The following is a 96,114-nucleotide window of genomic DNA, read 5'->3' as shown; positions in this document are numbered from 1 at the left end:
TGATTATGGAGCTATTATTCTAAATATTATTTAGAAAATTATTATTAGTTGTTTTCCAACAATTAATTGACACTATCCAAAATGTCTACTTGCAAGCAATTAGGGATGCATTTAGCAGTTTTGCACTTCCTGTAATATTAACTGGAGCAATTTTCTTAATTATTGCAAATCCTCCTACAGGGATCAACTGGGCTCCGATAATAGCATGGGAAAATGCAGTAAAACCAATAATGGCACAAATTTTGATACCATTTAATTTAACCTTTGGAGTAATGGCACTGATGGTAGCATTTGGTACTGCTTATAGCCTTGCTTCACGTTGGGATTTAGATGAGTCAATGACAGGATTGACAGCTATGCTCGCTTTTTTAATTAGCTGTTTTCCAGCAACAGATATAACTAAAATTAGTTTTGGAGAAGTGCTGAATTATTTAGGAGGACAAGGACTATTTATCGCTATCATCTTTGGGATTATTACTCCTATTGTAGTTAGATTTTTCAATAAAAGAGGCTTGGTAATAAAGATGCCTGAGCAAGTACCTCCATATGTAGTTAGAAGCTTTATAGCCTTAATTCCTATGTTTACTATGATCATACTTGCATGGGGAACAGAATGGATAGTTTGGTCTAGATATCAAATAACTTTGCCACAACTAGTGATACAGATATTCCAACCGCTGGTTGTTGCATCGAATAGTTACCCGGCAGCTATAGCTGAAACAATTTTAATGATGCTATTGTGGTCATTGGGAATACACGGAATGAATGTAGTATCATCTATAGCATATCCATTTTGGATGAGCCAATTGGCTGCAAACGCTGAAGCTGCGGCATCCGGAGCAGAATTAACTGGGATTATAACAGAACCATTTTTTCATGTATTTACACATCTAGGCGGTTCAGGATTGACTTGGCCTTTAGTTATCATGTTTATGTTTTCCGCATCAGTACAGCTGAAAACCATAGGCAGAGCATCGTTAGTACCTTCAGTATTTAATATAAACGAACCAGTGATCTTCGGAGCACCAATAGTATTAAATCCAATATTGATGATACCGTTCATGTTAGCACCTATTGCAGCGGTAACAATAAACTACATTGCATTTGCTACAAATATAGTTGCTAAACCATTGTTACAGCTTCCATTTACAGTACCTGTATTTTTAAGTGGATTTATCTCTAGCAGTGGGGACTGGAAGGCGATAGTGTTGCAGCTAGTGAACATAGTTGTAGCAGGGATCATATATTATCCATTTTTTAAAATGTATGAAAAACAGCTAATAAATTCAGAACAAGAAGGAGTAGTTGCAAATGAGTAATGATAATATAGAAATGATGGAATTAGAAGAAATTATATATAATCTAGTGCTACATGGTGGGAATGCAAGAGCAGAAGCTTATGAAGCGCTAGAGGCAGCAGAAGAAGGTAGATTTGAAGACGCAAAGAAACATTTAGAAAAAGCCGATGAGGAATTTTATGAAGGGCATGATTATCAGAACAAATTAGTGCAAGGTAAGCAAAGCCAAGTTCCAAATTTTCTTGTAGTACATGCTCAAGACCAGTTAATGACAGCACTTGCTGAGAAAAATTTAATCAGTAGATTGATAAATTTATACAAAAGAGTATATGATTTAGAGAACAAATAACAAACACCCCAATTGACATATGTTAATTGGGGTGTTTTTAACAGCTAAGTTGTATTTTCTTATGAATACAATTATAATTTATAAATACAATGAATTTATAAAATTGAAGGTGATACTTTGGAAAGCAATATGATTTTAGTCTATTTTTTAATTGGGTTTATGGTATTTTTCTTAGAAATAGGTTTTGCATTAAAAGAGAGTAAGTTCACAGGGCTTATCTTACCCATAACTTTTTTAATTATAGCCATTTATAATTACCTTCCAGTGATTATAAATGGGGCAGAATTTACTGATGAGGTTAGAACTCTTGTAACTGTAGGATTAGTTGGATTTATAGTTTCTACAATTGTTTATTTGACAATTCGCATGAGGAAAAAAGGGGGTAAGTAGAGCTTTAAGCTCTACTTTTTAGGTATTGAGCTTCAATAGAAGCTTTTTTAAAGGATTTAGCAAAAATAATGTTGCAATGAAAGTAACTAAAGCATTTACAATAGAAACTTGAAATCCAAGAAGTAATCTGATTAAAAGGCCTCTGTAATCCAAATTTGCAGCGACAATATACGGTATGTCAATTAATGTTCCACAAATAAAAGCTAGTATAAACCCTAACAGTGCAAGTACAATAAGTGAATTTATTTTTTTGCCTAAAGTTGAATATATTAAAGCATATTGCGGAAAAACAATTAAATACATTATTGTCCATAGCCCAAAGCCTCGAGTTAACATCACCAATAAGCAAAATATGGTAACTGCTAAATAGGATTCATCTCTTTTTAGGCTCACACCATATAATAGAATAGTAAAATTCACAAGCTCGATATATAATAGTCCAGACCCTATAAATTGTATGATATACAATATGCTAGCTAACATAGCTACTTTTGTGATTTTCCTACTACTCATTTTACATTCCAGACATTATAGTATAGTGAAATTCGATTTCATCACCATCATTAAGTCCAATAGAATCAACACCTGGGGCTTCTCCTATTTTCATGTCAAGACCTTTTTCAGTAGACTTATATGAATACATCCACCAAGGGCCATTTGTCATATCTGCTGTTTCTATTCCCAATAAACCATCTAAGAATCTTCCAAACTGAGTATCAGTCATTTTTACATCTAATTTTTCTTTATTCTCTTCTAGAAAATCACCAAGAGTTGCTTTTTCAGTTGTAAATTTACTTTTTTCCATCAATACTTCTCCAGTAGTATCATCAATTATAGTTATATAAATAGTCTTATCTAAATCACTACCTTGAAAGTAACTATTAATTCCAAAAAATACTCCTAAAACTACTGCTATTGCCAGTATTGTTAATATAACTTTTTTAGTATTATTCATTTTACGTCAATTCCTCCAATTAATAAGATTTTGATATGAATTCTATTTCGTCAATATTTTCTAACCTGTTAGTTTCTATCGCAAATGCAAACAATAGATTTGCTGCTAGATTTGAAAAATCAATTAAAATCTGTGGTACAACTACACCAGATTTTTCAATTAAATGTAAATTTCGTGTAACTATCTTTGCTTCACATCTTGCGTTATGGTACAGAGTTGCAATGCTAGAACCTGTTGGGTAGACAAAATTAACCACTCTACCCTTATTTCTTTCTTTTAACACATGATACATTAATAGCCCTTCTTTGACATCAGCATCCGAAATTGCCATTTTACCTCGTAATGATCCATTTAGATGTAAAACTCTTTCTAATAACCACCAAGTTTCTTTTTCTAAAGGGGTATTTTGAGACAATATATGACCTAAACTTGCAGAAAGCTTATCAGTCAAAATTTCATGGTCTACGACTTTTGCATCTTCATTTAAAAATGGGTAACTTATTAAATCATAATCTGGTTTCATTTACTATCCTCCTAAATTACTATAAAAAAAAGCTCCTAAAAAGGAGCAAAATAAACAAAAATACTTGTTAATTTGTTTCCTCCTTTCCCTCCGAAAGTAGAACATAATTTTTAAGGCAGGTCTCCTGGCTTGTGGCTTAAACTTATCAAACCTTCCCATAGTAAATCTACAGTGGATAAATGATAAGCATACCATATACAGTAGCGGGGGCTGCAGCGTTTCACGCATTTCCCTATTAAGTAATACACCTTAAAAAAATATGAAGTTGATATTATGATACATCATTATGTTGGTTAGTACAATAGAAAAATAAAAAAATAATTATGTCTGATTTATTTATTATCTGCTACACTAACCCTGAATACTTCTCAAAGAGTAACATTAACTTTTCAATAATTCCTTGCTTTTTAGCAGCCCTGTTTCCTCCAAAGCGCGATACAGGAGGCATGATTTTATCAATAGCTGTACCAGTTGTCTTAAGCATTCCATCTCGAAAAGCATTGTCAATGAAGTGGCGGGTTTCTTGAGGTTTTAATTTTTCTTCTTCTATAATTGCTGAAATATCTTCTTCCTTACGCTCATTCAGGAATTTGCGCCAATCCTCATCCACTTTGGTAGATACATTGACCTGTTCAATAAAACGTTCGATAAGCTCTTTCTTACTTCGAAGTTCAATACTTGAATTAATCGCTTTATCAATAGTTGTAAGAATCGTTTTATCTTTACAGTTGGATTGTTGATATTTAGCTACAAGCATGAGGATGTAGTCAATATTTACCTCTATTTGTTTGACCAGTTCGATCTCAAAAATTATGTCGTCATTGATAGTTTCTTTATCTGCATCAGTTCCTTTTCTATATTCCTGATACAGGTCAATATAAATACTCTGATAGTCTTGAAAATCCCTTTCAGATAAAATCTCATTGCCTTCAAAGTCATCGAAAGAAGTAAGAATATTTCTGAGTCGAAGGATTGCACCATATAGCCTTATGAAGTCTTTTTCTGCTTCCTCTCCTAGGATAGCTTGACCAAGGGGATACTTTGTTGTAAGAGTTTCAATCAGTTCAGCATAGCCAGGTTTATACTCACCTTTATCATCATAGCCATTGTAGTATTCTTCGAATGTTTTTAGCAGTACAATACCGCCAGCATCTTTATTGCCAAATAGTGCAATAGCTTTGTCTGTTTCTTCTTTCAAATCTCTAAAACAAACGATGTTGCCATAGGTCTTAACGCTATTTAAAATGCGATTTGTTCTTGAAAAAGCTTGAATCAGTCCATGTTGCCTTAGGTTTTTATCTACCCACAGTGTATTCAGTGTTGTTGCATCAAAGCCTGTTAGGAACATATTGACAACAATCAAAATATCAATCTCCCGATTCTTTACACGAAGAGAGATGTCTTTATAGTAATTCTGAAACTTGTCAGAAGAAGTATCATAATTTGTGTTGAATGTCATATTGTAATCCCTTATAGCCGATTCAAGAAAATCTCTGGAGCTCTGGTCAAGGGTTTCCATATTAAAATCCTCTTCAGGCAACAGTCCATCTGGCTCTTCTTCATTTGCACTAAAACTGAAAATAGTTGCAATGATAAGGTTATGGTTTTTTTCCGCTATCTGCTTCTTAAACTCATTATAGTATCTGATCGCCATTGGAATCGATGCGGTAGCAAATATGGAGTTAAAACCAGCAACACGTCTTGTTTCGCGCTTTTCAATTATATTCTTAGGATTTTTTTTATCTATTTCTTCCCATTTTGCTGAGAATGTATAATAACTATTGCGTTTTGTTTTCTGGTCAAAATGCTCAAGAACGTAAGAGACGATTTCACTAATTCGCTGTGGATCTGCTAAAGCTTTCTCTCGGTCAATGCTATAGACTTTTTTATCATTTAAATAATCAGGCATTTTAATTGTATTGATAAAATCTATCCTAAAAGGTAGAACATTTCCATCATTTATAGCATCGACAATGGTGTAAGTATGAAGCTTTTCTCCGAAAGTTTGCTCGGTTGTACGAAACAGCGGGTTTCCACTTGAGCTGGCATTTGCAGCAAAAATCGGTGTTCCTGTAAATCCAAAAATATGGTAGTTTTTAAAGTTCTTAGTGATGGCTTGATGCATCTCTCCAAACTGGGAACGGTGGCACTCATCAAAAATCAATACTACGTGTTTCTTATAGATATCATGCTGTTTGTTTTTACGGATAAATATATCTAGTTTCTGAATTGTGGTTACAATAATTTTGTATTCGTGAGGGTTTCCTTTTTCATCTTTGTCTTCTAATTGCCTTTGAAGAACTCTTGTAGACGTGTTACCGTTAGCTGCTCCCTTTTCAAAGCGGTCATATTCTTTCATAGTCTGATAATCCAGATCTTTACGGTCAACAACGAATAGTACCTTATCTATGTAAGGTAAAGCCGACGCTAATTGTGCTGTCTTAAAACTTGTCAATGTCTTTCCAGAGCCTGTGGTATGCCAGACATATCCTCCTGCAGCAGTTGTACCCATTTTCTTATAGTTGGTTGATACTACAATACGTGATAATATACGTTCTGCAGCAGCGATTTGATAAGGACGCATTACAAGAAGTAGATCTTCAGAAGTAAAAACACAATATTTTGTTAAAATATTTAAAAGTGTGTGTTTGGCAAAAAAAGTTTTAGTAAAGTCTACAAGGTCAGGAATAATTTTGTTATTTGCATCTGCCCAATAGTTTGTAAACTCAAAACTGTTGCTCGTTTTTTTATTTTTTTGGCGTTCACCGCTACTTTGTTCCTTGATATGAGCGTTTCTTGTGGTGTTACTATAGTACTTTGTGTGAGTTCCATTGGATATGACAAAAATCTGCACATAATCAAACAAACCAGAAGCCGCCCAAAAGCTGTCTCGCTGGTATCTATTTATCTGATTGAAGGCTTCTCGGATAGCAATTCCGCGACGCTTTAATTCTACATGAACAAGAGGAAGCCCATTGACAAGTATAGTTACATCATATCGGGTTTCATGCTTACCGCCTTCTTCTTCATATTGATTAATGACCTGCAGGCGATTGTTGTGGATATTCTTCTTATCTAAAAGGTATATGTTCTTCGTTGTTCCATCTTCACGTTTTAGAATTTGTATATGATCATCCTGAATTTTTCTGGTCTTTTCAACAATTCCCTCATTAGTATTTGCAATGCACTCTGTGAAAAACTTATCCCATTCACTATCAGTAAAGGTGAAGTCATTGAGTATTTCAAGTTGTTTTCGGAGGTTTTTTATCAATGCAGATTCGTTGTGCACTGAAATATATTCATACCCCTGTGAAGTCAACTGGAAGATAAATTCTCTTTCAAGTTCTGCTTCACTCTGATACTTTTCAGAGCGTACATTATATTCTGCTGCATATTCGGCAACAACTGTTACTTCATCAGTACTTGCTACAATGTTGTATATACTCATGACGACACCTCCTTAAAAGACAAAAGTTTATCTCTGTAATATTCATATTGCTTTTGGCGAGCTTCTAGTTCGGCTGTAAGTTCCTCTATAAGTTCTGTAAAATTGTCTAATATACGCACAATTTCCTGCTGTACAGGCAGAGGGGGGAGAGGGATAACAAATTCTTCTGTATCAGGAAGAGAAATCTGTGGCAATGAACCCATACTCGATGCAGTTTTTCTAAAATGTGAGAGGTTGTTTTTTAGCACATAATATAAATATTTCACAGCTATTGTATTATCGTCTGTATATGCCCACATTTCATTTTTAAATGTAAAAGGCTTATCATAATAAACAGCATCAATTACACCTCTGGATTGTACCAAGACTGCTGGAACTCTTGTAATATTTACGTTTGGAATATCCTTTTCCATTGCATTAATTACAGTTTTTCCACCTGCAAAGATTCTGATTTCACCATAAGGATTATCAATTTCTTTCATTTTTCCAGCAGTAATAGGAGTACCCTTGAGCCTTTTGTAGACCTGTTTTATCTTTTTATATTCCACCCCATCTGGGCATAGTTTATTTAGTTCTTCTCTACTTAGCAACGAATCTCTATAATAATCATACTGTTTTTTCCTTAGCTTAATTTCAGATTCAATTTCTGTTATAAGCTCTGTAAAATTGTCCAGTATGCGGACAATTTCCTGCTGTACAGGCAGAGGGGGAAGGGGGATTTCCATATCCAAGATATTTTTCATGTTAGGATGCTTAATGCCTGAGCCTCTGTAAAAGCTTGCAATAGTATCAATGTTATTTTGCATCCAGTAATAAAGAAATTTATTACAAAGAACTGTTGTGTCAATTGACGTAGCAATCCTATTGTCAGCTGTAACAAATTTACCGTTGTAATATTTAACGTTTGGTGTACCGCCCCATGGAATAGCTACAACTTCACCTTTGCATAGATTATCACCTGCAAGATCTTCTGTTGTCCATCCAGTTTTTTCACCTGTTGATAATAAATATACATCTCCTTCTTTTCTTTCCAATTTAAACAAATCACTAGCGAGCATATATGGATAGGTATAAACCTTTTTTTGCTTATACCGTTCAACTGCATTAAACTTCTTATCCCAAATTGTTACTTCCCATAAAGGTTTATACTCCACCCCATCAGGGCAAAGTTCCTCAATCAACTCATCCAATCTACTCATTTCTCCACCTCAATTTCTGCGATGATCTTGTCTATTTCATCTCTTAAAATCTGCTCCCTTGCTACTATTTCTTCTATTTCAGCGTTAAGCTTCTTAATGTCTATTTTCTCACGCATGTCTTCTTTTTCAACATAATTTGATACTGAAAGATTATATTCATGTTCAGCGATTTCATTGTTTGGCACAAGCTTAGCAAAATGCTCAATATCTTTTCTATCTTTAAATGCATTAAGAATAGTCTCGATATTTTCCTGTGATAGCTTGTTATTATTTGTGACCTTGACAAATTCCTGTGATGCATCGATAAATAAGGTGCTGTTTTCTGATTTAGACTTTTTGAGTACCATAATGCAGGTAGCTATGCTAGTGCCGAAAAACAGATTATCTGGCAACTGAATAATACAGTCGATGTAGTTGTTGTCAATTAAGTATTGTCTGATTTTCTTTTCAGCGCCACCGCGGTACATTACACCGGGGAAACAAACAATAGCCGCTGTACCATTCGTTGCAAGCCAAGAGAGGCTATGCATTATAAATGCAAGGTCTGCCTTGGATTTTGGAGCCAATACTCCTGCTGGTGAAAAACGAGGATCATTAATGAGAATAGGATCGCTGTCGCCCTTCCATTTAATAGAGTAAGGTGGATTTGAAACAATAGCTTCAAAAGGCTCATCATCCCAATGTTGAGGATCCGTTAGCGTATCACCAAGGGCAATGTCGAATTTATCATAATCAATATCGTGTAAGAACATATTTATTCGGCACAGGTTGTAGGTTGTGATGTTAATTTCTTGACCGAAAAAACCCTGACGCACTTTATTTTTTCCTAAGACTTTTGCAAACTTTAACAACAAAGAGCCCGAACCACAAGCTGGGTCATATACTTTGTTGACTTCAGTTTTTCCTACTATTGTTAACCGTGTAAGGAGTTCAGAAACCTCCTGTGGTGTATAATATTCTCCGCCGCTCTTTCCGGCACTTGAGGCATACATACTCATTAAAAATTCATAGGCATCGCCAAATGCATCTATGGTATTGTCTTTATAATCTCCTAATTTCATTTCTCCAATAGAATTAAGTAGTTTAACTAGCTTTTCATTGCGCTTTGCTACAGTGTTGCCTAGCTTATTGCTGTTAACGTCAATATCGTCAAACAAGCCTTTGAAATTATCTTCACTTTCTGTTCCTTGTGCAGATGCTTCAATATTGCTAAAAATCAGCTCCAACGTCTCATTTAAGTTTTCGTCGTCTTTTGCACGCTTGCGGACGTTTTCAAAAAGTTCACTGGGTAAAATGAAGAAACCTTTCGTGTTGACTAGATCTTCTCGTGCCTGTTCTGCTTCCTCATCTGATAACTTAGCATAATCAAATTCTGTATTGCCAGTTTCCCATTCGCCAGCATTAATGAAACTAGTGATATTTTCAGATATGTAGCGGTAAAATAACATACCGAGAACATATTGTTTAAAATCCCATCCATCTACGCTACCTCTTAAATCATTTGCAATATTCCATATGGTACGGTGTAATTCTGCTCGTTCCTGTTCTTTTCTGTTGTTTTCCATAATTTACTTCCTTTCTTCAGCTGTATTTGGCACCAATTCCATGATATCTTTAAAATCAACGCCAAGCGCCGTACAAACTTTTACAAGAACGTCCATGCTGACATATTCATTTTTAGAAAGCTTTGAAATTGACGATGGACTTATTCCTGCAGCAGCTTGTAAATCTTTCTTCTTCATGTCGCGGTCTATCAACAATTTCCAAAGCTTTTTATAGCTAACGGTCATCTTGGTCACCTCTTTATATATTTTTTCCATTATAGCACATTTTCTTCAATTACACCATGATAGTGTTGCGTTTGCGAAGGATTTATGCAATTAACTAAATACTACTATAGAAAATTTTATTAGAACAAAGAAATACATAAAAAAATTCAATGAGCTATTATATATTTTTGTGTTAAACTAGATTATGACTAAGATAAGGAGGTGTTTTATGGAGAGAATAAAGAAAATTCCATTGCCAATTTCAGGGCTTATACTCGGACTTGCTGCATGTGGAAACTTAGTACAAAGCCATGGAGAAGTTTATCGCAACATATTTGGGGCTATAAGTGCTATATTTGCAGTGCTTTTAATTATCAAGATATTTACTTCATTTGAACAGACAAAAAAAGATTTAGAAAACCCCGTAATAGCTAGTACTTTTCCAGCATTTAGCATGTCGATAATGATTTTAAGTACATATTTAATACCTTATTCAGATTTACTTGCTAGAGCTATATGGGTCATTGGATTAATTTTTCATATCATATTGATTGTCTGGTTTTCAATGAAGTTCATATCAAAATTTGATATTAAAAAAGTATTTCCTTCATGGTTTATCGTATATGTAGGAATTGTAGCAGGATCAGTTTCTTCTAAAGCTTTCGGATATGAAGAAGTTGGAAGATGGTTGTTCTATTTTGGACTTATTAGCTTTATAGTGATCTTGCCAGTTGTAATTAAAAGAGTCTTTGTTGTAAAGGGTATACCTGAACCAGCTTTACCTACGATAACAATAATGACTGCACCTGCAGGGCTGTTGCTTGCAGGATATATGAATGCATTTGAAAACAAAAGCTATGTAGCAGTACTTGCACTTTTAATTATTTCACAAATTCTTTATATCTATGTGTTGACTCAGCTGCCAAAGCTTTTGAGTTTAAAGTTTTATCCATCGTACTCGGCTTTCACTTTTCCAACCGTCATTACAGCTATTGGTTTAAAGGGAGCGGCCAACTACTTAAAAGGAGTAAATGAATCATTAAAGTTTTTATCTTCAGTTGCATTGATTGAAGAGATAATTGCGGTTTTATTGGTAGTATATGTTTTAATAAGATACATTTCGTTTTTAAGTTTCAATGTAAAATCTAATTAGAGGTGATAATATGACCAGAGAAGAATTAGTTAATCAAGTTAAAAATGAGGCTGAAGGGTATTTTGAAAGAGGAGAATTTTTCTGTTCTGAAGCAGTTGTAAGAACAATTAATAATTTGCTTGGGAAACCATATGAAGATAATGTAGTAAAAATGGCATCAGGATTTCCGATAGGGATTGGTAAATCGGGTTGTCTATGTGGAGCGGTAAGTGGTGGAATTATGGCTTTGGGAATGGTTTATGGCAGAAATTATGGTGAAAAAATGGATGATTCCATGTTTCCAATTTCAGCTGACTTGCATGATTTTATAAAAGATGAATACGGCTCAACTTGCTGTAGAGTTATGACAAGGAAATGGGCTGGGGACAATTTCCAAAGCCCTGAAAGGAAGAAGCACTGTGTTGAAATAACTGGAAGAGTTGCAGAATGGGTTGCAGATAAATTAATTGAAGATGGAAAAGTGGTTGTAGAATAGCAAAATGCTGTATGAATATTCCATACAGCATTTTAATTGAAGTTATATTTCTCATCTAAGGGGATTGCTTTATTTATAATTGCGCTTCCTAAGCAGATTTCTCCATCATAAAATACAGCTACTTGACCCGGAGTTATTGCCTTTACAGGATATTCAAATTTGACGTACAATTTGTCATCTGATTTTTCAACTACTACTGGTATATCTTTTTGTCTATATCTAAATTTAGCGGTGCATTGTAAAGGGAATACAGGTTCTTTTTCACTTATCCATTTAGGCTCTTCTCCGATTAATGCCACTGAATAAAGTGCTTTATGTTCTTCACCTTGTGCTGCATACAAGATATTTTTTTTCAAATCTTTGCCAACTACAAACCATGGCTCTCCACTTTTTATGCCACCTATTCCTATGCCTTTTCTTTGACCTATAGTATAGTGAATTAATCCGGTATGCTTACCTATCTTTCCTCCATCAACATCTATTATATCTCCAGGAGTCGCTAGTAGATATTTATCTAGAAATTTATCGAAATCTCTTTCACCTATAAAACATATTCCAGTTGAATCCTTCTTTTTGGCAGTGTAAAGATTTGCTTCTTCAGCTATTTTTCGGACTTCTTCTTTAGTTAGATCTCCTATTGGAAATATTGTCTTAGAAAGTGCCTTTTGACCAATTCTAGACAGAAAATAAGATTGGTCTTTATTTTTATCAATACCTCGCAATAGCAAATATTCACCATTTTCCTCTTTGACTCTTGCATAGTGGCCCATAGCAATATAATCAGCTTCTAGATTTAGAGCATAATCTAAAAACGCATTGAATTTGATTTCTTGATTGCACATGACATCTGGATTGGGCGTTCTTCCTTTGTTGTATTCATCTAAAAAGTAGCTAAAAACTCTATCCCAATACTCTTTTTCAAAATTGATTGTATAACATGGTATACCTAGTTCAAATGCTACTCTCATTGCATCTTCTGCATCTTGTGTGGCAGTGCAAACACCATCTTCATCTTTTTCATCCCAATTTTTCATAAACAATCCAATTACATCATAACCTTGATTTTTAAGGATAAGAGCAGAAACTGAAGAATCAACTCCTCCACTCATACCTAATATGACTCTTTTTTTCATTTACATCCCTCTTTTAAATTAAATATCACTTCATTAATGAAGTGATAAATCTACTATTTATTTATATTAGCATTTTTACATTTATTCTACAAGCATAATTGATTGAAATATGTTAGATATAGTGATAAACTACTATTATCTAAATTAGAAGGTTTTCAGAAAGGAGATGAAATTTAGATGAGAGCCATAAAGATAAAAAAAATATGGATATTGGATATAGTGTTGATTATAATTTCATTGATATTGGTTATAGGATTTTGGAATAATTTTTCTAGAGTTATTAGTCCTTTTGTATATGCGCTAATTTTAGCTTATATATTAAATCCACTGGTAAATTTTTTCGAGAGGAAAAGGATAAAAAGAAGATGGGCAGTTTTAATCGTTTTTGCTATAATACTGATATTTTTATCTCTGTTTTTTGCTTTGATTATTCCTAACGCTGTAAATGATTTAACAAATTTTATTAAGGATATACCGAACATTGTAAAATTTCTTCAAGATTGGTTTAATGATTTGAGGTCGGGCAATTTTGGGGATATTGTAGAAAAACTAGAAGAGTATATTAACTTAGACGAGCAATTAAACAGCATATCAGAATACATCAGATCCAGTTTAGAAAACATCGTTTCATTTTTAGTAGCATCTACTGCAACTTTATTGGATTTACTAATGACACCGATAATTACTTTTTATTATTTGAAGGAGAAAGATAAGATACTGAGCATAGCTACAAATCTAATACCTAAGAAGATAAAACCAACTTTTTATAAGCTTGGGAATGATATAAATAGGATATTAAGTGGGTTTATTAGAGGGCAACTTATCATAGCTCTTATAATTGGAGTATTGACGGGTATTGCAGCTGCAATACTTAGAGTGCCATATGCAATTACAATAGGGATACAAGCGGGTATAACGAACATCATCCCTTACTTTGGACCTTGGATTGGAGGAATATTGCCAGTCATACTAGCGCTCATGATAAGTCCTGTAAGAGCTTTGTGGATGGTAATAGCAATTATAGTGATTCAACAAGGAGAAGGTGATTTGATATCACCTCAGATAATGTCTCACTCTGTTGGGCTTCACCCTCTACTTGTAATGTTTTCAGTTTTATTTTTTGGATCAGCCTTTGGGATAGTAGGAATGATAGGAGGAGTGCCTCTTATGGCAATCCTTATAACAATAGGAAATTACATCATTGAATATAGAAAAAAGTTAAAAAACGATACTGTTACTATGGAATAAATTAGTATATGACTTTTTCTAGGAACAAACCATGTGCCGGAGCTTTAAAACCAGCTTCGGCTCTGTTTTTTGAGTCAAGAAGAGAATAGATGTCATTTATTTCTCTAGTGCCATTCCCGATTTCGATAAGGGTTCCGGTTAATATTCTGACCATATTATATAGAAAACCATCTGCTGCGTATTGTATTGATATTATGGGATCATTTTTATTTATTATTATTGACTCAATACTTTTAATGGTGGATTTTTTCTTGCTCTTAGAAGAAGTAAAAGCTCTGAAGTCATGAGTACCAATTAGTATTTTACTAGCTTTATTCATATTCTCTACATTTAATTTCTCTGGCACATGATAGCTGTATTTCCTGTAAAAAGGAGATTGATAAGAATGATTATAAATATAATAGATATAATACTTTTTCTTTACGTTGTATCTAGCGTGAAATCTTTCTGACACTTCCCTCATATCTTTTACAATTATATCTTTAGGCAAATAAATATTCATGTAATATAAAAGATCATTTAGTTCAATTTCGCTGTTTGTTTTGAAATTAGCTACTTGACCCTTGGCATGGACTCCAGCATCTGTTCTGCCTGAACCAATTAAATTTACATCTTCATTTATTATCATTTTTATAGTTTTTTCGATTTTTTCTTGAATGGTGTTTTCGGTATTTCCTAATCTTTGCCAACCTTGATATTTACTTCCATCATATTCTAAAACCATCTTTATATTTCTCATAATTCACCTCTAATCATATGTAAAGCCCTCGCCTTCAACTTCTGTGATATGCGAAACCGAGATAAATGCCTTATTATCTACACTTCTAATATAATCTCTTATCCTAACATATTCATCTCTTGAAACTATCGTGTTTATTATTCTCTTTTCTTCTTTTGAATATCCACCCATTGCAATATAAATTGTTGTGCCTCTGCCTATTTCATTTAGTATGAAGTCATTAATACTATCAAGTTCTTTAGAGATGATCATCATATTCATCTTCACATTGAAACCAGATATTATTTTATCTATAACAAATGAGTTGATTACTATACCTAGTAGCGCATACATTCCCAATCTTGCGCCATATACAAAACTTGCAAATATAACTATCAAGAAATCTGATATCAAAAGTGATTTACCCATGGCAACGCCAGTGTATTTATTTATAATTTTAGCAATGATATCCGTGCCCCCAGTAGAGGCGTCTTCATTGAATACAATTCCCATTCCGACACCAGAAATCAGTATTCCGAAGATTAAATTTATGAACAAATCATCTGTAAAAGGGGCTTTCATGGGTATGATATATTCAAAGATAGCGATCATCGCTGAGAAAGCAAATGAAGAATATATAGTATATCCACCGAAATCTTTTCCTATGGCTACAAATGCAACGATAAATAATATGACGTTTAGAGCTGCTAATATAATACCCATTGGTATGGATGGGATTAAGTAGTTAAGTATCATTGCTAAACCTGTCGCCCCACCAACTGCAAGATTTGAAGGCATAAGGAAAAAATAAAGGCCAACAGTCATTATTAACAATCCTATATTTATATATACAAATCTCTTTAAATTAAATTTCATACTTAGCACCTCTTATTTTTAATGATAACAATAATATATCACATAAATTGATTAACTAAAATAGTGTTAGCTTCTAGGGTTATTAAAAAAAATATTGGGTATAAAAATTTATATAAATGATATAAACTTTAGGAGGTTTTATTATGAATTATTTAGATATGGCAATTAAACTAGAAACTGAAGGGGAGACATTTTACCTTGAGCAAGCTGATAAAAATAGTGGAAGTGAAATCGAAAGAGTTTTTAGATTACTTGCAAATGAAGAGAGAAAGCATAGAGAACTTTTAGAGAATTTATCTAAAAAACTCGATTATACTATTCCAGAAACAGATTCTGAAATAGAATTTGAAAGTATTTTTAGAGATGAAAAGGATTTTAAATTAGAAACAGCAGTTGAACCGAAACAAATTGATGTTTATAGATTGGCTCTTCAAAAAGAAAAAGAAAGTATAGAACTCTATCAAAAGATGAAAGAAGAAGCTAGTGATGAAGAAGAAAAAGCACTGGTTGATTTTTTGATTAAACAGGAAGAAAATCATTATAGAATATTTAACAATATAGTTGAGTTATTGAGAAAATCGGAAGAATGGGTTGAGTCAGCTGAATTTGGCAAGAGAGAAACTTATTAGAGGTGGATTTAATGAAGGAAGATTTACTAGTGATCGATTGTCAGTACGATTTTATAGAAGGAAGTTTAGCTTGTATACATGCAAAAGAGGCAGTGAAGAATATAGTAGATTTTATAAATTCACATGACTTAAATGTTTATTATTCATTGGATTGGCACAATCAGAGTAATAAGAGTTTTAAAATTAATGGAGGAATCTGGCCTGTTCATTGTGTGAAAGATGAAAAAGGATCAAAACTAGATGACGTGTTTTATGAAAAAGTCCAAGATATAAAAGACAGACCAAATGAAAAAAATATGTTTTACAAAGGTATAAACGATGATATCGAGGAGTACTCAGCATTTAATGCGAAGAACATCAATGGGATAATATTAAATAAGACTTTATCAAATGAAGTTATAGTCTGCGGGATTGCTAGTGAATTTTGTGTTAGAGAGACAGTACTTGATTTATTAAAAAGCGAGAGAAAAGTTAAATTATTATTGAATGGCTTAGGATATGTAGATGAGAAAGATCATATTAAAAATATAGAAGAGCTTAGAGAATTAGGTGTTGAAATTATCTAACACAAGGAGGGATATTATGCTAGTAAAAGACATAATGACAACAAATGTATATACTGTCAAATTAGATGATACTGTGGAAGCATGTGCTAAGCTATTCACAGATAAAAATCTAAGCGGAGCACCAGTTGTAGATGATGAGGGAAATTTAAAGGGAATTGTAACTGAAGGAGATTTAATCCGAAGGGGTACCAATATCAAAGGGCCTAAGGCAATAGAAATTTTAGGTGGATTAATTTACTTAGATACACCTAAAAAATTTTTTGAAGAGTTGAAGAAAGACTTAGGAATTTTCGTGCAAGATGTAATGACAGATGAGGTCATAACAATAAATGAAAATGCAACAGTTGAAGAAGCAGCAACATTGATGGTTGAAAAGAAGATAAAAAGGATTCCGGTTTTAAACGATAATCATGAATTAGTGGGTATAATATCTAGAAAAGATATCATGAATTACTTATTTCCTAAAGGTTCTGAATAATTTCAGAGCCTTTAGTTTTTTTAGTTGTATTTTTAAGAGCATTAAGTTAGTATGAATAGTATAATTTATACAAAATTAAAGGGGATTGTGATGAACTTTTTAAAAAAAATTGCAGGAAAATTTATTTACGGTTTAGCAAAAGTGATTTCTATAATTTTTGACGGACTGATTTGGATATTTACAACCATAGTGGATTTAATAGTGGGACTAGGCAAAATATTATTGACATTGATAGCGATGGGTGGCATATTAGTAATATTTCTTTTATTCTCACCTTTAGGAATAGCACTATTATTTAATCCGATAACTATTATTACAATATTTCTATTTATTGTAATTCCGATTTTAGGGAAGAAATTTATTTCATATCTACAATATCTAAAATATATAACAACTGAATATTTATTTGACTTAAGTGAATATTTGATCGAAGGAAAAACAGAGTACAAGTCTTTTGATGAATTCAGCAGAAAATATAGAAATATGGAAGAAGAAAGGGAAAGAAAAGAGAGGGAAGAAAGGCAGAGAAGAGAAAAAGAAGAGTGGGAAGAAAGATTTAGGCAGTGGCAAGAATATCAAAATTTCAACAGGGGATATCAAGGCTACTATCAGAATGGAAATGGGCAATACAGAGGTGCAACATATCAAAACCCTACGACTGAATTTATTAGTAAATATGAAAAAAGCTGTGAACTATTGGGAGTATCACCAGAAACTGACATTTATCAAGTGAAATTGGCATATAGAAAAAAAGCGAAAGAGTACCATCCTGATTTAAACAAAGCGCCAGATGCAACTAGAAGATTTCAAGAGATCAATGATGCTTATGAATTTTTAACAGAAGAAAACATTCAAAGATATAAAAACATCAAAAAAGGAGCAAATTAAAATGCCTAAATATGTTTTTTCTTTTGAAAGTAAAATTGGGAATTTAAATATTTACGAGACAAACAGAAAAATATTTAGAATTGAGTACAATGAAGAAAAGATAGATAAAGAATATAAATTTGAGATGACGCCAACGATAGAAAATGCAATAAGACAAATAGAAGAATATTTAAATGGTAATAGAAAAATCTTCACTGTGCCTATTGAACTGTATGGAACTGAATTTCAAGTCAAAGTTTGGAATGAATTGTTAAAAATACCATATGGAGAAACTAAGACTTATAAAGAAATCGCAATGAACATAGAAAACAAGAAAGCCTATAGAGCTGTTGGAAGAGCAAATAACAAAAACCCGATTCCTATCATAGTCCCATGCCATAGAGTAGTAGGTTCTGATCAATCATTAGTCGGATACAAAGGAGGACTTGAAATTAAGAAAGCCCTCCTAGATATAGAAAATGCTAATTAAGCTTATTAAGCATTATTTCTAGAATTTCTCTATCTACATTTTTCATGCCTTCTGATGTCACTTTATGAAGGTTTTTTATTGATTTTTCAACTGTTTCACCGAGTATGCCATTATCATAGGGAATTTGAACACCTGATAGAGCTAAATGAGATGCTTCTATTGCGGCTGTAACAGATATTGACAATTTGTAAGCGCATCCCTCTTTTGCCCCATCACAAAACATACCAGAGATACCGGCAAGTGTGTTATTTATACTTGCCTTTATTTTTTGGTCATTTCCATTTTCAAGCATTGTAAGCCCTGCACTTAAGCCTAAACCGGAAGCTACTGAACAACCACATACAGGAGTGAGAGTGCCAATATGTGCTTTCACGTAAATTGTCACTAAATGACTTAAAGTTATAGCCCTGATTATTTCTTCTTCTGTTTTTTTAAGTACTTCTCCAATGACTGCTAGAGGTATAATAGCTACTAAACCATGATTACCACTTCCTGCTGAGCTCATGACAGATAATGGATAGCCAGACATTCTAGCTTCAGATGCACACACGGTAAGTGCTTTTGCCTTTTTATATACATCATCAGCATCTCTTATGTACACCTTACATAATCCAATTCCGAGATCTTTACTTGCTCCGATTTGAGCTAAATTTAAATTGACAGCTATTCCCTCTTTAATGAAATATATTTTCTCGATATTTATATTCCTTGAGAAATATATTAAATCATCTATATCATAATTTTTTATCTCGTTTTTTAAGTCTAATTTATTTTCTAAACTACTTTCATTCTTAATAACCTTTCCATTCAAAGATTCATAGCAAATGTTTGTGTGATTATCTTTAATAATAACCTGTGAATAATTATTTTTTGAATACGCTCTTACATCAATATAGAAGAAGTCTTTTTCAAAATCCACTTTTATTTTTATAGAGTCTCTATCTACAATGCACCTAGCTTGTTGTAAAGTATCATCATCTATATTATTTAGTACCTCGAGGCCATCAGAAGAATTACCATGTATCATGGCTATAGCACAAGCCATAACAAGTCCTTTCTCATTAGTAAAGGGTATACCTACACACATTCCATTTTTTAATACATTAGTATTTACATTTACTTCTAAGCTCTCTATATCTTCAGCTAATATTTCTCTAGCTTTTGCAACAGCTAATGCTACTGCTGCTGGTTCTGTGCATCCCAAAGCTTTTACAACCTGATTTTTCAATATAGATAATAATTTTTCTTCCAATTATATCCCCTCCAAAGATATAATATGCAATAATCATGCCTAAACATTCGCTTGTTAAAAAGCTCAAAACATTGTATTAGGACGATTTTAGTAAGATTTATGAAAAATCTTTATAATAAATTAGAATGAATTCTCAAATATGAGAATACACAACTTTCTCTTTCTGTTGATTATTGTCCTGAATTGTATTAGTATATAATAAAATTATATGGAGGAGATTAAATGGAATATCTTAAAAACAGAATAATTAAGGATAGCACAGTCAAAGACAATAATATAATCATGGTTGATTCATTTTTAAATCATCAATTAGATATCAAGCTATTAAATAAAATTGGCAAAGAATTTTATGAACGATTTAAAGATAAAAACATCAACAAAATATTGACAATTGAAGCTTCTGGAATTGCAATTGCTGCTATTACAGCACAGTATTTTGATGTTGATGTAGTATTTGCTAAAAAAACTTTGTCAACTAATTTAGATGATAATACATATGAAAGTAAAGTAAACTCATATACAAAAAATGAAACGTATACTGTAAGAGTAGCTAAAAAGTTTATAAATAAACAAGACAAAATATTAATTATAGATGATTTTTTAGCAAATGGAAAGGCTTTAGAAGGACTGATAGACATTATTGATCAGGCTAATGCAAAAGTAGAAGGCATAGGTATAGTTATAGAAAAAGGATTTCAAAAAGGTGGGGATATTATTAGAGAAAAAGGTCTAGATTTAGAATCACTCGTGATTATTGATGGAGTTAAAGACGGATCTATTATTTTCAGGGAATGATGTTGCTTAAATTTCTCAAAAATGATAACTTACTATTATAAATATATAGTAGGTGATACCGTGACGCTTTTATATGATATAAAATCTGAGCTTCAAGAAATAATTGAATCTTTACACGACGTGACTAATGTGGATATGGCAATAGTTGATGAGGAATTATTTAGAGTAGCCGCTACTGGGGTGCTGGCAAATACAATAGGAGAAAAAGCACCACTAAATTCGTTATTTCACAAGTGCTTATTAACAGCAGAGAGTTATTTTATAGTAAATCCTAGAGAAAATGAGTTTTGCACACAATGCGAGAATCTACTTGAATGCAATGAATTAGTTGAGATGTGTTTGCCAATAAAGTATGATAATATGATAATTGGAGTCATTGGTCTTTGCGCTTTCGATGAAAAGACAAAAGAAAGTTTCGTTTTAAATAAGGACAGATTCTATAATTTAGAAATTAGGATCAGAGGCATAATTGAGGAAATTTTAAAAAGACGGGATTATGCTGAGCTTTTAGAATATAGACATTTAGAGTTTAAAACACTCATTAACTCAATAAATGAAGGCATTATTGTCGCTGATAACTCCTTAAATATTCAAAGCACAAATGAATATGTAGTAAAGAGATTTGAGCTAAAAAAGAACTTTGATTACAAGCTATCGGATATTTTACCAGATAAAATATTGGATAAAATTACTGAAGGATTTTGTGGCGATTTAGGACCAGTGTACATAAATGGTAATGAATATATGGTTCAAATCAATACATTTTATTTTAGTAGTGAGAGAAAAGGGCATGTATTTGTATTTAAAGATTTCAAAAAGATGAAAGACTCCATTATGAAATCGGATAGATATAAGGAGTTTACCACATTTGATGATATAGTCGGCGAGAGTGAAGCTATAAGACAAGCTAGACTTCAAGCTATTGAAAGTGCCAAGGTGGATGTACCGGTTTTGATATATGGAGAAACTGGTACTGGAAAAGAAGTGTTTGCAAAAGCTATACATTTTTCAAGCAATCGATCCAAAGACATATATATGGCTGTAAACTGTGGTGCGATAGCAGATAGTTTAATAGAGAGCGAATTGTTTGGGTATGAGAAGGGCTCGTTCACAGGAGCTTTGGCTAGTGGAAAGAAAGGGATTTTTGAAGTGTCTACAAATGGGACACTTTTACTAGATGAAATAAGTGAATTGAAGTATTCAACCCAAGTTAAATTATTGAGAGCTTTAGAAGAAAAAGAAATAAAGAGAATAGGTTCTACAAATACAATAAAAACAAATCCTAGGATTATCGCTGCTACTAATAAGAATTTATCTTTACTAGTGGAAAAGAATGAATTCAGAGAAGACCTTTTCTATAGGTTGAATATAATTCAGATAAATATACCTCCACTTAGAGAAAGAGGATATGATGTTTTATTATTAGCGAGATATTTTCTAGACAATTTTAATAAAGTGTATGATAAAAACATAAAAGGATTTACAACAAAAGCAGAGAAATTGCTTTTAGAGTATTCGTTCCCTGGGAATGTCCGTGAATTAAAAAATATAGTAGAGTACTGTGTCATATTTGAAAATAATGACATAATAGATGAAAGTAAGGTTTTAAAGAAAATCAGTTCTAAGAAAAACAATATTGTAAATGATAAGACTTTAAAGCAGGTTGTAAAGGAATTTGAGAAAGAATTTTTAAAGAAAGAAATTTTACTAATAGGAGATAGTGTTGAGGAAAAGAAAAATCTAGCCAAAAGGCTAGATATAAGCTTAGCAACATTATACAGAAAATTAGAAAACTAACTTAAATAGTTTATAATCGTTGGAAGGTATAGCATAATTATTGCTACAAAAGATGATATATAAAAGAATAATTTAGTAAATTTTGATGCTTTCTTTTTTTCAAGTGAAACATAACCTTTATAAATCAACAAACCAGTTAACAATACAAACAATGGTTTAAACTTTGTCAAATTTGAAAAATAAGCACTTCCCACTGACCCTAGACCTAGGGTAGCTAATATAAGCGTTCCACTTCAGCAAAGGCTTGCAGACAATGCCGTAAAGACAGATAATACTCCCATCAATTTTTCTTTCATTTCACACCTCCTATACCCCTATGGGGTTATTCTAACATATATTTTTTTCTTATACAATCATTATTATAAATGTTTATGTTGGAGTAAAAGTGGTAACTATAATATAAGACATAAGATATTGACTACAAAACAATAAGGGGGAGATGCTGATGAAAAAACTAGAACTAAACACAATCATCAATTTATCTAACTTTGAAGGTAAGGCATTGGTGTCTATTTATATGCCTACTTATAGAGCAGGCATTGAAGTAAATCAAAACAGGATAATACTAAAAAATAGACTCAATGAGGTGGAAGATAAGCTTTCTAGTTTAGGATATACAAAAAGGGATGTAGAAAACCTATTAAAACCAGCCTACAGACTTGTCGATGAAACTATTTTTTGGCAATATCAAGAAGATGGATTAGCAATATTTATTTCTGATGACTTTTTTACTTACTTCACTTTACCTGTTAAATTTAAAGAGATGTCAATTGTGTCCAATAGGTTCTATATAAGACCCTTATTGAAATACTTTACTCAACTATCTCAATTTTATGTATTGACACTCAGTTTAGAAGATGTGAATTTGTATGAAGCTACTCCATTTGAAATAAATAAAATTGATTCTCCTCAAATAGACGAAATAGTAAAAAACTTTGTTCCTGGGAATGAACTTCATCAGGAAGCTACAAGTCCAAAAGGAGCAGCAAGAGGAGGCTTTGGGGGGAGATTGCACAGCCTTCATGAGTTGAGTAAAACAGAAAAAATCGAAATATCAAATTTCTTGAGAAATATAGATAAAGAAGTTTGTAAATTGATTGATGATACTAGAAAACCTTTGATCATCTATAGTGTTGAATATATATATTCGATGTATAAAGAGGTAAGTTCGTATAAAAATATTTTAGATGAATATATAAAAGGAAGCCCTATGGAAGTTAAAGAAAAAGAAATTCATGAAAAAGCTACGGTAATAAATTCAAAATTAATAGAAAAGAAAATAGAAGAAGATAAGAATAAATTTCTAGAATTAAAAAATGCAAATCCCCAATTAGTGAGTGAAGATGTAAAAGAATTAGTTAAGTTAAGTTTTGCAGGAAATATTGAAATATTGTTTGTTGCAGAGGACTATCAGTTATTTGGGAGATTTGATGAAGAAAAATTTGAAGTCGAAGTTACAAATGAAGAAACAGCTTTAAACACAGACTTATTTGATTTCATAGCGCTAAAGACTCTGTTTAATGGTGGCAAAGTCTATGTTTTAGAAAAAGAAAACTTACCAATTGAAAAACCTATAGTAGCAATTTTAAGATATTAAAAGCTGTGTTTTAAAACACAGCTTTTAATATCTTAAAAAAACCTTTACAAAAAAAGAATATTAAGATAAACTATTATTAAGTTGTACAAACGGTTGCACAAAGTCATAGAAAGTAGGTGTAAACCTTTGAGGAAAAGAACTAGCGGGATTTTAATGCACATTTCATCGTTGCCAAGTCAATATGGAATTGGGGATTTTGGGAAAGAAGCTTATAATTTTGCAGATTTTTTAGAAAAAGCTGGCCAAGAGAATTGGCAAATACTTCCTTTAGGAGTAACTGGGTTTGGAGATAGTCCCTATCAATGTTTTTCAGCTTTTGCCGGGAATCCATATTTTATAGATTTAGAAGAATTCATTGAATTGAATTATCTGACTCCTGACGAAATCAAAAATGAAGATCTTGGCGAAAATGAAAATTATGTAGATTATGGCAAATTGTACATAGGAAAATACAAACTATTAAGGATTGCCTATGATAGAGCTAAAGATTCAATAAAGAATGAACTAGACTTATTTTATCAAAAAAATAAATATTGGCTTAGAGAGTTTGCTTTATTCATGTCACTAAAAGACGAATTTAATGGGCAATCATGGCTGAATTGGCCTATTGAATTTAGACAGTTTGACAGTAAAGAAATTATTGATTTTGAAAAAAATAGTTCTGATAGAATCTATTTTTGGATTTTTACTCAATATTATTTTGAAAAACAGTGGCACAAATTAAAAAATTATGTAAATAGCAAAGGGATAAAAATAATTGGGGATTTACCAATATATGTTTCGGAAGATAGCTCAGATGTTTGGGCACATCCGTATAATTTTAATTTAGATGAAAATTTGATACCAAAGACAGTAGCTGGTGTACCACCTGATGATTTTACAAGCAAAGGACAGCTTTGGGGAAATCCAATATATAACTGGAATAAGATGGAAGAAGATGGCTATAAATTTTGGGTAGATCGAATAAGACATAGCTTCAACATGTTTGATACTTTAAGGATTGACCACTTTAGAGGTTTTGAATCGTATTGGGAAGTTCCATATGGTTCGGAAGATGCTGTTAACGGCAAATGGGTTAAAGGACCAGGAATAAAATTATTTAAAAAGATTAAAGAAGAGCTAGGAGATTTGGATATAATTGCAGAAGATTTAGGTTATCAAACAGAAGAAGTGATAAAACTGATAGAAGATACAGGATTTCCTGGCATGAAAATACTCCAATTTGCATTTGACCCTTATGGAGATAGTGAAAATTTACCACATAATTTAATCAGAAATGCTACTTTCTACACAGGGACTCATGATAATAAGACGGTAAAAGATTGGTTTGATACAGCTCCATTAGAAGAAAAGGAATTTGCGGTAAAATATCTGAAACTTGATGAAAAAGAAGGATATAGCTGGGGACTTATAAGAGGAGTTTGGTCATCGGGGGCATATTTAGCTGTTTGCCAAATGCAAGACTTTTTAAATTTAGGACAAGAGGCTAGAATGAATACGCCCGCTACCCTTGGGAATAACTGGAAATGGAGAATAGATAAGTCGATGTTAACTGATGAATTGGCTGCAGCGATAAAAGATCTGACAAAGACTTACAGGAGGGAATAGTTTGATTAATCACGAAGATTTAAAACAAAGGATTGAAATATATTCAATAACAACTTTTGGAAGTGGATTCAACGAACTTGATGATAGTGAAAAATATGTTGCATTATCAAAAGCGCTAATGGAAACAGTTTTACCTATTTGGAATGAATCTATTGAGAAGACAAAAGACAAGAAAAAAGCGTATTATTTTTCATCTGAATATTTACTGGGAAGATTTTTAGATAATAATCTAATTAGTTTGAGAGTAAAAGATGAAGTAGATAGAATCTTAAATGATTTAGGAATAAGTTATTCTGAAATTGAAGAATCTGAGCAAGACCCTGCTTTAGGAAATGGTGGATTAGGTAGGCTTGCAGCGTGCTTTCTCGATTCAGCTGCTAGCCTAGGGTATCCTTTAGATGGATATGGTATTAGATATGATTTTGGATTATTTAAACAAAAATTTATAAACGGAGAGCAAGTAGAAGTTGCTGATAATTGGACCAAATACGGTGACCCTTGGGGAATTAGAAAAGTTAAAGAAACGGTGTATGTAAATTTCGATCATACGATAATTAAGGCCGTACCTTATGACTATCCTATAATAGGATATGATAAGAAATTAATCAACACTCTTAGACTTTGGAAGGCAGAATCGCTAGATGAATTTGACTTCAAGGCATTTAATGATCAAAATTACGATTTAGCTGTAAAAGCTAAAAATGATGCTGAAAATATAGCTAAAGTGCTATATCCTAATGATTCGTATGAGGAAGGGAAGAAATTAAGATTAAAGCAAGAGTATTTCTTTGTTTCTGCATCTTTACAAGATCTACTTCGAAAGTTTAAGAAAAGTAATCGCGATTTGCACGAGTTTTATAAATATCATTCAATTCAACTCAACGATACTCATCCTGCGGTTGCTATACCTGAACTCATAAGACTTTTATTAGGTGAAGGTTTAACTTTTGAAGAAGCTTTTGAGATTGCACAAAAGACATTTGGTTATACAAATCATACTTTGATGGCAGAGGCTTTAGAACAATGGCCAATAAAGTACTATGAGGAACTACTTCCAAATATAATAGATATTATTAATAGAATTAATGCAAAATTAATAACTGAAATTAAAAGCATGGGCATTAAAGATGAAGATATTTATAAATATGAGATAATTCACAATGGCAACATAAAAATGGCTTGGCTTGCTATTTATGGATCTAAATCAGTTAACGGTGTAGCAAAACTACACACAGATTTGCTTATTAATAAAGAACTAAATGATTGGTACAAACTATATCCTAAAAAATTCAACAATAAAACAAATGGAATAACTCAAAGAAGATGGCTATTGCAAGCAAATCCTGAGCTATCGAGTTTAATAACTCGTCTGTTAAACTCGGATAGTTGGATAACGGATTTAAGTAAACTAAAAGAACTAGAGAAATTTGCAGATGATAAAAATGTGCTAGAAGAATTTATGAATGTAAAACAAAAAAGAAAAGAAAAATTAGCTCAATACATCAAAGAAGTGGAAGGCATAGAAATATCAAAGGATTCAATTTTTGATGTACAAGTAAAGAGAATACATGAGTATAAAAGGCAGTTGCTTAATGCTTTTCATATTTTGGATCTCTACTTTAGGCTTAAAGAAAATCCTATGCTAGATATATATCCGCGAACCTTCATTTTCGGAGGGAAAGCAGCTCCAGGTTATTTTAGAGCAAAAGGGATTATTAAATATATTAATGACATAGCAAACTTAGTAAATAATGATGACACTATAAATGGGAAAATAAAAGTTGTATTTGTTCAAGACTATAGGGTGTCTTATGCAGAAAAAATAATGCCTAGCGCTGATATATCTGAACAGATATCAACAGCAGGTAAAGAAGCATCAGGCACTGGAAACATGAAGTTGATGTTAAATGGAGCACCTACTATTGGAACCTATGATGGTGCAAATATAGAGATAGTTGAAGAAGCAGGAGAAGAAAATAACTTCATATTTGGATTGAGAGTTGAAGAAATTCAAAATTTAGCTCCTAATTATGATCCAAAACAAATTTATGAAACTAATTCTAGGCTTAAAAGAGTTGTTGATACATTAGTTGATGGAACTTTTACAGATACAACGGGAGCTTACAAAGATATTTACAATTCACTAATCTATGGCACTAATTGGGAAAGACCAGATGTATATTTCGTATTAGCTGATTTTCAAAGCTATTGTGATATGCAACAAAAAGTAGATATTGCATATAAAGATAGATTAGGATTTGCTAAGAAAGCATGGTTAAATATTGCAAATTCGGGTAAATTTAGCTCAGATAGAACTATAACAGAATATGCTAAAGAAATTTGGCAAATAGAGAGGATTTAATTTTTATGGGTCGTGTAGTTCACGCGATCCATAAAGTTAAATTATATATTTAAATATTATGCAATCGTATGCATAAAAAATGGAGGGAAAAAAATGAAGAAGAGAATTTTGTTAGCATTGTTATTGGTTGTAGCACTTTCAATTACAGCATGTTCAAGTGGCACTGAAGAACCAACTAATGAAGAACCTACAACTACAGAAGAGGGTATTAAAGCTACCATAAGTGTACAAGTTGAATCTACTTGGAAACCTTATTACGAAGCAGCAGCACAAAGAGTTATTGAAAAGAATCCAGAGGCAGTGATTGAATTTATTGAAATTCCATCATTTGACCATCTAGATGTTCTTGATGCAACAGATGTTACAAATCCAGATGTAGCTGATGTTTTTGCAATACCAGCAGATAGAATTTATGGATTGTCACAAAATGAAGCATTAGCAGCTTTAGATGCTAAAACTATGGCTGAAAATATCGGTGGATTTGAAAACTTTGACGAAGGATTGGGTGGGAACTTCAATATTGATGGAGAGTATTTAGCATTTCCTATGAATATTGAAACTCTTATTAACTTTGTAAACACTAAAAATGCTGAAACATTGGGCGTTGATTTAACAAAAGACATTGAATTTACTGAATTAGAGTATCAAGATATGCTAGTGCCAGCATTTGATGCTTGGTTTGGAGTTTCATTTACAAATGCAGCGGGATTAGAATTATTAGGTAAAGATGATTCTGGAAACTTATATTCAGATATGACAAAAGATTTTAGCGAACTAAATGACCAACAAAAGGCTGTATTTACTGCATTATACGACTATTGGAAACAACATAATGAAAACGGTACACCTTTATGGGATGCTGATGCTGCATGGGGATACATGGATACTGAATTCACAACAGGCGGAAATACAGCTATAAGACTTGAAGGTCCATGGTCAACAGCAAGTCTTTCTGCATTAGCTGGAAATGGTGCTGATTTAGACATCATTCCTATCAATAAAGTTACAGTGGCAGGTTATCCTTTGGCTCACTGGAAAGGCGGATGGGGAATGGTAATCAATTCTAGAAATGAAGGCGATGCAAATAAAATGGCATTGGGACAAGCTTTTATAGAAGAAGTACTAAATCCAGAATATGCAATTGATTTCTTTAAAGCAACAGGAAAGATTATGGAAAACGTAAAAGTAGAAGAATATATGAATTCAGATTTGTCAGATGTTGACAAGAAAGTAATATCTGCAGTCATTGAATCATATAACAATGCTCCTGCAAGACCACTATTTACAGAATGGGGTTCAGTATGGGACACTTGGAAAAACGGGATATTATCTTGGTCTTCTACAAAACCTGCAAGTGCTGAAGAGGCTTATTCAGTAATGCAAGCTGCATTTAAGTCGATGATGAACAACTTTTAGTTAGAGATACTCTGGGGATAGAATCTATTCCCAGAGTATTAAACAATAAAGAGGGATAATATGAAACATATATCAAATAAACATTTCTACGTACTTGTTATTTTATGCTCAGTCATCATTTTATTATCTTCGATGGAATTGATGATTATCATTAAAGACAGTACAATTTTTAACAAATGGGTATTAACAAACAATCTAACACAGTATCCTATTGAAGACACATTTGTTGAGTACTTAAATGCAAACTTAATATCGTATGCGTTGAGGATTATTTTTCCAGTAGCATTAGGCATAAGTGCATTTCTAACATTGACAAAGTTTTATATAAATAAAATACTGGTTTATGTATTTTTATTGTTTGAAGTAGGTGGTCTAGCTTTTACTGCAATTCAAAGGAACTTTAATTCAATATTTTATTTTCTGATATTGGCAGTATATGTTGTTTTAATTATTTATACATATATATTTATAGCTCTCAAAGAAGACTATAGTTAAAGGCGGTGAAAAATTTGGGGAAATATAGTGTTTTTCTCTACGATAATATAGGGAATACTTATGAAAGAAAAAATAAATATCTCTTAGAGCTTGCGCTTCTTGACGAAAAAATTAAAAGTGAAAAGGATAATGTTATAAAACAAAAATTAAAAAAAGAAAGAAGAGAAGTAAAGCGAAATAAGGGCAACCACTCTTATATAATTTCACTTAGGGATTATGAAAAAAAAGAGAAAGAATTTTTAAATGAATTAAAAAGAAGTAAAAAAGTATATATCAAAGAACTAAAAGAGGATAAGACAAACCGAAAATTAATAGGACTTAAGACAAGGTTATTTGAAAGTGAGAAAAAATTAACTTTCTACAAGGAATATATAGATTTATCTTATGATGCAGAATTCGAATATAGAAAAGCAAATTTAGATTCTATTCATTTGCCTAAGATAATAGAATTCTTTGTTGAGGGGCAGAAAGAATTAAACATCGCATTAAATGAGAAAGAAGAATTAAAAAACCTTGATGAAAAAGACTTTAAGAATGATTTTAAGAAATTTAAAGTTTCGCAGAAAGAAATTTTCAAGAATGAGAAATTGAGAATTAAAAAGTTAAGAAAAGAGGGTTTAATTTCTAAAAAAGCTGAAGAAAATGGAATAAAAGAATTAAAAAAGAAATATGAAAATGCTTTAGAGATAAAGAAAAGAGAGTCAAAAAAATTTGCAAACAAAGAGTTTATAAAAACTAAAAAATATGAGTTAAAAAAAGATTTAAAGACGATGACAAAGGTTTTAGAAGCAGATATTTCTGACTTCAGAAGAAAAACACCAGTTGAAATTGAAAAGACAATACCTTACTATTCATATTTAACCATACTAATTCCAGGCTTGGGGCAAGGATTAAATAAACAGTACATGAAAATGTTTTTATTTTTTATAGCAACACTTTTTATTTATCTAGTAGCAATACCATATGCTTTAGGGTATGGAAATTATCAGGGGCAGGGTATTGCAGGGCTTATAAATCTTGCTGAAGGTGGACTTAGAATTCATAAATCAATTATATTTTTAATAGAAGGAATTGTAGCAGTATTTCTTTCGATAATTGCTGTGGTAATGCTCATAATATCATTTATAGATGCTCACAAAGTTGAAAAAAATGTTATAAAGGGGATAAGACCAAGCAACTGGTTTGAAACAAGAATGACTATTTCAGAAGATGGATTTCCATATGTTGTATCGCTTCCGGCACTATTAATTATTGTGTTTATAGTACTCGTACCCATCATGACAACTTTCCTATTGTCATTTACTAACATGGATCCACAACATCAGTCGAAATTTACTTGGATTGGAATAACTAATTACAAGATGATAATAATGGGAGAAGGTCTTGCGGGAAGAGTTTTCTGGCTTATTCTTGGTTGGACAGTAATATGGACATTAGCAGCGACAACTTTAGCGATATTAATCGGATTTGTACTCGCTCTATTAGTTAACAACGAAAGAATAAAAGGAAAGAAATTTTTCAGAACTATATATCTACTTCCATGGGCTGTACCTGCATTTATAACAATAATGTTCTTTAGCATAATGCTAGCACCTCGTGGAGTACTCACTGAGATAATAAACAATATAGTTGGAATGAAAATAGAAATAAAAAATGATCCTACTCTAACAAGGATAGCTTTAATACTGATGCAAGGCTGGCTCGGTAGCTCATATATTTTTATTCTTACAACTGGTGTTCTTCAAGCGATACCAGGAGATTTATATGAAGCTGCCGACATGGACGGAGCTACCGCTTGGGATAAAATAAGAAGAATAACGGTACCACTTGTATTATTCCAGACTGCACCATTGCTAGTTACACAATACACGTTCAATTTTAACAATTTCTCTGCTATATTTTTATTTAATGGAGGAGGACCATTTGATCCTATCAAATATGGAAACTTAGCTGGATCATCAGATATATTGATTTCATACATTTATAAACTTACAATGGATAACCAATACCAAGCTATTGGAGCAGCAATAACCATGTTTATATCTTTAGGGCTTATGTTATTTACGTTCATTGGATTTAAAAACTCCAAGCAATTTAAGGAGGGAAGACTGTGATGATGAAAAGAAAAGAAAACAAAGAAAAACTATATCTTTCTGACAAACCTCCATTGACTTTATTTGGCAAAATTGGAATATTTATAACATACGTGATATTGTTTGCTTGGGTTTATGCCATTATCTGGCCTCTTTTTCAAATGTTTGTTTCAGCATTCAATGGAAAGCAGCAACAATATATAATGGCGAATTCAAATTTTGAGTTTTCAATTAGACATTTTCAATATCTTTTTACCGAAACACTTTATTTAACTTGGGTTAAAAATACTTTGATAATTGCAGGAACAACCGCTATATTGACTTTAATTGTCGTATCATTCACAGGATATGCATATTCTAGGTATAGATTTAAGGGAAGGAATGCATCGTTAATGGCAATATTACTTATCCAGACAATACCAACATTTGCTGGTATAACGGCTTATTTTACTATGCATTCCATAGTTTCGGCGATAATTCCTCAATTCAGTAGACAGATGATGTTAATTTTAATTTACACAGGAGGAGCAATAGCCTCAAATACATTTATACTAAAAGGCTATATAGACTCTGTTTCTACAGAATTAGATGATGCCGCTAAAATTGATGGCTGTTCTAATTTTAATGTTTACAGATTGATAATCATGCCAATAGCTAGGCCAATGCTGACTATAATTGCACTTTGGTCATTTATCGGACCTTTTATGGATTATCTATTAGCCAAGGTGTTGTTAACGAGCCCACAATCATACACTTTAGCTGCAGGGCTTTATACACTTGTAACCGATTTTAGAACTATGAATCAACCGGCTTTTGCGGCAGGAGGACTTTTAACTGCTGTACCAATTGTAATACTATTCATAGCTTTGCAAAAGCAGCTTGTATCTGGACTAACAAGCGGTTCTGTAAAAGGATAGGGGGAATTATACAATGAAAGTAGAACTTAAAAATATAGGTAAAAAATACGAAGGCAGAGAAGATTTCACTTTAAGGGATATAAATCTAGATATTGAAGATAAAGAATTTTGTGTAATTTTGGGGCCATCTGGTTGTGGTAAAACTACTCTTTTGAGGATGATTGCAGGCCTCAATTCTATAACTGAGGGGGATCTCTTATTTGATGGTAGGAGAGTAAATACAGTACCACCTAAAGATAGGGATATTGCAATGGTATTTCAATCATATGCTCTATACCCTCATATGACAGTTTACGACAATATGGCATTTTCATTGACAATGCGAAAAGAGAGTAAAAAAATCATTGATGAGAGAGTAAGATCTGCAGCAAAACTTTTGCAAATTGAAGATTATCTTTATGCTAAGCCTGCAGATATTTCAGGGGGGCAAAGGCAAAGAGTTGCATTAGGTAGAGCGATTGTTAGAAACCCTAAAGTATTTTTGATGGATGAGCCATTGTCAAATTTAGATGCTAAGTTAAGAGAACATATGAGAGTTGAGCTTGTAAAAATTCACAAGCAATTAGGCACGACATCTATATATGTAACACATGATCAAACCGAAGCCATGACTATGGCTACTAAGATTGTTTTACTAGACAAGGGTAAGATTCAGCAAGTAGGTAAGCCTGATGATTTTTACAATAAACCAAGTAATATTTTTGTTGCTAAATTCATTGGATCGCCTACAATGAATATTATAGATGGAATATATAAAGAGGGTAAATTCATATCAAAGAATGAGACAATCATACTCACTCCATCTAAAGAAGATAAAATTGTTTTAGAGAAATATGAAAATAAAAATGTTTCAATAGGTATAAGACCTGAAAGATTTGAGAGTGGTGGGGAATTTGGAGATACTTTTACAGCGACTATAGAAGTAGTTGAAATGCTTGGTAAAGAGAAAATACTTCATGCTAAATTATCGGATGGTTCCGATTTAGTGATATCTACACCAGGACATTATGAGTACAATGAGGGAGAAGTACACAAATTTGGATTTGATATAAATGCTATTCATTTTTTTGATACAGAAACTACTATGAGAATTAATTAAAGGGATGAAGATATAATGCAAAGCATTAAGAGAACTACTATAAAAGATGTTGCTAAGATGGCCAATGTTTCGCCTTCCACAGTATCAAGAGTAATATCCAATAGCCCTAGAATAAGTGAAGAAACTGCAAAACGTGTAAAATACTGTATGAATGAATTAGGCTATTATCCTAATGCTATTGCAAGGTCTTTAGCTAATAAGACATCTAATACAATCGGGCTTATCATGCCTGTAAGGCCAGGAGAAACTTTATTAAATCCTTTCTTTCAGGAGGCTTTAAGAGGAATTGTAAGGGGTGCTACTGTATGTTCTTATGATGTGCTTTTAGCAACATTTCAAGGCGGAGAAGACGAAATAGACTCTATGAGGAAACTAATTAGCGCATCAAAAATCGATGGAGTAATTCTAATGACAAGTAGAGTTAATGACAATGCGATAAAATATCTAAGAGAAATTAATTTCCCATTTTGCGTAATAGGATCTCCATTAGATGATAAACAGATTTTTAATCATGTTGATAACGACAATATAACCGCTTCATATGAGTTAACTAAACATTTAATAGATGAAGGAAAGAAAAAAATAGCTATCATAGCAGGTGATAAAAATTTGATAGCCACTGTTCATAGAATAAAAGGTTATGAAAAAGCCCTGATAGAAACTCAATGTAAGCTAGATGAAAATTTGATTTATACAGGCGATTTTGATGAAAAAACAGGATATACTTATGCAAAGTATTTATTTGAGAATAAAATCAATCCAGATGCAATCCTTGCCACAGACGATTTAGTAGCTTTTGGTGTAGTTAGATATTTATTAGAAAAAGACATAAAAATACCAGATGAAGTTGCCGTAGCAAGCTTTAACAACAGTATACTTTCTAGACAATTTCAGATACCGATTACATCAGTTGATATACATGCAGATACATTAGGAGAAGAAGCAGTTAAAATATTGATTGAATATATGCAAGAAGGAAAAGTAAAAAGAAAAATAGTTCCTCATACAATACACATAAGAAGGTCTTCATCAAGCAAAAGCTCTCGTTTTTAAAATGAGAGCTTTTAATTAATTTTATTGAAAAACAACGCCATAAATGGTATTATCAATATATGGTGAATTGTCACTAAATTCTTAATAGTGGGGGATAATATGGATCATAAGATTATTGAAGAAAATTTACAACAAATCGATTCTGTGATTTCAAGTAAAATAATAATTGGAGAGGCAAACCAGATTGAAGAAATCCATATTGTTTCCAATGGAATACGAAATCCTAAGCAAATTGCGAGGGATGTTGAATCAGTCCTATTAGCAAATTTTGATTACAAGATAGATCACAGAAAAATCAGCATTGCTCAATTAGATGATATAGATATTAGAAAGATAAAACCTAGATTAAAATTAAACGGAATTTCAAAAGAAACATCTGGGAACAAAGCCAACGTAAAGGTTAGCATTCTTAAAGCTGATGAGGAGTTTGTTGCCTCTAAATCAGGTATTAACTCAAACAGAAATATAGAAAGAATGCTTGCTGAAGCAACAGTAATGGCTGTTGAAGATTCCCTTGGAATAAATGATTTGTTTATTGTAGAAGATATAAGAAATTTAATGATTGCTAGTGTACAAGTTGTTGTAGTTTTAGTTTCAAGTCTAATAAATGGGCAAGAAATCATACTATCAGGCTCTAGTGTAGTAAAAAATGATTATTATCTTTCTGTTGCAAAAGCTACTTTAGATTCGATCAACAGATTTTTAACAAAATAGCCTAAAATGCCGGCTAAAATGAAGCGAAGATAATAAAAAATAGCGAAGCGAATATAGCATGCTTAACTAGCGGATGAGCAGAGTACTCTATGAAGGAGGCTATATTCGATGAAAAAAATCGCAACTATGTTGTTAAGCGTTTTAGCACTTGCTCTAGCAGCAGGCGCGAATTTCACTTTAATCTAGTAAATTGATAGCCGGCATTTTATATATGGAGGATTTTATGAAGCTAAATCTTAAAACCAAAATTTATCTATCGGTATTAACTGTATTGGCTGCGAGTTTATATATTTATATTTTTACAAATTATAAAATGGATAATATTTTTTTATTTGTGTTTTGGACTTTATTGTCCATTGCAGTTGAATCTTTACTAATTCCCATGCCAAACAATGCTGTCGGGGTTTCTGTTGGATATGCGATTAATGTAGCTACTGTGATAATCGGAGGCCCATTATTAGCTGCTACTACTACGTCACTAGGAGTACTATTTAGATTTCCTAAAATCGAAGGCAGAGGATATGTACATTTGTTTAATCTGCCAGTGTATAAAACCTTGTTTAATGTAGTTCAAAGTGTGTTGGTTTCTGGTACTATGGGTTTGATATATATTGCTTTCAATGGTAAAATAGGAGATTTTTCACTTGCACCAACTATATTGATTATGATAGTAGGAGTGGCTTTTAACACTATTGTTTTATCAGGCTATCTAGCATTGTCTACGAATACATCATTTGTTAACACTTGGATTGGAAACATTAGAGGGTTGTTTCCAAATGCTTTAGCTGTAGGAACAATAGGGATAATAATAGCACTTGCTTTTTTAAGCTATGGATATGGAGCAGTAATTTTGTTCTTTGGACCGCTTATGCTCGCAAGGTACTCCTTTAAACTGTATATAGAGATGAGAAATTTATACATATCTACTATCGAAGCACTAAATAAAGCTGTAGAGGCAAAAGATTCTTATACCAGTGGCCATGCTAATAGGGTAGAAGAACTTGCAGTAAATTTAGCAAAAGAATATCATCTGTCTTTTGACAGCATTGAGAACATAAGAACTGCAGCTGTGCTTCACGATATTGGAAAGATTGGAATTAAAGATGAAATTTTGAATAAAGCTGGGAAATTGACACAAGAAGAATATGAAATCATTATGAAACACCCTACTATAGGAGCAGAGATTATTGGAAAAGTTCATTTTTTAAATGATGTCACAAAAATTGTCCGACATCACCATGAAAAATATGATGGCTCTGGATATCCAGACGGGTTAAAAGGCGAAGAAATACCTATTGAAGCGAGTATTTTGATGATAGCAGATTCCTATGATGCTATGACGACAGATAGGCCTTATAGAAAAGCATTGACAAAAGAAATGGCAATAGAAGAGCTAAAAAAATACAAGGGAACACAGTTTGATCCAAGATTAGTTGATGCTTTTATAAATATGATTAATAAAATGAATACTCAGGTGTAATATGTTCCTAGAACCTTCCTTTTTATCGATTGCAATAGCAAAAATTAGAGGCGGAAAATTCAATAATCTTATCAATGTAAATTTCAAAGGGTATTTTTTGTTCATAGCTGCTTTTCTCATACAAGGTTTCATGGGATTATTAAATAATGGTGATAGTTTAACAATTAAAAAATTTATAGTTAATTTCTCCTACTACCTTATTGCATTAAGCTATATTTTGATGATAGTTACTTCATTGATGAACATTAAAAAAATATATATGAAATTATTTTTAATAGGGATAGTTTTAAATTTTGTAGTAATAATGGCAAACGGTGGGAAAATGCCAGTTTATTTTCCACCTGATTTGAATATAAACGAAAATGTAATTGAAGAAAGAGAATATGATATAATACATATAAAAGCAGATGAAGATACAAAATTATTTTTACTAGCAGATATCATATATATCCCAAAGCCTTATCCATTGCCCAAAATATTGAGCATTGGGGATTTATTTATTATGGCTGGCGTTTTTATGTTTTTTCAAAGAGAGATGTTATCTGACCAATCCCAAACATAATTTGTTTGGGAAAGTGTTTTTAAGGAGTGAAATCTAAATGAATAAAGCAGTTATATTAGGGACAAATTATTATATAGGGCTTAGTATCATAAGGTGTCTAGGAAGAGAGAAAATACATACTATTGCAATAGATTATACTCAGAAGGATACTTATGGCTCAAAATCAAAGTATCTTAATGAGCATATAGAAGCACCGAATTTTAAAACTGAAAAAGAAGCTTATTTAGATAAGCTTATTGAAATCGCAAAGAATGAATCTGAAAAGCCAGTTTTATATCCATCTGCAGACCCATATGCTGAATTCATAGATGAAAACTTAGATATATTGAAAAAATATTACCTAATTCCTATGGTAAAAAAAGGTTTATGGACAGAGGTGATGAAGAAAGAAAGCCTGATTAAATTAGCACAACAAAACAATGTGCTAGTGCCTGAAACTGTGGATATAGATGATCCGAACTTTAAAGAAAAAGTTGTTGAAATGATAGGGTTTCCATGCATCGTAAAACCAACTGACTCACCAAAATTTGTGAATGAATTTAGAAAGAAGATATTTTACTGTACCAATATCAAAGAGCTTGAAGACTCTATTGAGAAAGCAAGAAATAAACAAATTGAAGTATTTGTACAAAGAATAATACCTGGATTTGACGATCACATGTACACTTTTGATTTTTACGTTGACAAGCAAGGAAAAGTAACACACTGGACTACATGCAGAAAGCTTAGACAATTTCCAATAAACTTTGGAGCGAGTGTATATACTGAACAAAAATATGTAAAAGAATTGGCAGATATCGGGATTCCATTTATTGAGAAAATAGGCTATAGAGGCTTTGGAGAAATTGAATTTAAAAAAGATGAAAAAACTGGTAAATTTTATTTAATTGAAATAAATACGAGAACTACAAATCTAAATAATCTATTGTATAAATCTGGGCTTAACTTCCCTTACATTCAATACAAGGATATGGTTAATGACAACCTTTCACCAAAAGTTATCGATTATGATACTGGATATGTATTCCGCTATTTTTTTGAAGATAAACTAGCTATAAGAGATTATATAAAAAATGGCCAACTGACTAGGTTAGATGTATTTAAATCTTTATTTAGAAAGAAAGCACCGGCTATTTGGAGTATATCTGATCCAATGCCAGCATTTAATTATTTGTATATATTATTTAATAAAGCAATTAAAAAAATTATCAAGTAGGTGTAGATATGTTAATTTCTGAATTGGTTCATCAAATAGAGCATTATGAGATTAGAAATTTTAAAGAGGATTTTGAAATAAAGAGCATTGCATATCATTCTAAAAAAGCAACTTTAAATTCAATATATGTTGCAATAAAAGGTTTTATAACCGATGGACATAAATATATAGAAGATGCCTTAAACAATGGTGCAAAAGCTGCAATCGTGGAAGAATTTGTTGATGTAAATATTATGCAAATAAAGGTTAAAGACTCGCGAAGAGCACTGTCTTTGATAAGCGACATATTTTATAACTCTCCAACAAAAAAGATGAAAGTAATTGGAATAACAGCAACAAATGGAAAAACAACAACTTCTTTTTTAGTAGAGACAATATTAAGAAATACGGATATCAAAACCGGGCTGATAGGAAGTGTAATGAATAAAATAGGGGATAAAATAGAAATAGCTGAATTGACAACCCCTGAAAGCCTTGATTTACAAGAAAAATTCTATAATATGCACAAAAATAATATTGATACATGTGTTATGGAAGTTTCATCTTCAGCTCTGGAACTTAATAGAGTTGCTGATGTTGATTATGACATAGTTTCTTTCGCAAATTTGGCTAGAGAACATATTGACCAACATGGTAGTTTCAAAAACTATTGGATGGCAAAATCAAGTTTAATTAAAAATGTAAAAGAAGAAGCAGTTGCAATATTAAATATCGATTATGATATGATTTCATCACTTAAATACAATACAAGAGCTGATGTAATAACTTTCTCTATAAATGGCAACAAAGCTGATGTTTCATGTAAAAATATAGAATTAGTAGGTGGCAGGGCAAAATTTAGAGTAATCATTGATGAAGACATTAAATTTAAAAATGTAAATATCGGAAAAGATGAATTTGATGTTGAACTAAATATTCCAGGATACCATTCAATCGAAAATGCTATGGCGAGTATATGTATTGCCCTCGCTTTTGGAGTAGAAAAAGAAATCATCATAAAGACACTTAAAGAATTTAAGGGTGTGGAAAGGAGATTTGAATTTATTTACGAAGGCGATTATATAATAATAGACGATCACTTTGCCAACCTAAAAAATATCAACTCCACACTTGAAAGCATTAGCTATATGGATAAAAATAAATTTCACATTGTTTACGCAATAAGGGGAAATAGAGGGCCAACAGTAAATAGAGAAAATGCAAAAGCTTTAATATCATGGAAAGATAAATTAGGCATAGAAAAGATCATTGCCACTAGAAGCGTTGGAAACGTGACAAAAAAAGATGAAGTAAAGCCAATTGAAGAAGAAGTTTTCAGAGAAGAAATTTTAAATGCGGGAATTCCATTAGAAATTCATGATACACTTTATGACGCTATTAAAAAAGCAATAGACGAAGTTCAAAAAGGTGATATAATTTTATTGGCAGGATGCCAAGGAATGGATATGGGAGCAAAAATCGCTTTAGATATAATATCTAAAAAAGAAATTGGAATAGATAAAGAGAAGCTGTTTGATCCCATTAAAAGAAGAATTACTGAGATAGATCGAATCATGTAAATTGTTTTTATTTTTTACTAAATGTGATAAACTAATATTTATGGAAAGCAAGGTTTCTATAAAAATCAAGGGGGAAGTAAGTTGGATCTAAAATCAAAGATCAGAGAAATTGAAGATTTTCCTGTTAAAGGTGTAAGCTTTAAAGACATCACTACATTAACAAGAGATAAAGAAGCATTCCACGAAACAATTAGCATGATGATTGAAGACTTAAAAGATAAAGAAATAGATTATGTTGTCGGACCAGAAGCGAGAGGCTTTTTATTTGGAGCTGCAGTAGCTTATGGTTTAGGTGTTGGTTTTATACCAGTAAGAAAGCCTGGTAAACTGCCGGGAGAGACAACTAAATATGATTATGATCTTGAATATGGATCAGCAGCACTAGAGATTCAGACAGAAGCTATTAAAAAAGGGGACAGAGTGGCTATTATAGATGACTTATTAGCAACTGCTGGTACAGTTCTCGCAGCAACAAAGTTAATTGAATCTTTTGGTGGTGAAGTAGTAGCACTTGAGTTTGTAATTGAACTAGTAGATTTGAAAGGGCGAGATAAGCTTAAAGGCTATCATGTAAATTCTTTAGTTAAATATGATTAACGTCTTTAGGGGCGTTAATTTTTTCTCTAAAAAAAGGAGGGGTATAAATGTGTGGTATAGTTGGATACGTTGGCAATAAAAATGCTCAGGAAGTCATAATTGATGGATTAGAGAAACTTGAATATAGAGGATATGATTCTTCAGGCGTTGGAATAATCGAAAATGGTAAATTAAGAGTAAGAAAAATGGCAGGGAGGCTTTCAAATTTAGAAAAAAGTTTAGAAGAAAACCCTATAAATGGCAATGTTGGTATAGGACATACAAGATGGGCTACTCATGGAATACCATCTGATATAAATTCTCATCCTCATACGAATAGTTCTGGTACAATAGCTGTTGTACATAATGGCATTATTGAGAATTATAGGGAGATAAAAGAAGATCTAGAAAAAAATGGGTATAAATTTATTTCAGATACAGACACAGAAGTAGTAGCACATTTAATAGATTTTTTTTATGATGGTGATTTATTAGAGGCTGTTTTTAAAGCTGAAGACAGATTAAAAGGGGCATATGCATTAGCCATTGTATCTGAAAACAATCCCGATGAAATTGTGGCTGTTAGAAATGAAAGCCCACTTATTCTAGGAGTAGGAGAAAATGAAACTATAGTTGCTTCAGACATACCAGCAGTTTTGAAATATACTAAGAAAGTTGTTTATTTAGATAACAAGGACATAATCAGGATAACAAAAGCTGGGTATGAAGTGTATGACAAAGACAGAAAAAAAGTAAATAGAAGATCAGAAGAAATCTCTTGGGATGTTGAATCAGCTTCAAAAGAAGGGTATGCACATTTTATGCTCAAAGAAATTTACCAACAACCTACTGCAATAAGAGATACTGTTGAAAGAAGAATAGATGAAAAAGGGAATATAGTATTAGAAAATATAAGTATTACAAAAGAAGTTTTAGAAAAAATCAATAAAATATATATCGTGGCATGTGGTACAGCATATCATGCGGGGCTTATTGGGAAATACTTATTCCAAACATTTCTAAAAGTAGATACAATAGCTGATATTGCTTCAGAATTTAGATACAGTGAACATAATATTGATGAAAACACTTTAGTTGTGATAGTAAGCCAATCAGGCGAAACTGCTGATACACTACAAGCGCTAAAAGATGCAAAAGAGAAAGGCGCAAGAATTTTATCTATAACAAATGTTGTTGGTAGTTCTATTGCAAGAGAATCAGATGATGTATTTTATACATGGGCAGGGCCAGAGATAGCAGTTGCCTCTACAAAAGCTTATACTACTCAGCTAGTAGCTTTCTACTTAATGGCATTGCACTTTGGAAGGCTTAAAAACACAATAGAATTAACCTGCTATGAAGAGATATTAAACGAATTAAGGACATTACCTGAAAAGCTACAAATTACTTTATCAGAATGCGATAAAAAAGCTAAAAACATAAGTGAGACAATAAAAGATAAACAATCAGTTTTTTATTTAGGGAGAGGACTTGACTATTACACAGCTTTGGAAGGGGCTTTAAAATTAAAAGAGATATCATATATTCACACTGAAGCATTTCCGGCAGGAGAATTAAAACATGGAAGCATAGCACTGATAGAAGAAGGAACGCCAGTTATTGCTTTTGCCACTCAATCGTTGATTTACGATAAAATAGTTTCTAACATAAAAGAAGTAAAAGCCAGAGGAGCTTATGTAGTGGGAGTGACCAGAAAAAAGAATGAAGACCTTAAAGAGATATGTGATGAAGTAGTATTACTAGAAGAAAGCTTTAACATCTTTATGCCTCTTATTTCAGTTGTTGTTGCTCAACTTATTTCATACTACACGGCACTGCTAAAGGGAAATGACGTAGATAAGCCAAGGAATTTAGCTAAATCAGTAACTGTTGAATAGGGTTAAAATAATTGTATTCACATTATAAAAATTTATATTGCATAAAGGCAGGCATCACATAAATAAAGAGTAAACATAATTGTATTATTAACATATTGATAAATAAATATTTATCAATATGTATTGATGTCATATTTCTTATGTGCTATAATAATAGAGAAATATAACATAAATATGGGGGGAAGAGTATGAAAAGAATATTATCAATTGTACTTATGATAGTTTTGTCTATCTCGCTTTTGGTTGCATGTACTAGTGAACCAGCTACTGAAACAGAAGAGCCAACTACACCAGACACTGGTGAAGGAACAGAAACAACAAGTGGTACTATCACAAAGTTAGGTTTAGGACATATAGTTTCTATAGCTAAATCAAAAGACAAAGGGACAGACGCTAATGGAAATCCAGTAAATCCTCTTGCACAAGCAGATGTAATGATTGCTGCTGTAGGATTTGACGCGGATGGTAAAGTAGTAAGTGTTTATATCGATAGTGCTCAAACAAAAGTAGCATTTGACGAAAACATGCAATTAACAAGTGATGTAAATGCAGAAGTACCAACAAAAAGAGACTTAGGTACTGACTATGGAATGGGCAAGGTTTCACCTATAGGAAAAGAATGGTTTGAACAAATGGATGCATTGCAAGAGTGGATGGTAGGAAAGACTGTTGAAGAAATTGTTTCAATGGAAACAACTAAAAGAGATGATGAGCATCCAACAGTACCAAATGTTCCTGAACTTACTTCATCAGTAACTATGGACGTAGGAGAATACTTGAAAATAGTTGAAGAAGCATGGAATAATGCTATTGATGTTACTGGAGCTGAAAAAGTTGGTTTAGGAGTTAAGACATCAATTGCAAAATCAGTTAGTGCTGGAACAGATGCAAATGGAAATCCTGTAAATGCACAAGCACAAGTAGATACAATTATAAGTGCTACCGCATTAGACGCAGATGGGAAAGTTGCTGGAACAATAATCGATACAGCTCAAGTAGTTATACCATTTGATGCAGATGGAAAAGTTGCTATTGATAAAACTGTTGAATTAAAGACAAAGAATGAATTAAAAGAAGATTATGGCATGGGAAAAGTATCACCAATTAAAAAGGAATGGTATGAGCAAGCACAAGCTTTAGCTGAATGGATGAAAGGTAAGACCTTAGATGAAATTAAAGCTATGAAATTAGAAGAAGGAAAACCTGCTGAAGAAGATTTAGTTTCAAGTGTAACAATACACGTAGATGATTATTTAGCAGTAGTTGAAGAAGCAATTAACAACGCAAAATAGTTTATAAAACTCCCTCTTTTGAGGGAGTTTTAATTTGTAAAAATTATTATTTTTTGGTATGATTATCCGGGGTGATAAAGTGAATAAGAAAATTTCATATATTTTAATTTTTGCTATTTTTGTCTCTGTTCTTAGTGGATGTACAAATAAAACTAGCTATACAAAATACACAGAGACATTTTTTGATACATTTGATACAGTTGTGCAAATTGTAGGTTACACTGAGAGTGAAGATGAATTTCGAAATTATACTAAGATAATGCACGATAGAATGCTAGAACTTCACAAACTTTACGACAGATACAATGATTATGAAGGTATAAATAACATTAAGACAATCAATGACAATGCTGGAATACAACCTGTAAAAGTAGATAAAGAGATAATTGACCTAATCAAATTTTCAAAAGAGATGTATTTCAAAAACAAGCAGAGAACGAATATAGCTTTTGGTAGTGTTTTAGATGTATGGGCTAAATACAGAGATGAAGCAGAATCAAATCCGGAGAACGCAAGAATTCCATCAATGGAAGAACTTCAAGCAGCAAATGAGCATACTGATATAAATAAAGTCATCATTGATGAAATAAATAGTACAATATATCTAGAAGATCCCAATATGAGACTGGATGTCGGTGCTGTAGCAAAAGGATATGCAACTGAGATAGTAGTAGAAGAAATCAAAAAAGAAGGATTCAACTCATTTATTATGAGTTCGGGAGGAAATGTTAAAGCAGTTGGGAAACCATTAGATGGGAGTAGAGATAAATGGGGCATAGGTATACAAGATCCTAATAAAGATATTTTTACAGACGACAATAAAATACTTGACACTGTATTTATAAATGATCTATCTGTTGTTAGCTCAGGGGATTACCAAAGGTACTACATTGTTGATGGAGAAAGGATGCATCATATTATAGATCCAGATACTTTAATGCCTGCCACGTACTATAGAGCTATAACTGTCATCACACCAAACTCTGGAGAAGCAGATTTCTATTCAACTGAAGCTTTTTTATTACCATTTGAAGAAAGCAAAAAAATGGTAGAATCAAAAGATGGTTTAGAAGCTATTTGGGTTTTTCCTGATGGTTCTGTTCAAATGACAGATGGGTATATGAAATTATCAAAGACATATGGCAATGCAACATCTAATAATTAGTTAAAGAAGGAGAATTATGAAAACAATAGGGATAATAGGAGGCATGGGGCCTTTAGCAACAGTTAAATTATTTGAAAAAATAGTATTAAATACTTCAGCATCATCTGATCAAGAGCACCCCCCGATACTCATTGACAATAATACTAGAATACCAGATAGGACCCAATTTGTGCTTGGGAAAGGGCTTGATCCAAGACCTGAATTGATAAAATCTGCTAAGAAACTTGAAAAAATGGGTGCTGATTTTCTAATAATGCCATGCAACAATGCACATTATTTTTATGAAGATATCGTAAAAGAGATAGATATTCCTTTGCTTAGTATGATAGAAGTTGCTGTTGAAACAGTTAAGACCCGATTTAAAGACGAAAAAATAGGGATATTAGGGACAGATGGTACTATTATGGGAAGAGTCTATCAAAAGGCATTAGAGAGAGAGAATTTAGATTACCTCATACCTTCAATTGAGGGGCAAAAAGAAGTGATGAAATTAATTTACAATATAAAGATGGGTATATATGATAATAATTTAGAAAAACTATATGAAGAATTTTTCGATATGAAAAATAATGGAGTTCAAGTTTTTATAATTGGATGTACAGAATTATCAGTTGCAGTTGATATGTATAATTTTAAAGAAAAGATTGAATACATTGATGCTTTAGAATTACTTGCTAAAAAAGCTATAGTTGAAGCTGGAGCAAATCTCTATATAAGATAACAGACTCAATACTTTGAGTCTGTTATCTTATTAATGTATTATTTTGCTTGCTCTAGAGCATTGTTAACTGCTTCAATTATACCATTGCTAGTTAATGTTGCACCAGAAACTATGTCAACATCAGTTGAATTATTCTCAACGATAGCAGCAGGTATTTGTTCAAGTGCTGGATCTGCAACTCCTTCTGTTTCTTGTTGCTCTGTAACAGTAACTGATGCTATTTTACCATCTTTTACTTCAACAGAAACTTTTAAAGGATGCATTCCTTCTCCTTGACCTTCATATGTTCCGTCTACATAGGCTGTTTCTTCACTTGTATCACTGCTACAGCCAACCAAGACAAGTGAAAGAACCAATACAGACATTAGGATTATCATGTACTTTTTCATCTTTGTCACTCCTTTCATCATTAGATAGATATATTATACATTTTTTTAAAATAAAATTCAAATTTGCAAGTATATATGATAAAAACAAGGGTAGAAATTAACAGGGAGGTGATTAAATGGTAAAAGAGAAAAGTATGTATAAACATAAGTATGATTCGAACGAATTAAAAAACATGACGGTAGAAGCATTGAAAAACAGAGGAGTCGAGTTAATAGATATTGCAAACATTGTTTATGAACTTCAAAAGGACTATCATGATAATCTAACTATCGAAATGTGCTTAGAGAGTTTAGAAGCAGTTCTTTCTAAAAGGGAAATAATACATGCTGTATTGACAGGTATTGCTTTAGATGAATTAGCTGAAAAAAGGTTGTTACCAGAGCCTATACAATCAATAATATTGTCTGATGAAGGATTATATGGTATAGATGAGATTTTACCACTATCAATTGTAAATGTATATGGAACCATTGGGCTTACAAACTTTGGATATCTTGATAAAGTGAAATTCGGTATCATTGGAGAGCTAGATAATGAAAAACGAGAGATATGTAATACATTTTTAGATGATATAGTAGCTGCACTAGCAGCAGCTGCTGCTAGTAGAGTGGCTCATTCAATGTAAAAATAAGAAGTAGCTTAAGCTACTTCTTATTTTTTAGTTAAACCTTCTTTTGCAAAGAATTCTTTTGTAAGTCTAATTACAGTTCCACTTAGCAATAAAACTCCAATTAAGTTAGGGATAGCCATAAGACCATTTAATGTATCAGCAAGAGCCCATAGTACTTCTAATCCACCTATAGCACCTACAACTATAAATGGTACATAGACGATTCTATAAGGCATTATTGCTTTTGGCCCAAATAGATATTCTATACATTTTTCGCCATAATAACTCCAACCAATGATAGTTGAGTATGCAAATAGAAGTATACCTATAGTAACAATATATCCACCACCTGGGATTGACTCATTAAATGCTTGTGTAGTTAACACAGCACCAGATGCACCACTATCCCAAAGCCCTGATACCATTATTGCCAAAGCTGTCATTGAACAAATAACAATGGTATCCATAAAAACTTCAAACACTCCCCACAAACCTTGTCTAACAGGGTGATCAGTAGTTGCAGCTGCGTGAGCTATAGGTGCAGATCCTAGACCTGCTTCATTTGAAAATACTCCTCTTGCAACTCCCATTGTCATAGCTGTTCTTACACTAGCACCGGCAAATCCACCAACTGCTGCTGTTGGAGTGAAAGCATATTTAAAAATCAATCCAAATGCTTCAGGTATATGAGTTATATTTCCAATGATAATTACTAGAGCACCTAATATATAAATTGCTGCCATAAATGGAACTAGTTTTTCTGTAACTGATCCAATTCTTTTAATTCCTCCAATTATTACTAAAGCAGTAATTATTGCAAGTACTATTCCGGTTGCTAAAGGAGGTATTTTAAATGATTCTTGTAGTGCAGCAGCTACTGAATTAGCTTGTACCATGTTTCCAATGCCAAATGCTGCGATTGAGCCGAAAATAGCAAAGATTACCGCAAGCCATTTCATATGGAGTCCGTTTGTAATATAATACATAGGGCCTCCGACAAATCTTCCGTCTTCTGTTTTTTCTCTGAAATTAACTGACAAAACTACTTCAGCGAATTTTGTTGTCATGCCGAAAATTGCTGATACCCACATCCAAAATACTGCACCAGGACCACCAGTTGCAATAGCGGTAGCAACTCCAGCGATGTTTCCAGTTCCTACAGTTGCCGCAAGAGCTGTTGCAACCGCTTGAAAAGCTGTTACTTCTCCTTCTCCTCTTTGTTCCTTTGAAAAGATTTTCAATAAGGTGTTCTTTAAAATATAGCCTAGCTTAGTAATAGAGAAAAATTTAGTTCTAAAAGTTAAATAAATTCCAGTTCCTACTAATAGTATGAGCATAGGTGGACCCCATACTACACCATTTACCATACTATTAATTTCATTAAAAAGTTCCATGGTATACCTCCCTAAATTATATTTTGATTCAAATGAAAACGTTTGAATCAATTAATTTTATTTTAGCAGAAATGAGAATTTATTACAATAGAATTAACAGAAAATTAATAATCATACCAAAATTGACACAAATATAACATATATATATTAAAAGTCTATCATACTTGATATTTTATGTGTTTAGATATAATATATATAAATAAAATAATTGAGGTGAGATATGTTTTATGCAGTTAAGAAAGGTAGAAATGTAGGTATTTATGATACATGGGAGGATTGCAAAAAAGAAGTAGAAGGTTATAGTGGAGCAATATATAAAAAGTTCAATACTTACGAAGAAGCAGAAGCTTTTATAAATAAAGCTTCTAATGATGGAAATAAGAATAGTATGGCTTTAAATGAAGATACTGCTATTGCTTATATTGATGGTAGCTTTGATTTAGAAACCAAGACTTTTGGATTTGGTGCAGTTGTATTTTTTAAAGGCGAAAAGTTAACATTTTCACAAAGATTTGACGATGAAAACCTAGCTTCTATGAGAAATGTAGCTGGCGAAATAAAAGGTGCAGAAGTTGTCATGACTTGGGCATTAAATAACAAAGTGAAGAAACTCATTCTTCACTATGATTACATGGGGATAGAGAATTGGGCTTTGGGCAAATGGAAAACCACTAAAGAGGGGACTAAAGCCTATAAAAAATTTTTTGATGAAATAAAAGACAAAATTGAAGTCCATTTTATTAAAGTAAAAGCACATTCAGGCGATGAATTTAATGAAGAGGCAGATAAACTAGCTAAGAATTCAAAGTTATTATAATTTTTCAATTTCGACATTATTATTCTTTAATAAATAAAGCGCATATTCATCGACATTATATTCATATTTATAGTAAATTTTTTTAATACCAGCTTGTATGAGTGCTTTAGTACAATTTAAACAAGGGAAATGAGTTACATAGACAATGCAGTTTTTTACAGGGATCCCTTCTTTAGCACAATACAAGAGTGCGTTCATTTCTGCGTGTATAGTTGCAATACAATGCCCATCTCTCATTGTATGGCCTACATCATCACAATGTGGATTTCCTGCAACTGATCCATTATATCCGGTAGATACAATTCTGTGATCGTCATTAACGATTACACAGCCTACGAAGGCTCTATCACAGGTTGACCTTGATGCGACCATTTCAGTAATCTCCATAAAATATTGATTCCAACTTTTTCTATTTGTCATTGTATAACCCCCTATTAAAATGTATTATAACATAAAAATATATTTTTATAATATGGGTATATATATTATCTACTAAGGGGGGGAAAATACATGTATGGAGTAGTATTAGAAGGTGGAGGAGCAAAGGGTGCTTATCATATTGGTGCTTATAAGGCTGTATTAGAGAATGGGTTTGATGTAGGAGCTATCGTTGGGACATCAGTTGGAGCTTTAAATGGGGCTATGATAGTTCAAGGGGATTTTGATAAAGCTTATGAACTTTGGGAGAATGTGAATTACACAGATATCATAAAAGCTAATGAAGAAGAAATTGACCGATTAAAGGATATTAGACTCACTAAAGAAGATTTAAGGATTTTATTAAATAAACTTAGAGATGTAATTAAAGATGGAGGGTTTGACATAACTCCATTAAAAAATTTATTAGATCAACACATCGATGAAGAAAAAATTAGAAATTCGAAAGTCAATTATGGTTTAGTAACTGTTAATATATCAGATTTAAAACCATTGAAGCTGTTTAAAGAGGACATACCATATGGAGAGATGAAGAATTATATATTGGCTTCTTGCTATTTACCTGTTTTTAAAAAAGAGAGAATTAGCGGGAAGTTTTTTCTAGATGGCGCATATTATAATAATCTTCCTTTCGATATGTTGGTTGAAAAAGGATATAGTGATATGATAATCATAAGGACGAATGCTCTTGGAATAGCAAGAAGAGTACCTATCGAAGAATATAATATAATTACTATAGCGCCATCAGAGAACATAGGAAATTCATTTACCTATGAAAAGAACATTGCCGTTCAAAACATCAAATTGGGCTATTTCGATGCTTTGAAAGAAATAAAGGGGTTAAAGGGAAATAAGTATTATTTTAATCCACTAGGAGAAGAATATTATTTTGATTTATTGAAAAATGTTAAGGAAACGACATTGAATTCACTAGCTAAGACTTTAAATATAACAGAAGAGACAAACAAAAGGTTGCTATTTGAAGTGATCATTCCTAAAGTATCAAAATTACTTGAATTAAAAGGAAATTATGATTACGAAGACTTTGTATTGAATTTAGTAGAAGTTTTATTAGCATACTATGAGATAGAAAAATTTAAAATATATGATTTTAAAGAGTGCCTTGAGATAATTAAAAAACAACCTAATTTAATTATTCCTAATCAAACCAATACATTAGATAAAATTTTGGAGAAAGCAAATATAACAAATGTTTTTAGAAGAGAAGATACTATGCTTAATGTAGCATATGATTTTATAAAGGACATAGAGGTGCAGTATGGAGATTGATGAATTGAAAAGAAGCTTGAAATATAGAATACCTCAACCCATAGATATAAAAAACAAATACTCTGTTTTGATACCTTTAATAAAAATAAATGAAAAGTGGCACATAATATATGAATTAAGAGCTTCTACATTAATAGCTCAGCCAGGAGAAATATCTTTTCCTGGTGGGAAAGTTGAAGAAAATGAAACTTATGAACAAGCTGCTATTAGAGAAACAGTGGAAGAATTAAATATAGAAGAAAAAAACATAAATGTCTTGGGAGAATTGGATTATTTAATATCATATGCCAATTTTACAATTCATTGTTTTTTAGGTGAACTTAAAGATATTAAATTAGAAGATATTAAGCCCAATGAAGCCGAGGTTGACCATGTTTTTGCTGTTCCCTTAGATTATTTTTTGATCCATGAACCGATGATTTTTGAGCTAGCATTAAAAACCGAAGGAAATGAGTCATTCCCATATGAGTTGATTCCAAAGGGGAAGGATTATAATTTCAGACAAGGTAAGCACATAGTCCTTTTTTACCAATATGGAGATTATATAATTTGGGGCTTCACCGCTCGAATGACAAAACAATTTATTGAAATAATCAGAGAAATAGGTGCAATATAGTTTAGGAGGAATAATTTGAATTACGAAATTATTGAACATAATAAACATAAGTTTATATATGTAGACGAATTGAAAAAGATGGGGCTGTACCATTGCTTCACAGCAAAAGATATGGATTTGGGGGTAAAGACAACTAAAAATCCAATGCTAGTAAATAAAAATCTAGAATTAATATATGATTTTTTAGGTAAGAAACCTACCGTACTCTTTAATGGCTTTCAAGTTCATGGTGATAATATAAAGATTATTAGAAGCATTGAAGATGGTTTTGAAAATGATACTGGAAGGTACTTTCCTGATACAGATGGACTTATGACAAGCAAAAGAGGAATAGGACTTATCACTAGATTTGCTGATTGCACCCCGATTGTAGTATATGATCCAATAAATAAAGTTCATGCTAATATTCATTCAGGGTGGAGAGGAACTTTAAAAACTATTGTAAACAAAGCAATTGATGTGATGGCAGAAAACTTTTCATCTAATGTTTCTGACATCATAGTAGTATTAGGCCCATCAATATCCAAAGAGGATTTTGAAGTTGAGGAAGATGTTTATTCAATGTTTAAGGAGAGATTTAGTAATATATCAGATTTTTCAGTTGCTAAAAATGAAACCAAATATTTAATCGATCTAAAAGGCATTATTAAGTACGTCTTATTAGAAAAGGGCATGAAACAGAAAAATATTGTTGACATAGACTTATCCACTTATTCAACATCCTTTTTGCATTCTTATCGAAGAGATAAAGAAGAGTATGGACTAATGGGTGCAATAACATTAATATAGCGAGTGCCTTGCACTCGCTATATTAAAATAATCTAATATGGTCTCTCTCTATATTTTTTTATTTCTTCAGTAATTAGTGGTACAATTTCCAAAGCATCGCCAACAAATCCTATGTTTGCTACACTAAATATTGGGGCATCAGGATCTTTATTAATTGCAATTATAAAATCTGATTTTTCCATACCAGCCAAATGTTGAACAGCTCCTGAAATTCCACAAGCAATATAAACCTTTGGCCTTACAGTCTTACCAGTTTGCCCAACCTGATGGTCTTTTGCTATATAGCCTTTGTCTACAGCCCCTCTAGAAGCTCCAACTTCTGCACCAATCATTTTAGCACATTCTTCGAGAATATGGAAATTATCACCAATTCCACGACCTCCTGAGATTATTATATCAGCTTTTGTGATATCGACAGCCATATGATCTCTTGGAAGTACTTCAACTAATTTTACTGGATCATTGATGTTTACTATAGAAACTTCTCTTTTATCTATCTCAAATTGTCTAGATGCGTCTTTTGGCAATTTCTCCATTACTCCAGGTCTTATTGTAGTCATTTGAGGTCTTTTGGTTTCATTTACAATCGTACCAAATAAGTTTCCACCAAATGCGGGCCTTGTGACATAAAGCAGTGAAGAATTTTCATTTTCTGGATCAAATTCAAGTTTGGTAGCATCTGCAGTCAAACCTGTATCGCATCTTGCTGCTATTCTAGGAGCTAAATCTCTTCCCATTACTGTTGCAGGTATAAGCACAATATCTGGCTTATCCTTTTTTATTACTTCATCCACAAAAAGAGTAGTGAAAATTTCTGTACTATAGTGATTTATATCTTTATTGTATAGCCAAATGATTTTATCAGCACCGTGATATCCAATTTCATTGATTAGATCTTCATCTAAATTGCCAATGGCAACGCCAATGACTTTGTAGCCAAGTTGAGGCCTGTTTTCTACTAGCCTACGAGCTTCCCCTAATAATTCCAATGAAGCATCATTTATTGCCCCATCTTTTTCTTCACAAAACACATATATATCCTTATATTCTTTTATATCCATATCTCAATCTCCTTATTTACCAATAAACTTAAAATCTATTAGTGTTTCTACTATTTTTCTTGCGGTTGTCTTTGGATCTAATTCCAATACATCGGAATTCTTATGAGCTTCTTTTGTAAAAGTCTTCTTTACTTTTGTTGGAGAACCCTTTAAGCCAATTATTGAAGGATCTATGTCTATATCGTTAAATGTGACGACTTTAATATCTTTCTCAAAAGCATGGCTTATTCCCTTAACACTCATATATCTTGGAGTAGCAATTGTGCTCAATGTAGTGATTAATGCAGGGAGTGGACATTCAAGCACTTCATAGCTATTTTCAAGCGCTTTCTTTACTTTGATTTTTTCGTCAGTTATTTCTAATATATCATCAACATAAGTTATTTGTGGTATCCCTAATTTTTCAGCTGTTTGTGGCCCAACTTGAGCAGTATCTCCATCTATTGCTTGTCTACCAGCTATTATTAGATCATAATCTAATGTTTTTATTACAGCGGCTAGAGTATTGGAAGTAGCCCACGTATCTGCACCTCCAAATTTTGGGTCACTCACTAAAATACATTCGTCAGCACCCATTGCATATAACTCTCTAAGCATGCTTTTTGCTTGGGGTGGTCCCATTGTTAAACAGGTAACCTTTGCATTCTTTTCGTCTTTTATTCTCAAAGCCATCTCAAATCCTGCTAAATCATCAGGATTTGTTATTGTTGGAACACCTGTTCTTATAAGTGTCCCAGTTTCTTTATCTATTTGCATTTCAGTTGTATCTGGAACTTGTTTTAATAACACTAGTATATTCATAATCGACTCCTATCATTTTAATAATTTATTTGATATTACTAATCTTTGAATTTCAGAGGTTCCTTCATATATTTCAGTTATTTTTGCATCTCTGAACATTCTTTCTACTGGATAGTCTCTTGTATATCCATAGCCACCGTGTAATTGAACAGCTTTTGTAGTAGTTTCCATAGCTACTTCAGCAGCAAATAATTTTGCCATTGCAGCCTCAGAAGTATAGCTTTGATTAGTGTCTTTCAAATATGCAGCTCTATAGACTAAAAGTCTTGCAGCATCTATTTTTGTTTGTAAATCTGCGATTACAAATTGAGTGTTTTGGAAAGCTGCAATAGGTCTACTAAATTGCTTTCTCTCTTTTACGTATTTTATTGTTTCGTTTAAAGCTCCTTGAGCAATGCCAATAGCTTGAGCAGCAATACCTATTCTTCCACCATCGAGAGTGGACATAGCTATCCCAAAACCTTTTCCTTCTTGGCCCAATAAATTTTCCTTAGGTACATATAGGTCTTTGAAAATCAATTCAGCAGTTGAGCTACCATGGATTCCGAGTTTCTTTTCAATTTTACCAATTGAGAAACCTTCCATATCTTTTTCAACTATAAATGCTGATATCCCTCTAGTTCCCTTTTGCTTGTCTGTCATTGCAAAGATAATATAGATATCGGCATAACCACCATTGGTTATAAAGATTTTTGAACCGTTTATTTTATAATAGTCGCCTTCTTTGATAGCAGTTGTTTGTTGCATTGCAGCATCAGAACCTGCGTTTGGCTCAGTAAGACCAAATGCACCAAGTTTTTCTCCTTTTGCCAAAGGCACTAAGTATTTCATCTTTTGCTCTTCAGTACCATAAGTGTAAATTGGATTGCAGCAAAGAGATGTGTGAGCTGAAAGGATTACTCCTGTTGTTGCACATACCTTTGAAAGTTCTTCAACTGCCAAAATATATGACAAATTATCTCCATCTGAACCGCCATATTTGCTTTCAAATGGTATTCCCATCATACCTATTTCTGCCATTTTTTTTACGTTCTCTATTGGAAATCTCTCTTCTTCATCAATTTCTGCTGCTAGAGGTTTTACTTCCTTTTCTGCAAATTCACGAAACAGTTTCCTCATAAGAGCCTGTTTTTCGCTTAAATCAAAATTCATCCCGTTATTCAAAAAATTCACCCCTCATTAAATGTTAAAAAAATAACCTACTTCGTTAAAAAAACTAAAATATTTATCCCCAACTATTATTATAAACCTTAGATTTTTTAAATCAAGGATAAAAATCTTAAATTGACACTTATTTATCAAATACTAATAAAAAATATAATGTGGAAATATCCACATTATATTCGAATCTGATGGTATTGTTTTTTTCCTTTTTTAATCATTAGTTTGTCATCGGCAAAATCTGACAATGTTACTAATTTATCGATTGATTCCACTTTAATACCATTTAGACTTATTCCGCCTTGTTCTATCAATCTTCTTCCTTCACTTTTTGTTTTAATCAATTTAATATCATACAATAAATCAACAATATTCATTCCATTGTCAAATATTGATTTATCCATCGTAGTGTGAGGGATAGTATCTTCATCTTCTCCATTTGCAAATAAAGCTCTAGCAGCTTTCAAGGCAGCATCTGCATCTTCCTTGCCGTGAACCATTTTAGTCACTTCATAAGCCAAAACTTCCTTCGCTTTGTTTAAACTTTCGCCACCTTCTTTTGTCAAATCCTCTATCTCATCTTTAGGCAAGAAGGTCAATAAATACAAGAACTTTTTAACATCTCTGTCATCTGTATTCCTTAAGTATTGATAAAAGTCAAAAGGAGAAGTTTTCTCTTTGTCAAGCCAAATAGTACCTTTTTCAGTCTTGCCCATTTTATTACCTGAAGCTGTGGTTAATAGTTGAAATGTCATTCCATAAACTGTGTCATTTTCAAGTTTTCTTACTAATTCATAGCCGCCTATTATGTTTGACCATTGATCACTACCGCCTAGTTGAAGTTTACAATTGTGATGCCTGTAAAGGTGAAGAAAATCATAACTTTGCATTAACATATAGCCAAATTCAAAAAATGTAAGACCTTTTTCAAGCCTGTTTTTATAGCAGTCAAAGGTTAACATTCTATTTACTGAAAAATGAACACCAATTTCTCTCATGAAATCCACAAACTTCAGTTCTAATAACCAATCTGCATTATTAACCATTATGGCTTTTCCAGATGAAAAGTCCAGAAATCTCGATAGTTGCTCTTTAAACTTATTTGCGTTGTAATCTATTATATCTCTAGTTAATACCCTTCTCATGTCAGATTTACCAGACGGATCACCTATCATTGTAGTTCCCCCGCCTATAAGTGCTATTGGTTTATGTCCAGCTCTCTGCATATGAGTCATAACCATGATTTGTAAAAAATGACCCAATGTTAGACTGTCAGCAGTTGCATCAAACCCTATATAGAAAGTCACAGATTCTTTGCCAAGCAATTCTTTCAGTTCTTCTTCGTGTGTTACTTGGTCAATATATCCTCTTTCGCTTAGAATATCAAAAACATTTTCCAAATAAATCCCTCCTTATAAAAATAAAAAGGCCTTCTCATCTAAAGGACGAGAAGACCCGTGGTACCACCTTAATTTGCTTAAAGCCTCTTACACGTATGGTGTGATTTCCCTTAAAACTCCAGATTGTAATTCGAATGCTTGATAGCTACTAGTTTTCACCACACACTAGCTCTCTAAAAGCTTATCAGAGCCTCTACTAAAGTCCTTCATTGTCTAATTTTCAATTAACACCATACTAATATATAAATAGTTCGTTGTCAAGTCTAATATCACTCAACTTTTATATCTATTGCATTTTCCCATAAGCCATGTATATTGCAATAGCTTGTAGCGTATAATGTACCTGGTTGTGTGGTACTAAATACGGATATAACACATGGTTCAGTGAACAGTTCAGATTCTCCATGCGCATTAAAGTCATAAGTGCCTAGCTCAATAGGGAATTTAGCTCCCTCTGGTCTAAAATACAGTTTAATCCATGATATGTGATGTTCTAATGTGTTAGGATGAGGTATTTCTTCACCAATAAGTACTTTAACCTCTATTTTTTCTCCTTTTTTGACAACTTCTGGTGCATGTATTACAGGTACGTGTTTTTCCCCTTTAAAATCACCTGTTTGATAAAAAGCTCCTATACTCATAATATCCCTCCTATTAAAATTATTCTTCTGTTTATATACCCAAAAAAATTTATTTTAACAAATATAAATGGAATAAAATAGTTTTTTAAGTATAATATATATATGAGGTGGGATTAATTGAAAAAATTCGATATAATAGCTTCAACCACTTTTGGATTAGAAGCTTTAACAAAGAGAGAATTACTCGATCTAGGGTATGATGAATTTTTAGTTGAAAATGGCAGGATAACGATTAAAGGTGAAATGGTTGACGTAGTAAAGTTAAATTTATGGTTGAGAACTGCAGAGAGAATATCTATAAAAGTAGGAGAATTTAAAGCTTTGACTTTTACTGAATTATTTGACAAAACGAAAGAGCTTCCATGGGAAGAATGGATAGATATAGATGGCAATTTTATGATTTCTGGGAAGAGTTTAAATTCAAAACTATTTAGTGTTTCTGACTGCCAGAGTATAGTCGAGAAAGCAATAGTTGAAAGACTAAAAGAAAATTATGATGTGGAGTGGTTTTCTAAATCTAAAGCAAGATTTAAAGTGGAAGTGTCAATTAATAAAGATATTGCAACACTTACTTTAAATACTTCTGGAGATGGACTTCATAAAAGAGGGTATAGAAATAGAGCAAATTTAGCCCCTATAAAAGAAACACTTGCTGCAAGTTTAGTTATGCTAAGCTATTGGAACAATGAAAGGCTCTTATACGATCCGTTTTGTGGCTCTGGGACAATACTTATTGAGGCTTTATTAATTGGTAAAAATATTGCACCGGGCTTAGATAGGAAATTTGACTTTGAAGAATGGGAAGTTTTCCCTAAAGAAATTGTGAAAGCAGAAAGAATTAAAGCAAGAAATTTAATAAATCATGATTCCAAACTAAGAATAATGGGAAGTGACATTGATAAGAAATCAATACTAATTGCAAGAGATAATCTGGCAAATTTAGGACTTGAAGAAGAGATAACTTTTTTTGTAAAAGACATGAGAGATGTCGACATAAAAAATGAGTATGGAGTTTTAATAACAAATCCTCCGTATGGAGTGAGAATGGGAAATGATGATGAAGTTAGACAATTATATGTAGACTTTGGGAATAAATTTAGAGAACTAGATAAATGGTCAATATACGTAATCACAAATGACGAGGACTTTGAACGCTATTTTGGAAAAAGAGCAGATCGCAAGAGGAAGTTATACAATGGAAGGATAAAGGTTGATTATTATCAATTCTTTGGGCCTAAACCAATAAAGGAAAGGTGATAATATGGGAATTTACACTAAAACAGGAGATAAAGGCACAACTTCGTTATTTGACAGCACAAGAGTTTATAAAGACGACATTAGAGTTGAAAGTTATGGTACTGTTGATGAGCTTGGCAGTTTTATTGGGTTAGCTAAGAACTATATTGAGGATGAAAATATAAAGGATATTTTATTTAAGATTCAAAACAAGCTTTTTGTTGTGGCTTCTAATCTAGCGACAATAGATCAAGAAAAAATTAAATACAGAATTAAAGATGATGATATAACTTTTCTTGAAAAAGTAATTGATGAATACATGCAAAGGATAAACAATCCAACAGGGTTTATCATTCCAGGGTCAAATAAACAATCTGCTCATCTGCATGTAGCTAGGACTATTTGCAGAAGAGCTGAAAGAAGAATTATATCACTATCAAAACAGGATTATGTTGATGAGAAACTAATAAAATATGTTAATAGATTATCAGATTGCATTTATGCTTTAGCTAGGTATTTAGAAGATGAGCAACAAAAAGTGGATTATGAGGGATAGTTTCTAGACCGTGGGGTGATTTTGTGATAGATAACGATAATAAAATAGGTGATAAACTAACAATGTTTCAACATGGTATACTCAATTATCAAGTTTTAGATGGCATGGCTGATTGGGTAAGAGTTGTATCGAAAGACGGAATAGTGATTTATGCAAATAGAGCTATGAAAAGAGATCTCGGAGAGAGTATAGTTGGTTCTAATTGTTATAAAATATTAAATAAAGATGAACGATGTATAAATTGCATCACTTTAAAAAGCATATTTTCTGGGGAAACTTTCCAAAAAGAGGAGATAGTAAATGGAAGATACTATTCCGTAAAAAGTTCACCAGTTCGAAACACAGATGGAGATATTGTAGCTGCAGTTGAAGTGTTTAGAGATGTTACACGCGAAAGAAAGCTAGAATTAGAATTGTTAGAACGAAATAAGCTCATAAGTGAAGATTTAAAATTTGCAAAGAAAGTTCAAGAAAAGATACTTCCTAGGCAAGGGATGTTCGAAAACTTGAATATCGAATATATATATAAAGCATCAGAGATGTTAAGCGGAGATATGTTTGATGTGTTCCACATAGATGACGAGAATATAGGGATATATATTAGTGATGTAGCAGGACATGGGATAGCTGCTTCTATGCTCACTATGTTTATAAAACAGATGATGAGAGATATAAAAGATGAGATAAAGAGTCCTTCATTAGCACTATTAGAGCTTCATAAAAGATTTTTAGCATTCGGGTTAGAACCGGATAAATACTTTACTATTTTTTATGGCATCTACAACAGAACAAAAAACACTTTTTCATATTCAAATGCAGGGCATAATTGCTATCCCATAAAATTTAATGACAAAGATGTCAATCCATTAAAAATAAAAGGGTATCCAATTACTATTTTATTTGATGAGATGAATTATGAAGAAAAAATAGAGCAATTAAATTATGGGGACAAAATACTTTTATATACCGATGGAATAACTGAAGCTATGGATTATAATGGAAATCAATTTGGAATAGAGGGTGTTCTTGAAACAGTTAAAAATCACCCTAATAATTTATTACAACAAATAGAGGAGAAATTTATTGTTCACAGTTGGGGAGAACAAAAAGATGACTATGCTTTAGTATTGGTAGAAGTCAAATAAAGGAGGAAAATATGGGAATTAGATTTAATCATTCAAATTCATTTATAACAGAACATGAATATAAATATATGGAAAATCAGATAAGAATAGCTCATAAAATGCTTCACGATAGAACTGCTCAAGGGAGTGAGTTTACAGGTTGGCTTGATCTATCTTTACATTTTGACCACGATGAATATCATAGATTATTAATGAAAGCTGAAGAAATTAGAAACAATGCTGACTATTTAATAGTTATAGGCATAGGTGGATCATATCTTGGAGCTCGTGCAGTTATAGAAGCTTTAAATCACAGTTTTTACAATCTAATTGAAGATGATAAGAGAAGTGCTCCAAAGATATTATTTGCAGGTAACAACCTATCTGGAAAATATTTATCTGACTTATTTGAAATCATCAAAGACAAAGAAGTTTATGTAAATGTAATTTCTAAGTCAGGGACTACAACCGAACCAGCAATTGCATTTAGATTTTTTAAAAAATTCATGGAAGATAAGTATGGTAAAGAAGGAGCAAAAAAACGAATTATAGCTACTACTGATAAAAGTCGGGGTTCATTAAAAGAACTGGCGAACATAAACGGCTATGAAACTTTTGTCATTCCTGATGATATTGGTGGAAGATACTCAGTACTGACCCCAGTAGGATTGTTGCCAATAGCTGTTTCGAATATAAACACTGACGAAATATTAAAAGGGGCTTTTCAAGCAGAAGAGATTTACACAAATGAAAATTTATTTGATAATGAATGCTATATGTATGCTGCTTCAAGACAAATATTAAATAGAAAAGGTAAAGATATAGAAATATTGACTAATTATGAACCATCTTTGTCATTTGTATCAGAATGGTGGAAGCAACTTTATGGAGAATCAGAAGGCAAAGATAAAAAGGGAATTTATCCTGCTAGTGTAAATTTTACAACTGACTTACATTCTATGGGTCAATGGATTCAGGATGGAAAGAGAAATATTTTTGAAACTAATTTAATAATTAAAGAGTTAAACAAAGATTTGACTATAGGGTATGAAGATATGGACCTAGACAAATTGAATTATCTTTCAGGAAAAACTGTCAGTTACGTTAATGAAAAAGCATTCGAAGGAACACTAGAAGCTCATGTAAAAGGAGATGTACCAAATCTAGTGATTGAATTAGACAGACTTGATGAGTACAATATGGGTAGTTTAATTTACTTCTTTGAAAAAGCTTGTGCAATTTCAGGCTATATTCAAGGAATAAATCCTTTTGATCAACCAGGAGTTGAGATGTATAAGAAGAATATGTTTAAATTATTAGGGAAACCAGAATAATTTATTAAAATAAGTTGAAAATTAACAAACTTTGTTATATTATAAACAAAGAGGAGGGATAGCTTGGATTACAAAAACATCATATTAAAAAAAGATGGGGCTATTGGCATTCTATCTATCAATAGGCAAAATGCTTTAAATGCTTTAAACACAGAGGTTTTATCAGAGATCTCTAAAGCAGTGGACGAACTAATCCACGATGAAGAAGTGAATGTTTTCATTGTGACAGGTGAAGGAAGAGCCTTTGTTGCAGGTGCTGATATTTTAGAAATGAAAGACTTAAATTCAGCACAAGCTAGAAGGTTCGCACAAGCTGGACTTGATGTATTTAGAAAGATTGAGCTTTGTGAAAAACCCTCAATTGCTGCTGTAAATGGATATGCATTAGGTGGCGGGTTGGAATTAGCAATGGCTTGTGACATTCGAATAGCTTCAAACTATGCTAAATTTGGGCAACCTGAAGTTGGGTTAGGAATTACACCTGGCTTTGGTGGAACAAATAGACTTCAAAGATTAGTTGGGATTGCAAAAGCTAAAGAATTAATTTTTACAACTGATGTAATAGGAGCAGAAGAAGCTCTTAGCATTGGATTGGTAAACAAAGTTGTAGAAGCTGATAAACTTATGGATGAAGCGATGAGCATGGCTAATAAAATAGCACAAAAAGCACAACCTGCAGTGAGATATTCAAAGGTCTCAATAAACAGAAGTGCCGAAGTGGATATTGAGACTGGTATGGAGATTGAGAAAAACCTATTTGGGCTTTGTTTTGCTACAGAGGATCAAAAAGAAGGTATGAGAGCATTTGTAGAAAAAAGAAACCCTCAGTTTAAGGGTAAATAATGGAGGCGCAAAATGAAAAAAGTAGGAGTATTAGGTAGAGGTACTATGGCTTTAGGAATTGTGCAAGTATTTGCACAAAAAGGATATGAAGTTGTAGTATGGGTTAGATCTATTGATGAAAATAACAAGAGAGCTAGCATCGCACCAGTAGAAAAAGCTTTTGGTAAATTAGTGACAAAAGAGAAAATGTCGAAAGAGGATATGGAGAAAGCTCTATCATTGATATCCATAACTACATCTTATGATGATTTAAAAGACTGTGATTTAATTATTGAAGCGATTTCTGAAGATATGGACATTAAAAAAGAGACTTTTAAGAAATTAGACGGAGGTTGCAAAAAAGAAGCTATCCTTGCGACAAATACATCTTCATTGTCAATTACAGAAATTGCTAATGCTACAAACAGACCTGATAAAGTTATAGGAATGCACTTTTTCAATCCAGTCCCTGTCATGAAATTAATTGAGGTAATTAAAGGCATTGCTACTTCCGAAGAAACTAAGAAATCCATATTTGAATTGGCAATTGAACTTGACAAAGTAGCAGTAGAGGTCGAGGAAGCGCCAGGATTTGTAGTTAATAGAATTTTAATACCTATGATAAACGAAGCTGTTGGTATATTGGCTGATGGAGTCGCAACAGCAAAAGATATTGATGAAGCAATGAAATTAGGCGCTAATCATCCTATTGGACCTTTAGCATTGGCAGATTTAATAGGATTAGATGTATGCTTAGCTATCATGGATGTATTATATGAAGAATTTAAAGATTCTAAATATAGAGCACATCCTTTATTAAGAAAGATGGTACGTGGAAACTTACTTGGGAGAAAAACTAAGAAAGGTTTCTTTGAATATTAGAAAAGCATATTAATAATTAAAACCCAAGTAGAAATTCTTCTACTTGGGTTTTTTAAACAATTATTTGCTTAATATTTGGAGTTTCATTGATTTTCAATAGATCTTCACCTATCTCATAAACATTTCCTGCACCCATTGTAACTATTATATCGTGGTCAGAGACTTCGTTTAATAGAAAATCCTCGATTTCTTTAAATGAACCTAAGTAAATTGCGTCAATGCCTGAAAGCTTGATTTTTTCCGTGAGGTCTCTAGAGTGGATTTCTCCTAAGTCTTTTTCTCTAGCAGCGTAAATATCAGCTATAATAACTTTGTCTGCATCAACAAATGCTTTTGAAAAACCATCTAACAATATCTTTGTCCTCGTAAAAGTATGAGGTTGAAATACACAATATATTTTTTCTTTAGTTGATTTTCTAATAGCCTTTAAAGAAGCCATTATCTCGGTGGGATGATGGGCGTAATCATCAATTATTTTCACATCTCCTAACAAACCTTTGTACTCAAGTCTTCTGTGAACTCCATTGAAATGAGATAATTTATTAAATATATCTGCATCTTTTATTCCTATCAAGCTAGACACACAATAAGTAGCCAATGCATTTAATATATTGTGTTCTCCCATCACGTTTAATTTTAAATTTCCTACCAAATTATGTTCTTTATAAATATCAAATGATGGATTTCCATGCACATCATATTCAATGTTCTTTGCGGTTATTAAAGCATCACTTTTGATTCCAAAAGTAATTATATTTGAATTAGCACTGTTCAATATAGAATTGATATTTTCATCATCTGTATTAACTACTAAATATCCATCTTTTGGGATGTTTTTAAAGTATCCCTTAAAAGTTTCTTTTATATGTTCAATCCCCTTAAAATAATCTAAATGATCTTCATCAATATTTAAGATTACAGCAATTGTGGGAAAATATTTTAAGATATTTGCCTTATATTCGCAAGCTTCAGTCAAGATTAAATCATCAGAACCTAATTTAACATTTCCACCGATATCATCTAAATTTCCGCCAATTAACATTGTTGGATTTAACTCTGAGAAATTGAGTACTGTAGCGAGCATACTGGTAGTTGTTGTCTTCCCATGAGTTCCTGATATTGCTATACTTTGTTTGTAGTTTTTCATCAATGACCCTAAAAAAGTAGCTCTATCAATCAATGGTATTTTTCTATCAATGCATGCATTTAATTCTACATTATCGTTTGAAACAGCATCTGTGTAAATGACTAAATCTGCATTATCTATATTTTTAGCATCATGACCAATAAATACTTTTATGCCAATACTTTCTAAGTGATCAGTTACTTTGCTTTGTTTTGCATCTGAACCTGTCACCGTAAACCCCTTATAAAATAGTATTTCTGCTAAACCGCTCATACTTATGCCACCAATTCCAATAAAATGAATTTTTTTGAAAATTTTTTCATATATATTAAATTCAAACATTTACTTTCCCCCTGAATATGTATATAATCAATATATAGCATTTTTTATCTTTTATTTATTAGCTATTATTCGGATAAATTATACCACAATGAAATAATTATTAAATACTTTTTTAAAGTTTATATAAAATAAAGGTATTTTTCAAAAAAATTAGAATATATATATTTGAATGTGATTGTTTCGTCAAGGAAGGTGGTGAGACTATGAAGATAACAGACGTAAGGGTAAGAAAAGTAACAGAAGAAGGTAAAATGAAGGCAATAGTATCTGTGACTTTTGATGATGAATTTGTAGTTCATGACATTAAAGTCATAGAAGGGCAAAATGGGTTATTCATTGCTATGCCAAGCAGAAAAATGGCAGATGGTGAATTTAGAGACATCGCTCACCCAATTAATGCCACCACAAGGCAAAAAATCCAGGAAGCAGTATTTGAAGAGTATGAAAAAACTTTGGCACAAGAACATTCACAAGCAGCCGAAGCTAACGAGTAAAAAAGCCTTAAGGCTTTTTTACTTTTTTTGACGTCAATCTCATCAATTATTTATTCAAATTTTTATGGACTTATTTATTTTTTGGGTTAAAATAAATAAAGAGGAAAAAACAAAAGGTGGTGATAGATTGAATATTGGAATTATTCTTGCTGCAGGAGAAGGCAAGAGGATGAAATCTAGACATGCAAAAGTTTTACATAAAATATGCGGCAAACCTATGATATCATATGTCATAGAAGCAGCTGATAATTCAAGGATGGATAAGATAATCGTTGTTGTTGGACACAAAAAAGAAGAACTCGTGGAGTATCTGAAAGATTTTGACGTAATCATTAAAGAGCAGCCTGTTGATGAGAAAAGCTCTTATGGAACTGCTTTTGCAGTATCTCGAGCTATTGATGAAGTAGAAGATAACGACAACGTTATTGTTTTATGCGCAGATACGCCTCTAGTTACGAGTGATTCCATAAGTAGTCTTATTGAATATCATGTAAATACTAAAAGTTATGCTACTGTATTAACTACAGAACTTGAAGATCCTACTGGTTATGGTAGAATAATAAGTAAAGGAAATGGAGATTTACTAAAAATAGTAGAAGATAAAGATGCAACTTTTGATGAGAAAAAAATAAAAGAGATAAATTCTGGAATTTATTGTTTTAACGGTAGAGCTTTGAAAGAATCAATGGGGAAAATAGACAATAAAAACAAACAGAATGAATACTATTTAACTGATACAATTGAGATATTAAATTCTGAGGGTTTAAAGGTGAGTGCTTTCAAGATAAATAACAGTGAAGAGATCTCAGGCGTAAATAGTAGAGAGCAACTTGCGACAGCCGCTAAAATAATGCAAAAGAGAATAAATAAATTTCACCTCGACAATGGAGTAACTATAGTAGATCCAGATAACACATATATTGAACCAAATGTGATTATTGGATATGATACAGTAATTTATCCGGGAGCTATAATCGAAACTAATTCGATTATCGGGCAGGACTGTAAAATTGTTGGCAACACGAGAATTGTTAATAGCGTAATAGGCAATGGGTGTGAAATAGAGTCAACACTTATTGAATCAAGTACAATTGGGAGCGATTGCCATATAGGTCCTTATGCTCATTTAAGGCCTAATTGTAAGATTGGGAACAATGTCAAAATTGGTAATTTTGTTGAAATTAAAAACTCTAACATTGGTGACAACTCCAAAGCTGCACATCTATCATATGTTGGAGATGCAGATGTAGGTAAAAACGTAAATATAGGATGTGGAGTAGTTTTTGTAAACTATGATGGTAAAAATAAATTTCGCTCTACTGTAGAAGACAATGCTTTTATTGGAAGTAATTCAAATTTAATAGCTCCTGTTGTCATAGAAAAAAATGGCTATGTTGCAGCAGGCTCAACTATTACTGATGATGTAAATGAAGGTGATCTTTCAATAGCTAGAGCAAGACAGGTAAACATACCAGGATGGGTTGAAAAAAAGGGATTAAAAAACCACAAATAACTAGGAGGATATTGTAATGAATCTTTGCTATGGGGAGATTAAAGTTTTTAGTGGCAATGCAAATAAAGAGCTTGCTAAAAAAATATGTGAGAACATGGATACCAGACTAGGTGATTGCGAAGTATCAACTTTTAGTGATGGCGAGATAAATGTTGACATAAGAGAAACTGTTAGGGGTGCGGATGTTTTTATCATACAGCCAACTTGCTCACCTGTAAATGACAATTTAATGGAGCTATTAATCATGATTGACGCTGTAAAAAGAGCTTCTGCAGGTAGGGTAAATGCTGTCATTCCTTATTATGGATATGCTAGACAGGATCGAAAAACTAAAGCTAGAGAACCAATCACTGCAAAACTGGTTGCAAATCTAATAACTGTTGCAGGGGCGGATAGAGTTGTCTCAATGGATTTACACGCAGGCCAGATCCAAGGATATTTTGACATACCGGTAGATCATTTATCAGGCATACCATTGTTAGCAAATTACTTTAAAAACATAATAGATGAGGACACAGTGATAGTATCACCTGATTTAGGAGGTGTAACTAGATCTAGAACTTTTGCTAATATTTTAGATCTTCCAATAGCAATTATAGAAAAAAGGCGACCAAAAGCAAATGTATCTGAGGTTATGAATGTGATAGGAGATATTGAGGGTAAAAATGTAATATTAGTAGATGACATTGCAGATACTGCTGGAACAGTTGTAAAAGCTGCAAGCGTATTAAAGAGTTTTGGCGCTAAAAAAGTATATGGTTGTGCAACACATGGAGTACTTTCAGGGGCGGCTATAGAAAGGATTCACGATTCTGTTATGGAGAAGTTTGTAATTACAGATACTATACCATTACCAGAATTAGCAAAAATTGATAAAATCGATGTTGTAAGTGTCGCACCTCTGTTTGCTGAGGCTATTAAAAGAATTAATAGCAATCAATCAGTGAGCATAATTTTCAATTAATTTAAGGAGATGGTTCGGTGATAATCATTGCCGGGCTAGGTAATCCAGGCCGTGAGTATATTAATACGAGACATAATATAGGTTATATGGTCATTGATGAACTAGCTAGAAGAAACAATATTGATGTAGATAGAATTAAATTTGAAAGTTTAACTAAAGAAATAAATATATATGGGGAAAAAGTACTTTTACTTAAGCCTATAACATATATGAACAACAGTGGAATTGCCATAAAAAAAGCAGTATCATTTTATAAGATACCTCTTCAACAATTATTAGTAATATATGATGATATTGATATAGATTTTGGATCTATCAGAATTAGAAAAAAGGGTTCTGGTGGGACTCATAACGGAATGAAATCTGTGGTTAAAGAATTAAATAACACTGAATTTCCAAGGATTAGAATAGGTGTTGGGAAAAAGCCATCAGGTTGGGATTTAGCAGACTTTGTTTTAAGTGATTTTACTAAGGAAGAAAAAGTAAAGATTGAAGATTCCATAAAACTAGCTTGTGATGCAGTAGAAGTATTTATAAAAGACGGAATTGATAAAGCAATGAATTTATATAATAATTAACTTACATGCCCAGGTAACGCCTGGGCTTAAGGTGTTAAAGAGGGATAGCATGAGAGATGTATTAATTGATCCATTAATGAACTTAGATTCATATAAAAAATTAAATGAGAGTATAGTAAAAAAAGAATTTCCAATTATGATTCATGGATTGATTGAAGAAAATATCTTGCATTTAGCATATGCTCTAAATAGACATTTAGATAGACAGATAATTGTCATAACAGCAGAAGAAACAAACGCTAGAAAATTAGCAGAAGATATAAGAGCTATGTCAAGTCATGCAGATGTAGAGTATTTTCCAAAGAAAGAAATGATATTTTATGATATAGAAGCACTGAGCAACCAAACGACACATGAAAGATTGAGGATACTTTATAGATTAGTAAATAATGAAAAAATAATCTTGACGTTAAGCGCACAAAGCTTATTTGACATAATTATAAAAAGAGAAGTTTTTGAAAATACTACAATAACTTTAGATTTAAATAGTACTGTAGAATTAAACTCTTTACAGAATAAATTAGTTCAGATGGGGTATGAGAGAGTAAACTTAGTAGAGGGAAAAGGTCAATTTAGCATAAGAGGCGGGATTGTTGACGTATATTCGCCAAATTATTCAAATCCTTTAAGAATCGAACTGTTTGATGATGAAATTGATTCCATAAGGTATTTTGATGTCTTATCCCAGAGGACAATTAATAATTTAGAAAAAATACAAATCATTCCTTCAAAAGAAATTATTTTATCTAAATCTCAGAAGAAAAATATAGCTGAAAATTTAAAAAAAGATTTGAGCAAATATACCAGTAAATCCAAAAATTTAAGGATAAGTGAAATTGCTCTAAATAAATTTAATCCAATAATTGAAAGCTTAAATGAAAACAATGATTTGGCTAATTTAGATTTAATTTTGCCTTATATAGATGAAAACATTAAAGGCAATCTAGCAGACTATTTTGATCTTGACAGTATAGTTTTAATAGACGAAATAAAAAGCATAGAAGAGAAAATAAAAGTAAATAAAGACATAAGTAATTCAAATCTATTAGAGTTATTTGAAACTGGAGAAGTGCTTCAAACGCACTTGAACTTAAGCTGCGATTATTCAAAATTTGTCAAAGTCTTAAAAGATAAAAATATAATCACCAAAAGTTTTTTCTTGAAGCCAGATGATGATTTTCCTCCAAAAGCAATCTATCAGATTTCAGCAAAACAAGCCTCATTTTATGCTAATAACTTTAATTTTTTTGTTGAAGATTTAAAAAGGTATATGTATCGTGGCTATAAAACATTGATTTTTTCTGGAACTATAGAACGGGCTAACAGATTGAAAACTCAACTTAATGATGCTTCGATCAATGTTACTTTAATTGGAGATGAAAATAATTTAATTCAGTCATCTCAGGTTTTTATAATTCCTAGGAGCTTAGAAAAAGGCTTTGAATACGAAAATGCGAAATTCACGCTAATTAGCGATAAAGATATATTGGGCAACAACAAAAGAGCAAAAAAAGCTAGAAAGAAGAAAACAAAATCGAGTGATGCTATATCATTAGGGGACTTGAATGAAGGTGATTATGTAGTTCATGAAAACCATGGTATTGGCCAATATTTAGGTATAGTACAACTCGATGTTGATGGTGTAAAAAAAGATTACCTTTCCATTGCATATAGGGGTAAGGATAAACTTTATCTGCCAATAGAACAGATGAATATGATTCAAAAATATGTGGGGAATGATGCTAATTTACCTAAAGTAAACAGCCTTGATAGCATAGAATGGGTTAAAAAGAGGAATAAGACTAAAAAAGCTATTGAAGAAATGGCAAAAGATCTTGTTGAACTTTATGCGAAGAGAGAAAATATAGAAGGCTATGCATTTTCACCTGATACGCCATGGCAGAAAGAATTTGAAGATAGTTTTCCATATGAGGAAACAGAAGGACAATTGAGGGCAATTGAGGAAATTAAAGCTGATATGGAAAAGAAAAGGCCTATGGATAGACTTCTATGCGGAGATGTAGGGTATGGCAAAACAGAGGTCGCATTAAGAGCTGCTTTTAAAGCTGTAATGGATGGTAAACAAGTAGCAATATTAGTCCCGACAACTATATTAGCGCAACAACATTACAATACTGCGATTGAAAGGTTTTCTGATTTCCCTGTAAAGATTGGAATATTGAGCAGATTTAGTAGCACTAAGACAATACAAAACACTTTATCAATGATCAGGAAAGGATCTGTGGACATTGTCATAGGAACACATAGGCTTTTATCAAAAGATGTTGTATTTAAAGATTTAGGACTCTTGATAATTGATGAAGAGCAAAGATTTGGAGTTAAACACAAAGAAGCTTTAAAAAAGCTTAAAGAGAATGTAGATTGTTTGACTTTAAGTGCAACACCTATCCCAAGAACTTTAAATATGAGCTTAATAGGAATTAGAGATATGTCTATAATAGATGAGCCACCTGAGGAAAGATACCCAGTACAAACATATGTTTCCGAATTGAATAAATCCTTAATTAGAGAAGCAATACTTAAAGAGGTATCAAGAGGAGGGCAAGTTTACTATGTATACAATAGAGTGGAGTCTATTGATAAGATGGCTTATGAACTTGAACAACTAGTACCAGAGGCAAGCTTTAGTGTAGCACATGGGCAAATGACAGAAAGACAGCTAGAAAATGTCATGATAGATTTTATAAACAATGAAGTTGATGTTTTAGTTTGCACTACAATCATTGAAACGGGTATGGACATTCAAAATGTTAACACAATAATAATCCATGATGCAGATAAGTTTGGATTATCTCAGCTTTATCAGCTTAGAGGTAGAGTAGGAAGGACAAATAGACTGGCCTATGCATATTTGATGTATCAAAGAGATAAAGTTTTAAGCGAAGTAGCACAAAAAAGACTAAAAGCAATTAAAGACTTCACAGAGTTTGGTGCTGGATTTAAGATTGCAATGAGAGATTTAGAAATCAGAGGGGCAGGTAATTTGCTTGGACTTAGTCAACACGGACATATTGAAAACATTGGTTATGATTTGTACATCAAATATTTACAAGAAGCAGTGCAAAGAGTAAGAGGAGTTAATGTAATAGAAAAGATTGATACAACAGTAGATTTAAAACTAGATGCATATATAAGCTCATTTTATATTGAAGAAGAGGAACAGAGAATCGAAATATATAGGAAAATATCTTCTGTTGAAAATAAAGAGGATATTGAAGAACTAACTGATGAACTTATAGATAGATTTGGAGATATTCCAAAACCAGTATTAAACTTAATGACTATTTCTTACATCAGATATCTTGCAAGCAAAAATAATATAATCAGCATTCAACAAATTGATAGAGGTATAAAGGTTAATTTTGTAAATGCCAATAATATTTCTCTAGACATCATTTCGTTCTTGACAGATAAATATAAAAACAATATATTATTTAGCTTAACAAAGGATGCTAACATTACAATTAGACTAAAAAACGACATATTAAACGCTACTCTGGAATTAATTGAAATAATAGATATGCTTAACAATAATCAAAAAATAGCTGAGGAAGTGATTATTTGAGAAAGATTAGAATAATAACAGTACTAGTAATATCATTTTTGATTATTTACTTTACTACAGGATGTTCGACTAACAAAGAAGGAGTAGCGGCAATAGTAAATGGAGAAGAGATATCTATTGTTGAATATAATAAAGAATATGAAATTTACAAATCTTTTTTTGTATATAAAAATGGAGAAGACGCACTTTACGAAAAAACATCAGATGGAAAAACGTATGAAGATACTTTAAAAAGAGATGTATTCGATAAGATTATACTTGAAAAAATCATTGAACAAGATTTTAATAAAAGTGGATTGAGTATAGACTCAAAAGAGCTAGAAGAATATATGAATGAATCTTTAAATGATGTGAAAGATGAATTTGGCGAATTTATTGAAAAAATAGGAATGAGCTGGGAAGATGCAAAGAGGATGCAAAAAGCAGAATTGATGATAAACAAGCACAAAACTTATTATACTGAAACTTTAAGTATAAGTGATTCTGAGATAAAAGAGTATTATAATAAACATAAGGACAATTTAATTAAGTACAGACTAAGTCAAATTTACTTAGAAGATGAAGAAAGAGCTAATGAGATTTTAGATAAATTAAAAAGTGGAGAGAAATTTGAAGAAATAGCTACAATAGAATCTAAAGACAGCATTTCCGCAATAAATGGAGGAGATATTGGATACATTAAAAAAGGAGAATATTTAGTTTTAGACGAATATGTAAAAGAGCTAGGAGTAGGAGAGTTCAGTGATATTATCGCTTCTACCAACGGTTTTTTCATTATTAAATTGACGGATGTAAAAGAAAATTTAGATGAATTAAGAGATGATGTGACATTAGAAATAAAAGACAAAAAATATATTGAGTATTTAACAGAACTAAGAGATAAATCAAAGATCAAAGACTATTATGATGATATAGAGTAATCAAGCCAGGAGGATAAATAAATGTCTAAACAAAATAGCTTTGTAAAAGGCGCTGCTATTTTAGGGATGGCAGGGGTTATAGTAAAAATACTAGGTGCAGTTTATAGGATTCCTCTATCTAATATAATTAAAGCTGAGGGAATGGGGTATTATCAGACTGCCTATCCATTTTATGTATTATTGCTTACTATATCAACATCAGGAATCCCAGTAGCTGTAGCCAAAATAGTGTCTGAAAAGAGAGCGTTAGGAGATTTTTTAAATGCACAAAAAGTATTTAGGACTGCGCTAACTGTAATGGCGATTGCTGGCGTAGTAACGTCGGCTGTGCTTTTAATATTTGCTAAAAAAATAGTGGGTTTTCTCGGGAATCCCAATGCATACTATGCTCTAATTGCATTGACACCGGCTCTATTATTTGTACCAATAATGTCAGCTTTTAGAGGATTTTTTCAAGGAAGACAAAACATGGTTCCCACAGCTTTATCCCAAATTATAGAACAACTATTCAGAGTTGTGTTTGGGCTAACCTTAACTGTGATATTGCTAGACAGAGGCATACCAATAGCTGCAGGAGGTGCATCTTTAGGTGGTTCTGTTGGAGCAATATTTGGAACAATTTGTATCGTTTTTATATATTATTTATTTAGGAACACATTAAAAAAAGAAGCTTTCATATCAATAGAAGCTAAAGAATATCCTGCAAAAAGCATAATAAGGGATATACTACTAATTGCTATACCAATCACTATTGGATCTGCTATCGCACCGATAATGGATGCAATAGATGCTAGTTTGGTTTTAAGGAGACTTCAATCAATTTCGTTCACCCAACAACAGTCAAATGCTTTATACGGTCAGTTAAAGGGAATGGCTCAAACTTTAATTAATTTACCTCAAGTTTTTTCAATGGCGATTGCAATGAGTTTAGTACCTGCTATTTCATCATTTAAAGCAAGGGACTCAAGGGAGGAATTAAATGATACAATATCATCGGGGATAAGGATAACTTTGCTCATAGGATTGCCATGCGCATTAGGATTATTTGTTCTATCCGAACCGATAATTAGGCTTTTGTACTTTAATAACACTGAACAGGTTATAGTAAGTACAGGGAGGATACTTAGATATTTATCTTTGGGGGTCGTATTTTTAACCTTAGTTCAGTCTTTAACAGCCATTATTCAAGGCCTCGGGAAGCCTTTCATACCTGTAAGAAACTTATTTATTGGTGCTTTGGCTAAAGTAATACTTACTTACACATTAACCGCTATACCTTCAGTAAACATCATCGGTGCAGCAATAAGTACTGTTGCAGCTTATGCAATAGCATCAGTCCTAAATTTAAAATATGTAATGACAAGAGGAAAAACCCATTTTGACTTAAAAGATATATTCATAAAACCATTTGTTTCTTCCGTTATAATGGCTATATTTGCTGCTTTAGGATACTACTTAGTGCATCTATTAGCAGGTAATACGATATCTACATTGGTAGCTGTTATATTAGGAGTTATATCTTATGTCTTTGCATTATTCATTACAAAAACTATCACAAAAGATGACATTTTATTGATGACAAAAAATGAAAAAATATTAGCTATAGCAGATAAATATCTGTAGTTGGAGGTTATAATGAAAAAAATCAACATAATAGGTCTTGGGAGTGGGAAAATAGATTCTTTGACATTAGGAGCAGTTGAGAAAATCCAAAAGGGACATAAAAACATACTAAGAACTATCAATCACCCTACAATTGAGTATTTTTATGACAAAAAAATACCATTTAAAAGTATGGATTATATATACGAGAGTGAGCTGAGCTTTGAAAAAGTATATGAGAAAATAGTAGATATATTATTTAATGAGTTAGAGTTTGACGATGAGATTAACTATATCGTTCCAGGGCATCCTATGGTAGCAGAAAAAACAGTATCTTATTTACTAGAAAAAGCGCCTAAGGAAAATGTTGAGATTGAAATAGTTCCAAGCGAAAGCTTTATTGAACCAATTTTAATAGCTCTTAAAATAGATCCAATTGATGGAATGAAAATAATCGATGCTATTGAAATAAAATCAACACAATTAGATGTGAATTCAAACCTAATCATCTGTCAATTATACAATAAGAGAATAGCCTCTGAAGTTAAGCTAGTCTTATCTGAAGTTTATGGTGATGAGTATGAAGTCATTTTAGTACACTTCGCAGGCGTAAAAGATAAAGAAATCATTGAAAAAATAAAAGTTATGGATATCGATAAATCTAAGAACATAGGAGCATTGACTACATTAGCAGTTTCAAAAATAAACAAAGATGAAATTAGCATATATGATTTCAATGACGTAGTGGATATTGTTAAAATCTTGCGTTCAGAAAATGGCTGTCCATGGGATAGAGCTCAAGATCATTTTACATTAAGGGAAAATTTAATCGAAGAAGCATACGAGGTAGTAGAAGCTATAGAAGAAGAAAATTTCAATCACTTAGCTGAAGAACTAGGAGATTTAATGCTCCAAGTGCTATTACATACGCAGATTGCTTCTGAAAATGGCTATTTTAACTTAATTGATGTTACAACAAATCTTGCTAGTAAGTTAATTACAAGACATCCTCATGTTTTTTCAAAAAAAATGCTGGTAAATCCTGATAAAGTAGTATATAATTGGAATATGATAAAGTATAGTTCTCGATCAATCAATACTTTGTCTGGTAGAATGGAGAATATTCCTAAATTACCATCGCTAATTAGAAGTAAGAAAGTGCAAAAACTTGCTTCAGAAGTTGGATTTGATTGGGATAATATAGATGGTCCTATTAAAAAGGTAATAGAGGAATATGATGAAGTACTGGAGCTTATTGAAGATGGAGAAAAAGATTCATTACACTATGAAGAAGAATTAGGGGATTTATTGTTTTCCATAGTCAATTTAGCAAGATTTTTGAAAGTCGATCCTGAGATTGCTCTACACAGAGCCACAGATAAATTTATAAATAGGTTCAGGGTAGTCGAGGAATTGACACAAGAAAAAGGTAGAAAGTTGCTTGAGATGTCTATAGAAGAATTAGATGAATTGTGGGAACAAGCAAAGAGTCGCTTAAATGACACAACTAAATAATTACTCAAAATTAGTAAAATTTAAAGGAGGAGTAAAAATGAACAAAGCAGAATTAATAGCTAGCATTGCAGAAAAGAGCAATCTCACAAAAAAAGACTCAGAATTAGCATTAAATGCATTCATGAAATCAGTAGAAGAAGCTCTAGTTGCAGGAGACAAAGTTCAACTAGTTGGGTTCGGAACATTTGAAGTAAGAGAAAGAAAAGAAAGAGAAGGCAGGAATCCAAGAAATCCTGAGGAAGTAATAAAGATTCCAGCTTCAAAGGCACCTGTTTTCAAAGCTGGGAAAGCTCTTAAAGAAAGTGTAAATGTAACTAAAAAAGGTAAAAAGAAATAAAAAATCAGGTCTATGACCTGATTTTTTTCACAGGGGTGAAAACATGAGAATTGATAAGTTTCTTAAAGACTCAAGGATAATAAAGAGAAGGACAATAGCCAAAGAAGCTTGTGATAGTGGTAGAGTTTATATAAATGGTAAAACTGCGAAAGCTGGAGATGAAGTGAAGCCTAATGATATAGTAGAAATACGATTTGGAAATAAAAACTTGAAAATTGAGGTACTAAACGCAAAAGAAAATGTCTCTAAAGCTGAAGCAACAGAAATGTATAAAATAATAGAATAGATATTGATATTAATTTAGAAAAGTGAGATAATTCTATATATAATATTTTGGTGGTGATTATATGTCTAAGAATAAAAGGAAAAAAAAGATTAAGAAAAAAGGATTCCGAATTCATCATCTACTCATTCTAATGATGATCATATACACTACTGTAACTTTTTTTAATCAAAAAAATATGCAAAAAGAACTTACGCTTCAAAAAAATAAATTAGAGTCAGAAATAGCAGAATTAAACAATGAGATCACGGACTTAGATGCTCAAATAAAACAAAGCGGAACTCTGTCATTTGTAGAGAAAGTAGCAAGAGATGAATACGGGTTAGTAAAACCAAGAGAAATAATATATATTGATAAAAATAAGATTGATGAAAAAGATTTTTTAAACAAATGATTAGACCTAAAATAATATTTAAGTCAACACAGAAATCTGATTACAAGAAAAATAATCAATATTTGCTAATATTAAACGCTTGTTTAGCTTAGTGTTTCAATTAGAGACGTTGATTTAAGATAATAGATTGACAATTAATAAATCCTGATATATACTTAACGTATATTATTAATCTAAGGAGGAAGAATTAATTTATGCCCCTATCTGTAGGAGAAATAGTTGAGGGTACTGTAACAGGTATTACTAGTTTTGGAGCTTTTGTGGAGCTACCAGATGGAAAGAGTGGTTTGGTACACATTTCTGAAGTTTCACACGAATACGTAGAAAAAGTATCAGATTATTTAAAAAAAGACCAAAAAGTCAAAGTAAAGGTCTTATCAATCTCAAATGATGGGAAGATCAGTCTGTCTATTAGACAAGCAAAACCTAAGACATCAAAACCAGCAGACATTGACTGGCATAAGTCTGACGAAAGACAGAAAAATTTATCGTTTGAAGATAAGTTAAACATGTACTTAAAAGATAGTAGCGAGAAGCTTGATCAAATGAAATCAAGGGATACTAGAAAAAGTAGTGGAGTGAGGAGTAAAAAAGCAGGATATAGTGATTAATTAAACCGGGTTTCCCGGTTTTTTGTTTATTTAAGAAAAGGTGATTTTATGTACGATCTATTTGATAAATTTTATGAAAATGTCATAAAATACAATTTAATAAACCCAAAAGAAAATATTGTCGCAGGAATATCTGGTGGCATTGACTCTGTAGTATTATTTGATTTATTGGTCAGACTAACAGATGTAATGGATTATAGCCTCTATGTTGCACATATTAACCATGGGGTAAGAGGAAATGAAGCGGATAGAGATGAACAATTTGTAGAAAAACTATCTCAAAAATACCATATACCGTTTTACAGCACAAAAGTGGACATGAATGGATATGCAAGAGAAAAGAAGATTTCTTCAGAGGAAGCTGGTAGAATACTTAGATATGGATTCTTTAGGAAGATATTGAATGACATTGGAGGAGGAAAAATTGCAGTAGCTCATAACAAAAATGACCAAGCTGAAACAGTAATGTTAAGAATAATTAGAGGGACTGGCATAGATGGACTAAGGGGTATGCAATTTTTAACGCAAGATATAATAAGACCAATACTTAACATGAAAAGAAATGAACTTGAAGAATACTTAATAGAAAATAGACTAGAATATGTTGAAGACTATACAAATGTTGAAACCATATATCAAAGAAATAAAATAAGACTGGAACTTTTCCCGTACATTGAAGATAATTTTAATCCAAATATAGTAGATAGTTTATACAGGCTATCTAAAAATGCACAAATTGATTCAGATGCGCTAGATGAAATTGCCGAAAAAAAATATAATTTATTGGTGAAAAAAATAGACAATAATAGTATAATCATTGAAGGCGCGTCTTTAAACAAAGAGGTTCCAGCAATTAAAAATCGAATAATTAGAAAGGCGATCTTTTGTCTGTGTGATGATATCATAGACATTGAACAAAAACACATTGAATTAGTGGCTGACCTATTAGGAAAAAACATGACAGGCAAGAGTTTAAATATAGCTAAAGGCATAGTAGCAAGAATTTCCTATGGCGATCTTCATTTAGAGTTAGCAGATAAACAAAAAGAAACAGCATTAAAAGAAAAGGAATTATCGATAGGTAAAAACATTATTGAAGAACTCAGACTAGAATTGATGATTGAAGAAATAGATCAAAAAGATATAAAATACAATTTAATAAATACAAAATATTTCGATTATGATAAAATAGAATGGCCAATTACATTGAGAACAAGAAGAGAGAGTGATATCTTTTATCCACTAGGGTTAGGTGGCAAGAAAAAGCTTAAAAAATACTTTATAGATAAAAAGATACCACAAGAAGAAAGAGATAATATTCCTCTTGTATGTGACAGCAATAATATTCTGTGGATAATAGGATATGATATTTCAGATATTTTTAAGATTACAAATAGAACTCAAAGGGTATTAAAAATGCAGTACCAAAAATATTGATTTGGAGGTATTTGGGTGGAGGATCAAATAATTAAAGAAATTTTAGTTACTGAAGATCAAATTAAGAAGAGAGTAAAGGAATTAGGAGAACAAATAACGAAAGACTATCAAGGTAAAGAGCCAGTAGTTGTAGGTATTTTAAAAGGAGCGGTAGTGTTTTTGTCAGATTTAATAAGAGAGTTAAAAATACCAATTCACATTGATTTTATGGCTGTTTCTAGTTATGGCAAATCAAGTATGTCTACAGGAGAAGTTCGAATAATAAAGGACTTAGACTTTAGTGTAGAAGGAAAGGATATTATCATAGTAGAAGATATCATAGATACAGGGTTAACTCTTGGATATTTAAAAGAATTACTGAATAAAAGAGGCGCTAAAAGTGTTAAAATATGCACATTGCTTGATAAACCTGAGAGAAGAAAAGTCGATATAGATGTTGACTATAAAGGGTTTATTATACCTGATGAATTCATCATCGGTTATGGCCTAGACTTTAATGAAAAATATAGAAATTATTCATTTGTTGCAGCATTAAAAGAAGAATATTATAAATAAATATATTAATAGACTTAATTATGAACTGGAGGGAGACTTAATTTGAAGAGATTTTTTAGAGGCATAAGCATCTATTTAATAATAGTATTATTGATTATGCTAAGTACAAGGATGTTAGGTACAAATGTAGAAAAACCTGTGGAATTAAGCTTTACAGAGTTAGTTACACATTTAAATGATGGGAGTATCAATAAAATTACATCAATTGGCAATACAGTAGAAGGAGAGCTTAATGATGGCAATAAATTCACAGCTATTCTTCCTGAAGAGACAAGGGTTACTTTTTATCACGACTATGTCAAAGAATTAGTTGATGAAGGTAAAATCGTATACGATGCAGAGCAAATACCAACAACTCCCTGGTATATAGAAATGCTTCCAACGATTTTTATACTCCTCATATTTGGAGTATTTTGGATGGTAATGATGCAGCAAACGCAGGGCGGAGGCAATAAAGGAGTAATGTCTTTTGGTAAAAGCCGTGCAAAAATGCAGAAATTAGAAGATGGTAAAATTGTCACCTTTGATGATGTTGCGGGGCTTGAAGAAGAGAAAGAAGAATTACAAGAAATAGTAGATTTTCTCAAAAATCCAAAGAAATACATTGATATAGGAGCTAGAATACCTACAGGAGTATTGATGGTAGGGCCACCCGGAACAGGTAAAACATATCTTAGCAAAGCTGTGGCAGGAGAGGCAGGAGTTCCATTTTTCACGATATCAGGTTCGGATTTTGTTGAAATGTTTGTCGGAGTTGGTGCTAGTAGAGTCAGAGATTTATTTGAGCAAGCTAAAAAGAATGCTCCATGTATTGTTTTTATTGATGAGATAGATGCAGTTGGAAGAAGAAGAGGTGCAGGACTAGGAGGAGGACATGACGAGAGAGAACAAACTCTTAATCAGCTTCTAGTTGAAATGGATGGCTTTAGCAAAAACGAAGGGATTATAGTAATGGCCGCAACTAATAGAGCAGATATACTTGACCCTGCATTGCTTAGACCAGGTAGATTTGATAGAACTATTTATGTAGGCTTACCTGATGTAAAGGGAAGAGAAGCGATTTTAAAGATACACTCTAGAAATAAACCTTTAGCAGAAGATGTTGACTTAAAGGTGGTAGCAAAGAGGACACCAGGATTCACACCAGCGGATCTGGAAAATTTAATGAACGAAGCTGCACTTTTGACTGCTAGGTATAATTTAAAAGAAATACCTATGCATTTGATTGAAGAAGCTTCACTGAAAGTACAAGCAGGACCAGCAAAAAAGAGCAAAGTAATTAGCCCAAAAGAGAAAAGGCTTACTGCTTATCATGAAGCTGGACACGCTTTGACTTCTAAATTAATTCCAGGAACAGACCCTGTTCACTTAGTTACTATAATTCCTAGAGGAATGGCAGGAGGATTTACAGCCTATATACCTGATGAGGATAGAAATTATATGACAAAAGGTGAAATGGAAGATAGATTAGCAGTATTATTAGGTGGAAGGGTAACAGAAGCATTAATACTTGAGGATATAAGCACTGGTGCGCAAAATGATATAGAAAGAGCTACTAAAATTGCAAGAGATATGGTAACTCACTATGGAATGAGTGAAAGACTTGGACCTATGACTTATGGAAATGACAACGATGAAGTCTTTTTAGGAAGAGATCTTGGAAGAACTAGAAATTACAGTGAAGAAGTAGCTGCTGAAATAGACAAAGAAATGCGAAATATAATCGATAGAGCTTATCATAAAGCAGAATCTTTATTAAAAGACAATATCGATGTATTGCATAGATTAGCGCAAACACTTATGGAAAAAGAAACGATAGATGGAAAAGAATTTGAAGCTATAGTAGCAGGAAATTAAAGAAATTTAATTTCCTGTTTTTTTTAGGCTTTTATAGATGAGAGATTTGATATAAAATATAAAAGGGGAAGGCAATATTGCAATATAAATTTCATTTTGAATATAATTTGAAATTTATATTGCAATATTGCTACATTTTCTAATATAATAGCAATTGAAAGAGAAATTCGAGGGGGTCAATGAAATGTATGATAAAGATAAGTATGATAAAATATTATCTTCTTATCAGAAATGGGAAGAAAATAAAATCGTGAAGCTAATTGAGAAATTTCCTGAAAGAAAGAAAACATTTACAACAGGCTCAGGCGTTGAAGTAAAAAGGTTGTATACACCATTAGATACTAAAGACATGGATTACGAAGAAGAAATAGGCTATCCAGGGCAATACCCTTTTACAAGAGGAGTTCAACCGACAATGTATAGAGGAAGACTCTGGACGATGAGGCAATATGCAGGTTTTGCTACAGCAGAGGAATCAAATAAGAGATATAAATACTTACTAGAACAAGGGCAAACAGGTTTGAGCGTAGCTTTTGATCTTCCAACTCAGATTGGATATGATTCAGATCATCCACTTAGTGAAGGCGAAGTTGGTAAAGTTGGGGTTGCGATCGACTCATTAAAAGATATGGAAGTTTTATTTGATGGAATACCTTTAGATAAAGTAAGCACATCAATGACTATAAATGCACCTGCAAGTGTACTGTTGGCAATGTACATAGCAGTAGCAGAAAAGCAAGGAGTTTCATCTGACAAATTAAGAGGTACAATCCAAAATGATATATTAAAAGAGTATATTGCACGTGGGACATATATATTTCCACCAGAAGAGTCCATGAGACTTATCACAAACATATTTGAGTACTGCTCACAACACGTACCTCAATGGAATACTATAAGTATAAGTGGATATCACATAAGAGAAGCAGGGTCAACTGCTGCACAAGAAGTAGCATTTACATTGGCAGATGGGATAGCATACGTAGAAGCAGCTATAAACGCTGGTCTTGAAGTGGATGAATTTGCACCAAGGCTTTCATTTTTCTTTAATGCTCACAATGATTTGCTTGAAGAAGTTGCTAAATATAGAGCTGCAAGACGACTTTGGGCAAAGATAATGAAAGAAAGATTTAATGCTAAATCTGAAAAGTCAATGCAACTAAAATTCCACACGCAAACTGCAGGGTCTACTTTAACTGCTCAGCAGCCAGATAACAACATAGTTAGAGTTGCTATTCAAACATTAGCAGCTGTATTAGGTGGAACACAATCTCTTCATACAAATTCAAGAGATGAAGCTCTTGCATTGCCAACCGAAGATTCTGTAATGATTGCACTTAGGACTCAACAAATTGTAGCTTATGAATCAGGAGTAACAGAAACTATTGATCCATTAGCAGGTTCATATTATATAGAGAGTTTAACGGACAAGATAGAAAAAGAAGCTATGGAATATATAAGAAACATCGACAACTTAGGTGGAGCGACAAAAGCTATCGAAACTGGTTACATTCAAAAAGAAATTCAAAATTCTGCTTATAAATATCAGATGCAAATCGAAAGTGGAGAGAGGATAGTTGTAGGAGTCAATAAATTTAAAGTTGAAGAAGACCAAAAGAGAATTATATTAAAAGTTGATCCACAAGTAGAAATTGTACAAAAGAAGAAATTACAAAAATTACGTCAAGAAAGAGACAATATAAGAGTAAAGGAGACCATAGATATTTTGACACAAAAAGCTAGGACAGATGAAAATTTAATGCCTTATATCTTAGAGGCGGTAAAAGCCTATGCAACATTAGGAGAAATCTGTGGGGCATTAAGAGAAGTATTTGGAGAATACGAACAATCAGTCATTTTATAAGATTAGGAGGGAAACAAATGGAAAGACCTATAAGAGTTTTGGTTGCTAAGCCAGGCTTAGATGGCCATGATAGAGGGGCAAAAGTAATTGCTAGGGCTTTGAGAGATGCAGGTATGGAAGTTATTTATACTGGGTTAAGGCAGACTCCTGAACAAATTGTGGAAGCAGCAATCCAAGAAGATGTAGATGTAGTAGCAATGAGTATTTTATCAGGAGCTCATAACACTTTATTTCCAAAGGTTGTAAATCTATTGAGAGAAAGAGGAGTGACAGATAGACTGATAGTTGGAGGAGGAGTAATTCCTGAAGATGATATTCCGTTTTTAATCCAAACTGGTGTAGAAGCAATATTTACTCCAGGTACTAGCACAAAAGATGTTGTCGAATTTATAAAAACTCATGTAAAAAGACAATAGGCGGTGATTATTTGAACATTGAAGATAGGCTTTTAGCTGGTGATAAGATAGCCTGTGCAAGACTTATATCTATGCTTGAAAACAATGATAAAGAGGCTGAAGAAATTCTAAAGAAATTGTATCATAAAACAGGAAAGGCCTATATCATTGGTGTAACAGGCTCGCCTGGAGCAGGAAAATCAACATTGACAGATAAAATGGCTAAAAAACTTCGAGAAGCAGGTAAAAAAATAGGTATTCTTGCTATAGATCCAACTAGCCCTTTCACTGGAGGGGCAATACTAGGGGATAGGATCAGAATGACTGATTTAAGCTTAGATGAAGGCGTTTTTATTAGAAGCATGGGGACTAGAGGCAATCTAGGAGGGCTATCCAAAGCTACTTCTAGTGCAATAAAAGTATTAGACATTTTTGGCTGTGACTACATCTTTGTAGAAACAGTTGGCGTAGGTCAGTCTGAGATAGACATCGTTAAAATGGCAGATACAGTTCTGATGGTATTAGTTCCCAATATGGGAGATGACATACAAGCGATAAAAGCTGGTACAATGGAGATAGCTGATGTTTTTGCAATCAATAAATCTGATTTAGATGGGGCAGACAAGACGAAATTAGAGATAGAAATGAATTTGGATTTAAATGATAGCAAAGCTTTTAGACCTAAGGTAATAAAAGTATCAGCAATAAAAAATAAAGACATTGACACTCTTTTAGAAGCTATATTTGAACATAGAGATTATCAAATGAGAACAGGAAATTTTGATATTAGAAGAATAAACAATGCTAGACAAGAAATATTAGACTTAGCAAAAGAAGATCTGATTAACTTAATCATGAAAAAAGCAGTGGAGAATGATTTTTTAAATACTATTGTAAACGAAGTATATAAAAGAAAGCTTGATCCATATAGTGCAAAAGAAGAGCTTTTAAATTTATTATTAAACTGAGCTAGGAGGGTTTAGATGGTCAAAAAGATAGATCATATAGGGATAGCTGTAAAGGACATTGAAAAAGCAGTAGAGTTTTATGAACAAATTCTTGGAATTGAATGTACTGGGAGAGAAGTAGTTGAAGAACAAAAAGTAAAAGTAGCATTTTTACCTGTAGGAGACTCGGAAGTAGAATTGTTAGAATCAACTGATGAGGAAGGCCCAATAGCCAAATTTATTGAAAAAAAAGGAGAAGGTATCCAACATATTGCTTTTAGAGTGGATGACATTGAACAAACACTAAAAGAATTAAAAGACAAAGGAGTTCGTTTAATAGACGAAAAACCAAGATATGGTGCAGGTGGAGCAAAGATTGCATTTTTACATCCAAAGTCAACAAATGGCGTGCTAATAGAAATAAGCGAAAGAGAATAATCTCTATAGGAGGATAAAAATGAATGACAAAATAAATGAATTAATCAAAGAAAAAGAAAAAATAAAACTCGGTGGTGGAATTAAAAGGATAGAAAAACAACATAGCTCAGGTAAATTAACAGCACGTGAGAGAATCAATTTACTTTTAGATGAAAATAGTTTTATAGAAATAGATGCATTTGTTAAACACAGATCGACGAATTTTGACATGGAAAACGTAGATGCACCTGCCGATGGAGTTGTCACTGGATACGGTACAGTAGATGGAAGACTGGTATTTGTATATGCTCAAGATTTCACAGTTGTTGGTGGATCTTTAGGTGAAATGCATGCAAATAAAATTGTAAAAGTTCAAGACATGGCTCTAAAGATGGGGGCACCTATAGTTGGATTCAATGATTCGGGTGGTGCTAGAATTCAAGAAGGGGTCGATGCATTATCGGGATATGGGAAAATATTCTATAGAAATACAATAGCATCTGGAGTAATACCACAAATATCTGTAATCATGGGACCATGTGCAGGAGGAGCAGTGTATTCACCAGCTCTTACTGATTTTATCTTCATGACAGAAAAAACGAGTATGATGTTTATTACAGGGCCACAAGTAATAAAGTCAGTAACAGGTGAAGAGGTCACTCAAGAAGAACTAGGTGGTGCAATGACACACAATAGAACTAGTGGAGTTGCTCATTTTATGGATAAAACAGAAGAAGATACTATAAAGAGAGTTAGAGAATTGCTCTCATATTTACCTTCGAATAACTTAGAAATGCCACCTGTTGTAAGAACAGATGATGACATAAATCGTACGGATGAGATGTTAAATGATATAGTACCGGAAAATCCAAATAAACCATATGACATGAAAGAAATAATAAAATCGATTTCTGACGAAAATGAATTTTTCGAGGTACAACCTCTATATGCTGGGAATATAATTACCGGTTTTATAAGATTAAATGGAAAGACCATTGGTGTTATAGCAAATCAACCAAAAGTACTGGCAGGATGCTTAGATATAAATGCATCTGATAAAGCTGGAAGATTTATAAGAACTTGTGATGCCTACAATATCCCTTTGCTAAATTTAGTCGATGTACCTGGATTTTTACCTGGCACTAATCAAGAATACGGTGGAATAATAAGACACGGAGCTAAAATGCTATATGCTTATTCAGAGGCGACAGTGCCAAAGGTAACCTTAATAATCAGAAAAGCTTATGGTGGAGCTTACCTTGCAATGTGCAGCAAAGATCTAGGGGCAGATCAAGTATTTGCTTGGCCAACAGCTGAAATTGCAGTAATGGGGCCAGATGGTGCTGCTAATATAATATTTAAAAATGAAATTGCGAATTCTGGCGATCCTGTAAAAACAAGGATGGAAAAAATTGAGGAATACAGGAATACTGTAGCGAATCCATCTATTGCTGCTCAAAGAGGATTTGTCGATGATATAATAGTTCCAAGCCATACTAGACCAAGGTTGATTAGCGCATTTGATATGCTTGAGAGTAAGAGAGAAAACAGGCCAAGCAAAAAACACGGCAATTTGCCTGTATAGGAGGTCGAAAAATGAGCGATAACATAACTATTGGAGAATCATTAATTGTTACTGTTACTAGTATGGTGGCTGTGTTTTTAATACTTATCTTGATATCTTTTCTGATAGATAGATTAAAAGCTATTGGCAATAATGACAATTCAAAGAGAAAAATTGAAACTGTAAAAATTGAAACTAAGCAAAGTGATTTAGACATCAAAACAGATACAAATGAGTTAAATGAAGAGATGATAGCAGCAATCGCAGCTGCGATAGCTTTTGTGACAGATAGCAAAGTCGAAGATATACAAATAAGGACAATAAAAAGAATACCCCCAGATATTAGTGACTGGAAAAGAGTGGGGCAATTAGAACAAATTTTCAACAAAATATAGACTGGAGGATAGAAAATGAGAAAATTTAAAATAAATGTAAATGGACAAAGTTATGAAGTTGAAGTAGAGGAAATAGGCTCTAATGAGAATCAAGTATCTCAATCAGCCACAGTTAAAAAGCCGATTGAAAAGCAAATAGAAAAATCACAACCTAAAAAGGAAGTTGCAGAAGAAATAAAACCACAGCAAGGGCAAGAAATTGTTGAGGCACCAATGCCAGGAAATATATGGAAGGTAGTGGCTCAAGAAGGGCAACAAATAAAAGCAGGTGATATCATATTAATTCTAGAAGCTATGAAAATGGAAAACGAAATATTAGCTCCACGTGATGGTAAATTAGTAAAAATGATAGCTAAAGAAGGAAGCACAGTAAATACTGGAGATAAGTTAGCAATAATAGAATAGAGCTACATCAGAAAGGGTGAAAGAAATGACTGCAACTGTAGTGGTTGATTTTTTGAATAGCACTGGTTTTGCTATGATGTCTTTTGGAAGCATAATAATGATAATTATTTCACTAGTTCTCTTATATTTAGCTATTGCTAAAGGTTTTGAACCCTTATTATTAATACCGATTGCTTTTGGAATGCTATTAGCTAATCTACCAGGTGCTGACATGATGAAAGAACCTGTTGTTGAGATTATTAGAGATCCAAATACAGGAGAGTTAGTAAGCCACACAAAAGAATATGGGGGCTTATTGTACTATTTATACCAAGGAGTTAAATTAGGTATTTATCCTCCATTAATATTTTTAGGAATTGGAGCAATGACAGATTTTGGTCCTCTTATAGCAAATCCAAAATCAATCCTTCTTGGGGCGGCAGCACAGTTTGGAATATTTGCAACTTTCATTGGAGCAGTATTGATGGGGTTTCCTGGAGCTGAAGCAGCTAGTATAGCGATAATTGGTGGAGCAGACGGACCAACTGCTTTATATCTTACATCAAAATTGGCACCTCAACTATTAGGTCCAATTGCTGTTGCTGCTTATTCATATATGGCATTAGTTCCAATCATTCAACCTCCTATTATGAAAGCCCTTACAACTAAGGAAGAAAGATCTGTTGTAATGGAACAATTAAGACCTGTTTCGAAGAAAGAAAAAATAATTTTCCCAATAATGGTAACATTAGTTGTTTCATTGCTTCTGCCATCTGCTGCAACATTAGTAGGTATGTTAATGCTAGGAAATTTATTCAGAGAGTCAGGAATGACAGATAGGCTTTCTAAAACAGCACAAAATGAAATGATAAACATAGTGACAATACTTTTAGGAACAACTGTTGGTGCAACAGCAAGTGCAGAAAATTTTTGGAATCTAAAAACTCTCGGGATATTAGCACTTGGACTTGTAGCTTTTTCAATAGGTACAGCATCAGGTGTGATTTTTGGCAAAATAATGTACAAAGTATCCGGTGGAAAAGTAAATCCATTGATCGGCTCAGCAGGAGTATCAGCTGTACCTATGGCAGCTAGAGTATCTCAAAAAGTAGGTCAAGAAGAAAACCCTAGAAATTTTTTACTTATGCATGCGATGGGGCCAAATGTAGCAGGAGTAATTGGTTCTGCTATTGCAGCTGGTATGCTTTTAATGTTTTTTAGTTAAAACAAGCCATCAGAGCCATAACTTTGATGGCTTGTTAATAGTTTTGGGTAATAATAAATAATAAATAAATAATAGGAGATGTAAACATGTACAGCGGATATATAACTGATGTAGATGGTATAAAAGTAGGGCATATGCATTCAGAAGAAGGCATGACAGGAGTAACGGTTGTCATTAGCGAACAAGGAGCAACTGGGGGCGTAGATGTTAGAGGGAGTGCCCCTGGGACGAGAGAAACGGATTTATTTAGACCAGATAAGACAGTAGAAAAAATAAATGCAATAGTATTAGCAGGAGGATCAGCTTTTGGGCTAGATGCAGCATCAGGTGTAATGGAATTTTTAGAAAAAAAAGGAATTGGGCTTGACGTTGGTTTTACGAAAGTACCCATAGTAGCATCTGCGGTAATATTCGATTTAAATCTTGGAAATCACACTATAAGGCCAGATAAAGAAATGGGGTACAAAGCATGCGAAAATGCGACTTCAAACGAAAACAAGCAAGGTAATATTGGATGTGGGATGGGTGCTAGTGTTGGTAAAATATTGGGCTTTAATAATGCTATGAAATCCGGAATAGGTAGCGCTTCTATGAAAGTAGGAGATTTGGTAATTTCAGCTCTTATCTGTGTAAACAGTTTAGGAGATATTTATGAAGGAACTGAAGAAATTGCAGGAGTATATGATTATAATGAAAACAAATTATTAAATACAGTTGAAATAATGCAAAAAGGTTATATTAACAATTCAGTAACTCACACTAATACTACCATAGGTGTAGTAGCTACCAATGCAAAACTAAACAAAGCATATGCGAATAAGTTAGCGGAAACATCACATAATGGTTATGCTAAAGCAATAAATCCTGTTCATACTATGTATGATGGCGATACGATTTTTGCATTAGCAACAAATGAAATCGAAGCTGATTTGAATTTAGTGTTTACATTAGGTGCTGAGGTAACAAGAAGAGCAATAGTTAACGCAATTTTAAATGCGGAAAGCATAAAGGGATTAAAAGCTTATAGAGATATAATAAATTAATATTGAATTATCTAACCAAAATATGTATAATTGTTTTGTTAATAAGCTGACATCTTATTGAGTCAGACTAAATAATTAATTTTGGCATATCGACTGGTATCCAAAAGGAACTAGAGCGGAGGGGTAAAGTGAAAAAGAGTAAATCTGTAAATGTAAGAAAGTTGACAGTAATAGGGGTATTAGGTGCTATATCCATAGTATTAGGCATGACACCATTGGGATTCATTCCCGTGGGACCAACTAAAGCTACAGTAATGCACATACCCGTAATAATCGGCGCAATATTAGAAGGTCCTGTGGTAGGGGCATTAGTTGGACTTATCTTTGGGCTTTTTAGTATTTATCAAGCAATAACTGCGCCCACACCTGTTAGCCCATTTTTTTTAAATCCATTAGTTTCTGTACTCCCAAGAATTTTAATAGGAATAACTTCATATTATAGTTATCGTTTATTTAATAAAATTGGGAATAAAAAGACGATATGGATCATGGATATAATATGGAGTGCTATAATTGTTTATTTAGCTCATGGATTATATTTAAACATAGTCAACTATACTACTGTATGGGAAATTTTAATTAATATAATCTTAATTGCATTGACTGGTATCATGATATATATGACGACTAAAAAGTTTAAAGGAAAGTCAATAGATGTATTAGTAAGCGCAGTAATAGGTACACTGACAAACACTGTATTAGTGCTATCGATGATATATTTAATCTACGGAGAGCAATTCGTAGAATCTTTAGGACAAGATACACAATTTGTAGGTAGAGTGATAGCAGGTATTGGAGTTGCTAATGGCATTCCAGAGACAATAATTGCTGCAATTGTAGTATCGAGTGTAGTTTCGGCAGTAAAACGAAAATAATAACTAGAAGGTGAAAACTTGTTATTAGTAATTGATGTTGGCAATACAAACATTGTGTTTGGGGTATATGATGGGAAGAAATTAATATACGATAGAAGAATAGCAACAGACAAAGAGAAGACATCTGATGAGTATGGAATGCTATTTGACCAGTTTTTTAAACATGATAATATCGAAATAGAAGATATTGATGACATAATAATATCTTCTGTAGTTCCAACTTTGATGCACACTTTGCCTGCGATGACTCAAAGGTATTTCAATATAGTACCTATAGTAATAGGACCAGGTGTGAAGACTGGCATGAATATAAAATATGACAACCCTAGGGAAGTTGGGGCAGACAGAATAGTAAATGCAGTTGCCGCATACGAAAAATACGGTGGGCCAGTGATTATTGTAGATTTTGGCACAGCTAATACTTTTTGTTATGTCAATAAAGAAGGAGAATACTTGGGTGGAGTTATAACACCTGGTATAAGCATTTCTGCTGAGGCCTTATTTTTAAGGACCGCTAAGCTACCTAAGGTAGAAATTACAAAGCCTGAAAAAGTTATTGGCAAAAATACCATCACAAGCATTCAATCTGGCTTAATTTACGGGTTTGCTGGTATGATTGATTATATAATTGATAAAATGATAGAAGAAATGAATCAGTCAAAGGAAGATGTAATGGTAGTAGCAACTGGAGGATTTTCTAATTTAATTTCTGCTGAAACGAAGAATATAAAAGTTGTAGATAAATATCTTACATTAGAAGGATTAAGGATAATATACGAAAGAAACAAGGTAAGTAACTAATGGTTACTTACCTTATTTGATAGGAGGTGAGTGTTAATTATTGGCAATATCAATATAGAATCTAAAGCTTTTTTAGCACCAATGGCAGGATATACAGATTTAACTTTTAGAAAGATTGCAAGAAAATTAGGTGCTGGATTAGTAACAAGCGAAATGGTTAGTGCAAAGGGAATGTATTACAATGATAAAAAAACATTTGAATTAACAATGACTGATGAATCTGAAAGGCCATTTGCTATTCAAATTTTTGGCTCTGACCCTGATATAATGGCTTATGTAGTTGAAACAAAGCTAAACGAAAGAGATGATTTTGACATAGTTGACATAAATATGGGATGCCCTGCACCAAAAATTGTTAAAAATAATGAGGGCAGTGCATTGATGAACGATATGAAATTAAGCTACAATATTGTAAAAAAAATAGTAGATATTTCTAACAAACCAGTTACAGTAAAAATAAGAATGGGATGGGATAAATACAATATAAATGGTGTAGATTTTGCAAAAATGCTGGAGCAAGCTGGCGCAAGTGCAGTTACTGTCCATGCTAGGACCAGAGAGATGTTTTATTCTGGCAAAGCCGACATTGATTTCATAAGAAAAGTTAAAGAGAGCATTTCAATCCCTGTAATAGGAAATGGAGATATAACAACTCCAGAAGATGCTATATCAGTATTGGAAAGAACTAATTGTGACTATGTTGCAGTGGGTAGAGCTGCGATAGGGAATCCATGGATATTTTTAAATATCAACGAAGCTTTATCGCAAAAGGAAATTACAAAGCCAACATCAGAAATGATAATTAATATGGCTATTTTTCATCTAAATGAGCTATGTAAAACAAAAGGAGAAAGAATTGGTGTGAACGAAATGCGAAAGCATATACATGGATACATCAAAGGACTAACAAATTCAAAAAATGTTAGAGAACAAATAAACACTATAAATTCAAAGACAGAAGTTGTCTCTATTCTAAATGATTATTTATACAGGTTAAAATCATCCTAATGCAATTAAGATTGTTTATAGCTTGACAACTAATTTACGCTTGATTATAATAGTTTGCATACAAAGTTAGAAATATTCAGATAGAATTTCAACTAATACTGACAATAAATGTATTAATTAAATCAAAGGAGAGAGTTTAATGACCGAAAAGGAAGTATTTCTGACCCCAGAAGGATTAGAAAAATTGGAAATGGAATTAGAAGAAGCTAAAGTAGTTAAGAGAAAAGAGGTAGCAGACCGTATAAAACAAGCTCTTGCTTTTGGAGACATAAGTGAAAATGCCGAATATGATCAAGCTAAAAATGAGCAAGCAAAATTAGAAGAGAGGATAGCAAAACTTGAAGCAATGCTCAGAAATGCGGTAATTATAGATGATGATGAAATATCTACTGATATAGTGTCAATAGGTTCTAGAGTTACTGTTTTAGACTTAGAATTCAATGAAGAATTGGAATATACAATAGTTGGATCGGCAGAAGCGGATCCTTTTGAAGGAAAGATATCCAATGAATCTCCTATGGGCAAAGCATTACTAGGTAGAAAAGTTGGAGATACTGTTAATGTACAGGCACCTGATGGGACAATCAAATACAAAATAAAAGCAATTATGAGATAATATAACCATATAAAAGACAAGGGGGACTTAAATTGGATAATAACGAGCAAAATTTGAATGAAATGCTAAAAATCAGGAGAGAAAAATTAACTAAACTAATGGAAAGCGGCAAGAACCCTTATTTAATTGAAAAATACGATTACACTCATCATAGTGACGAGATAAAAGATAAATATGATGAGTTGGAAGGTAAGAGAGTAAGTGTAGCCGGAAGATTGATGTCTAGAAGAGGTCATGGAAAAGTTACGTTTTTTGACTTACAAGATAGCAATGGAAAGATACAGCTTTTTGCTAAAAAAGATGTACTTGGTGAAGAAGGATATGAAGATTTAGAGTTTCTTGACATAGGAGATATAATTGGGGCAGAAGGCATTGTATTTAAGACCCAAACAGGAGAAGTTTCAATTAGAACTGAAAAGATAACATTGCTATCTAAATCACTTCAAATACTACCTGAAAAATTCCACGGATTAAAAGACCAAGAGCTTAGATATAGACAAAGATACGTAGATTTAATCGTTAATCCTGAAGTCAAAGACACTTTTATACTAAGAAGTAAAATAATAAAAGCCGTAAAAGAATTTTTAGACAATAAGGGATTTCTAGAAGTAGAAACTCCTATACTCAGTACTATTGCTGGGGGAGCTAATGCAAGACCTTTTGTAACTCATCACAATGCATTGGATATAGACATGTACTTAAGGATAGCAAATGAACTATATTTAAAGAGGTTAATAGTAGGTGGATTTGAAAAAGTTTATGAAATGGGGAAAATGTTCAGAAATGAAGGAATGGATCAAAGACATAACCCTGAATTCACTAGCATAGAATTCTATCAAGCATATGCAGATTATGAAGACATGATTAAACTTACTGAAGAACTATTTTCATATGTTGCTATGAAGACATTGGGGACAACTGTAATAAATTATCAAGGCACTGAAATAGATCTAACCCCTCCTTGGGATAGGATGGACATGGCTGAAGCGGTTAAGAAATACACAGGGGTTGACTTTAGTCTGATAGAAACAGATGAAGAAGCTAGAAAAGTTGCAAGGGAAAAAGGACTAGAAGTTGACGACAAAATGACTAGGGGTATGATTATATCAGAAATGTTCGAAGAATTCGTTGAAGAACATTTAGTTCAGCCTACATTTATCACAGGTCATCCTGTAGATATATCACCACTAGCTAAGAGAAACCCTAAAGATCCAAGAATAACAAATAGATTCGAAGCATTTATAAACACTTGGGAGATTGCAAATGCATTTTCTGAGTTGAATGATCCTATAGATCAAAGAGAGAGATTTGAAGAGCAAGTAAGGCAGAAAGAATCTGGAGATGATGAAGCTCATCCAATGGATACTGATTTTATAAATGCAATTGAAGTAGGATTGCCTCCAACAGGTGGAGAAGGCATTGGAATAGATAGAATGATAATGTTATTAACAAATCAAGCAAGTATAAGGGATGTAATACTATTCCCTACTATGAAACCAATAGAGGAATAAAATTAATATTGCGGCCAAGTAGCCGCAATATTTTATAGGTGAGAAAAATGAAAATACTTCACATTCTAGCTCAGTTTCCAGGGGAAACGGGCAGTGGAATTTATGTTAATTCCCTTATCAATGAAGGAAAGAAGAAAAATCATCAACAAGGACTAATAGCTGCAATACAAGAGGGATTAATATATGAAAATAATTCGCTAAATTATTTGAACTTGGTCAGATTCAATACTAAAGAAATACCTTTTAAAATAGTAGGTATGAGCGATATAATGCCATATCCAAGCACCACCTATAAAGAATTAGATAAGAAAATGTTATCTGATTGGATGAATGCCTTTGAAAAATCTATAATAGATGCATTAAACAATTTTAATCCTGATGTAATTATATCGCATCACCTTTGGATTTTAACATCATTAGTATGCAGGCTTAAATCAAACCAAAAAGTTATTGGGATATGTCACGGCACTGATATAAGACAGATGTACTACAATCCTGATTACAGGGAATTTGTTGTCGAAGGGTGTCGGAAATTAGATTTTGTACTAACTCTTTCTAGCCAAGAAAAATTTGAAGTACATGATATGTATAATATCCCAAAAGATAAGATAGAAGTAATAGGAGCGGGATACAATAGTGAATACTTTTATCCTCCTGATGCGCGACCCTCTAATGAGTCCATAAAGATAATATATGCAGGGAAATTGAGTAACAGTAAAGGTGTACCTCATTTAATAATGGCTTTTAGAAATTTGAAAGATAAATATGAAATAGACCTCTCGTTGGCTGGAAATGGATCAGGGGAAGAAAAAGAAAATATATTGAAAATGGCTAATGAAAACAAAGTTCGATATCTTGGAAATCTAAGTCAAAAAAATTTGGGAGAAGTGTTTAGAAAATCTCACATATTTGTGCTTCCTTCCTTTTATGAAGGATTGGGTTTAGTTACAATAGAAGCTTTAGCCTGCGGACTTAGAGCTGTAGTTACAAATCACTCTGGAATAAAAGAATATTTAGGAGAAGAAATAAACAAAAGTGGAATGATTGAATACGTAGATTTACCACCAATGTCAAGTGTAGATGTTGTTTCTGAAGAAGGAGAAATTATTTTCATTAAATCACTTGAAAAAGGTATAGAAAGTATGATTAAAAAAGTATTAGAAGGGTATAATAATTTTACCGCAATAGATAATAATTTAAAACAACTATCGTGGGAACATTTATTTATCAAACTTGAAAAGATTTTACAAAAACTTTAAAAAAATTTAAAAAAGGTATTGACACAAGATATTGAAAGATGTTATACTAACAAAGTCGCTGAAAGAGCGGCAATGAACCAAGAAAACTAAACAGTGTGAAACT

The 96,114-nt window shown here is 32.5% G+C and carries 93 protein-coding genes and 1 riboswitch; of the genes, 73 read left to right on the top strand and 20 right to left on the bottom strand.

The genetic code is table 11. From position 1 onward, the window contains the following. Positions 1 to 89: 89 nt before the first annotated feature. The 3 genes from E4100_RS07805 to E4100_RS07795 all read left to right on the top strand — a co-directional run bounded on the left by E4100_RS07805 (position 90) and on the right by E4100_RS07795 (position 2,037). Positions 90 to 1,319 (top strand): PTS sugar transporter subunit IIC, encoded by a 1,230-nt coding sequence (locus E4100_RS07805; protein WP_209315317.1) that lies wholly within the window; start codon positions 90 to 92, stop codon positions 1,317 to 1,319. Further along, positions 1,312 to 1,647 carry a PTS sugar transporter subunit IIA gene (locus E4100_RS07800; protein ID WP_209315316.1) on the top strand — a complete coding sequence of 112 codons (336 nt, stop codon included), beginning with the start codon at positions 1,312 to 1,314 and terminating at the stop codon, positions 1,645 to 1,647. The genes E4100_RS07805 and E4100_RS07800 overlap by 8 nt, the downstream gene beginning before the upstream one ends. A gap of 117 nt (positions 1,648 to 1,764) precedes the next feature. After that, positions 1,765 to 2,037, top strand: coding sequence for a hypothetical protein (locus E4100_RS07795; RefSeq protein ID WP_135271478.1), 273 nt, complete (start codon positions 1,765 to 1,767; stop codon positions 2,035 to 2,037). 18 nt (positions 2,038 to 2,055) lie between these two features. Here E4100_RS07795 and E4100_RS07790 read toward each other — a convergent pair whose 3' ends face one another. The 7 genes from E4100_RS07790 to E4100_RS07760 all read right to left on the bottom strand — a co-directional run bounded on the left by E4100_RS07790 (position 2,056) and on the right by E4100_RS07760 (position 9,952). Then, entirely contained in the window at positions 2,056 to 2,550 is a 495-nt protein-coding gene (locus tag E4100_RS07790) for a hypothetical protein (RefSeq protein WP_135271477.1), read from the bottom strand. A gap of 1 nt (position 2,551) precedes the next feature. Then, positions 2,552 to 2,992, bottom strand: coding sequence for a DUF4430 domain-containing protein (locus E4100_RS07785; protein ID WP_135271476.1), 441 nt, complete (start codon positions 2,990 to 2,992; stop codon positions 2,552 to 2,554). 19 nt (positions 2,993 to 3,011) lie between these two features. Then, on the bottom strand, positions 3,012 to 3,515 hold the full coding sequence (locus tag E4100_RS07780) for an ATP:cob(I)alamin adenosyltransferase (protein ID WP_135271475.1): 504 nt from the start codon (positions 3,513 to 3,515) through the stop codon (positions 3,012 to 3,014). 97 nt (positions 3,516 to 3,612) lie between these two features. Continuing rightward, positions 3,613 to 3,782: riboswitch (cobalamin riboswitch) on the bottom strand. Positions 3,783 to 3,861: 79 nt separating this feature from the next. Beyond that, on the bottom strand, positions 3,862 to 6,963 hold the full coding sequence (locus E4100_RS07775; RefSeq protein WP_135271474.1) for a type I restriction endonuclease subunit R: 3,102 nt from the start codon (positions 6,961 to 6,963) through the stop codon (positions 3,862 to 3,864). After that, positions 6,960 to 8,162 carry a restriction endonuclease subunit S gene (locus E4100_RS07770; RefSeq protein ID WP_135271473.1) on the bottom strand — a complete coding sequence of 401 codons (1,203 nt, stop codon included), beginning with the start codon at positions 8,160 to 8,162 and terminating at the stop codon, positions 6,960 to 6,962. Before E4100_RS07770 ends, E4100_RS07775 begins: the two co-directional genes overlap by 4 nt. Beyond that, positions 8,159 to 9,727: a type I restriction-modification system subunit M gene (locus E4100_RS07765; RefSeq protein WP_135271472.1), complete on the bottom strand. Its 1,569-nt coding sequence runs from the start codon at positions 9,725 to 9,727 to the stop codon at positions 8,159 to 8,161. Before E4100_RS07765 ends, E4100_RS07770 begins: the two co-directional genes overlap by 4 nt. Positions 9,728 to 9,730: 3 nt before the next feature. Continuing rightward, on the bottom strand, positions 9,731 to 9,952 hold the full coding sequence (locus E4100_RS07760) for a helix-turn-helix domain-containing protein (protein WP_135271471.1): 222 nt from the start codon (positions 9,950 to 9,952) through the stop codon (positions 9,731 to 9,733). 208 nt (positions 9,953 to 10,160) lie between these two features. On the opposite strand from E4100_RS07760, the gene E4100_RS07755 reads away from it, so the two are divergent. Then, the gene (locus E4100_RS07755) at positions 10,161 to 11,084 is read left to right on the top strand and encodes a TDT family transporter (protein ID WP_135271470.1); all 924 of its coding nucleotides are present in this window, start codon (positions 10,161 to 10,163) and stop codon (positions 11,082 to 11,084) included. A gap of 10 nt (positions 11,085 to 11,094) precedes the next feature. Then, positions 11,095 to 11,559 (top strand): C-GCAxxG-C-C family protein, encoded by a 465-nt coding sequence (locus E4100_RS07750; protein ID WP_135271469.1) that lies wholly within the window; start codon positions 11,095 to 11,097, stop codon positions 11,557 to 11,559. A 32-nt stretch (positions 11,560 to 11,591) separates the two neighbouring features. Here the strand turns inward: E4100_RS07750 and mnmA are convergent, their stop codons facing one another. Beyond that, positions 11,592 to 12,692 (bottom strand): tRNA 2-thiouridine(34) synthase MnmA, encoded by a 1,101-nt coding sequence (mnmA, locus tag E4100_RS07745; RefSeq protein WP_135271468.1) that lies wholly within the window; start codon positions 12,690 to 12,692, stop codon positions 11,592 to 11,594. A gap of 177 nt (positions 12,693 to 12,869) precedes the next feature. On the opposite strand from mnmA, the gene E4100_RS07740 reads away from it, so the two are divergent. After that, a complete protein-coding gene (locus E4100_RS07740) occupies positions 12,870 to 13,940 on the top strand; it encodes an AI-2E family transporter (RefSeq protein WP_135271467.1) in 1,071 nt (356 codons plus the stop codon). 1 nt (position 13,941) lies between these two features. On the opposite strand, the gene truA is transcribed toward E4100_RS07740, so the two are convergent. Further along, entirely contained in the window at positions 13,942 to 14,679 is a 738-nt protein-coding gene (truA, locus tag E4100_RS07735; RefSeq protein ID WP_135271466.1) for a tRNA pseudouridine(38-40) synthase TruA, read from the bottom strand. A 9-nt stretch (positions 14,680 to 14,688) separates the two neighbouring features. Further along, positions 14,689 to 15,534: a YitT family protein gene (locus E4100_RS07730; RefSeq protein WP_135271465.1), complete on the bottom strand. Its 846-nt coding sequence runs from the start codon at positions 15,532 to 15,534 to the stop codon at positions 14,689 to 14,691. A gap of 143 nt (positions 15,535 to 15,677) precedes the next feature. Between E4100_RS07730 and E4100_RS07725 the strand changes: the two genes are divergently transcribed. The 5 genes from E4100_RS07725 to E4100_RS07705 all read left to right on the top strand — a co-directional run bounded on the left by E4100_RS07725 (position 15,678) and on the right by E4100_RS07705 (position 18,564). Beyond that, positions 15,678 to 16,163, top strand: coding sequence for a ferritin-like domain-containing protein (locus E4100_RS07725; RefSeq protein WP_135271464.1), 486 nt, complete (start codon positions 15,678 to 15,680; stop codon positions 16,161 to 16,163). Positions 16,164 to 16,174: 11 nt separating this feature from the next. Continuing rightward, a complete protein-coding gene (locus E4100_RS07720) occupies positions 16,175 to 16,729 on the top strand; it encodes an isochorismatase family protein (RefSeq protein ID WP_135271463.1) in 555 nt (184 codons plus the stop codon). 16 nt (positions 16,730 to 16,745) lie between these two features. Then, the gene (locus E4100_RS07715; protein ID WP_135271462.1) at positions 16,746 to 17,207 is read left to right on the top strand and encodes a CBS domain-containing protein; all 462 of its coding nucleotides are present in this window, start codon (positions 16,746 to 16,748) and stop codon (positions 17,205 to 17,207) included. A gap of 90 nt (positions 17,208 to 17,297) precedes the next feature. Continuing rightward, positions 17,298 to 18,095 (top strand): J domain-containing protein, encoded by a 798-nt coding sequence (locus E4100_RS07710; RefSeq protein ID WP_135271461.1) that lies wholly within the window; start codon positions 17,298 to 17,300, stop codon positions 18,093 to 18,095. Between the two features lies 1 nt (position 18,096). Further along, positions 18,097 to 18,564 (top strand): methylated-DNA--[protein]-cysteine S-methyltransferase, encoded by a 468-nt coding sequence (locus E4100_RS07705; RefSeq protein ID WP_135271460.1) that lies wholly within the window; start codon positions 18,097 to 18,099, stop codon positions 18,562 to 18,564. On the opposite strand, the gene E4100_RS07700 is transcribed toward E4100_RS07705, so the two are convergent. Beyond that, positions 18,557 to 19,816: an L-cysteine desulfidase family protein gene (locus tag E4100_RS07700; RefSeq protein WP_135271459.1), complete on the bottom strand. Its 1,260-nt coding sequence runs from the start codon at positions 19,814 to 19,816 to the stop codon at positions 18,557 to 18,559. The genes E4100_RS07705 and E4100_RS07700 overlap by 8 nt on opposite strands. A 222-nt stretch (positions 19,817 to 20,038) precedes the next feature. Between E4100_RS07700 and E4100_RS07695 the strand changes: the two genes are divergently transcribed. The 21 genes from E4100_RS07695 to cuyB all read left to right on the top strand — a co-directional run bounded on the left by E4100_RS07695 (position 20,039) and on the right by cuyB (position 46,231). After that, positions 20,039 to 20,611, top strand: a complete 573-nt coding sequence (locus tag E4100_RS07695) for a xanthine phosphoribosyltransferase (RefSeq protein WP_135271458.1) — start codon at positions 20,039 to 20,041, stop codon at positions 20,609 to 20,611. A gap of 60 nt (positions 20,612 to 20,671) precedes the next feature. After that, positions 20,672 to 22,408: a sigma-54 interaction domain-containing protein gene (locus E4100_RS07690; protein ID WP_209315315.1), complete on the top strand. Its 1,737-nt coding sequence runs from the start codon at positions 20,672 to 20,674 to the stop codon at positions 22,406 to 22,408. A gap of 445 nt (positions 22,409 to 22,853) precedes the next feature. After that, positions 22,854 to 24,005: a baeRF7 domain-containing protein gene (locus E4100_RS07685; protein WP_135271457.1), complete on the top strand. Its 1,152-nt coding sequence runs from the start codon at positions 22,854 to 22,856 to the stop codon at positions 24,003 to 24,005. A gap of 81 nt (positions 24,006 to 24,086) precedes the next feature. Next, positions 24,087 to 25,613 (top strand): 4-alpha-glucanotransferase, encoded by a 1,527-nt coding sequence (malQ, locus tag E4100_RS07680; RefSeq protein WP_345702330.1) that lies wholly within the window; start codon positions 24,087 to 24,089, stop codon positions 25,611 to 25,613. A gap of 1 nt (position 25,614) precedes the next feature. Beyond that, entirely contained in the window at positions 25,615 to 27,975 is a 2,361-nt protein-coding gene (locus tag E4100_RS07675) for a glycogen/starch/alpha-glucan phosphorylase (RefSeq protein WP_135271456.1), read from the top strand. 93 nt (positions 27,976 to 28,068) lie between these two features. Then, the gene (locus E4100_RS07670) at positions 28,069 to 29,391 is read left to right on the top strand and encodes a sugar ABC transporter substrate-binding protein (protein ID WP_135271455.1); all 1,323 of its coding nucleotides are present in this window, start codon (positions 28,069 to 28,071) and stop codon (positions 29,389 to 29,391) included. A 60-nt stretch (positions 29,392 to 29,451) separates the two neighbouring features. Continuing rightward, positions 29,452 to 29,886 (top strand): hypothetical protein, encoded by a 435-nt coding sequence (locus E4100_RS07665; RefSeq protein ID WP_135271454.1) that lies wholly within the window; start codon positions 29,452 to 29,454, stop codon positions 29,884 to 29,886. A 5-nt stretch (positions 29,887 to 29,891) separates the two neighbouring features. Beyond that, positions 29,892 to 32,000, top strand: a complete 2,109-nt coding sequence (locus E4100_RS07660) for a carbohydrate ABC transporter permease (RefSeq protein ID WP_425596614.1) — start codon at positions 29,892 to 29,894, stop codon at positions 31,998 to 32,000. Then, entirely contained in the window at positions 32,000 to 32,896 is an 897-nt protein-coding gene (locus E4100_RS07655; RefSeq protein WP_135271452.1) for a sugar ABC transporter permease, read from the top strand. Before E4100_RS07660 ends, E4100_RS07655 begins: the two co-directional genes overlap by 1 nt. Before the next feature lie 13 nt (positions 32,897 to 32,909). Continuing rightward, a complete protein-coding gene (locus E4100_RS07650; protein ID WP_135271451.1) occupies positions 32,910 to 33,995 on the top strand; it encodes an ABC transporter ATP-binding protein in 1,086 nt (361 codons plus the stop codon). Between the two features lie 15 nt (positions 33,996 to 34,010). Beyond that, positions 34,011 to 35,048, top strand: a complete 1,038-nt coding sequence (locus E4100_RS07645) for a LacI family DNA-binding transcriptional regulator (protein ID WP_135271450.1) — start codon at positions 34,011 to 34,013, stop codon at positions 35,046 to 35,048. Positions 35,049 to 35,147: 99 nt separating this feature from the next. Next, complete coding sequence (locus tag E4100_RS07640; protein ID WP_135271449.1) at positions 35,148 to 35,762, top strand: hypothetical protein; 615 nt, start codon at positions 35,148 to 35,150, stop codon at positions 35,760 to 35,762. A gap of 223 nt (positions 35,763 to 35,985) precedes the next feature. After that, complete coding sequence (locus E4100_RS07635; RefSeq protein WP_167792104.1) at positions 35,986 to 37,242, top strand: HD-GYP domain-containing protein; 1,257 nt, start codon at positions 35,986 to 35,988, stop codon at positions 37,240 to 37,242. A 1-nt stretch (position 37,243) separates the two neighbouring features. Further along, positions 37,244 to 37,804, top strand: a complete 561-nt coding sequence (locus tag E4100_RS07630) for a DUF5317 domain-containing protein (protein WP_135271447.1) — start codon at positions 37,244 to 37,246, stop codon at positions 37,802 to 37,804. A gap of 37 nt (positions 37,805 to 37,841) precedes the next feature. Further along, positions 37,842 to 39,020 (top strand): carboxylate--amine ligase, encoded by a 1,179-nt coding sequence (locus E4100_RS07625; RefSeq protein WP_135271446.1) that lies wholly within the window; start codon positions 37,842 to 37,844, stop codon positions 39,018 to 39,020. An 8-nt stretch (positions 39,021 to 39,028) separates the two neighbouring features. After that, positions 39,029 to 40,579 (top strand): Mur ligase family protein, encoded by a 1,551-nt coding sequence (locus E4100_RS07620; RefSeq protein ID WP_135271445.1) that lies wholly within the window; start codon positions 39,029 to 39,031, stop codon positions 40,577 to 40,579. 81 nt (positions 40,580 to 40,660) lie between these two features. Further along, positions 40,661 to 41,176 carry an adenine phosphoribosyltransferase gene (locus E4100_RS07615; RefSeq protein ID WP_135271444.1) on the top strand — a complete coding sequence of 172 codons (516 nt, stop codon included), beginning with the start codon at positions 40,661 to 40,663 and terminating at the stop codon, positions 41,174 to 41,176. Between the two features lie 47 nt (positions 41,177 to 41,223). Then, positions 41,224 to 43,053, top strand: coding sequence for a glutamine--fructose-6-phosphate transaminase (isomerizing) (glmS, locus tag E4100_RS07610; protein ID WP_135271443.1), 1,830 nt, complete (start codon positions 41,224 to 41,226; stop codon positions 43,051 to 43,053). A 188-nt stretch (positions 43,054 to 43,241) separates the two neighbouring features. Next, complete coding sequence (locus E4100_RS07605) at positions 43,242 to 44,345, top strand: hypothetical protein (protein WP_135271442.1); 1,104 nt, start codon at positions 43,242 to 43,244, stop codon at positions 44,343 to 44,345. Between the two features lie 79 nt (positions 44,346 to 44,424). Next, on the top strand, positions 44,425 to 45,510 hold the full coding sequence (locus E4100_RS07600) for an FAD:protein FMN transferase (protein WP_209315314.1): 1,086 nt from the start codon (positions 44,425 to 44,427) through the stop codon (positions 45,508 to 45,510). Positions 45,511 to 45,526: 16 nt separating this feature from the next. Beyond that, positions 45,527 to 46,231, top strand: coding sequence for a cysteate racemase (cuyB, locus tag E4100_RS07595; protein ID WP_135271440.1), 705 nt, complete (start codon positions 45,527 to 45,529; stop codon positions 46,229 to 46,231). A 38-nt stretch (positions 46,232 to 46,269) separates the two neighbouring features. Here the strand turns inward: cuyB and E4100_RS07590 are convergent, their stop codons facing one another. Further along, on the bottom strand, positions 46,270 to 46,620 hold the full coding sequence (locus tag E4100_RS07590; RefSeq protein WP_135271439.1) for an FMN-binding protein: 351 nt from the start codon (positions 46,618 to 46,620) through the stop codon (positions 46,270 to 46,272). Positions 46,621 to 46,736: 116 nt separating this feature from the next. On the opposite strand from E4100_RS07590, the gene E4100_RS07585 reads away from it, so the two are divergent. Continuing rightward, complete coding sequence (locus tag E4100_RS07585; protein ID WP_245196377.1) at positions 46,737 to 47,246, top strand: phosphatidylglycerophosphatase A family protein; 510 nt, start codon at positions 46,737 to 46,739, stop codon at positions 47,244 to 47,246. A 26-nt stretch (positions 47,247 to 47,272) separates the two neighbouring features. Here the strand turns inward: E4100_RS07585 and E4100_RS07580 are convergent, their stop codons facing one another. Beyond that, positions 47,273 to 48,625: an alanine/glycine:cation symporter family protein gene (locus tag E4100_RS07580; RefSeq protein WP_135271438.1), complete on the bottom strand. Its 1,353-nt coding sequence runs from the start codon at positions 48,623 to 48,625 to the stop codon at positions 47,273 to 47,275. A 220-nt stretch (positions 48,626 to 48,845) separates the two neighbouring features. On the opposite strand from E4100_RS07580, the gene E4100_RS07575 reads away from it, so the two are divergent. Continuing rightward, positions 48,846 to 49,442, top strand: a complete 597-nt coding sequence (locus E4100_RS07575; RefSeq protein WP_135271437.1) for a ribonuclease H1 domain-containing protein — start codon at positions 48,846 to 48,848, stop codon at positions 49,440 to 49,442. Here the strand turns inward: E4100_RS07575 and E4100_RS07570 are convergent. Beyond that, positions 49,437 to 49,862 (bottom strand): deoxycytidylate deaminase, encoded by a 426-nt coding sequence (locus tag E4100_RS07570; protein WP_135271436.1) that lies wholly within the window; start codon positions 49,860 to 49,862, stop codon positions 49,437 to 49,439. The genes E4100_RS07575 and E4100_RS07570 overlap by 6 nt on opposite strands. Positions 49,863 to 49,952: 90 nt before the next feature. Here E4100_RS07570 and E4100_RS07565 point away from each other — a divergent pair, with 90 nt between their 5' ends. From E4100_RS07565 to pgeF, 3 genes are read left to right on the top strand one after another with little or no spacing between them, the layout of a single operon-like run. Continuing rightward, complete coding sequence (locus E4100_RS07565) at positions 49,953 to 51,170, top strand: patatin-like phospholipase family protein (RefSeq protein ID WP_135271435.1); 1,218 nt, start codon at positions 49,953 to 49,955, stop codon at positions 51,168 to 51,170. Continuing rightward, positions 51,160 to 51,786, top strand: coding sequence for an NUDIX hydrolase (locus E4100_RS07560; RefSeq protein WP_135271434.1), 627 nt, complete (start codon positions 51,160 to 51,162; stop codon positions 51,784 to 51,786). The genes E4100_RS07565 and E4100_RS07560 overlap by 11 nt, the downstream gene beginning before the upstream one ends. A 15-nt stretch (positions 51,787 to 51,801) precedes the next feature. Next, the gene (gene pgeF / locus E4100_RS07555) at positions 51,802 to 52,575 is read left to right on the top strand and encodes a peptidoglycan editing factor PgeF (RefSeq protein ID WP_135271433.1); all 774 of its coding nucleotides are present in this window, start codon (positions 51,802 to 51,804) and stop codon (positions 52,573 to 52,575) included. 32 nt (positions 52,576 to 52,607) lie between these two features. Here the strand turns inward: pgeF and E4100_RS07550 are convergent, their stop codons facing one another. The 5 genes from E4100_RS07550 to E4100_RS07530 form a co-directional block, all read right to left on the bottom strand. Then, positions 52,608 to 53,636 carry an electron transfer flavoprotein subunit alpha/FixB family protein gene (locus E4100_RS07550; RefSeq protein ID WP_135271432.1) on the bottom strand — a complete coding sequence of 343 codons (1,029 nt, stop codon included), beginning with the start codon at positions 53,634 to 53,636 and terminating at the stop codon, positions 52,608 to 52,610. A 12-nt stretch (positions 53,637 to 53,648) separates the two neighbouring features. Then, positions 53,649 to 54,437 (bottom strand): electron transfer flavoprotein subunit beta/FixA family protein, encoded by a 789-nt coding sequence (locus tag E4100_RS07545; RefSeq protein ID WP_135271431.1) that lies wholly within the window; start codon positions 54,435 to 54,437, stop codon positions 53,649 to 53,651. Positions 54,438 to 54,449: 12 nt separating this feature from the next. Further along, on the bottom strand, positions 54,450 to 55,589 hold the full coding sequence (locus E4100_RS07540) for an acyl-CoA dehydrogenase (RefSeq protein ID WP_135271483.1): 1,140 nt from the start codon (positions 55,587 to 55,589) through the stop codon (positions 54,450 to 54,452). A 185-nt stretch (positions 55,590 to 55,774) separates the two neighbouring features. Next, entirely contained in the window at positions 55,775 to 56,998 is a 1,224-nt protein-coding gene (gene tyrS, locus E4100_RS07535; protein WP_135271430.1) for a tyrosine--tRNA ligase, read from the bottom strand. Positions 56,999 to 57,267: 269 nt separating this feature from the next. After that, the gene (locus E4100_RS07530) at positions 57,268 to 57,639 is read right to left on the bottom strand and encodes a class II SORL domain-containing protein (protein ID WP_135271429.1); all 372 of its coding nucleotides are present in this window, start codon (positions 57,637 to 57,639) and stop codon (positions 57,268 to 57,270) included. A gap of 117 nt (positions 57,640 to 57,756) precedes the next feature. Between E4100_RS07530 and E4100_RS07525 the strand changes: the two genes are divergently transcribed. The 6 genes from E4100_RS07525 to E4100_RS07500 all read left to right on the top strand — a co-directional run bounded on the left by E4100_RS07525 (position 57,757) and on the right by E4100_RS07500 (position 63,593). Then, positions 57,757 to 58,896 carry a THUMP domain-containing class I SAM-dependent RNA methyltransferase gene (locus tag E4100_RS07525; protein WP_135271428.1) on the top strand — a complete coding sequence of 380 codons (1,140 nt, stop codon included), beginning with the start codon at positions 57,757 to 57,759 and terminating at the stop codon, positions 58,894 to 58,896. 4 nt (positions 58,897 to 58,900) lie between these two features. Then, a complete protein-coding gene (locus E4100_RS07520; RefSeq protein ID WP_135271427.1) occupies positions 58,901 to 59,431 on the top strand; it encodes a cob(I)yrinic acid a,c-diamide adenosyltransferase in 531 nt (176 codons plus the stop codon). Between the two features lie 23 nt (positions 59,432 to 59,454). Next, entirely contained in the window at positions 59,455 to 60,576 is a 1,122-nt protein-coding gene (locus tag E4100_RS07515; protein WP_245196376.1) for a SpoIIE family protein phosphatase, read from the top strand. Between the two features lie 11 nt (positions 60,577 to 60,587). Beyond that, complete coding sequence (locus E4100_RS07510; RefSeq protein ID WP_135271426.1) at positions 60,588 to 61,889, top strand: glucose-6-phosphate isomerase; 1,302 nt, start codon at positions 60,588 to 60,590, stop codon at positions 61,887 to 61,889. Positions 61,890 to 61,952: 63 nt separating this feature from the next. Continuing rightward, positions 61,953 to 62,732, top strand: a complete 780-nt coding sequence (locus E4100_RS07505) for an enoyl-CoA hydratase-related protein (protein WP_135271425.1) — start codon at positions 61,953 to 61,955, stop codon at positions 62,730 to 62,732. A 12-nt stretch (positions 62,733 to 62,744) separates the two neighbouring features. Continuing rightward, positions 62,745 to 63,593, top strand: a complete 849-nt coding sequence (locus E4100_RS07500) for a 3-hydroxybutyryl-CoA dehydrogenase (protein WP_135271424.1) — start codon at positions 62,745 to 62,747, stop codon at positions 63,591 to 63,593. A gap of 52 nt (positions 63,594 to 63,645) precedes the next feature. On the opposite strand, the gene murC is transcribed toward E4100_RS07500, so the two are convergent. Beyond that, the gene (gene murC, locus E4100_RS07495; protein WP_135271423.1) at positions 63,646 to 65,061 is read right to left on the bottom strand and encodes a UDP-N-acetylmuramate--L-alanine ligase; all 1,416 of its coding nucleotides are present in this window, start codon (positions 65,059 to 65,061) and stop codon (positions 63,646 to 63,648) included. Positions 65,062 to 65,264: 203 nt separating this feature from the next. Here murC and spoVG point away from each other — a divergent pair, with 203 nt between their 5' ends. The 30 genes from spoVG (at position 65,265) to E4100_RS07345 (ending at position 96,011) form a co-directional block, all read left to right on the top strand. Continuing rightward, on the top strand, positions 65,265 to 65,555 hold the full coding sequence (spoVG, locus tag E4100_RS07490) for a septation regulator SpoVG (RefSeq protein WP_135271422.1): 291 nt from the start codon (positions 65,265 to 65,267) through the stop codon (positions 65,553 to 65,555). A 127-nt stretch (positions 65,556 to 65,682) separates the two neighbouring features. Further along, positions 65,683 to 67,068: a bifunctional UDP-N-acetylglucosamine diphosphorylase/glucosamine-1-phosphate N-acetyltransferase GlmU gene (gene glmU, locus E4100_RS07485; protein ID WP_209315313.1), complete on the top strand. Its 1,386-nt coding sequence runs from the start codon at positions 65,683 to 65,685 to the stop codon at positions 67,066 to 67,068. A gap of 16 nt (positions 67,069 to 67,084) precedes the next feature. Then, on the top strand, positions 67,085 to 68,032 hold the full coding sequence (locus E4100_RS07480; protein WP_135271420.1) for a ribose-phosphate diphosphokinase: 948 nt from the start codon (positions 67,085 to 67,087) through the stop codon (positions 68,030 to 68,032). Positions 68,033 to 68,049: 17 nt separating this feature from the next. Continuing rightward, positions 68,050 to 68,610: an aminoacyl-tRNA hydrolase gene (pth, locus tag E4100_RS07475; RefSeq protein ID WP_135271419.1), complete on the top strand. Its 561-nt coding sequence runs from the start codon at positions 68,050 to 68,052 to the stop codon at positions 68,608 to 68,610. Between the two features lie 49 nt (positions 68,611 to 68,659). Next, positions 68,660 to 72,196, top strand: coding sequence for a transcription-repair coupling factor (gene mfd / locus E4100_RS07470; RefSeq protein WP_135271418.1), 3,537 nt, complete (start codon positions 68,660 to 68,662; stop codon positions 72,194 to 72,196). After that, positions 72,193 to 73,116 (top strand): peptidylprolyl isomerase, encoded by a 924-nt coding sequence (locus tag E4100_RS07465; RefSeq protein ID WP_135271417.1) that lies wholly within the window; start codon positions 72,193 to 72,195, stop codon positions 73,114 to 73,116. The genes mfd and E4100_RS07465 overlap by 4 nt, the downstream gene beginning before the upstream one ends. 21 nt (positions 73,117 to 73,137) lie before the next feature. Then, positions 73,138 to 74,739, top strand: coding sequence for a putative polysaccharide biosynthesis protein (locus tag E4100_RS07460; protein WP_135271416.1), 1,602 nt, complete (start codon positions 73,138 to 73,140; stop codon positions 74,737 to 74,739). Positions 74,740 to 74,751: 12 nt separating this feature from the next. Beyond that, on the top strand, positions 74,752 to 76,233 hold the full coding sequence (gene yabN, locus E4100_RS07455; protein ID WP_135271415.1) for a bifunctional methyltransferase/pyrophosphohydrolase YabN: 1,482 nt from the start codon (positions 74,752 to 74,754) through the stop codon (positions 76,231 to 76,233). Positions 76,234 to 76,270: 37 nt separating this feature from the next. Beyond that, entirely contained in the window at positions 76,271 to 76,570 is a 300-nt protein-coding gene (locus E4100_RS07450) for an HU family DNA-binding protein (RefSeq protein WP_135271414.1), read from the top strand. 43 nt (positions 76,571 to 76,613) lie between these two features. Beyond that, positions 76,614 to 76,856 (top strand): RNA-binding S4 domain-containing protein, encoded by a 243-nt coding sequence (locus tag E4100_RS07445; protein WP_135271413.1) that lies wholly within the window; start codon positions 76,614 to 76,616, stop codon positions 76,854 to 76,856. A gap of 61 nt (positions 76,857 to 76,917) precedes the next feature. After that, entirely contained in the window at positions 76,918 to 77,247 is a 330-nt protein-coding gene (locus E4100_RS07440; protein ID WP_135271412.1) for an FtsB family cell division protein, read from the top strand. A 194-nt stretch (positions 77,248 to 77,441) separates the two neighbouring features. Further along, positions 77,442 to 77,858 carry a S1 RNA-binding domain-containing protein gene (locus E4100_RS07435; RefSeq protein WP_135271411.1) on the top strand — a complete coding sequence of 139 codons (417 nt, stop codon included), beginning with the start codon at positions 77,442 to 77,444 and terminating at the stop codon, positions 77,856 to 77,858. 48 nt (positions 77,859 to 77,906) lie between these two features. Then, complete coding sequence (gene tilS / locus E4100_RS07430) at positions 77,907 to 79,295, top strand: tRNA lysidine(34) synthetase TilS (protein WP_135271410.1); 1,389 nt, start codon at positions 77,907 to 77,909, stop codon at positions 79,293 to 79,295. Between the two features lie 15 nt (positions 79,296 to 79,310). Then, positions 79,311 to 79,850, top strand: coding sequence for a hypoxanthine phosphoribosyltransferase (hpt, locus tag E4100_RS07425; RefSeq protein ID WP_135271409.1), 540 nt, complete (start codon positions 79,311 to 79,313; stop codon positions 79,848 to 79,850). Between the two features lie 42 nt (positions 79,851 to 79,892). Further along, positions 79,893 to 81,707 carry an ATP-dependent zinc metalloprotease FtsH gene (ftsH, locus tag E4100_RS07420; RefSeq protein ID WP_135271408.1) on the top strand — a complete coding sequence of 605 codons (1,815 nt, stop codon included), beginning with the start codon at positions 79,893 to 79,895 and terminating at the stop codon, positions 81,705 to 81,707. Between the two features lie 184 nt (positions 81,708 to 81,891). Continuing rightward, positions 81,892 to 83,571 carry an acyl-CoA mutase large subunit family protein gene (locus E4100_RS07415; protein WP_135271407.1) on the top strand — a complete coding sequence of 560 codons (1,680 nt, stop codon included), beginning with the start codon at positions 81,892 to 81,894 and terminating at the stop codon, positions 83,569 to 83,571. Between the two features lie 17 nt (positions 83,572 to 83,588). Continuing rightward, on the top strand, positions 83,589 to 83,987 hold the full coding sequence (locus tag E4100_RS07410) for a cobalamin B12-binding domain-containing protein (protein ID WP_135271406.1): 399 nt from the start codon (positions 83,589 to 83,591) through the stop codon (positions 83,985 to 83,987). A gap of 11 nt (positions 83,988 to 83,998) precedes the next feature. Beyond that, on the top strand, positions 83,999 to 84,934 hold the full coding sequence (gene meaB, locus E4100_RS07405; RefSeq protein WP_135271405.1) for a methylmalonyl Co-A mutase-associated GTPase MeaB: 936 nt from the start codon (positions 83,999 to 84,001) through the stop codon (positions 84,932 to 84,934). A 15-nt stretch (positions 84,935 to 84,949) separates the two neighbouring features. Then, positions 84,950 to 85,351 (top strand): methylmalonyl-CoA epimerase, encoded by a 402-nt coding sequence (mce, locus tag E4100_RS07400; protein WP_135271404.1) that lies wholly within the window; start codon positions 84,950 to 84,952, stop codon positions 85,349 to 85,351. A gap of 19 nt (positions 85,352 to 85,370) precedes the next feature. Beyond that, positions 85,371 to 86,915 carry an acyl-CoA carboxylase subunit beta gene (locus tag E4100_RS07395; RefSeq protein ID WP_209315312.1) on the top strand — a complete coding sequence of 515 codons (1,545 nt, stop codon included), beginning with the start codon at positions 85,371 to 85,373 and terminating at the stop codon, positions 86,913 to 86,915. An 11-nt stretch (positions 86,916 to 86,926) separates the two neighbouring features. After that, complete coding sequence (locus tag E4100_RS07390) at positions 86,927 to 87,289, top strand: OadG family transporter subunit (protein ID WP_135271402.1); 363 nt, start codon at positions 86,927 to 86,929, stop codon at positions 87,287 to 87,289. A gap of 15 nt (positions 87,290 to 87,304) precedes the next feature. Beyond that, the gene (locus tag E4100_RS07385) at positions 87,305 to 87,694 is read left to right on the top strand and encodes a biotin/lipoyl-containing protein (protein ID WP_135271401.1); all 390 of its coding nucleotides are present in this window, start codon (positions 87,305 to 87,307) and stop codon (positions 87,692 to 87,694) included. 25 nt (positions 87,695 to 87,719) lie between these two features. Further along, positions 87,720 to 88,898 carry a sodium ion-translocating decarboxylase subunit beta gene (locus E4100_RS07380; RefSeq protein WP_135271400.1) on the top strand — a complete coding sequence of 393 codons (1,179 nt, stop codon included), beginning with the start codon at positions 87,720 to 87,722 and terminating at the stop codon, positions 88,896 to 88,898. Positions 88,899 to 88,984: 86 nt separating this feature from the next. Continuing rightward, complete coding sequence (locus tag E4100_RS07375) at positions 88,985 to 89,941, top strand: P1 family peptidase (RefSeq protein ID WP_135271399.1); 957 nt, start codon at positions 88,985 to 88,987, stop codon at positions 89,939 to 89,941. A gap of 128 nt (positions 89,942 to 90,069) precedes the next feature. After that, positions 90,070 to 90,816 carry an ECF transporter S component gene (locus tag E4100_RS07370; protein WP_167792103.1) on the top strand — a complete coding sequence of 249 codons (747 nt, stop codon included), beginning with the start codon at positions 90,070 to 90,072 and terminating at the stop codon, positions 90,814 to 90,816. An 18-nt stretch (positions 90,817 to 90,834) separates the two neighbouring features. Beyond that, positions 90,835 to 91,617, top strand: coding sequence for a type III pantothenate kinase (locus E4100_RS07365; protein WP_135271397.1), 783 nt, complete (start codon positions 90,835 to 90,837; stop codon positions 91,615 to 91,617). A 30-nt stretch (positions 91,618 to 91,647) separates the two neighbouring features. Continuing rightward, positions 91,648 to 92,625, top strand: coding sequence for a tRNA dihydrouridine synthase DusB (dusB, locus tag E4100_RS07360; protein ID WP_245196375.1), 978 nt, complete (start codon positions 91,648 to 91,650; stop codon positions 92,623 to 92,625). A gap of 139 nt (positions 92,626 to 92,764) precedes the next feature. Then, entirely contained in the window at positions 92,765 to 93,241 is a 477-nt protein-coding gene (gene greA, locus E4100_RS07355; RefSeq protein WP_135271396.1) for a transcription elongation factor GreA, read from the top strand. A gap of 62 nt (positions 93,242 to 93,303) precedes the next feature. Continuing rightward, positions 93,304 to 94,752 carry a lysine--tRNA ligase gene (gene lysS, locus E4100_RS07350; RefSeq protein ID WP_135271480.1) on the top strand — a complete coding sequence of 483 codons (1,449 nt, stop codon included), beginning with the start codon at positions 93,304 to 93,306 and terminating at the stop codon, positions 94,750 to 94,752. Positions 94,753 to 94,799: 47 nt separating this feature from the next. After that, complete coding sequence (locus tag E4100_RS07345) at positions 94,800 to 96,011, top strand: glycosyltransferase family 4 protein (RefSeq protein ID WP_135271395.1); 1,212 nt, start codon at positions 94,800 to 94,802, stop codon at positions 96,009 to 96,011. The last annotated feature ends 103 nt before the right edge of the window (positions 96,012 to 96,114 follow it).

The organism is Soehngenia longivitae (assembly GCF_004684055.1).
Lineage (GTDB): Bacteria > Bacillota > Clostridia > Tissierellales > Tissierellaceae > Soehngenia > Soehngenia longivitae.
The sequence above is the reverse complement of the archived record's forward strand: the minus strand, read 5'-3'. Positions and strand labels throughout refer to the sequence as shown.

What these genes read in the sequence shown, in the direction of transcription:
- E4100_RS07800 (WP_209315316.1), top strand. Translation starts at nt 1,312, where the DNA reads ATGAGTAATGATAATATAGAAATGATGGAATTAGAAGAAATTATATAT.
- E4100_RS07790 (WP_135271477.1), bottom strand. Translation starts at nt 2,550, where the DNA reads ATGAGTAGTAGGAAAATCACAAAAGTAGCTATGTTAGCTAGCATATTG.
- E4100_RS07785 (WP_135271476.1), bottom strand. Translation starts at nt 2,992, where the DNA reads ATGAATAATACTAAAAAAGTTATATTAACAATACTGGCAATAGCAGTA.
- E4100_RS07780 (WP_135271475.1), bottom strand. Translation starts at nt 3,515, where the DNA reads ATGAAACCAGATTATGATTTAATAAGTTACCCATTTTTAAATGAAGAT.
- E4100_RS07775 (WP_135271474.1), bottom strand. Translation starts at nt 6,963, where the DNA reads ATGAGTATATACAACATTGTAGCAAGTACTGATGAAGTAACAGTTGTT.
- E4100_RS07770 (WP_135271473.1), bottom strand. Translation starts at nt 8,162, where the DNA reads ATGAGTAGATTGGATGAGTTGATTGAGGAACTTTGCCCTGATGGGGTG.
- E4100_RS07765 (WP_135271472.1), bottom strand. Translation starts at nt 9,727, where the DNA reads ATGGAAAACAACAGAAAAGAACAGGAACGAGCAGAATTACACCGTACC.
- E4100_RS07760 (WP_135271471.1), bottom strand. Translation starts at nt 9,952, where the DNA reads ATGACCGTTAGCTATAAAAAGCTTTGGAAATTGTTGATAGACCGCGAC.
- E4100_RS07755 (WP_135271470.1), top strand. Translation starts at nt 10,161, where the DNA reads ATGGAGAGAATAAAGAAAATTCCATTGCCAATTTCAGGGCTTATACTC.
- E4100_RS07750 (WP_135271469.1), top strand. Translation starts at nt 11,095, where the DNA reads ATGACCAGAGAAGAATTAGTTAATCAAGTTAAAAATGAGGCTGAAGGG.
- mnmA (WP_135271468.1), bottom strand. Translation starts at nt 12,692, where the DNA reads ATGAAAAAAAGAGTCATATTAGGTATGAGTGGAGGAGTTGATTCTTCA.
- E4100_RS07740 (WP_135271467.1), top strand. Translation starts at nt 12,870, where the DNA reads ATGAGAGCCATAAAGATAAAAAAAATATGGATATTGGATATAGTGTTG.
- truA (WP_135271466.1), bottom strand. Translation starts at nt 14,679, where the DNA reads ATGAGAAATATAAAGATGGTTTTAGAATATGATGGAAGTAAATATCAA.
- E4100_RS07730 (WP_135271465.1), bottom strand. Translation starts at nt 15,534, where the DNA reads ATGAAATTTAATTTAAAGAGATTTGTATATATAAATATAGGATTGTTA.
- E4100_RS07725 (WP_135271464.1), top strand. Translation starts at nt 15,678, where the DNA reads ATGAATTATTTAGATATGGCAATTAAACTAGAAACTGAAGGGGAGACA.
- E4100_RS07720 (WP_135271463.1), top strand. Translation starts at nt 16,175, where the DNA reads ATGAAGGAAGATTTACTAGTGATCGATTGTCAGTACGATTTTATAGAA.
- E4100_RS07715 (WP_135271462.1), top strand. Translation starts at nt 16,746, where the DNA reads ATGCTAGTAAAAGACATAATGACAACAAATGTATATACTGTCAAATTA.
- E4100_RS07710 (WP_135271461.1), top strand. Translation starts at nt 17,298, where the DNA reads ATGAACTTTTTAAAAAAAATTGCAGGAAAATTTATTTACGGTTTAGCA.
- E4100_RS07705 (WP_135271460.1), top strand. Translation starts at nt 18,097, where the DNA reads ATGCCTAAATATGTTTTTTCTTTTGAAAGTAAAATTGGGAATTTAAAT.
- E4100_RS07695 (WP_135271458.1), top strand. Translation starts at nt 20,039, where the DNA reads ATGGAATATCTTAAAAACAGAATAATTAAGGATAGCACAGTCAAAGAC.
- E4100_RS07685 (WP_135271457.1), top strand. Translation starts at nt 22,854, where the DNA reads ATGAAAAAACTAGAACTAAACACAATCATCAATTTATCTAACTTTGAA.
- E4100_RS07670 (WP_135271455.1), top strand. Translation starts at nt 28,069, where the DNA reads ATGAAGAAGAGAATTTTGTTAGCATTGTTATTGGTTGTAGCACTTTCA.
- E4100_RS07665 (WP_135271454.1), top strand. Translation starts at nt 29,452, where the DNA reads ATGAAACATATATCAAATAAACATTTCTACGTACTTGTTATTTTATGC.
- E4100_RS07655 (WP_135271452.1), top strand. Translation starts at nt 32,000, where the DNA reads ATGATGAAAAGAAAAGAAAACAAAGAAAAACTATATCTTTCTGACAAA.
- E4100_RS07650 (WP_135271451.1), top strand. Translation starts at nt 32,910, where the DNA reads ATGAAAGTAGAACTTAAAAATATAGGTAAAAAATACGAAGGCAGAGAA.
- E4100_RS07645 (WP_135271450.1), top strand. Translation starts at nt 34,011, where the DNA reads ATGCAAAGCATTAAGAGAACTACTATAAAAGATGTTGCTAAGATGGCC.
- E4100_RS07640 (WP_135271449.1), top strand. Translation starts at nt 35,148, where the DNA reads ATGGATCATAAGATTATTGAAGAAAATTTACAACAAATCGATTCTGTG.
- E4100_RS07635 (WP_167792104.1), top strand. Translation starts at nt 35,986, where the DNA reads ATGAAGCTAAATCTTAAAACCAAAATTTATCTATCGGTATTAACTGTA.
- E4100_RS07630 (WP_135271447.1), top strand. Translation starts at nt 37,244, where the DNA reads ATGTTCCTAGAACCTTCCTTTTTATCGATTGCAATAGCAAAAATTAGA.
- E4100_RS07625 (WP_135271446.1), top strand. Translation starts at nt 37,842, where the DNA reads ATGAATAAAGCAGTTATATTAGGGACAAATTATTATATAGGGCTTAGT.
- E4100_RS07620 (WP_135271445.1), top strand. Translation starts at nt 39,029, where the DNA reads ATGTTAATTTCTGAATTGGTTCATCAAATAGAGCATTATGAGATTAGA.
- glmS (WP_135271443.1), top strand. Translation starts at nt 41,224, where the DNA reads ATGTGTGGTATAGTTGGATACGTTGGCAATAAAAATGCTCAGGAAGTC.
- E4100_RS07605 (WP_135271442.1), top strand. Translation starts at nt 43,242, where the DNA reads ATGAAAAGAATATTATCAATTGTACTTATGATAGTTTTGTCTATCTCG.
- cuyB (WP_135271440.1), top strand. Translation starts at nt 45,527, where the DNA reads ATGAAAACAATAGGGATAATAGGAGGCATGGGGCCTTTAGCAACAGTT.
- E4100_RS07590 (WP_135271439.1), bottom strand. Translation starts at nt 46,620, where the DNA reads ATGAAAAAGTACATGATAATCCTAATGTCTGTATTGGTTCTTTCACTT.
- E4100_RS07585 (WP_245196377.1), top strand. Translation starts at nt 46,737, where the DNA reads ATGGTAAAAGAGAAAAGTATGTATAAACATAAGTATGATTCGAACGAA.
- E4100_RS07580 (WP_135271438.1), bottom strand. Translation starts at nt 48,625, where the DNA reads ATGGAACTTTTTAATGAAATTAATAGTATGGTAAATGGTGTAGTATGG.
- E4100_RS07575 (WP_135271437.1), top strand. Translation starts at nt 48,846, where the DNA reads ATGTTTTATGCAGTTAAGAAAGGTAGAAATGTAGGTATTTATGATACA.
- E4100_RS07570 (WP_135271436.1), bottom strand. Translation starts at nt 49,862, where the DNA reads ATGACAAATAGAAAAAGTTGGAATCAATATTTTATGGAGATTACTGAA.
- E4100_RS07565 (WP_135271435.1), top strand. Translation starts at nt 49,953, where the DNA reads ATGTATGGAGTAGTATTAGAAGGTGGAGGAGCAAAGGGTGCTTATCAT.
- E4100_RS07560 (WP_135271434.1), top strand. Translation starts at nt 51,160, where the DNA reads ATGGAGATTGATGAATTGAAAAGAAGCTTGAAATATAGAATACCTCAA.
- E4100_RS07550 (WP_135271432.1), bottom strand. Translation starts at nt 53,636, where the DNA reads ATGGATATAAAAGAATATAAGGATATATATGTGTTTTGTGAAGAAAAA.
- E4100_RS07545 (WP_135271431.1), bottom strand. Translation starts at nt 54,437, where the DNA reads ATGAATATACTAGTGTTATTAAAACAAGTTCCAGATACAACTGAAATG.
- E4100_RS07540 (WP_135271483.1), bottom strand. Translation starts at nt 55,589, where the DNA reads ATGAATTTTGATTTAAGCGAAAAACAGGCTCTTATGAGGAAACTGTTT.
- E4100_RS07530 (WP_135271429.1), bottom strand. Translation starts at nt 57,639, where the DNA reads ATGAGTATAGGAGCTTTTTATCAAACAGGTGATTTTAAAGGGGAAAAA.
- E4100_RS07520 (WP_135271427.1), top strand. Translation starts at nt 58,901, where the DNA reads ATGGGAATTTACACTAAAACAGGAGATAAAGGCACAACTTCGTTATTT.
- E4100_RS07510 (WP_135271426.1), top strand. Translation starts at nt 60,588, where the DNA reads ATGGGAATTAGATTTAATCATTCAAATTCATTTATAACAGAACATGAA.
- E4100_RS07500 (WP_135271424.1), top strand. Translation starts at nt 62,745, where the DNA reads ATGAAAAAAGTAGGAGTATTAGGTAGAGGTACTATGGCTTTAGGAATT.
- murC (WP_135271423.1), bottom strand. Translation starts at nt 65,061, where the DNA reads ATGTTTGAATTTAATATATATGAAAAAATTTTCAAAAAAATTCATTTT.
- spoVG (WP_135271422.1), top strand. Translation starts at nt 65,265, where the DNA reads ATGAAGATAACAGACGTAAGGGTAAGAAAAGTAACAGAAGAAGGTAAA.
- E4100_RS07480 (WP_135271420.1), top strand. Translation starts at nt 67,085, where the DNA reads ATGAATCTTTGCTATGGGGAGATTAAAGTTTTTAGTGGCAATGCAAAT.
- mfd (WP_135271418.1), top strand. Translation starts at nt 68,660, where the DNA reads ATGAGAGATGTATTAATTGATCCATTAATGAACTTAGATTCATATAAA.
- E4100_RS07460 (WP_135271416.1), top strand. Translation starts at nt 73,138, where the DNA reads ATGTCTAAACAAAATAGCTTTGTAAAAGGCGCTGCTATTTTAGGGATG.
- yabN (WP_135271415.1), top strand. Translation starts at nt 74,752, where the DNA reads ATGAAAAAAATCAACATAATAGGTCTTGGGAGTGGGAAAATAGATTCT.
- E4100_RS07450 (WP_135271414.1), top strand. Translation starts at nt 76,271, where the DNA reads ATGAACAAAGCAGAATTAATAGCTAGCATTGCAGAAAAGAGCAATCTC.
- E4100_RS07445 (WP_135271413.1), top strand. Translation starts at nt 76,614, where the DNA reads ATGAGAATTGATAAGTTTCTTAAAGACTCAAGGATAATAAAGAGAAGG.
- E4100_RS07440 (WP_135271412.1), top strand. Translation starts at nt 76,918, where the DNA reads ATGTCTAAGAATAAAAGGAAAAAAAAGATTAAGAAAAAAGGATTCCGA.
- E4100_RS07435 (WP_135271411.1), top strand. Translation starts at nt 77,442, where the DNA reads ATGCCCCTATCTGTAGGAGAAATAGTTGAGGGTACTGTAACAGGTATT.
- tilS (WP_135271410.1), top strand. Translation starts at nt 77,907, where the DNA reads ATGTACGATCTATTTGATAAATTTTATGAAAATGTCATAAAATACAAT.
- E4100_RS07415 (WP_135271407.1), top strand. Translation starts at nt 81,892, where the DNA reads ATGTATGATAAAGATAAGTATGATAAAATATTATCTTCTTATCAGAAA.
- E4100_RS07410 (WP_135271406.1), top strand. Translation starts at nt 83,589, where the DNA reads ATGGAAAGACCTATAAGAGTTTTGGTTGCTAAGCCAGGCTTAGATGGC.
- mce (WP_135271404.1), top strand. Translation starts at nt 84,950, where the DNA reads ATGGTCAAAAAGATAGATCATATAGGGATAGCTGTAAAGGACATTGAA.
- E4100_RS07395 (WP_209315312.1), top strand. Translation starts at nt 85,371, where the DNA reads ATGAATGACAAAATAAATGAATTAATCAAAGAAAAAGAAAAAATAAAA.
- E4100_RS07390 (WP_135271402.1), top strand. Translation starts at nt 86,927, where the DNA reads ATGAGCGATAACATAACTATTGGAGAATCATTAATTGTTACTGTTACT.
- E4100_RS07385 (WP_135271401.1), top strand. Translation starts at nt 87,305, where the DNA reads ATGAGAAAATTTAAAATAAATGTAAATGGACAAAGTTATGAAGTTGAA.
- E4100_RS07380 (WP_135271400.1), top strand. Translation starts at nt 87,720, where the DNA reads ATGACTGCAACTGTAGTGGTTGATTTTTTGAATAGCACTGGTTTTGCT.
- E4100_RS07375 (WP_135271399.1), top strand. Translation starts at nt 88,985, where the DNA reads ATGTACAGCGGATATATAACTGATGTAGATGGTATAAAAGTAGGGCAT.
- greA (WP_135271396.1), top strand. Translation starts at nt 92,765, where the DNA reads ATGACCGAAAAGGAAGTATTTCTGACCCCAGAAGGATTAGAAAAATTG.
- lysS (WP_135271480.1), top strand. Translation starts at nt 93,304, where the DNA reads ATGCTAAAAATCAGGAGAGAAAAATTAACTAAACTAATGGAAAGCGGC.
- E4100_RS07345 (WP_135271395.1), top strand. Translation starts at nt 94,800, where the DNA reads ATGAAAATACTTCACATTCTAGCTCAGTTTCCAGGGGAAACGGGCAGT.